General features: G+C 44.9%; 92 protein-coding genes, 1 other RNA gene and 1 other annotated feature (2 of these 94 cut by a window edge). Of the genes, 26 read left to right on the top strand and 67 right to left on the bottom strand.

Translation table 11 applies throughout. The annotated features are described in order from the left end of the window. The 7 genes from AB4513_RS10360 to rppH all read right to left on the bottom strand — a co-directional run. Nucleotides 1-34, bottom strand: the start of a protein-coding gene (locus AB4513_RS10360) for a hypothetical protein (protein WP_009848440.1). It extends 443 nt beyond the left edge of the window; 34 of the gene's 477 nt are visible here — the first part of the coding sequence; it begins with the start codon at nt 32-34; its stop codon lies off the left edge, out of view. Nucleotides 35-251: 217 nt separating this feature from the next. Further along, the gene (locus tag AB4513_RS10355) at nt 252-1,643 is read right to left on the bottom strand and encodes a winged helix-turn-helix domain-containing protein (RefSeq protein ID WP_009848439.1); all 1,392 of its coding nucleotides are present in this window, start codon (nt 1,641-1,643) and stop codon (nt 252-254) included. Nucleotides 1,644-1,787: 144 nt separating this feature from the next. Further along, on the bottom strand, nt 1,788-2,639 hold the full coding sequence (locus AB4513_RS10350) for a thymidylate synthase (RefSeq protein WP_009848438.1): 852 nt from the start codon (nt 2,637-2,639) through the stop codon (nt 1,788-1,790). 9 nt (nt 2,640-2,648) lie between these two features. Beyond that, nucleotides 2,649-3,470 (bottom strand): prolipoprotein diacylglyceryl transferase, encoded by an 822-nt coding sequence (lgt, locus tag AB4513_RS10345; RefSeq protein WP_004735021.1) that lies wholly within the window; start codon nt 3,468-3,470, stop codon nt 2,649-2,651. 57 nt (nt 3,471-3,527) lie between these two features. Continuing rightward, entirely contained in the window at nt 3,528-4,319 is a 792-nt protein-coding gene (locus AB4513_RS10340) for a sulfite exporter TauE/SafE family protein (RefSeq protein WP_017098342.1), read from the bottom strand. Between the two features lie 8 nt (nt 4,320-4,327). Then, on the bottom strand, nt 4,328-6,577 hold the full coding sequence (gene ptsP / locus AB4513_RS10335; protein ID WP_009848436.1) for a phosphoenolpyruvate--protein phosphotransferase: 2,250 nt from the start codon (nt 6,575-6,577) through the stop codon (nt 4,328-4,330). 2 nt (nt 6,578-6,579) lie between these two features. Then, entirely contained in the window at nt 6,580-7,098 is a 519-nt protein-coding gene (gene rppH, locus AB4513_RS10330) for an RNA pyrophosphohydrolase (protein WP_009848435.1), read from the bottom strand. Nucleotides 7,099-7,713: 615 nt separating this feature from the next. On the opposite strand from rppH, the gene mutH reads away from it, so the two are divergent. After that, nucleotides 7,714-8,379, top strand: a complete 666-nt coding sequence (mutH, locus tag AB4513_RS10325; protein ID WP_086017877.1) for a DNA mismatch repair endonuclease MutH — start codon at nt 7,714-7,716, stop codon at nt 8,377-8,379. 115 nt (nt 8,380-8,494) lie between these two features. On the opposite strand, the gene AB4513_RS10320 is transcribed toward mutH, so the two are convergent. The 8 genes from AB4513_RS10320 to xerD form a co-directional block, all read right to left on the bottom strand. Beyond that, complete coding sequence (locus AB4513_RS10320) at nt 8,495-8,806, bottom strand: DUF6482 family protein (protein ID WP_009848433.1); 312 nt, start codon at nt 8,804-8,806, stop codon at nt 8,495-8,497. A gap of 194 nt (nt 8,807-9,000) precedes the next feature. Then, nucleotides 9,001-9,252, bottom strand: coding sequence for a hypothetical protein (locus AB4513_RS10315; protein ID WP_004735015.1), 252 nt, complete (start codon nt 9,250-9,252; stop codon nt 9,001-9,003). Between the two features lie 572 nt (nt 9,253-9,824). Continuing rightward, nucleotides 9,825-11,159, bottom strand: coding sequence for a cyclic-di-GMP-binding transcriptional regulator VpsR (gene vpsR / locus AB4513_RS10310; RefSeq protein WP_009848431.1), 1,335 nt, complete (start codon nt 11,157-11,159; stop codon nt 9,825-9,827). Between the two features lie 277 nt (nt 11,160-11,436). Next, a complete protein-coding gene (gene lysS, locus AB4513_RS10305) occupies nt 11,437-12,969 on the bottom strand; it encodes a lysine--tRNA ligase (protein ID WP_012603264.1) in 1,533 nt (510 codons plus the stop codon). Nucleotides 12,970-13,067: 98 nt separating this feature from the next. Next, nucleotides 13,068-14,166 (bottom strand): peptide chain release factor 2 gene (gene prfB, locus AB4513_RS10300; RefSeq protein ID WP_100208942.1). Its coding sequence is split into 2 segments (ribosomal slippage): nt 13,068-14,090 and nt 14,092-14,166, totalling 1,098 coding nucleotides; the frame shifts between segments, so codons are not numbered across the junction. Between the two features lie 251 nt (nt 14,167-14,417). Further along, a complete protein-coding gene (recJ, locus tag AB4513_RS10295) occupies nt 14,418-16,154 on the bottom strand; it encodes a single-stranded-DNA-specific exonuclease RecJ (protein ID WP_102257731.1) in 1,737 nt (578 codons plus the stop codon). Nucleotides 16,155-16,233: 79 nt separating this feature from the next. Continuing rightward, the gene (locus AB4513_RS10290) at nt 16,234-17,013 is read right to left on the bottom strand and encodes a thioredoxin fold domain-containing protein (RefSeq protein ID WP_009848427.1); all 780 of its coding nucleotides are present in this window, start codon (nt 17,011-17,013) and stop codon (nt 16,234-16,236) included. A 26-nt stretch (nt 17,014-17,039) separates the two neighbouring features. Continuing rightward, nucleotides 17,040-17,954, bottom strand: a complete 915-nt coding sequence (gene xerD / locus AB4513_RS10285; RefSeq protein WP_041472738.1) for a site-specific tyrosine recombinase XerD — start codon at nt 17,952-17,954, stop codon at nt 17,040-17,042. A 150-nt stretch (nt 17,955-18,104) separates the two neighbouring features. Between xerD and fldB the strand changes: the two genes are divergently transcribed. Next, nucleotides 18,105-18,626 (top strand): flavodoxin FldB, encoded by a 522-nt coding sequence (fldB, locus tag AB4513_RS10280; protein WP_102257732.1) that lies wholly within the window; start codon nt 18,105-18,107, stop codon nt 18,624-18,626. Nucleotides 18,627-18,796: 170 nt separating this feature from the next. Here the strand turns inward: fldB and brnQ are convergent, their stop codons facing one another. Further along, the gene (brnQ, locus tag AB4513_RS10275; RefSeq protein ID WP_032555323.1) at nt 18,797-20,110 is read right to left on the bottom strand and encodes a branched-chain amino acid transport system II carrier protein; all 1,314 of its coding nucleotides are present in this window, start codon (nt 20,108-20,110) and stop codon (nt 18,797-18,799) included. A gap of 314 nt (nt 20,111-20,424) precedes the next feature. Here brnQ and AB4513_RS10270 point away from each other — a divergent pair, with 314 nt between their 5' ends. Together AB4513_RS10270 and srmB are read left to right on the top strand one after the other, a co-directional pair. Beyond that, on the top strand, nt 20,425-21,153 hold the full coding sequence (locus AB4513_RS10270; RefSeq protein ID WP_009848423.1) for a tRNA1(Val) (adenine(37)-N6)-methyltransferase: 729 nt from the start codon (nt 20,425-20,427) through the stop codon (nt 21,151-21,153). 107 nt (nt 21,154-21,260) lie between these two features. After that, nucleotides 21,261-22,526 (top strand): ATP-dependent RNA helicase SrmB, encoded by a 1,266-nt coding sequence (gene srmB / locus AB4513_RS10265; protein WP_009848422.1) that lies wholly within the window; start codon nt 21,261-21,263, stop codon nt 22,524-22,526. 180 nt (nt 22,527-22,706) lie between these two features. Here the strand turns inward: srmB and yaaA are convergent, their stop codons facing one another. Together yaaA and AB4513_RS10255 are read right to left on the bottom strand one after the other, a co-directional pair. Next, nucleotides 22,707-23,483 (bottom strand): peroxide stress protein YaaA, encoded by a 777-nt coding sequence (gene yaaA / locus AB4513_RS10260; RefSeq protein ID WP_009848421.1) that lies wholly within the window; start codon nt 23,481-23,483, stop codon nt 22,707-22,709. A 226-nt stretch (nt 23,484-23,709) separates the two neighbouring features. Next, a complete protein-coding gene (locus tag AB4513_RS10255) occupies nt 23,710-25,140 on the bottom strand; it encodes a sodium:alanine symporter family protein (protein WP_009848420.1) in 1,431 nt (476 codons plus the stop codon). 711 nt (nt 25,141-25,851) lie between these two features. Between AB4513_RS10255 and AB4513_RS10250 the strand changes: the two genes are divergently transcribed. Beyond that, nucleotides 25,852-26,040 (top strand): DUF3545 family protein, encoded by a 189-nt coding sequence (locus AB4513_RS10250; RefSeq protein ID WP_009848419.1) that lies wholly within the window; start codon nt 25,852-25,854, stop codon nt 26,038-26,040. A gap of 151 nt (nt 26,041-26,191) precedes the next feature. On the opposite strand, the gene AB4513_RS10245 is transcribed toward AB4513_RS10250, so the two are convergent. From AB4513_RS10245 to nfo, 3 genes are all read right to left on the bottom strand, one after another. Then, nucleotides 26,192-26,743, bottom strand: a complete 552-nt coding sequence (locus AB4513_RS10245) for a hemerythrin domain-containing protein (RefSeq protein WP_032555322.1) — start codon at nt 26,741-26,743, stop codon at nt 26,192-26,194. 86 nt (nt 26,744-26,829) lie between these two features. Then, entirely contained in the window at nt 26,830-27,510 is a 681-nt protein-coding gene (gene ung, locus AB4513_RS10240) for a uracil-DNA glycosylase (RefSeq protein ID WP_009848417.1), read from the bottom strand. A 397-nt stretch (nt 27,511-27,907) separates the two neighbouring features. Next, nucleotides 27,908-28,816, bottom strand: coding sequence for a deoxyribonuclease IV (gene nfo / locus AB4513_RS10235; RefSeq protein ID WP_009848416.1), 909 nt, complete (start codon nt 28,814-28,816; stop codon nt 27,908-27,910). A 326-nt stretch (nt 28,817-29,142) separates the two neighbouring features. Between nfo and grcA the strand changes: the two genes are divergently transcribed. After that, nucleotides 29,143-29,520 (top strand): autonomous glycyl radical cofactor GrcA, encoded by a 378-nt coding sequence (grcA, locus tag AB4513_RS10230; protein ID WP_009848415.1) that lies wholly within the window; start codon nt 29,143-29,145, stop codon nt 29,518-29,520. 78 nt (nt 29,521-29,598) lie between these two features. On the opposite strand, the gene thrC is transcribed toward grcA, so the two are convergent. From thrC to thrA, 3 genes are read right to left on the bottom strand one after another with little or no spacing between them, the layout of a single operon-like run. After that, on the bottom strand, nt 29,599-30,882 hold the full coding sequence (gene thrC / locus AB4513_RS10225) for a threonine synthase (protein WP_009848414.1): 1,284 nt from the start codon (nt 30,880-30,882) through the stop codon (nt 29,599-29,601). Then, entirely contained in the window at nt 30,879-31,835 is a 957-nt protein-coding gene (gene thrB / locus AB4513_RS10220) for a homoserine kinase (RefSeq protein ID WP_102257743.1), read from the bottom strand. The genes thrC and thrB overlap by 4 nt, the downstream gene beginning before the upstream one ends. A 17-nt stretch (nt 31,836-31,852) precedes the next feature. Further along, nucleotides 31,853-34,312 (bottom strand): bifunctional aspartate kinase/homoserine dehydrogenase I, encoded by a 2,460-nt coding sequence (gene thrA, locus AB4513_RS10215; RefSeq protein WP_009848412.1) that lies wholly within the window; start codon nt 34,310-34,312, stop codon nt 31,853-31,855. Between the two features lie 29 nt (nt 34,313-34,341). Further along, nucleotides 34,342-34,460: a sequence feature (Thr leader region), on the bottom strand. Nucleotides 34,461-34,777: 317 nt separating this feature from the next. Between thrA and AB4513_RS10210 the strand changes: the two genes are divergently transcribed. Further along, nucleotides 34,778-35,254: a hypothetical protein gene (locus tag AB4513_RS10210; protein WP_009848411.1), complete on the top strand. Its 477-nt coding sequence runs from the start codon at nt 34,778-34,780 to the stop codon at nt 35,252-35,254. Between the two features lie 29 nt (nt 35,255-35,283). On the opposite strand, the gene AB4513_RS10205 is transcribed toward AB4513_RS10210, so the two are convergent. After that, nucleotides 35,284-35,769: a putative 4-hydroxy-4-methyl-2-oxoglutarate aldolase gene (locus tag AB4513_RS10205; RefSeq protein WP_017098326.1), complete on the bottom strand. Its 486-nt coding sequence runs from the start codon at nt 35,767-35,769 to the stop codon at nt 35,284-35,286. A 576-nt stretch (nt 35,770-36,345) separates the two neighbouring features. On the opposite strand from AB4513_RS10205, the gene arcA reads away from it, so the two are divergent. Then, nucleotides 36,346-37,062, top strand: coding sequence for a two-component system response regulator ArcA (gene arcA / locus AB4513_RS10200; protein ID WP_004741534.1), 717 nt, complete (start codon nt 36,346-36,348; stop codon nt 37,060-37,062). A gap of 193 nt (nt 37,063-37,255) precedes the next feature. On the opposite strand, the gene AB4513_RS10195 is transcribed toward arcA, so the two are convergent. The 4 genes from AB4513_RS10195 to AB4513_RS10180 all read right to left on the bottom strand — a co-directional run bounded on the left by AB4513_RS10195 (nt 37,256) and on the right by AB4513_RS10180 (nt 43,122). Further along, entirely contained in the window at nt 37,256-37,699 is a 444-nt protein-coding gene (locus AB4513_RS10195; RefSeq protein WP_012603236.1) for a hypothetical protein, read from the bottom strand. A 7-nt stretch (nt 37,700-37,706) separates the two neighbouring features. Further along, a complete protein-coding gene (gene arcB, locus AB4513_RS10190; protein ID WP_009848408.1) occupies nt 37,707-40,094 on the bottom strand; it encodes an aerobic respiration two-component sensor histidine kinase ArcB in 2,388 nt (795 codons plus the stop codon). A 230-nt stretch (nt 40,095-40,324) separates the two neighbouring features. Then, nucleotides 40,325-42,076 (bottom strand): diguanylate cyclase, encoded by a 1,752-nt coding sequence (locus AB4513_RS10185; protein ID WP_012603234.1) that lies wholly within the window; start codon nt 42,074-42,076, stop codon nt 40,325-40,327. A gap of 92 nt (nt 42,077-42,168) precedes the next feature. Continuing rightward, nucleotides 42,169-43,122 (bottom strand): TIGR01212 family radical SAM protein, encoded by a 954-nt coding sequence (locus AB4513_RS10180; protein ID WP_009848406.1) that lies wholly within the window; start codon nt 43,120-43,122, stop codon nt 42,169-42,171. Between the two features lie 529 nt (nt 43,123-43,651). Here AB4513_RS10180 and gltB (AB4513_RS10175) point away from each other — a divergent pair. From gltB (AB4513_RS10175) to AB4513_RS10130, 10 genes are all read left to right on the top strand, one after another. Then, complete coding sequence (gltB, locus tag AB4513_RS10175) at nt 43,652-48,199, top strand: glutamate synthase large subunit (RefSeq protein ID WP_009848405.1); 4,548 nt, start codon at nt 43,652-43,654, stop codon at nt 48,197-48,199. Then, on the top strand, nt 48,199-49,668 hold the full coding sequence (locus AB4513_RS10170; RefSeq protein ID WP_009848404.1) for a glutamate synthase subunit beta: 1,470 nt from the start codon (nt 48,199-48,201) through the stop codon (nt 49,666-49,668). Before gltB (AB4513_RS10175) ends, AB4513_RS10170 begins: the two co-directional genes overlap by 1 nt. A gap of 446 nt (nt 49,669-50,114) precedes the next feature. Continuing rightward, the gene (gene gltB / locus AB4513_RS10165; RefSeq protein ID WP_102257733.1) at nt 50,115-54,578 is read left to right on the top strand and encodes a glutamate synthase large subunit; all 4,464 of its coding nucleotides are present in this window, start codon (nt 50,115-50,117) and stop codon (nt 54,576-54,578) included. A gap of 16 nt (nt 54,579-54,594) precedes the next feature. Continuing rightward, entirely contained in the window at nt 54,595-56,007 is a 1,413-nt protein-coding gene (locus AB4513_RS10160) for an FAD-dependent oxidoreductase (protein WP_009848402.1), read from the top strand. Nucleotides 56,008-56,176: 169 nt separating this feature from the next. Continuing rightward, complete coding sequence (locus AB4513_RS10155) at nt 56,177-56,605, top strand: DUF1499 domain-containing protein (RefSeq protein ID WP_102257734.1); 429 nt, start codon at nt 56,177-56,179, stop codon at nt 56,603-56,605. Between the two features lie 127 nt (nt 56,606-56,732). Continuing rightward, nucleotides 56,733-57,428, top strand: a complete 696-nt coding sequence (mtnN, locus tag AB4513_RS10150; RefSeq protein WP_017100512.1) for a 5'-methylthioadenosine/S-adenosylhomocysteine nucleosidase — start codon at nt 56,733-56,735, stop codon at nt 57,426-57,428. A gap of 10 nt (nt 57,429-57,438) precedes the next feature. After that, complete coding sequence (locus AB4513_RS10145; protein WP_009848398.1) at nt 57,439-58,392, top strand: cobalamin biosynthesis family protein; 954 nt, start codon at nt 57,439-57,441, stop codon at nt 58,390-58,392. A 1-nt stretch (nt 58,393) separates the two neighbouring features. Further along, complete coding sequence (gene btuF / locus AB4513_RS10140; protein ID WP_009848397.1) at nt 58,394-59,263, top strand: vitamin B12 ABC transporter substrate-binding protein BtuF; 870 nt, start codon at nt 58,394-58,396, stop codon at nt 59,261-59,263. Nucleotides 59,264-59,337: 74 nt separating this feature from the next. After that, nucleotides 59,338-59,955 (top strand): TRIC cation channel family protein, encoded by a 618-nt coding sequence (locus AB4513_RS10135; RefSeq protein WP_009848396.1) that lies wholly within the window; start codon nt 59,338-59,340, stop codon nt 59,953-59,955. Between the two features lie 205 nt (nt 59,956-60,160). Next, the gene (locus tag AB4513_RS10130; protein ID WP_102257735.1) at nt 60,161-61,006 is read left to right on the top strand and encodes a LysR family transcriptional regulator; all 846 of its coding nucleotides are present in this window, start codon (nt 60,161-60,163) and stop codon (nt 61,004-61,006) included. Here the strand turns inward: AB4513_RS10130 and AB4513_RS10125 are convergent. The 22 genes from AB4513_RS10125 to rsmI all read right to left on the bottom strand — a co-directional run bounded on the left by AB4513_RS10125 (nt 60,957) and on the right by rsmI (nt 89,963). Further along, nucleotides 60,957-61,736, bottom strand: a complete 780-nt coding sequence (locus tag AB4513_RS10125; protein WP_009848394.1) for a TSUP family transporter — start codon at nt 61,734-61,736, stop codon at nt 60,957-60,959. The genes AB4513_RS10130 and AB4513_RS10125 overlap by 50 nt on opposite strands. 206 nt (nt 61,737-61,942) lie before the next feature. Further along, nucleotides 61,943-65,173 (bottom strand): carbamoyl-phosphate synthase large subunit, encoded by a 3,231-nt coding sequence (carB, locus tag AB4513_RS10120; protein WP_009848393.1) that lies wholly within the window; start codon nt 65,171-65,173, stop codon nt 61,943-61,945. A 16-nt stretch (nt 65,174-65,189) separates the two neighbouring features. Further along, the gene (carA, locus tag AB4513_RS10115; RefSeq protein ID WP_009848392.1) at nt 65,190-66,362 is read right to left on the bottom strand and encodes a glutamine-hydrolyzing carbamoyl-phosphate synthase small subunit; all 1,173 of its coding nucleotides are present in this window, start codon (nt 66,360-66,362) and stop codon (nt 65,190-65,192) included. A gap of 503 nt (nt 66,363-66,865) precedes the next feature. Next, a complete protein-coding gene (gene dapB, locus AB4513_RS10110) occupies nt 66,866-67,690 on the bottom strand; it encodes a 4-hydroxy-tetrahydrodipicolinate reductase (RefSeq protein WP_020477212.1) in 825 nt (274 codons plus the stop codon). A 92-nt stretch (nt 67,691-67,782) separates the two neighbouring features. Continuing rightward, nucleotides 67,783-68,181, bottom strand: coding sequence for an 8-oxo-dGTP diphosphatase MutT (gene mutT, locus AB4513_RS10105; RefSeq protein ID WP_009848390.1), 399 nt, complete (start codon nt 68,179-68,181; stop codon nt 67,783-67,785). A gap of 307 nt (nt 68,182-68,488) precedes the next feature. After that, on the bottom strand, nt 68,489-71,215 hold the full coding sequence (secA, locus tag AB4513_RS10100) for a preprotein translocase subunit SecA (protein ID WP_009848389.1): 2,727 nt from the start codon (nt 71,213-71,215) through the stop codon (nt 68,489-68,491). A gap of 388 nt (nt 71,216-71,603) precedes the next feature. Beyond that, a complete protein-coding gene (gene lpxC, locus AB4513_RS10095) occupies nt 71,604-72,521 on the bottom strand; it encodes a UDP-3-O-acyl-N-acetylglucosamine deacetylase (RefSeq protein WP_009848388.1) in 918 nt (305 codons plus the stop codon). Nucleotides 72,522-72,617: 96 nt separating this feature from the next. After that, nucleotides 72,618-73,847, bottom strand: coding sequence for a cell division protein FtsZ (gene ftsZ / locus AB4513_RS10090; protein ID WP_012603216.1), 1,230 nt, complete (start codon nt 73,845-73,847; stop codon nt 72,618-72,620). 31 nt (nt 73,848-73,878) lie between these two features. After that, nucleotides 73,879-75,147 (bottom strand): cell division protein FtsA, encoded by a 1,269-nt coding sequence (gene ftsA / locus AB4513_RS10085; RefSeq protein ID WP_004729844.1) that lies wholly within the window; start codon nt 75,145-75,147, stop codon nt 73,879-73,881. Then, the gene (locus AB4513_RS10080) at nt 75,140-75,919 is read right to left on the bottom strand and encodes a cell division protein FtsQ/DivIB (protein ID WP_009848959.1); all 780 of its coding nucleotides are present in this window, start codon (nt 75,917-75,919) and stop codon (nt 75,140-75,142) included. The genes ftsA and AB4513_RS10080 overlap by 8 nt, the downstream gene beginning before the upstream one ends. 191 nt (nt 75,920-76,110) lie before the next feature. Further along, on the bottom strand, nt 76,111-77,571 hold the full coding sequence (gene murC / locus AB4513_RS10075) for a UDP-N-acetylmuramate--L-alanine ligase (protein ID WP_009848958.1): 1,461 nt from the start codon (nt 77,569-77,571) through the stop codon (nt 76,111-76,113). Between the two features lie 13 nt (nt 77,572-77,584). Beyond that, nucleotides 77,585-78,646, bottom strand: a complete 1,062-nt coding sequence (murG, locus tag AB4513_RS10070) for an undecaprenyldiphospho-muramoylpentapeptide beta-N-acetylglucosaminyltransferase (RefSeq protein WP_009848957.1) — start codon at nt 78,644-78,646, stop codon at nt 77,585-77,587. Between the two features lie 12 nt (nt 78,647-78,658). Continuing rightward, entirely contained in the window at nt 78,659-79,855 is a 1,197-nt protein-coding gene (gene ftsW, locus AB4513_RS10065; protein ID WP_009848956.1) for a cell division protein FtsW, read from the bottom strand. A 22-nt stretch (nt 79,856-79,877) separates the two neighbouring features. After that, complete coding sequence (gene murD / locus AB4513_RS10060) at nt 79,878-81,194, bottom strand: UDP-N-acetylmuramoyl-L-alanine--D-glutamate ligase (protein ID WP_009848955.1); 1,317 nt, start codon at nt 81,192-81,194, stop codon at nt 79,878-79,880. A gap of 58 nt (nt 81,195-81,252) precedes the next feature. Continuing rightward, complete coding sequence (gene mraY, locus AB4513_RS10055; RefSeq protein ID WP_009848954.1) at nt 81,253-82,335, bottom strand: phospho-N-acetylmuramoyl-pentapeptide-transferase; 1,083 nt, start codon at nt 82,333-82,335, stop codon at nt 81,253-81,255. Next, nucleotides 82,332-83,705: a UDP-N-acetylmuramoyl-tripeptide--D-alanyl-D-alanine ligase gene (gene murF, locus AB4513_RS10050; protein ID WP_009848953.1), complete on the bottom strand. Its 1,374-nt coding sequence runs from the start codon at nt 83,703-83,705 to the stop codon at nt 82,332-82,334. Before murF ends, mraY begins: the two co-directional genes overlap by 4 nt. Then, the gene (murE, locus tag AB4513_RS10045; protein ID WP_009848952.1) at nt 83,705-85,189 is read right to left on the bottom strand and encodes a UDP-N-acetylmuramoyl-L-alanyl-D-glutamate--2,6-diaminopimelate ligase; all 1,485 of its coding nucleotides are present in this window, start codon (nt 85,187-85,189) and stop codon (nt 83,705-83,707) included. The genes murF and murE overlap by 1 nt, the downstream gene beginning before the upstream one ends. Nucleotides 85,190-85,207: 18 nt before the next feature. Beyond that, nucleotides 85,208-86,965, bottom strand: coding sequence for a penicillin-binding transpeptidase domain-containing protein (locus AB4513_RS10040; protein ID WP_009848951.1), 1,758 nt, complete (start codon nt 86,963-86,965; stop codon nt 85,208-85,210). Further along, nucleotides 86,962-87,279 carry a cell division protein FtsL gene (ftsL, locus tag AB4513_RS10035; protein WP_009848950.1) on the bottom strand — a complete coding sequence of 106 codons (318 nt, stop codon included), beginning with the start codon at nt 87,277-87,279 and terminating at the stop codon, nt 86,962-86,964. Before ftsL ends, AB4513_RS10040 begins: the two co-directional genes overlap by 4 nt. A 3-nt stretch (nt 87,280-87,282) precedes the next feature. Then, entirely contained in the window at nt 87,283-88,233 is a 951-nt protein-coding gene (gene rsmH / locus AB4513_RS10030; protein ID WP_009848949.1) for a 16S rRNA (cytosine(1402)-N(4))-methyltransferase RsmH, read from the bottom strand. A 228-nt stretch (nt 88,234-88,461) separates the two neighbouring features. After that, nucleotides 88,462-88,901, bottom strand: an RNA gene (gene rnpB / locus AB4513_RS10025) — RNase P RNA component class A. Between the two features lie 195 nt (nt 88,902-89,096). Then, nucleotides 89,097-89,963, bottom strand: a complete 867-nt coding sequence (gene rsmI / locus AB4513_RS10020; protein ID WP_009848948.1) for a 16S rRNA (cytidine(1402)-2'-O)-methyltransferase — start codon at nt 89,961-89,963, stop codon at nt 89,097-89,099. Between the two features lie 61 nt (nt 89,964-90,024). On the opposite strand from rsmI, the gene AB4513_RS10015 reads away from it, so the two are divergent. Genes AB4513_RS10015 through AB4513_RS10000 form a run of 4 tightly spaced genes read left to right on the top strand, consistent with a single transcriptional unit; the run spans nt 90,025 to nt 93,442 of the window. After that, nucleotides 90,025-91,842 carry a penicillin-binding protein activator gene (locus AB4513_RS10015; protein ID WP_009848947.1) on the top strand — a complete coding sequence of 606 codons (1,818 nt, stop codon included), beginning with the start codon at nt 90,025-90,027 and terminating at the stop codon, nt 91,840-91,842. Next, entirely contained in the window at nt 91,829-92,227 is a 399-nt protein-coding gene (locus AB4513_RS10010; RefSeq protein ID WP_009848946.1) for a YraN family protein, read from the top strand. Before AB4513_RS10015 ends, AB4513_RS10010 begins: the two co-directional genes overlap by 14 nt. Before the next feature lie 2 nt (nt 92,228-92,229). Beyond that, a complete protein-coding gene (locus tag AB4513_RS10005) occupies nt 92,230-92,820 on the top strand; it encodes a phosphoheptose isomerase (RefSeq protein ID WP_004729817.1) in 591 nt (196 codons plus the stop codon). A gap of 16 nt (nt 92,821-92,836) precedes the next feature. Further along, complete coding sequence (locus AB4513_RS10000) at nt 92,837-93,442, top strand: BON domain-containing protein (protein ID WP_009848945.1); 606 nt, start codon at nt 92,837-92,839, stop codon at nt 93,440-93,442. A gap of 196 nt (nt 93,443-93,638) precedes the next feature. On the opposite strand, the gene sspB is transcribed toward AB4513_RS10000, so the two are convergent. From sspB to zapE, 8 genes are all read right to left on the bottom strand, one after another. Further along, a complete protein-coding gene (gene sspB / locus AB4513_RS09990) occupies nt 93,639-94,133 on the bottom strand; it encodes a ClpXP protease specificity-enhancing factor (protein WP_012603204.1) in 495 nt (164 codons plus the stop codon). A 6-nt stretch (nt 94,134-94,139) separates the two neighbouring features. Next, on the bottom strand, nt 94,140-94,775 hold the full coding sequence (sspA, locus tag AB4513_RS09985; protein ID WP_009848943.1) for a stringent starvation protein SspA: 636 nt from the start codon (nt 94,773-94,775) through the stop codon (nt 94,140-94,142). Between the two features lie 97 nt (nt 94,776-94,872). Then, complete coding sequence (locus AB4513_RS09980) at nt 94,873-95,610, bottom strand: cytochrome c1 (protein WP_009848942.1); 738 nt, start codon at nt 95,608-95,610, stop codon at nt 94,873-94,875. Continuing rightward, complete coding sequence (locus AB4513_RS09975; protein WP_009848941.1) at nt 95,607-96,872, bottom strand: cytochrome bc complex cytochrome b subunit; 1,266 nt, start codon at nt 96,870-96,872, stop codon at nt 95,607-95,609. The genes AB4513_RS09980 and AB4513_RS09975 overlap by 4 nt, the downstream gene beginning before the upstream one ends. After that, entirely contained in the window at nt 96,872-97,462 is a 591-nt protein-coding gene (petA, locus tag AB4513_RS09970) for a ubiquinol-cytochrome c reductase iron-sulfur subunit (protein WP_010434692.1), read from the bottom strand. Before petA ends, AB4513_RS09975 begins: the two co-directional genes overlap by 1 nt. Before the next feature lie 330 nt (nt 97,463-97,792). Continuing rightward, nucleotides 97,793-98,185: a 30S ribosomal protein S9 gene (rpsI, locus tag AB4513_RS09965; RefSeq protein WP_004740758.1), complete on the bottom strand. Its 393-nt coding sequence runs from the start codon at nt 98,183-98,185 to the stop codon at nt 97,793-97,795. Between the two features lie 13 nt (nt 98,186-98,198). Then, a complete protein-coding gene (gene rplM / locus AB4513_RS09960) occupies nt 98,199-98,627 on the bottom strand; it encodes a 50S ribosomal protein L13 (RefSeq protein ID WP_010434689.1) in 429 nt (142 codons plus the stop codon). Between the two features lie 247 nt (nt 98,628-98,874). Further along, nucleotides 98,875-99,978 (bottom strand): cell division protein ZapE, encoded by a 1,104-nt coding sequence (zapE, locus tag AB4513_RS09955; RefSeq protein ID WP_009848970.1) that lies wholly within the window; start codon nt 99,976-99,978, stop codon nt 98,875-98,877. 219 nt (nt 99,979-100,197) lie between these two features. Here zapE and zapG point away from each other — a divergent pair, with 219 nt between their 5' ends. The 3 genes from zapG (at nt 100,198) to degS (ending at nt 103,358) form a co-directional block, all read left to right on the top strand. Further along, the gene (gene zapG, locus AB4513_RS09950; RefSeq protein WP_009848969.1) at nt 100,198-100,653 is read left to right on the top strand and encodes a Z-ring associated protein ZapG; all 456 of its coding nucleotides are present in this window, start codon (nt 100,198-100,200) and stop codon (nt 100,651-100,653) included. Nucleotides 100,654-100,779: 126 nt separating this feature from the next. Further along, nucleotides 100,780-102,135: a DegQ family serine endoprotease gene (locus AB4513_RS09945; RefSeq protein WP_009848968.1), complete on the top strand. Its 1,356-nt coding sequence runs from the start codon at nt 100,780-100,782 to the stop codon at nt 102,133-102,135. 158 nt (nt 102,136-102,293) lie between these two features. Then, complete coding sequence (gene degS / locus AB4513_RS09940; RefSeq protein ID WP_009848967.1) at nt 102,294-103,358, top strand: outer membrane-stress sensor serine endopeptidase DegS; 1,065 nt, start codon at nt 102,294-102,296, stop codon at nt 103,356-103,358. Between the two features lie 137 nt (nt 103,359-103,495). On the opposite strand, the gene parC is transcribed toward degS, so the two are convergent. The 6 genes from parC to nudF all read right to left on the bottom strand — a co-directional run bounded on the left by parC (nt 103,496) and on the right by nudF (nt 110,441). Continuing rightward, nucleotides 103,496-105,754: a DNA topoisomerase IV subunit A gene (gene parC / locus AB4513_RS09935; RefSeq protein WP_009848966.1), complete on the bottom strand. Its 2,259-nt coding sequence runs from the start codon at nt 105,752-105,754 to the stop codon at nt 103,496-103,498. 3 nt (nt 105,755-105,757) lie between these two features. Next, nucleotides 105,758-107,638, bottom strand: coding sequence for a DNA topoisomerase IV subunit B (gene parE / locus AB4513_RS09930; protein ID WP_009848965.1), 1,881 nt, complete (start codon nt 107,636-107,638; stop codon nt 105,758-105,760). Nucleotides 107,639-107,877: 239 nt separating this feature from the next. Continuing rightward, complete coding sequence (yqiA, locus tag AB4513_RS09925; RefSeq protein ID WP_009848964.1) at nt 107,878-108,483, bottom strand: esterase YqiA; 606 nt, start codon at nt 108,481-108,483, stop codon at nt 107,878-107,880. Further along, nucleotides 108,483-109,307, bottom strand: a complete 825-nt coding sequence (gene cpdA, locus AB4513_RS09920) for a 3',5'-cyclic-AMP phosphodiesterase (protein ID WP_009848963.1) — start codon at nt 109,305-109,307, stop codon at nt 108,483-108,485. Before cpdA ends, yqiA begins: the two co-directional genes overlap by 1 nt. A gap of 59 nt (nt 109,308-109,366) precedes the next feature. Then, on the bottom strand, nt 109,367-109,807 hold the full coding sequence (locus AB4513_RS09915) for a DUF1249 family protein (protein ID WP_009848962.1): 441 nt from the start codon (nt 109,805-109,807) through the stop codon (nt 109,367-109,369). 4 nt (nt 109,808-109,811) lie between these two features. Then, nucleotides 109,812-110,441 (bottom strand): ADP-ribose diphosphatase, encoded by a 630-nt coding sequence (gene nudF / locus AB4513_RS09910; RefSeq protein WP_009848961.1) that lies wholly within the window; start codon nt 110,439-110,441, stop codon nt 109,812-109,814. Between the two features lie 226 nt (nt 110,442-110,667). Between nudF and tolC the strand changes: the two genes are divergently transcribed. Then, nucleotides 110,668-111,978: an outer membrane channel protein TolC gene (tolC, locus tag AB4513_RS09905; RefSeq protein WP_102257736.1), complete on the top strand. Its 1,311-nt coding sequence runs from the start codon at nt 110,668-110,670 to the stop codon at nt 111,976-111,978. Between the two features lie 167 nt (nt 111,979-112,145). Here the strand turns inward: tolC and hldE are convergent, their stop codons facing one another. After that, on the bottom strand, nt 112,146-113,576 hold the full coding sequence (hldE, locus tag AB4513_RS09900; protein WP_009848977.1) for a bifunctional D-glycero-beta-D-manno-heptose-7-phosphate kinase/D-glycero-beta-D-manno-heptose 1-phosphate adenylyltransferase HldE: 1,431 nt from the start codon (nt 113,574-113,576) through the stop codon (nt 112,146-112,148). 165 nt (nt 113,577-113,741) lie between these two features. Further along, nucleotides 113,742-115,343 carry the 3' portion of a bifunctional [glutamate--ammonia ligase]-adenylyl-L-tyrosine phosphorylase/[glutamate--ammonia-ligase] adenylyltransferase gene (gene glnE / locus AB4513_RS09895; RefSeq protein ID WP_009848976.1) on the bottom strand. 1,248 nt of this gene lie beyond the right edge of the window, so only the last 1,602 of its 2,850 coding nucleotides appear in the window; the start codon falls outside the window, past its right edge; it ends in the stop codon at nt 113,742-113,744.

Raw genomic sequence — 115,343 nt, 5'->3', positions numbered from 1 at the left:
TTGGAATGATCTGAAAAGCAAACTTCTTCAACATGTGTGTACCCCAAATAATTAATGATTTGGTGACCAGTATGTGGAAGTCGATGTTTTTACGCTTGATGCAAGGCAATCGAGCCTGACTCCAAACAATAATCAAACATGTTGAGAAGCCTGTCGGCACAAGAAAACCTTGCAGAAGAGCCGTTACTATTAGCGGTAACTCAACGTCTTCACTTCAAAGAGAATTATGTGGTTTAGGAAAGGTTTGTTTTTTATAAAGATTCAATAAGATCAAACAGTTGGCCATTATACTCTTTTTTCACTTCGGTATAGCGCTGATAGTTGTATTGCGAACCTTCTGGGTTATCCGACAGCTTGTCAGCCACACTAAGTAGATAAAAACTGATAGGGCTCGGTGTACTTTCGGCCGCATAAAAAAGGTAAGGGAAAGCTTGATTGGCATGTTGGTTGATTAACAGTGCAAGACCCAAGGTAAGGTTGGCAATATCACAACGTGGGTTCATCTCAAAGGCTTGCTTTGCCAGTTGCAGTGCATGTTCGCGATCTTCTTGCTCATGACTTTGCAAATAAGCCAAAGATTCCGAATACGACAATAAGGCATTGACCAAATAATTGTCTCTTCCTTGCTGTTGAATCGTATCCAACTGAAGTGCGATCTCTGCAAATGGCTGTCCACCTTTGCCTTGGTAGAAAAGCGATATTCCCTCTGAAATAACCTTCCAATCATCGTAGTTATCAATAGAAGTCACTCGATGACTGACGACACCGTATTCTGAACTCATTGGGGCAATAATGGCTTTGATCTCAAGAATCACATCCCCAATGGCATCAAAGAAGTTATCTTGGCTAAAGCTCTTTTCCACTTTCTGGCTTTGATTGGGCTGGCGGTTGTTTTGTATCAGCACGCTCAGTATATAATTACTGCCCTTTTGCTTGAGCCAACCTTTGAGTTCGACACCATTATTGGCAAGTGATTGCTTGCCCTGTTTCGAGAGCTGAGAGAAGTGGTAACCCGATAAATTTCTCGCTGAGTTCAGCCCGTAGAATAGGTAGTTGTACACGCTTTCCGACATCTCATAATCGTCCGCAGAATCGAGTGTTATGTCATGGATATAAACGGGAATCACATCACTTTGAGGCGCAGAAATAACAGCTGTGTCATTGGTTGGGATATCGCTTTGCCATGCCCAAGTTGCTATTAAGCCAATAGAGAATACTGCGGTTGTAATCAGGGCGATGGTTTTATTTTTAGGCTTAGAAACAACTTTGATTTCAGGTGGGGGAATTTCTACTACGGGAGTAGTCTCAACGCTAGGCTGAATTATCTCAATATCGAACAGATAACCTTGCTTAGGAATGGTCTGAATGATGCGATACGGACGTACTTTATCCTGAAGCTGACTGCGCAGTAAACTGATGACCTGTCTGACCAAGTTGTCAGACACTTGAGTTCGTTGCCAGACATCAGCAGCTATCTGCTGCGTACTAACCACTTGCCCGCGCTTGTCGATGAAATAGCTGAGCAGCCTTGCTTGTAGTGGCTCTAAATGAATCTCTTCACTATCAATCACCAACTGGTTTTTATCAGGGTAGAAAGAAATAGGAAAGTCGTGTTGCAATACAAAGCAATGCGAGCGAGTCATAGTAGTTCTGTGGTTAGAAAAGACCACTCAAGATTATTGGTTTTACGAATAGTAAGCAAGCCAAGCATCAGAAATAAAAAAGGCTGCGCAGAGGCAGCCTTTCGATCAATCAGTCAGTCAGTCAGTCAAACAAAGCAGATTAGATTAAACCGAGAATGGGTACTTAATCGCTTCGTGGCATTCGTAGCCTTCAACCCAGAAGTCATCCATCGTCACCCACGTTTCCAAATCTTCTAAAGACTTAATCTCAGGATTGATATGGAATGTTGGCCCCGCTAAAGGCTCACGCTTCAACTGGATATCACGCATAGGTGCGAGTTGATCTTCGTAGATATGAGCATTAACCAGCTTGTGGTAAGCCACACCCGCTTTCTTACCAGTAATTTGCGCCATGATTGCTAGGAACACATACACTTGAACCATGTTGAAGTTCAGGCCTAATGGAACATCACAAGAGCGCTGAGTACTGTTTAGGTACAAAGTGTCACCAAGTAGAGAGAAGTGGTGGCTGTACATACACGGACGTAAACAACCCATGTGGAACTCACCTGGGTTATAGAAGTTTAAGATCTCGCCGCGGTCATCAATGCCGTTCGTTAGATCATCAACAATCTTCTTCAGTTGGTCGATATGACCGCCATCAGGTTTTGCCCATGCACGTCCTTGAACGCCATAAACACGGCCCATGTCGTCTTCACCCTTGCGGTAAGGGTTATTTAGCCATGCTTCATTCAGGTTAGAATTCGCATCCCAAGTTTTAGTCCCTAGCTTACGAAAATCTTCAGCATTGTCGTAACCACGGATATAGCCAAGCAGCTCAGCAACTGCGGCTTTCCAAAAACTTTTACGTGTTGTTACCAGTGGGAATTGGTTATTACCTACATCATATTCAAGGTCAGCATTGATTACGGTTAGGCAGCGCTTGCCTGTGCGTTCATTTTCAATCCAAGTACCGTCATTAACGATACGCTGACAGAGATCTAAATACTGTTTCACACCAATTCCTTACTTCGTTTGTTGTGGTAATTCATCTTTGTAGTGACCACGCTTGTATGCCCAAACCATCATCAGCACACCGATGATAACCATTGGCAGTGACAAAATTTGTCCCATAGAGATAAATCCACCGAACAAACCTAGCTGAGCATCAGGTTCACGTACGTATTCAACTAGGAAGCGGAATGTACCATATCCTGCTAGGAATAACCCTGATACAGAACCAAGAGGGCGAGGCTTTTTGATGAACCAGTTCAAGATGAAGAACAGTACAATACCTTCAAGCGCCATTTCATAAAGCTGAGATGGGTGACGAGGAAGTGGACCACCGTTAGGGAATACAATCGCCCATGGCACATCAGTCACACGACCCCATAGCTCACTGTTCATGAAGTTGCCCATGCGGCCCATACCTAAACCAAATGGAACCAATGGTGCAATCATGTCAGCGACACCAAAAAAGGTTCGACCGTTCTTTTTGGCATACCAAAGCATCGCGGTGATCACACCAAGTAAACCACCGTGGAAAGACATACCGCCAGTCCATACCTTAAATAGGTAGAGTGGATCATCAATGAAAAGGCCAAAGTTGTAGAAAAGTACGTAGCCAATACGACCACCAAGCACCACACCTAGAAAGCCAGCAAACAGTAGGTCTGATACTTGCTCTCGAGTCCAACCACTACCGGGTTGATCAGCTCGGCGATTTGCTAACCAAAGAGCAAACATAAAACCGACAAGGTACATTAGGCCGTACCAACGAACTGAGATTGGTCCTAGTTCAATAAGAACAGGATCGATATTTGGGAATTCGATAAAACCCTGAGACATACTTGGCTCTCTATCTAAATTGATTAACGGTTAGCTCAATAGCTAACAGAAAAGACACTACAGCAGCATTGTCGCTGCTATAAACATTAAAAATACCGCAAAGAATTTCTTCAGAACAGAGGTTGGTAATTGAGTGGCCAGTTTCGCACCCACTCGAGTGGTCAACACTGAGGTACAAGATATCGCAATCAAAGCCGGCAGATAAACATAACCTAAGCTATACGCAGGAAGATCATCGACAGAAGATCCATGCCAAATGAAACCTAGCATTCCCGAAATCGCGATAACACAACCGCATACCGAAGATGAGCCGACGGCTTTACGCATTTCCACACCGTGATGGTTGAGGAAAGGTACCGACAAAGACCCACCGCCAATGCCCGCTAAACTTGATACCAAACCAATACCGCCACCACACAGCACGGTTTTAGCTGAACCCGGCATCGACTTTTGGCTCTTAGAGCGAATCGACAACAGCATTTGCAACGCCAATACCAAGACAATCACACCAAAGACTTTTGGTAAGTATTGAGCTGGAATCACATCGGCCACGAAAGAACCTAGGAAGCCACCTATCACGACACCTGGTATCAACCATTTAACGACAAAAATCTCTACATTACCCAATTTTAAATGGTTAATCGCAGACGATCCCGACGTAACGATGATGGTTGATAACGAGGTAGCCAATGCCATTTGCATCGCAAACTCTTGAGGGATACCCGCTTTAGGAAGCAAAAAGAGTAAGGCAGGAACCACCAGCAAACCACCACCAATGCCCAGCAAGCCAGCTAAAACACCAACAATAGCACCAAGGCCTGCTAGCAAGCCTATCAGTTCATATGACACGTTAAATCCTATTTTTTACCCGCTCGAATGAAGCCTGTAAATTCACGCTCTTCGAAATAGTTGAGCATCATACTATAGATGTCACTTCCATACGGTTTTGATAGCGCCTCATTTGCCAAATCTTGCAGTTCACTAAGCTTAGATTGACGAATCAAATACTTAGTCCTTGCGACATTTGAGGTGTTCATACTTAACGTCTCATACCCTAACCCAATCAAGAGCAATGCACCCATTGGATCACCCGCGAGCTCTCCACATATACACACCGGCAATTGATATTGCTTACAAGTATCATGGATGTGTTTCAATGCCATGATCACTGCAGGGTGCATGGATTCATAGACATCAGAGACACGGGAATTGTTCCGGTCAACCGCCAATAAATATTGAGTTAAGTCATTGGTGCCCACCGAAACGAAATCAACTTTATCCGCAATAAGCGGAAGAAGGTAAAGCATGGATGGCACTTCAATCATGATACCGATACGCGGCATGCGAACTCGACTGTCGAGTTCATGCACTTCATCGTAGGCTTGCTCGATGAGTTGAACAGTATCATCCAGTTCTTGAGTGCTAGAGATCATCGGCAACAAGATACTCAAGTTCTGGCTATCACAACTCGCACGTAACATGGCACGTAACTGAATAATAAAGATGTCAGGATGATCGAGCGTAAAACGAATACCACGCCAACCAAGGAATGGATTGTCTTCTTCTATTGGGAAGTAAGGTAACGCCTTATCTCCACCAATATCCAAGGTTCGCATCACCACTTGCTTCTCGGGGTAACTCGCAAGCACAGAACGATACTGCTTGAATTGTTCGTCCTCTGACGGAAACCTTTGCTGCAACAAGAAAGAAATTTCGGTTCGATACAGACCAACCCCATCAACCCCTTGGTTAATGGCGATATTAGTGTCTGCACTCAAACCCGCATTAAGCAGAATCTCGACTTGCTTGTCGTCTTTCGTTTTTGCCGGTAAGTACAGTTCTCGATTGACCATAGAGGAGAGCTCACTCTCTTCTAGAATCAGCCCCCGATACTCTTTGAGCAGGTTTTTAGTCGGCTCAATAAAAATCTCACCGCTATACCCGTCAACAATCGCTTGCTTACCATTAGCTTGCGAAAGATTAAGGTTAACTCCCATAACAGAAGGAATACCCAAAGCTCGAGATAAAATCGCTGCGTGCGAGTTCGCCGCCCCTTCCAAGGAAATAACCGCTAATAGTTTTTCTTTAGGAATAGACGCTAATACAGAGGCCGTTAACTCACGAACCACCAAAATAATCGGTTTATCTAACGTGCGAAGTTCATGTTCAGAATTGTGGAGGAAATAGAGCAGTCTTTGACCAAGCTCTCGGACGTCTTGCGCTCTCTCCCGAAGGTACACATCTGACATACGAGCAAAACGGTTAGAGTAACTCTCAACAACCTGTCTCAATGCCCAATCGGCTTTGTCGCCTTTCTGAATTTGACTCTTGAGATCCTTACGTAACATGGGATCGTTGAGTAAGTGAGTAAACAGATCAAAGATCGCCAACGCGTCTTTATTGATTTCACTATCTAAACGCTTTCGCATTCGCTTAAAATCATTGAGAGCATTTTCGACAGCGACTGCCAACAGCTCATGCTCCCTTTCAACATTGAGCGTCGAAGCAGGGTAAACATCGGTGAGTTCAGGCTGAGTGTTGTCCCACCATAAGTCACCAATCGCCACACCCGATGAAGCTGCAATACCTTTGGTCGCAGGTAGCTTCTGTTGCTCTAACAGCCAATGGCCTTGAGTTTGGGCATGCGCCACAATAACCGCAAGTTGTGCTGAGAGTGTAACAAGGAAGGATTCTTCCATCTCACTGAATAAACGGGGGGACTTCTGTTGAATGACCAATACGCCAAGCACTTGCTTGCGATAGATAATCGGAGTGCCGAGAAAAGAGTGATAAACCTTTTCTCCAAGCTCGGGAAAAAACTTATAAGCAGGGTGAGCAGACGCCTGTGCAAGGTTAATAGGTTCAGCACTTCTTTTAACAAGGCCAACCAAACCTTCGTCAAAACCAATGTGAATACTATTGCCTTTGAAGATCAGGCCTTGAGTTGCCATCAACTCAAGACGCTGCATATCATTATTTGCCAAATACACGGTGCAACATTCCGTCTGCATCGCGCTGCATGTCTCTTTAACCAAAATATCAAGAGCCGTCGACACATCTTCAACTCTTGATACGTGTTCAACTATTTCCCTTAGTTGGCTGAGCATGCTTAACCTCTACGCAATTTGCGCTTTCCTTTTGTTTTTCGCTCTTTAAACGGCATTGCTAAAGATGCGAATTCTTTCATCGCTCGACGGTAAACATCTCGCTTGAAAGATACAACTTGTCGAACTGGGTACCAGTAACTCACCCAACGCCAACCATCAAACTCAGGTGTGCTTCCACGCTGCATATTGATATGCGATTCATCGCAATCTAAGCGTAAAAGAAACCACTTCTGTTTTTGTCCAATACAGACAGGTTTAGAATCCCACCGAACCAGTCGTTTGGGCAGCTTATAGCGTAACCAATGACGACTTGTCGCGACGATCTTTACATCCTTTTTAGTAAGGCCAACCTCTTCATATAACTCGCGGTACATTGCCTGTTCCGGAGTTTCACCTTCATCTATTCCCCCTTGAGGGAATTGCCATGAATGTTGCCCGTATCGTTTAGCCCAGAAGACCTGACCATGGTTGTTACAGATTACAATACCAACATTTAATCGGTAACCATCGCCATCTATCACTGGCCAACCTCTATCTAAATTTTTAATTACACTGATTTTTCCACATATCCCCAATCGGAGCAAACTTAGTGACGTGACAAGCGCTATATTTATGAATAATAACTACGAATATGGATAAGTTTTGCTCAAATCTTAGTTACCCACACAAGAGTGAGACATAGACCACATTTATTCACCTTTTCTGTGAATAACTATGTGAAGAATTACCCGCAATCGTTTTTTTTAATCCATAGATTTATCAGGACCAAAAACAAAAAACCACCCACCGACAAAAAAACAATTAATAATCAATAAATTGAAACAAACCCATCAATTTTAAAAACATGAGAAAATAAAAAGATCTTTTAAAAACCACCCATGGTTAAAGATCAACCACTCCGATGTTTATCCACACTAGTAAGTGAAAGATTCATTTCAAACCCTATTTAGCAAGCATTTTATCCCCTGCAAACCCCTGTTTATTTATCCACTAAATTAATATTTCAATTAATTACCTTCATGTCCTGTGGATAACCATGAGTTTGATCCCTTTTCTAGCAAGGCGATCATTTCTTAACCAGTCGTCATATGGTGATAACTTCTGGTAAAATCATTTTTTTGATCATGCCTTTTATTATGAAACCAGAACCACAAACACAACAAGAGCTGTTAGACAGAGCATATGCTATTGCAGGAATGACCTTCAAAGAGCTCGCCGATGAAGCCAATATGGTTGTACCAAACGACCTAAAGCGAGATAAAGGCTGGGTTGGACAACTATTGGAATGGCACTTGGGTGCGCCAGCTGGCAGTAAACCAGAACAAGATTTTGCCAAGCTCGGGATCGAGCTAAAAAGTATCCCGATTGGTTATTCAGGGAAGCCACTCGAAACCACCTTTGTTTGTGTCGCGCCATTGATGGGCGTGCAAGGCATAACGTGGGAAACCAGTCACGTTCGAAACAAGCTGTCTAAAGTGTTGTGGATCCCGGTAGAGGGAGAAAGAGAGATCCCACTGGCAGAAAGGCATGTAGGATCCCCTTTATTGTGGACACCAACCCAAGCGGAAGACGAGATCTTAAAAAGGGATTGGGAAGAGCTCATGGAGCTGATCGTGTTAGGTAATGTTGAACAGATAACAGCAAGACACGGCGAAGCACTGCATTTGCGACCAAAAGCCGCCAACAGTCGAGTGTTAACAGAAGCTTACGGTGCAAGTGGAAAACCAATAAAGACCAAACCTCGTGGTTTCTATCTACGAACTCAATTCACCCACAGATTGCTGACAACCCATTACGCATAGAAAGCCATTACGCATAGAGGTTTTATCTAGCATAGATAGGCTAAAAGATCAGTACGTTATAAACCGTCTCAATTTAGAAGTAATTTCTCACTACAACGCTCGTTAAGAATACTCTCTAATGAGGTTTGAGCGCCAGTTCAATATCGCAGTAGCTTTGGTTGGGTTCATTACCAAACTCATCATACGCGTTGTGCAAGCGAAGGTAGGCCTTTTCAAAGCCGAGCCGGAGTAATTCCTCTTTCACTTGATCCAAGGATCCAAAGTGAAGCGGCTCGCCGTCTTGCTTTACCGGTTCTAGCTTGTGTTTGTACTCCACCGCCAGCAAATATTCAGAGATATCAGAGCAACCAATAACGTACACTTTCGGTGTCTGATAAGAGTCTTTGTGCTCTCCATGTAACCACATGTCTAATTGATGCTTCTGCATAGTCAGCCTCCCTTGCTCTGTAAAGCTTAGCCGAACTATTTACCTTTACTAGATAACGACTTAAAAAAGCAAAAAAAGAGAAGCAAGAGCTTCTCTTTTTTTGGCCAGTTCTAGTTCAAAAATTTGCATTTTCGACGCCATAACTATCGCTGATGTTTATCTTGTGGGGTGAAAGGCGCTATCACCCCACAAGATTACGTCGGTATTCGCGCGCTTAAGACTCGACGAAGATGACGAACTCGGCGCTCAATCGTGACAACTTCAGGCTCAGAAAAACCAATTGGTCGACCATCGGCTTCAAGGCCAATATCTCTCAATAAATGGGTGTTGTTCCATGGTAGATCATATGAACTACGACGAACTTTTCGTTGCCATTCACGCTCTTCACGACGAAGGTCTGCACGGATAAGAACTGTTGCTAGTTTTAAATATACTGAGTGACGCATAATAACTCTCCAGTTGTGGAATAAACTGAGGAAAAATAGCGTTCTAGATAGTATGAGGGCTTCTCACTTAGCTGCTATTTTTCCGCAGCCAAATAAGGGTACGGATCTATTAGTTAGGTTTATCTTGGGTGTTTCGATCGGCCATGGCTGATGTGTGTGACATATCAGTCACCATGTCAGTACACGGATCAAACGACGCGCAAATATGCTGTATAAAATCGAAATGTTTCATTTGCGCCTCCAAGCTAACTAAAAAATCCAAAAAGAAATGGGGTCGTAAAAGCAGACAAGTCTTTGTTAAATCGTTGCTTTCACGGTTAAAGTCTAACCAAGTGAGTATATTATTCAACCGATAATTGGTTAACATTTTTAAAACAATGCATTCGCCTGAAATATCAGTTGCATATTCATTTACATATAACATATTCACTATGATTATATAAAATCACAGCATATCTATCTTAGGGCTCTCTCTATAGAACAGCGGACTATCCTTCAGAAACAAAAAAGCCACGTATGATACGTGGCCCTTGAATTTTCACTCACCGGATAGAGTCAATGAATAGAACGTTCTAAACAACGCCCTCAGATATAAGACCATGTTTATTGAGTAAGCGGTACATAGTTGCGCGTGAAACTCCAAGCTCCTTAGCGGCCAAAGACACTTGACCACCATAAGATTCCAACACAATGAGTAAAGCATCTCGCTCTGAACGTTCACGTATACTTTTCAGACTGCGGCGTTCATCATTCTGTTTTGGTAAATCCAGTTGATGATCCTCAATGATGACAGCATCAGACATCAACACAACACGCTTAATCTGATTCATCAATTCACGAACGTTGCCAGGCCAATGGTAGCGACTCATCGAGCGGATAGCATCGTCTGAGAAGCTCTTCGCTTGCGCATTAAACTCTTTTGAGTACTCACGCAGAAAATGATTCGCTAGCACTGAAATATCACTCACACGTTCTTTTAAGCTAGGAACATGAATACGCAGAACATTGATGTAATGATAAAGCTCTTCATTGAAGTCGCCCTCGATCAATGCCTTTTCAATATCAGAAGAGTTAGCAGCCAAAATGCGAACATCAACCGACTTAGCTCCCTTCGTGGTTTCAATTTTCCCTTCTTGTAAAAAGCGTAAAAGGTTCAATTGTTGATTACGAGGCATCGCTAGGACATCGTTGAGTAAGAGGGTTCCGCCATCGGCTTCTTCCAACATACAAGGCGCTGCCGTTGCTGGGGCTGAAATACCAAACATCTCAGTCTCTATCCTCATTTCAGATAGAGCACGGCAATTCACAGTTAAAAATGGTTTCTGAGCTCGCGATGAATTTTGATGAATGGAACGTGCAATTGTCTCTTTTCCTGTCCCACTCTCACCGTAAATCAAAATACTGACATCTGTGGGGCCAATTCGCTTGACTTGGTCTCTCAAGCGTTTCACCGCCACAGAATCACCGAGTAGGCCCATATTGTTGTTAATACCGTAGTTTGGCCATACTTTCTGCTCAAGTTTGAGCATACCCAGTTGATGACCAATGGTACTCAATAGCTGAGCATCAGGGATTGGTGCCGTGAAAAAGTCGATACAGAAGTTAACGATAAATTGGCAGATTGTATCTGAGCTCAATTGCGATTCACGGATAAAAGCAAGCCATCGAACTTGCTTGTTGTTGCTCACGAGGTTAGCGATACCATTAAGGCTAAACTCATCATGACTAAGATCCACAATGCCAATGCAGGGGCCAATATCAGTAATTAAGGCATCGGCTTTTCGTAAATCTGCACACTGGGTACATTGCCAACCCACTTGTTCTAACACTGATAACCAGGGTTCGTACGCACCACCAACGACGATAAGAGAACCTGGTAAGGAATCCATCTTAAATTGAGTTCCCATCCTTCTTCCTTATTCTGTTTTTATTTTTTTCAATCAGGCTAACACGAGTTAAACGAATCATACGGGTACAACGTTGCCGCAAGATCGTATTCAGATCCGATACGTATAGTAATGAGACTATCTTAGATTTTTTGTCTCAATGGTAAGACTATGTCATAAATAATCATTTTTCGAATCAAGAGTGCGGTACGAGCTAGGTTTTGACGCTAAAAACCGAAAAAGCCACCCGAAGGTGGCTTTTAAATTACACGGGCAGTAAACACCCCATAAGCGAAAATTACGCTTGTGGGCGCATTGCCGGGAACAAGATCACGTCACGGATTGTGTGGGTGTTAGTAAATAGCATCGCTAGACGATCGATACCAATACCTTGACCCGCTGTTGGCGGTAGGCCGTGCTCTAGTGCAGTAATGTAGTCCGCATCGTAGTACATAGCTTCGTCATCACCCGCGTCTTTTGCGTTAACTTGTGCTTTGAAACGCTCGTCTTGGTCTTGTGCATCGTTAAGCTCAGAGAAACCGTTCGCTACTTCACGGCCACCGATGAAGAACTCAAAGCGGTCTGTGAAGAATGGGTTGCTGTCGCTACGACGAGCCAGTGGAGAGATGTCCGCTGGGTAACCCGTGATGAACGTTGGTTGAATTAGCTGAGGCTCAGCCGTTTCACCAAAGATCTCTTCAAGAAGCTGACCACATGTCCAAAACTTCTCAACGTAAAGACCCACTTCTTCTGCAATTTTAACCATCAATTCTCTGTTCTGAAGATCGTCTTCAGTCAGAGCTTGAATGTTTGCATTTTCAGGTGTGTAGTGTTTGATTGCATCGAACATGCTCATGCGAGCGTAAGTGCCACCGAACTCAACTGTTTCGTCACCGTAAGGCATAGAAGTAGAACCAAGAACGTCCATCGCCGCTGTGCTTAGCATCTCTTCCGTTAGATCCATTAGATCTTTGTAGTCAGAGTACGCTTGGTAGAATTCCATCATTGTGAATTCTGGGTTGTGACGTGGAGAAAGACCTTCGTTACGGAAGTTACGGTTGATCTCGAATACACGGTCAAAACCACCAACTACTAGACGCTTAAGGTAAAGCTCAGGTGCAACACGTAGGTACATGTCGATGTCTAGTGCGTTGTGATGAGTGATGAATGGACGTGCTGTTGCACCGCCTGGGATCACGTGCATCATTGGCGTTTCAACTTCTAGGTAGCCTTTTGAGCTCATGAAGTTACGGATTGAAGACACAAGCTTAGAACGCACGATGAATGTGTTACGAGAGTCTTCGTTCACGATTAGATCAACGTAACGCTGACGGTAGCGCATCTCTTGGTCAGTTAGGCCGTGGAACTTCTCTGGTAGAGGACGAAGTGCTTTGGTTAGCAACTCAAACTCTTCCATGTTCACGTAAAGGTCACCTTTACCAGACTTGTGAAGCGCACCTTTAACACCGATGATGTCACCGATATCTAGGCCTTGGTACTTCTCTTTCAGCACTTTTTGAACGTCTTTCGCTGCGTACGCTTGGATACGACCAGAAGTTTCTTGAATCGCTAGAAATGGACCACGCTTCGCCATAATACGACCTGCGATCGCAACGATGTGGTTAAGCTCTTCTAGCTCTTCCTTAGTCTTCTCACCGAATTCCGCTTGAAGGTCGCCAGCTAGGTGCTCACGACGGAAGTCATTTGGGTGACCGTTCGCTTTGCAGTTTTGGCGGATATGATCCAGCTTGCTACGGCGCTCAGCGATTAGTTTGTTCTCTTCAGGTGAAGAAGCTTCTTGTGTATTTTCGTTTTGAACAGCATCAGTCATTTGAGATGTACCCTGCTTTTATAATTTGGACAGCTATATTTTTGAAAATATAGGCATTTTTACCAATATTATTGGTAAAGCTTAATAGTTGATAAAGCTTACAGACCTGATTTCAGGCTAGCTTCAATAAACTTGTCTAAGTCACCGTCAAGAACCGCTTGAGTATTACGGTTTTCGATGCCGGTGCGTAAATCTTTGATACGTGAATCATCCAGCACGTAAGAGCGGATCTGACTGCCCCAACCGATGTCTGATTTCGTTTCTTCGCTCGCTTGTTTTTCAGCATTTTGCTTTTGAATCTCAAGTTCAAAAAGCTTAGCACGTAGCTGCTTCATCGCTTGATCTTTGTTCTTATGCTGCGAACGGTCATTCTGACACTGAACCACGGTGTTAGTTGGAACGTGAGTAATACGTACCGCCGATTCCGTGGTGTTTACGTGCTGACCACCAGCGCCAGAGGCACGGTATACGTCAATACGTAGGTCAGAAGGATTAATGTCGATCGTAATGTTGTCATCAATCTCAGGATAGATAAACGCAGAAGCAAATGAAGTATGACGACGACCACTTGAATCAAATGGTGACTTACGAACTAGACGGTGAACACCAGTCTCTGTGCGTAACCAACCGTAAGCGTACTCACCAGAGATACGTACCGTTGCGCCTTTAAGGCCAGCAACATCGCCATCAGACACTTCGATAACTTCAGTCTTGAAGCCTTTCGAATCTGCCCAACGCAAGTACATACGCAACATCATTGAAGTCCAGTCTTGAGCTTCTGTACCGCCCGAACCTGACTGTAAATCGATGTAGCAATCTGATGCGTCGTGATCACCAGAGAACATACGACGGAATTCCAGCTTCTCTAACTTAGCTTCAAGCTCGGCCAGTTCTGGCTCAATTTCATCGAACGTTTCTTGATCTTCTTCTTCAACCGCAAGCTCTAATAGGCCATCAACATCCTCAACACCTTGGTCAAGTTGGTCGATCGTTTCTACTACTGCTTCCAATGCTGAACGCTCTTTTCCTAGCGCTTGAGCACGCTCAGGTTCGTTCCATACATCCGGTTGTTCTAATTCTGCGTTTACTTCTTCTAGACGCTCTTTCTTTGCGTCATAGTCAAAGATACCCCCTCAGGATATTTGTGCGCTCAGACACATCCTGCAGACGGTTTTTTATAGGATTGATTTCAAACATTTTAGCTCATCATTTATGAGTAGAATTTAACCGGAGAATTGTACTCAAAAGTGTGACGGAGATACAGAATTTTTTAGAGTGGTGCACCAAGATTCAATAACTTAATCGGATATAAAATTGACGGGCAGAAAAAACACGCAAAATCTGTAAGGAAAGGAAGGGAAACAAGCCCTGTTTTTGAACAGAGCTTGTTGGATTTGGCACTAAATGATGAACCTCATTCAGTGAACGATAACGCTATTTGGCTTCAACTATTTCGCTTCGATATGATCAATCATCAACTGCAACGATTGATTGCCACGAAACTCGTTAATATCAAGCTTAAACGCAAGATGTACCGTTTTCACTGAGGCATCAGGCCAGCGACGTAGGTCAACATTAAAGGCAATACCATCAATCATCACATTGGTCGGGTGGCCTTTATACAATGGCTCAAGCATTAACTTTAAGTGCTTTTCACCCACTAATTTTTGATGCAGAACTTTAAACTCACCATCAAAGATGGGCTCAGGGAAAGCTTGTCCCCACGGACCACCTGAACGCAACGTCTCAGCGGTGTGCATTGAGAACTCTTCAGGTAACAGCTCACCATCAGACAAGATAATACCCTTCAGCGCCGTCTCACCGAGTTCTTTACGCACAACGTCATCAAACATCTTGCTGAATCGCTCGAAGTCTTTTTCCATAATGGTTAAGCCGGCTGCCATTGCGTGACCACCAAACTTCAAGATCAGGCCAGGGTTTTGAGTGTCGATTCTGTCTAGCGCATCGCGCATGTGCAAACCTGGAATCGAACGACATGAACCCTTAATGCTACCTTCACCACCATCAGCAAATGCGATCACTGGGCGGTGATATTTGTCTTTGATACGCGAAGCTAGAATACCAATTACGCCTTGATGCCAATCACGTTGAAACAGAGCCAAACCAGAAGGCAAATCGTCTTTACCAAATTCAAGGCGCTCACAAAAAGCCATCGCTTCTTGTTTCATGCCCTCTTCGATCTCTTTACGTGTTTGGTTCAAGCCATCTAACTCGCTGGCCATTCGACGCGCGGCATGGATGTTATTACTCATTAGCAGCTCAACACCAAAAGACATATCATCCAATCGGCCAGCCGCATTGATACGTGGACCAAGCGCAAAACCAAAATCGGAGGCAACTAAACGCTTAGCATCTCGCTTAGCAATTTCAATCAAGGCTTGAATACCCGGACGCGCTTTGCCTGCACGAATGCGTTGTAGCCCTTGGTGTACCAAGATTCGGTTGTTTTCATCAAGTGGTACCACATCCGCAACAGTACCCAGTGCCACTAGATCAATCAGTTCCATCAACTTGGGTTCTGTCATGCCGTGTTGAGAAAACCAGCCCAACTTACGCATATGAACACACAATGCCATCATCAGGTAAAAGGCGACACCCACACCGGCTAGCGCTTTTGAAGGAAATGCGCAGCTTTCTAGGTTGGGATTGACCATTGCATCTGCAATCGGTAATTCAGAACCAGGCAAGTGATGATCAGTAACCAGTACATCAAGGCCTTTCTCTTTAGCAAAGCGAACACCGTCAATTGAAGATACACCGTTGTCGACTGTCATGATCACTTCAGCACCAAGTTCGATCGCCTGTTCGACAACCTCGGGGCTCAAGCCATAACCATCTTCAAAACGATTGGGGACCAGATAATCAACATTAGAGCTGCCCAACATTCGCAGAGCAAGCACAGACAACGCGGAGCTTGTCGCGCCATCGGCATCAAAGTCACCAACAATGATGATGCGCTTTTGCTGCTGAATGACTTTGAACAACAATTCAACCGCAGCATCAATACCGCCCAGTTTTTGATAAGAGTGCAAACCTTTCGCAGCTGTCTCTAGCTGGTCAGCACTGTCGATTCCGCGACTCACATAAATGCGCTTTAACAAGTCAGGTAAGTGAGCAGGTAAGACTGAAGTGTCGACCTCAGGACGGCGTTGGATCTCTATCATATAAAAATGGGCCTGATATCAATCAGGCCACTCCTTAAATCAAAAACAGGGGGGAATAATAGGTAATAAAAAATGAAGATTACTGCTCTAAACGCTGAATAAGTTGCGCTGGAGGTAAGTAACCACTCACCAACTCACCACTTGCTAGCACGATAGCCGGAGTGCCATTGATGCCAAGCTCACGACCGAGTTGGTATTGTTTAGCAATGATCTGCTTTTGCTCTGCTAGGTCTTTACCAGACGCTGGCATTTGACGATTGACTTTAGCATCATGCATAGCTGTTTTTGGATCATCAGACGCCCAGATTGCCGCCATTTGATCGGCAACTTGCCCTGTCGCACCTTGACGTGGGTAAGCCATGTAACGAACGGTGATACCCAGATCGTTGTAGCCTTGCATTTGACTGTGCAGACGAACACAGTAGCCACAAGTAATGTCAGTAAATACCGTCACAACGTACTTTTCGTTATCTGCTTTGTATTCGATAACCGTATCCGACATCGCTGCTACTTTTTCAGCATTCAGTGGAGCCTGACGCTCAGCCAAAACATCACTGAACTTACCGTTTTCATCCAAAGAGTAAAGTGTACCAGCTAGAAAATGATCGCCCTCTGGAGAAGAAAAGATAATACCGCTGTTGGTTTGAACTTCTAAAAGACCATCGATATCCGAAGGAACAATCTTATCGACCTTAATACCGATTTTTTCAAAACGCTTAGTTAACGCAGCTGTATCAATAGCTTGAGCTGGAGCAGCTTCTACGGCTGTTGATGTTGTTTCTACTTTCGCCTCTGATGCATTACATGCAGTAATCATGAGAGGAAGCGCTAGTAGAGGAAGACGGCGTAATACGCTCATTAGGTTCACCTTAAAAATAAATGGATTTAAGCACGTGGGTGATGCTGAGCGTGAATTTGCTTCAGCCTTTCAGTCGCCACATGAGTATAAATTTGGGTGGTCGATAAGTCACTATGTCCAAGCAACATCTGTACGACCCTGAGATCGGCGCCATAGTTCAGTAAATGAGTGGCAAAAGCATGTCTCAATACGTGTGGAGACAATAATTCCGTGTCGATACCAGCAATGACCGAATAATGCTTGATACGATACCAGAACGTTTGACGAGTCATTTGCTTAGCGCGTTTACTCGGAAAAACCACATCCGAGCTGTTATCACCGAGCAGTTGTGGCCGACCTTGTTCAATAAAAGTCTCTATCCAATCGACGGCGTTTTCGCCCATTGGCACCAAGCGCTCTTTACCGCCCTTACCAATAACACGCACCACGCCTTGTCTTAGGCTGATGTTTTCCATCGTCAAACTGACGAGTTCCGTAACACGAAGTCCAGTTGCATAGAGTAACTCAAGCATCGCTTTATCGCGAAGCTCGATTGGATCGTTTGGATCTGGCGCTTCAAGCAGCGAATCCACTTGTTCTTCACTCAAATCTTTTGGCAAGCGCTTCGGCAGTTTGGGACTGATCAACAATGCACTAGGGTCGTCGGCTCTTACTTTCTCGCGGTGTAGATATTGAAACAAGCGACGAATAGCCGACAACATACGAGCGCGAGAAGTCTGCTTAAAGTCAGCATCGGCTAACCAACCTTGATAATCCTGTAGTCCTGAAAGACTAATAAAATCGAGGCGGTAATTGTTCTTTTCCATCCACGTTAGAAGCTTAGACAGGTCGGTACGGTACGAGACAAGCGTATTCTCCGATAATCCTCGCTCCATCCACATAGCATCTAAAAACTGTTCTACTAGACCGTGGTCTGCGCTCTGCCCTTGAGGCGACTGCATAGTGTTACTCACAATATTGGAAACTGTTTTGAGAGTATGCCAGAGCAAATATGAATGCCATAAAAATTACGACTTGAGCGGATAATCGCTGCAATCGAAGTCGATTTATGGTTAGAATTCGCCATCTGAAATTAAAATTGAACGTTTGCTATGAAAATTGGATTATTTTACGGCTCAACCACCTGCTACACAGAAATGGCAGCAGAGAAAATTCGCGGCATTATTGGTGAAGACCTAGTTGATATCCATAACGTGAAAGAAACCCCTCTTTCATTGATGGCGGACTACGATCTTTTACTGCTCGGTATCTCAACTTGGGACTTCGGTGAAATCCAAGAAGATTGGAATGAACTGTGGGAAGACATTGCAACCACGCCAATGAAAGGCAAGGTTGTAGCGCTGTTTGGTTTAGGTGACCAAGAAGGCTACGGCGAGTGGTTCTTAGATGCGATGGGTCTATTACATGATGAGCTGAAAATCGCTGGCACTGAGTTTGTCGGTTTCTGGCCAAACGATGACAGCTACGAGTTCGAAGCGTCTAAAGCTCTCACTGAAGACCAATCTCAATTCGTTGGTTTGGCGCTTGATGAAGATTCACAATACGAACTGAGCGACGACCGTATCGCTAGCTGGGTTGAACAAGTACTGGTTGAGTACAGCGAAAAGCTATAACCAAACAGAAGTACACTCAGCTAAGTAACTCAGTAGCGAAGTAGCGAAGTAGCGAAGTAGCGAAGTAGCAGAATATTAAAAGATCACAGAATACAAAAAGGCCTCATTACTGCGAAGTAATGAGGCCTTTTCTATTTCATGTCGAAGGACAATGTCATCTCAACGGAAGATTAAACAGTCTCTTCAGCCATCTCTTGCTCTGTTGATTTACCAACGAAGAACATACAGATGATTGCGGCAGTTGTTGGAAGCAACCAACCCATACCGATTTCGAACAACGGCAGCATGTTCATTGCAGATACATCTATACCTGCAACTTTAGCACCATCGATAAGAGCAAACAGTAGAGACACTAATACCACTACGCGGTAAGCCGCTTTTGGATTAGGAAAGCGGCTGCGCAAGAATGTCAGTGCGACCAATGCGATTGCTACTGGATAAAGTGCAAACAGAACTGGAACAGACAGAGAAATTAACTGAGAAAGGCCAACGTTCGCTACGGTTGCACAAGCTACACCGTTGATGATTACCCAGGTCTTGTAAGACAGAGGTGTTAGCGAGCTGAAGTAATCAGAACATGCTGATACAAGGCCAATCGCCGTCGTTAGACAAGCCAATAGTACGATCACAGAAAGCACGAGTTGACCTGAAGGGCCAAACAAAGATTGGACGTATAGGCTTAAGATAGCGCCGCCATTATCTGCACCTGCTGCAACTGTTGCGCTTGTTGCGCCCAGGAAGAACAGAGAGATGTAAACAAATGCTAGACCCGCAGCGGCAATACAGCCCGCACTGATTAGGTACTTAGTTGTTGCTGCGCGGTCAGTCACGCCTTTACTGCGAATTGCGTCAACAATCAGCATGCCAAACATCAAAGCAGCAAAAGTATCCATGGTGTTGTAGCCTTCAAGGAAACCTTTGGTCAGTGGCTGAGTGATGTACTCACCGTGAGCCGCAAGGACATCACCTTGTGGGTTAATGAACACAGCAACTGCCAGTACAACCAAACCAACGAATAGTGCAGGCGTAAGTACCTTGCCAATAACGTCAATAAGCTTACCTTGTGACCATGAGAAGAACATCGCTACCACAAAAAATGCAATCGAAAAGAGAGTTAGATGAACTTGAGTCGCATCAATGAAGAACGGCTTCACCGCCATCTCATATGCAACAAGGCCAGTACGCGGTGCAGCAAATGCAGGACCGATAATGATAAAGATCAGCACAGCCATGATGGTTGCAGCTTTCTTAGGAAGATCTTTAGTTAAGTGACCCCAAGAGCCACCAGCCACTGCAACCGCGACGATAGTGATTAACGGCAGACCAACGGCAGTCAGCAGAAAACCAGACATCGCTGGAAGAAAGTGATCACCAGCTAATTGGCCAGCTAGAGGTGGGAAGATGATGTTACCCGCACCTAAGAAAAACGCAAAAAGCATAAAGCCCAATGCCATTATATCTGTTAGTTTTAGACTCTGTTTCACAGATAATCCTTAATTATATTTATGAGTTTATGTTGTGCTTACATGAATGTTACAGCGAGAAGCTGCCAATCAATCTTTAAAATAGTCGCGCATAATGACGAAACACTCGGCTAGCTGCAAGTCACCATAAAAAAACACCATATAAATTTGCATATATAAACAAAAAGTAGTGAATTAAACTAAATATATGCAGATTAACATAATTATCAACCGATCATTGTTAGCAACAATAGATAAGCAATTAGAATATTAATTTACACAAATAGTTAACATTAGAGCTAATCACTTAAAATATCTCGATAATCAGAATATTCATGAAAGACAAAACGACAAATACTAAAAGCTTCAATTTTAAGAGGTTCTCTATTTACGGAGGACAGAGCGGCATGCCTGTTAGCACCGATGGAGTACTGCTCGGATCATGGATTAACCTTGCCCCTGAATCATTAGTACTCGATATAGGGACAGGAACAGGTCTGTTGGCCTTGATGGCTGCGCAGCGTTTTGAGGATGCTTCAATCTCTGCGATCGATATTGATCAGCACGCCATTGATGCTGCCACAGTCAATATTGAGCAGTCGCCTTGGCAAGATCGTATCTCCCTTCATCACGACAGCGTGTTAACCACGGATTTCTCGCAACAATTTGATGCCATAATTTGTAATCCGCCCTACTTCAACTCTGGTGAACAGGCACAGCAAAGTCAAAGAGCCACCGCTAGACACACCGACAGCTTGGATCACCTTCAACTTGCCCAGTGTTGTTTCGAGATAACAACTGATGCCGCCACCGCCAGTTTTATACTGCCGACGCCCGAAGGAGAAGGCTTCATCAAACTTGCCGAGCAATGTGGTTGGTACCTAGCAAAGCGCCTTGATGTGAAAACAACCGACAAAAAACCGCCAAGCAGAATCCTGTTTGAACTATCTAAAGATCCTGTTAGCGAGCAAGATTTGCAGCGTGAATCGCTTACGATCCATCACGATGGCGGTTATAGCGAGGCATTTATTGCCCTTACTAAAGATTTTTATCTCAAGATGTAGCAAATACCATGTGATCCTAATCACTAATGCTTCTATAATGTCCGACTACTCTTTTTTATCGTCTGCTTTTTGAGGCAGAAACATTTATTGCTTGTGGAGAAACAACAGTGATCAGAACCTTTGCAGAACTCGATCTAAACCAAGAGCTGCTTAAAGCAATTGACGAAATGGGCTACGAACGCCCAACACAGATACAAGCTGAAGCAATCCCACAAGCGTTAGATGGAAGAGACGTTTTGGCTTCTGCGCCAACAGGTACTGGTAAAACAGCATCATTTGTATTGCCAGCACTGCAATACCTACTGGATTTCCCACGTAAGAAATCTGGCCCTGCACGTATGCTTATCCTGACGCCAACGCGTGAGCTAGCAATGCAGATCACCGAACAAGCACGTGAACTTGCTAAATACACCAGCCTAAATATCTTTACGATCACGGGCGGTGTGATGTACCAAGAGCACGCAGATATCTTAAGCACGACTCAAGATATCGTAGTCGCAACACCTGGTCGTCTGATGGAATACATTGAAGGCGAGCGTTTTGACTGCCGTGCGATTGAATGGCTGGTTCTCGATGAAGCTGACCGTATGCTAGACATGGGCTTTGGTCCTGTTGTTGACCGTCTGTCTGCAGAGTGTCGCTGGCGTAAACAAACTTTACTTTTCTCAGCAACGCTAGAAGGTAAAGGTATTGAAGGTTTCACTGAAGACCTTCTGAAAAACCCAGCAGAGATCGATGCAAAATCGTCATTGCGTGAACGTAAGAAGATCACTCAATGGTATCACCGTGCCGATTCAGCTAAGCACAAGCTTGATATCCTAAAACATATCATCACAGAGCAAGCTGAACGCAGCATCATCTTCTTGAAGACTCGTGACCGCCTAGGTGACCTACGAGCTCAATTAGAAAGTGCACAGATCCCGTGTGTATGGATCCAAGGTGAAATGCCTCAAGATCGTCGTAACAACGCGATTTCTCGTTTCCGCGATGGTTCTATCAACGTACTGCTGGCAACTGACGTCGCAGCTCGTGGTATCGACCTTCCAGATGTAAGCCACGTTATTAACTACGACATGCCGCGTACAGCAGATGTATACCTACACCGCATCGGCCGTACGGCTCGTGCAGGTAAGAAAGGTAACGCGGTTTCTATCATTGAAGCGCACGATCAACTAATGATTGAACGTGTGGCTCGTTACACTGAAGATGCGATCAAAGAGCGCTTCATCGAAGGCATGCGCCCAACGCATAAGAAAGCCGCGGTAACAAAGAAGAAAAAACCGAAGAAAGAAGACAAGAAAGCGGTGGCTAAGCAAAAAATTGCTAAGAAAAAGAAAATCGCTAAGAAAAAGAAAGCCGTTAAGAACAAGTAATCGAACCGCCTTTCAATGATTCAATAAAAAGCCCCATGCAGTTATCTGCATGGGGCTTTTCTTTGTCTGGCTTATTATTGTCTGGCCTGTTATCAGGCTAAATAACTCGTCTCTAATTTTAATTACAGGCTAAAGCCGAAGTAACTCGTTAACCAAGAGTGACTAATTAACCAAGAGCTATTAGTTTTGCTCTTCACGCTTGAAGACTAACTCTTTCACGTTCGACTCTTCTTCAACGAAGTAGTAACCCGCCGTATCAAACTTGGTCAGTGCTTCCACTGAATCGATTTTGTTCTCAATGATGTAGCGAGCCATCATGCCACGCGCTTTCTTGGCGTAAAAACTGATCACCTTGTACTGGCCATTCTTGCAGTCTTTAAAAACTGGCGTGATGATTTGACCATCAAGGCTCTTCGGCTTCACCGCTTTAAAGTATTCGTTCGATGCTAGGTTAATCAACACATTGTCGCCTTGAGCATTCAGCGCTTCATTCAGCTTATCTGTGATGATGTTACCCCAGAACTGGTACAAGTTAGTACCACGAGCATTGGCCAAACGTGTACCCATCTCTAGGCGGTATGGCTGCATCAGATCTAACGGCTTAAGCAAGCCATATAACCCAGAAAGCATGCGCAGGTGATTCTGTGCGTAGTCAAAATCATCGTCCGACAATGTTTCAGCATCTAAGCCTGTGTAGACGTCACCTTTGAACGCCAAAATAGCTTGGCGAGCATTCTCTTGGGTAAAGGTCTCACTCCATTGCTCAAAGCGCGCTACGTTCAGCCCAGCAATCTTATCGCTTACCTTCATCAATGCTGATACATCAGCAGGTGTCAGCTTACGACACACTTCAATAAGCTCTGCAGAGTGCTCAACAAACTCTGGCTGGCTGAAGCGCTCAGTCGCTAATGGTGATTCGTAATCTAATGTCTTGGCTGGAGAAACGACAACTAACATAACTTTACCCTAATCGGTTATCTAACTGGATGCAGCTAGAGTATAGAAAAAACATCAACTTGTCTTTATGACTCTTCCTATTACTTTGATAGACAGATCTAGCTGTAAGTCGCTTACAAAGAAGAATCGATAATAAAGAAAATATCGCAGGCAAAGAAAAAGGCTAAGGTCGAAACCTTAGCCTTTCTAATGATTTTAGGATGAGTGATGAATCACTCCAACAAGATTACTTCTTCTTGTTGTTAACCCAAATACCATCTTCCAATTGAGCCTTAAGCTCTGGGAAATCATCCGCATCGAACGTGGGTACTTTACCCGCGTCTAATTGACGGTTGTAGTCTTTCGCTAGCTTAATCACGATACCCGACAGCAAGATGATCGCTACCAAGTTCACAATCGCCATTAGGCCCATCGATACGTCAGCTAATGCCCATACCGTTGGCAGTGTCGCGAGAGAACCGAACATAACCATACCCAGTACAACGATACGGAACAGCACTAGGCCCTTCTTGTTGTTGTGCTCTAAGAAGATAAGGTTTGTTTCTGCGTACGAGTAGTTTGCAATGATTGAAGTGAAAGCGAAGAAGAAAATCGCTACCGCTACAAAGATACCACCCCATTCGCCGACTTGTGCTGTTAGTGCACGTTGCGTGAGTTCGATACCCGTTACTTCACCGTGTGGTACATATTCACCAGACATCAAGATGATTGCTACTGTTGCAGAACAGATAACAATTGTGTCCATGAACACACCTAGCATTTGCACATAACCTTGTGATGCTGGGTGTGGTGGGTAAGGCGTAGCAGAAGCTGCTGCGTTTGGCGCAGAACCCATACCCGCTTCGTTCGAGAACAAACCACGTTTGATGCCGTTAATCATCGCTTGTGCGATTGCGTAACCTAGGCCACCCGCTGCTGCTTCTTGCAGACCGAATGCACTCTTGAAGATAAGAGCCAGAACTTCAGGCACTTTCTCAATGTTCATTAGCATTACGTAGATAGCGATAGCTAAGTAAGCCAGTGCCATAATTGGAACAATGATTTCTGCAGTGCGAGCAATCTTACGGATACCACCGAAGATAACGAATGCAGAGATAATTACGATACCAACACCAACGTAGCTGCGCTCAAAGTCGAATGCCGTGTTCATTGCGCTTGCAATCGCGTTCGCTTGAACCGCGTTGAATACAAGACCGAATGCAATGATTAGGAAGATAGAGAATAGAACCCCCATCCAACGCATACCTAGGCCTTTCTCCATGTAGTATGCAGGGCCACCGCGGTAGTTACCGTCGTTATCACGCGTTTTGTATAGCTGTGCCAGTGTGCTTTCTGCAAACGATGTTGCCATACCTAGCATGGCAATTAGCCACATCCAGAAGATAGCGCCAGGGCCACCAGCGGTTAGTGCTACAGCAACACCAGCCATGTTACCCGTACCGACACGTGCTGCTAGACTAGTACAAAGTGCTTGGAAAGAGGAGATACCTGCACTGTCTGCTTTACGGCTGTTTCTAAGAACAGAAAACATGTGGCCGAAATGGCGGAATTGAATGAAACCTAGTCGTACAGTGAAGTAGATACCCACACCAACGAGTAAGTAAACTAAGATAGATCCCCAAAGGAGATCGTTCATCAAATTGATTAAGTCTGTCACGTGAACCTCGTAATTGAGTTTAAGCACCGATCTTGCTTCCTAGCCTTCCTCTAGATCACCTATGCCAGTGTCAATAGTTGTGTCGGCATTAGATTTATATTTATTTGTTGCGATCTAGATTGTAAATGTCGCTTCATGCATCCATTTTACGTATCGGTGTATTTTTTGACGGGCGGATAATGCAGCGAGACGGCCTAAAAATCAATATGAAAATAAACACATATTAAAATGACATTTCACTAATAATACACCTTTTGTTAACACAACTTTCAACAATAGCGCCTAATAAAAGTCACATTGTCAGGACATAATATCAACAAAAACTAAGGCACTATAAAAACAAAAACACCATCCCGTAAAAATGACGTCAGCCTAGGTTTTACAAGGTATAGTGAAGATCTGTGTTTTTTTCTAGGGTAATGAGATCCCTATACTACACGGCACAATGCGCACTTAAATGCACTGTAGTCAAAATGCTATTCCATTTGCACAATGAATTAACATTCAATCCCCCCTAATTTAATCGTTTACTTAAGTTTGTTTGCTTATTTTTTGTACACAAAAATCCCCGAAATGTGTGAGCATGCATAATAAAACAGAACAAAAACTTCATATATTTGAAACGAATGAGAAACAAATCAAGGTTATTGTGAACTTAAATATGATATTTAATGGTTCGTAAGAACGAATCCCACGGAAGGAGATATGCTTATGGATAGCTTTCAATTCGATGAATTATCAGAACTAGAAATGCCTCGTACCACTCAAAAAACACGCTCTAAACCACTCAAACGTAAATGGCGTGAAATTGAGGCAATCAATGATCGTAGACAGCTTGAGAAAGAGCTTAGAGAGATGAACCTAGGTCTCGATTTTAGCCTTGACGATATAAAGCTTTAATCAGCACGATAAGAAATCAGATAGCAAAAAGCACCTGTATAGGTGCCTTTTTTATTTTACGAGGTATTTAATCCGCTCAAAGCGTCATTTGGGAACTAGCCCTCTAAAATAGAGAGCATCTAAAATAGTCACGCTTCAACATGACAACTGGCTAAACGCACTCTTGTTCATTTTGTCGAACACGAGCCGCGAGTTGGCGGTACTCATCAGCAATTGTCTCTCCAAAGACAGGGTCGTCTTCAGGTTGAAGCCATTGAGACTCCACCTCTTGCCAATCTTTAACTGTGAACGACTCAACAATCATTGGTAACACATGCTTCTCTTCATATTCCATGTGTTTTCGTTGAGCTTTAACAAAAGCTTCAAGCTGCTCAATAAATACTTGTTGAGGAACGACCGCATCTTGAAGGATCATATCGACCACACCTAAAAAGTCCGCCGTTTTCTCGGAAAGCAATTGATGCTCCAGTTCCAAGTCTTCAATGACTTGATCACTGCCATATTGCTTTAGGTAGTAACGATAAATAACATCTTCTTTCGGGTGATGCACCTTGTCTGAATGGTTCATCAGATAATGAACCACCTCTGCGATCAGGCTATAGTTTATTTCTCGCTCTTGTTTTAGAAGCTCTAACTTATTGTTGAGTATCGCGAGCAAACGAGCCATATAGCCATGCTCTCGTCTTATCCTTTCAATCATCATAGTATTGCACTCCATTACACCTACTATTTACAAGTGTATATGAAGATAGCAATTTGTGGTTTGACCCTGCTCAGAAAACCATCAATCTACAGTGCCAGTGGTAATGTCCAATCGATAGGCTGTTGATTAATAGAAGAGAGTAGCTCGTTGGTCATCGAAAAATGCTGACAACCGAAGAAACCACGGCGTGCTGATAATGGTGATGGATGAGGTGCAACCAACACATGGTGCTTGTCTGCATCAATCGCTTGGCCTTTCTTCTGGGCGTGTGCGCCCCACAACAAGAAGATGATCGGTTCAGAGCGCTGATTGAGCTCTGCAATAATGGCATCGGTAAAGGTTTCCCAACCACACTTAGCATGTGAGTGTGCTTTTGCCTCTTCTACTGTCAGTACCGTATTCAACATTAACACCCCTTGAGATGCCCAAGTGTCGAGGTAGCCATGACTCGGGATCTCAAAGCCCTCTATATCTTGCGCAAGCTCTTTGTACATATTACGTAGAGAAGGAGGGATTTTTACACCTGGCAGTACAGAAAAAGCTAAGCCATGAGCTTGGTTAGCGCCGTGATAAGGATCTTGCCCTAGGATAACCACGCGTACGGACTCGAAAGGCGTCATATCGAAGGCACTGAACACCAGCTCTTGAGGAGGGTAGACGGTTTTCCCACTATTTCGTTGCTGTTCAACAAACGCGAGGACACTCTGAAAGTACTCTTTGTCACGTTCATCATTAATAATGGATTCCCAAGTCTTTGGTGCGCTCATCGTTTTACTTCCCAATCATCAAGGTTTCTAGCGGCTTTCGCCAGACAAAAAAATAGCTGTATCGGCTAACTGTCCTAAATAAGGCTCTAGTTATACCTCATACAGCTATCAATAAACATGATGTGTAGGGTTCACTTGTTGATGAATCATAATAATCAGTTCAAGTTGTGTTTATCTCGATTAGCCACTTTTCTGCTGTGTACGGTGGTGCCCGTGGTTATGCACGTGACGGTTTGGTGTTGGTAAACGGCGTGCGACAGCAACAGTTGAAGTTTGGGTGATTGAATACATAAAGGCACCTCCTCTAAGACATCGTGAACTACATATTCACTTTAATACTATGAAAGAAAGGTGCCAATTTTTAGGAGTAGAAGGAAATTAATTATTCCCTCTATTATTACGCGTCTTCGCTCGCTAGCGTTGCTGAGCGATGGAACATCCTAAGTTGTTGAATTTCCTCTTTCCAGATAGTCGAATCAATGGTTTCTAAAATGAGAGGGATACCATTAAAGCGAGAATCAGAGGCTATATACTCAAAACAATCCCAGCCTATTTCGCCTTTTCCTAAAGAATGGTGTCGATCTACACGGCTTGCAAACTCAGCTTTTGAATCATTGATGTGCATTGCTCTTAGATAGTGCATACCCACGATGCGGTCGAACTCAGCAAAAGTATGATCACATGCTTCTTTTGTTCGTAGGTCATAACCGGCTGTAAAAGTATGGCAAGTGTCTAAACACACACCAACGCGTGATTTATCTTCTACTTGGTCGATGATCTCTGCTAGTTGCTCAAACTTCCAGCCAAGGTTCGTCCCCTGCCCTGAGGTATTCTCAATCACCGCAATCACATCAGGCACCGCTTGATGAGCCAAATTGATAGACTCGGCGATCTTGGCCAAACATTCGCTTTCTGAGATTTTCTTCAAATGACTCCCAGGATGAAAATTCAAAAGCGTGAGTCCTAGTTGGTTACAACGCTCCATTTCATCAATAAAAGCCGCACGTGATTTCTCTAGCTTCTCTTCTTCTGGTGCTCCTAGGTTAATAAGGTAGGAGTCATGAGGAAGGATGTGCTCAGCGCTAAAACCTAACATTTTACAGTTGGCTTTAAAGGCGCTGATGGTTTTGGCTTCTAGCGGCTTTGCTGCCCACTGTCTTTGGTTTTTGGTGAACAGTGCAAAAGCATTGGCGCCAATCTCTCTTGCGCGCATTGGCGCCTGATCAACACCGCCCGCAGCAGACACATGCGCACCAATAAACTTAATATTAGTTTCAGGTTTTGAAGATGAATTATTGTTTGTCATTAAATCACTTTACACTTTCAGGATGCTTAATAATTAAAGGGTCGTATCACTTACAGGTCAATAAAAACACAACAAATGTAGTAAATTTACAACAAATGCCACTGTTAAATATTTTTTATACTTTAAAATATTTTGTAATTACTTTGTTTTCAAAGGTTTTATTGATTTAACTCAAAGTAATCACCTTGAAAAAAATGAGGTTTTTGGTTGTTTTTTGACTTAAATCAATATTAAACTACCACAAACTAGGTATACATTACTCAGCTCAATAAAATTCGAAAGTTAACACCATAATCAAACCACATAAAGTGGACTAGGAGATAGTTATGATCCAAGGTATTCAAATTACTAAAGCAGCAAACGATGACCTACTAAACTCAATCTGGCTACTAGATAGCGAGAAGAATGAAGCTCGTTGTGTTGTTGCTACTTCAGGTTTCGAAGCTGACCAAGTTATCTCAGCTGCAGACCTAGGCGAGTACGAAAGCCGTGAAGTTGCTATCGAAGCAGCACCACGCATCGAAGGTGGTCAACACCTAAACGTTAACGTTCTTAAGCGTGAAACGCTAGAAGATGCTGTTGCTCACCCAGAGAACTACCCACAGCTAACTATCCGTGTATCGGGTTACGCTGTACGTTTCAACTCTCTAACTACTGAACAGCAACGTGACGTTATCGCACGTACGTTCACTGAGTCTCTATAATTTTTAGAGCTTGAATTAGAATACAAAAACGGCGCTCATTGAGCGCCGTTTTTATTTGTTCAACAATACCGATATAGGTTACGGTTGAACTCGACGAAGCACTGCTTTTAGCACTTCAAAATCGTTATCTAGATCTTCAGACAACAACTCCATCACCGCGTGTTTTGCTAGCGGACCAGGAAGTTCAATGTCAGTACCTAAGATGTCATCAACCACTTCTTTGAATTTCGCAGGGTGTGCCGTACATAAGAAAAGGCCTGTCTCGCTCTCTTGCAGTTGCTCTTCCAATAGACGGTAAGCAATCGCACCATGAGGTTCACACAGGTAACCTTGAGCTTTTAGATCACGTACTGATTCAGCACTCTGCTCATCAGATACTTTACCTTTACCCAAAGTATCCAGTCCCCAACCTTTCAGTTGGCAAAGCTCTTCGATACGTGGCCAGTTGTTTGGTTGGCTCACGTCCATCGCGTTCGATGTTGTCGCAACCGTTGGTTTTGGATCCCATTGACCTGTTTCTAGGTAACGGGGAACCGTGTCGTTTTCGTTGGTTGCTGCAATGAAGCGTTTAACCGGTAAGCCTAGCGCTTTCGCTAATAGACCCGCAGTTAGGTTACCAAAGTTACCACTTGGTACAGAGATAACCAGATTTTCACGTTGCTCTTTGGTTAGCTGAGAAGCCGCCTCAAAGTAGTAACAGATCTGAGCCATCAAACGGCTGATGTTGATTGAGTTTGCTGAGTTTAAGCCAATTTCTTTACGCAATTCAGCGTCGTCAAACGCGTCTTTTACTAATGCCTGACACGCATCAAAATCGCCATCAATCGCGACAGTATGGATGTTCTTACCTAACGTACAGAATAGCTTTTCTTGCAGTGGGCTGATCTTGCCTTTCGGGTACAGGATAACAACATTGATGTTTTCCATGCCGTAGAATGCGTGTGCAACCGCAGCGCCAGTATCACCCGATGTTGCCGTTAAGATTGTGATTTGACCGCCATCAGAAACCGCAGCCAAAGATTGAGCCATAAAACGGCCACCGAAATCTTTAAATGCTAACGTTGGACCGTGAAACAGTTCAAGTGCGTAAACACCGTCTTTCACTTGGTTGATCGGTGCTGGGAATTGGAATGCCGCATCCACTAGTTGATCAATCTGTTCTTTTGGTAACTCATCACCAATTAGAGCAGAAAGAATCTTTGAACTACGAGGGACAAAGTCCTCTGCAAGTAGTGCATCGATGTCATCGAACTTAGGCAGCTCTGATGGGAAAAATAGACCTTGATTACGACCTAGACCTTGACGAACGGCTTGGCCAAAAGAGACTTGCTCATCGTTTTCTTTGATGTTGTACAGCTTCATAACTCACTTCCTGTAACGATCGAACCTTGTTTATCTAAGCGACAAACGTGGACGAATCCTTCTTCATTTTGTACGTAGTTTTGTTCTAACCAGCGTGCAACACGCTCGGCGACATCTTGTTCTTTGCAAATGCTAAATAGCGTAGGGCCACTACCAGAAATTCCAGTAGCTAATGCTCCTGCTGACGTTGCATATTTGCGTGCATCAACAAACCCTGGAAGCAGTTTCTCACGATATGGTTCAGCAATCACGTCTTTGATCATCTTAGCGGCTAGCTCCGGCTGACCAGAGTGACAAGCATGAATAAAGCCCGCTAAATGACGACCATGGGCAATCACATCTTGACGGCGATACTGAGAAGGCAAGATCTCTCGCGCTTCAGCCGTTGAAACCTTGATGCCCGGGTACGCCATTACCCAATACCAATCGTCAAAACATGGAACCTCTTGGCTAATAATGCCAAGCTCTTCCAACATTAATTGCACACCACCAAGGTAACATGGCGCTACGTTATCGTAATGTATGCCACCTGAAATCTTACCTTCCATTTCACCCATAAGAGCAAGCAGTTCAGTTTCATTCAACGGTTGACCATGAAAACGGTTCAAAGCATCTAGTGCTGCGACAATTGAACATGCACTCGACCCTAAACCAGAACCGATAGGCATGTTCTTCTCTAGTGTCATCTCTAAAGACTTAACTGAGATACCTTTCTTATCTAACTCGCGAGAGAACACAACCCAGCAGTCATAGACAATATTTTCTTTGGTTTCAGTTGGCAGCTTAGAAACAAAGCTGCCTGCTGTTTTTAGCGAGAATGGTTCATCACCGGCTTTAACCATTACTCGGTCACCAAGCAATGTGCCATCCACTGGAGACACAGCGGCCCCCAGCACATCAAACCCTACACTGACATTGCCGATTGATGCAGGAGCATAAACAACAACATCCATATCACTTGAACTCATTCCTAAACTCCTAATTTCCAACCAAGAGTACGCATCACATCAGAGAATACGCCTGCTGCTGTAACTTCAGTACCTGCACCGTAGCCACGCAGAACGAGTGGGATTGGCTGGTAGTAACGGCTGTAGAATGCCAGAGCGTTCTCGCCATCTTTAATCTTAAACATTGGGTCATCGCCATCAACAGCTGCGATACGAACCTTACATTTACCTTCAGCGATCTCACCCACATAACGAAGTACTTTGCCTTCTTCTGCTGCGATAGCTGACTGCTCTTTGAAGTATGCATCCGCTTCTGGCAAGCGAGCCATGAACTCGTCAACTGTACCTGAGTCATCAAAACCCGGTGGCAATGCTTGGTCAACTTCAACATCTTCAAGCTCAAGTGCCATACCCGCTTCACGAGCAAGAATAAGCAGCTTACGCGCAACGTCCATACCAGACAGATCATCACGAGGATCCGGCTCAGTGAAGCCGTTATCTTTAGCAATGTTGGTTGCTTGGCTGAGTGTCATACCCTCATCAAGCTTACCGAAGATGTAAGACAGTGAACCAGAAAGAATGCCGTTGAACTTCTCAAGCTCATCACCCGCAGAAATTAGGTTCTGTAGGTTTTCGATTACCGGTAGACCTGCGCCTACTGTTGTCTCGTACATCAACTTACGACGAGAGTTACGTGCCACTTCACGAAGCTGATGGTAGTAAGCCATGCTTGCCGTGTTGGCTTTTTTGTTTGGTGTTACAACATGGAAACCAGCCGCTAGAAAATCAGCGTATTGCCCCGCAATACCTTCGCTAGACGTACAATCAACCAACACAGGGTTGATGATGTGGTTACGTTGAACAAGTGCAGCTAAACGCGCTAGGCTAAACTCTTCTGTCGCACTCGACATACGATCACGCCACTGTTCTAGCGGTAGACCATCGCTGTCTAGCAGCAAGCCTTTGCTGTTTGCTAAACCACATACGCGAATCACGATGCCTTTTTCAGCCAGTTTGCCTTGTTGACGTTGGATCTGGTCAACAAGCTCACCACCAACACCGCCAACACCGACAACGAAGACGTCAAGGAAGTGCTTAGAGTTAAATAGGTTTTCGTGACACGCTTTGATTGCTTCTGAGATTTTATCTTCCGGGATAACCGCAGAGATAGCGCGCTCTGAAGAGCCTTGAGCAATAGCGACGATGTTAACGTTCACTTCCGCTAAAGAAGAGAAGAACTGAGAAGCGACACCACGTGAAGTACGCATACCGTCACCCACCAGCGTCACAATCGCAACATCATCCATGAACTCAACTGGCTCTAATAGGCCATCTTTAAGTTCGAGTTCAAACGCATCTGATAACACTTGCTTCGCTTTCACTTTGTCAGCCGATTCAATACAGAAGCTGATGCTGTACTCAGAAGAAGATTGAGTAATAAGGACAATAGAAACGCCTGCAGAAGACATCGCGCCGAATACACGACTCGCCATGCCTACCATGCCCTTCATACCTGGGCCTGATACGTTAACCATCGTTAGGTCACTTAGCGTAGTGATACCTTTGATCGCCAGGTTATCTTCGCCAGTGTCTTGGCCAATCAAAGTGCCTGCTCCCTGTGGGTTGAAGCTGTTTTTGATCAGACATGGAATATGGAATTGTGCGATAGGTGCGATAGTTTTCGGGTGTAGAACTGAAGCACCGAAGTAAGAAAGCTCCATCGCTTCTTGGTAGCTAAGTGATTTAAGAAGACGGGCATCATCTACTAAGCGTGGGTCACAGTTGTAAACACCATCGACGTCAGTCCAAATCTCACAGCAATCAGCACGTAGACATGCCGCTAGAACTGCAGCTGAGTAGTCAGAGCCGTTACGGCCAAGCGTTACTAGCTCGCCTTTTTCATTACCAGCAGTAAAGCCCGGCATGATATTTACGTGACCTTTAGGAAGCGGTGATTGGCGGAAGTTCTGAGTTGAAACATCCACATCCACCATAGCTTCAAGATGATCACCTTGAGCATAGAGGTATTCCACAGGGTCAATCAGGCTTGCTGGTTGGCCTTTCGCTTCCAGCACCGCTTTCATTAGCTGGATTGAAACTCGCTCACCTTTACTAATGATACGAGCATTTACGTGATTCGGGCACATGCCCAGTAGGTTAATACCATTCACGAACTGCTTAAGTTGAGCAAGAGAGGTATCGACTTGCTCTTGAAACGCAGAGCCATCTACTGACGGCAATACCGCTTGAATCTCTGCAAACAATGCAGCGAATGATGATTCGATCTCGGTGATCTGTACGTCTGCTTCACCATTTTTTAGTGCTGCTTCAATAACAGCAACCAGCTTATTGGTTGTTTTTCCTGGAGCCGATAGTACAACGGCTAGCTCTTCTTGCTGGGCATTATTAGCGATGATATCAGCCGCTCGTAAAAAACGATCTGCATCAGCTAATGATGAACCTCCAAACTTTAAAACGCGCATCCCTTTCTCCATAAGTCATAAAAATGGTACAAAAAAAGGCCTGTATCTTGTTGGATACAGGCCTTTTTTTTAAAATCCGTTACTTAGCAGCCTGCCCCAACAATGTGAATGTCGGTAATAATAATGGTGGTGGTCATTACTAGGTGGCTTACATGCTGCATATCAAATTCTCTGCTTGTGCTTTACTCTACGTGTATCAATTTTTACTACTATGCGTCAATGAAAAGTTGCGTTTTTTTTACATTCACACCGTTTTTCAGAGCAAACCTTCATTTAAGAGATAAAACACCCTGCATCAACCTGCCATTCAGAGACTGGATTAACTCATCAAACAAACAGAAGTAATCAGTTGCATATATAGTCATAACAAAATGCTCTATCGATAGTACAGCGAACATACAAGTCCTGTGCTTTAATTAAACAATAACGTTCGAAAAACAATAATAATGACATCAGGAGTGGGAAATGAAGAGATTACTTATTCTTTTAGTCTTTGCTATGCCTGTCGTTTGTTCAGCGAACAGTTTACCGCTACTGAGCAGTTTGCCTTTGCTCCCCAGTCAAATCGATAGCTCTGCCCATAAGTTTTTTATCTCCACGCAAAGTGCATCGAGTGAAAGCTTTGATACTTGGACAGTAGACAGTGGTTATTCTTATAGCTTGTTTTCTGATGTGGATCTTTATGTCGGTACACGAATCAACACTGCTGCACTGAAATATGAGAGTGGATTCTTGAGTGGTGTTAGTTATCAGTTTTCCGAAAGAGTCTCTTTCAACAGCTCTCTACACACCTATAACAATGAAACAGAAGACAGTGATAAATCGGTAGCCGCAGAGCTTTCCAGCCGCGTGCAGCTAACCGACAATCTAGATATGCATGCCACCCTTGATTATGAAGAGTGGCAACAAGGTGTTGAGGTAGGATTAGGGTTTCGCTTCTAATCTATCCCACTTCTTTATTGATGAGCCCGTTAAGATTCAATCAACAATTCCGTTGAAATTAACACACCATTCCAATCGGCATAAATGTAATCACCGGGCTGAATCAGTTGATTGTGTATAGAGAGCGTCACATTCACTTGCCCAACACCGTGCTTCTCGGTTTTAAATGGAGAGGCTCCGAGAGCTTGAATACCAAGATCCATCTGCGCCATCATCGCAACATCACGCACCGCACCATTCACAATGACGCCTTCCCAACCATTTTCGATGGCTAGAATAGCCAATTGGTCGCCAAGTAACGCTTTTTGACACGAGCCATTACCGTCTACAACGAGTACTTTGCCGCAGCCATCGGTCTCTAAAACCTCACGAACCTTGGAATTATCGTGATAACAACGAACTGTTACAATTTTTCCCCAGAACGCACCACGCTGGCCGAAGTTCTGTAATGGCATATTCAGTAGCGTGACTTTGCTTTCAAACTCATCACATAAGTCAGGTGTTATATCGTGCATATATCCTCCGTGAGTAAGGCAAACCTATTAAGTCAGGTGAGCCTCTATGCTTTTATATATTATTAAAATTAATCCTTTGTTTTCATTGCTCTATGCCCAATTTAATACGAAATAAAAGTTGATTGAGCATATTTATCTACTAGACTCTAAGGATAGCTTTCAGCTTCCTTGGTTCATAGTCCGGTCTTTAGCAAGCAAGATGTGCGAAATATCTCGAATAATCATTCTTATTTTGGTGCTAAATAGTCACCATAACATTGGTTAAGTTGTAGCCATACTATTAAAGTTTGTTGCGATACGGCAATTGATGTAAATCAACAAAGTGAATGGAATTAACATTCTCGCGTTGTTAGCATGCTGTTAACATTATAGAATCCTCTTAAATCACTAAAAGAATGATTGAAAGGCGTACTGGATCTACGTTATTGGGCAATACTTCAAGGAAGGCAGATAGCTGGAAGTAAGTGTTTTTTTGAAAACTTTAAGTTATCATCAAAAATACATTACCTGTATGTTATGTTTTGCCTAGAATTTATTCTATTAGCACAGTTTCGTCACAAATTTAGGTACCGCCAAATGCAAACCCCGCAGATTCTTATCGTTGAAGATGAGCAAGTAACTCGTAACACTCTAAAGAGTATTTTTGAAGCAGAGGGATATGCTGTTTTTGAGGCTAGCGACGGTGAAGAGATGCACCAAGTGCTATCTGATAACCAAGTTAACCTTGTAATTATGGACATCAACCTTCCAGGTAAGAATGGCCTACTACTTGCGCGTGAACTACGTGAGCAAGCAAATGTAGCGCTTATGTTCTTAACTGGTCGTGATAATGAAGTTGATAAGATCCTTGGCCTAGAAATCGGCGCTGATGACTACATCACTAAGCCTTTCAACCCTCGTGAGCTGACTATCCGTGCACGTAACCTTCTTAACCGTTCAATGAGCACAAGCTCTGTTCAAGAAGAAAAGCGTAGCGTTGAGAAGTACGAGTTCAATGGTTGGGTACTAGATATCAACAGTCGTTCTCTGGTTAGCCCAGATGGCGAAGGCTACAAGCTACCTCGTTCAGAGTTCCGTGCTCTACTTCACTTCTGTGAGAACCCAGGTAAGATCCAAACACGTGCAGACCTTCTTAAGAAGATGACTGGCCGTGAGCTTAAGCCACACGATCGTACTGTAGACGTAACAATCCGTCGTATTCGTAAGCACTTTGAATCTGTTTCTGGTACACCAGAAATCATCGCGACGATTCACGGTGAAGGCTACCGCTTTTGTGGTGACCTAGAAGACTAATTCGATTCGCGCTTCTGGCCGTTTAGTTCTTGCCGTCGATTAGCACTTCTAAACCGATAGCACTCTAACCAGTTAGTACTTATAAACAGTTAGTACTTCTAGCAATCGAAGCGTGAACAATCGTTATTAAAAAGGGAGAATGCCAACGCATTCTCCCTTTTTTATTGTTCATTGTTCATTGTTCGCTAAGGTTTTAGTAAACCGTATCTACCTTCACGTCTTTCTCGACTAACCACTTCACGGTTTCGCCATCTTTGAGTTCAATCGCAACATCAACAGGCTTATCACTGTCGATCTCTAACTGCCATACAAAAGCGACTTCCCACTGCGTTTCACTATGTGTTCTTAAATCTAGATCGTCAGCAGTTACCAACAAGGTATCTGCACCCTGTTTAACCGTCACACTCTCAACCGCAAGTGTTGCTGGTAATTGTGAGTCAGACTCTAGGTAGATAGCACCATGCAAAGTCTTATCTTGAGCCTCCCCAATCGTAGGCATTTTGTTGTGCCACAGGTTGCTTTTCATTGTGACTGTCGCTGCAGATACTTCGACTTGATTATCTTGCTGCCATTCTACTTGTGGCGCAGAACAACCCGCTAATGCTACTACACATGCGGCAAATGCTAATTTTTTCATCATTCTTCTACCTTTGATTTAACCAACTCTTTAAGACTTCAATATCATTTTGGTATTCGTTATTTATTTCATCAACCCAATCTGAAATGTTCTCCCACCACGCAGGCATATCTGGAGATTGAGCTTTCTGAGCAACTTGCTGTATGCGTTTCAGGCCAATGGAACCTGCTGCACCTTTAATCTTGTGTGCCTCAGAAACGATACTGTCTTGATCTTTCGCAACCATATTGGAATTCAATATTTCCATATATTCCGGCATCATATCTTCAAACATCACGATACTATCCAAAACAGGTTTCGACCCGACAATGTCAACATAAGACTCTAGCATATCAATATCAAGCAAAGTGGTATCAATCGTTGAAAGAGCCGGCTTACTCGCTGTTACTTTCTCAACACCTGCTACTTTTTCAACATCCTTTACTGTATCAATGCCCTCGGCTTTCTCAATAACCTCTGGGGCATCCTCAATCAACTCGCTGATGACATCCTGGATTGCACGAACCGACAGTGGTTTACTGATCGCTTCATCCATGCCTTTCTGGAAATACTCTTGCTTATTGTTTAATACATTCGCGGTTAATGCCACCAAAGGCGGCAATTGGCTATATTTCTCGCGGTAGTATTGGGCAATGTCGAAACCAGTCATATCTGGTAACTGGATATCCAGTAATACCAAGTCATAATCTTTCGGGTTGAAAACGATTTGTGCCTCTTTACCCGTCATTACGACTGTCACTTCATGCCCTAGGCTTTCAAGTAAAGAACGAGCTACTGTGATATTGAGCTCAATGTCTTCGACCATGAAAATCTTAAGGTTGGACTGCTTTCTTGGCGTTTTGATCAAAGCCTGAGTATCGTGATTAACTGGAACTCGAATCGAAATCGTAAAGGTACTACCAAACCCCTCTTCACTGGTGACTTCAATGTGACCATCCATCATATTGATCAGCTGTTGAGATACAGCAAGACCAATTCCGGTACCGACAGCGTGTAAATTGTCTGTTCCCGACTTTACCTGATAGTACATCGCGAAGATCTTCTCGATTTCGCTTTCAGGGATACCAATCCCGGTATCTTCTACTTCCATCGTGATGTTGGCAAAGTCGCCATCAATTTCAGCGCTGACCGTCATCACGACACCACCATCTTTGGTGAACTTCATCGCGTTGCTTACAAGGTTCCACAATACCTGTCTAAGACGAGTACCATCCACCTCAACTGCAGATGGGAGATCGGACAATCTTTCTAGATCAAACCTCAACCCTTTCTGCTCTGCCATTAACGCAGAAATGCTTTCGATCTCAACAACGAAATCTTCAAAATTGATAGGGGTTGGGAATAGCTCAAGCTTACGGCGGTCGAACTTATCCATGTCGATAATATCGTTAAAGATATTACCCAGTGTCACCGCACTCACCTTGATGGTTTGCATCTGCTTACGCTGCTCGGTCGTCAGCTGGCTATCCAATAACATGCGGCTCAAGCCGATGATGCCATTGAGCGGTGTTCTTAACTCGTGGCTAATGGTTGAGATAAAGGTGGTCTTATCGCGACTGGCTTTCTCTAGTGATTCTTGGTGCTCTTTACGCTCGGTAATATCACGACCAAAACCAACCAAGCCAAGGTGGCGACCATCTTTACTGTAGAAAGGCACCTTACGCAGCTCGAAGTAACTCTTACGTCCATCGGGGTATTCAAGCCATTGGTCATAGGTCAAAGCTTGGTTGTCAGCAAAGACTTTCTTATCGGTTTCAACAACTTGCTGGGCTACCTCTTTGCTGTAGACATCCCAAGGCGTCAAACCAACTAGCTCTTTTTCTGTTTTGCCCGTGAGTTCTTCAACCGCTCGGTTGCAACCTGAAAACACACCATCTTCATTGCGATAATAAATGAGGTCAGGCGAGGCATCGATAAACGAACGCAACAGCGCCGTACGTTCTGCTAATTCAAGCTGAGTTCGCTCACGCTGAAACACTTCGTTCTCAAGATCATGCATTGCTTCTGCACGCGCTTCTTCGGCTTTTTCACGATCTTCAATTTCTTGGTTGAGCTTTTCGATATTGAGTTGCAGTTTATTGTTGAGTTCTTGATCTCGCTCTCGCATGTCACCCAGCTTAGAGACCAATTTAGCCAACCTTTGGCGAGACTCTTCCAGTTGATCGACCACGACTGAGAGAAAATAGACCGCCCAAGGTGTGATCACTAAACCGAAGAAAACCGAACGGACAATGTCGATATCATCAACATTACCTTTGAGTGCGAGGGTGATACCGACTTGTACAACAACAGCAAGGGCAACAAGCGCTAGGGCGAGTAAGATAGAAAAGCGGACAATCCCCAATTTTACGAGCAGATCCACGTAATACTGGGCAAGATTTTTCATGGGTTTCATTTAGCGCTCCACGCGATAAGACTAGCAACATTCTACCTTGTTTGAAGAAAGTAGGTAAGCTAGCTACATCACACGCAGCAAGAGATTAGCGGTAATATCGAAGGTTAATCAACCAATATTAATACTAACCAAGCAATATCAATACTAGCCAAGCCACATAAATATTAGCCAAGTAATATAAATGCTAAACAAGAAAAAGACGGAGTCACTAAGTTACCCATTCTATAAAGTTAGTGAATAGAGTATGGATGCACTATCGAACGATTTCGACCATCAGATTTCGCTTGATACAACGCACTGTCAGCCAAGGCAACAGCAGACTCCATTTCGTCATCAGGTGTTGGTATATAAGAGACAATACCAATACTCACCGTGATGGAGTCAGACACTGTAGACTTCTCATGAGCGAGTCCTAGTTTTTGCACTTCATCATGAATTCGACGAGCGACCATAAGCGCACCTTCTGTGGTTGTGTTTGGGAGAATAAAGCCAAACTCTTCACCACCGTACCGAGCCACGCAATCCGAAGAGCGATTCAACACCTGCTTAAAGGCTTGTGAAACCTGAATCAAAGCATCGTCTCCTTGTTGGTGTCCATAGAAATCGTTATAGCCTTTAAAGAAGTCGATATCACACAGCATGATCGTCAACGGCAACTTCTCACGCACATGATGATGCCACAATGTAGACAGCTGCTCATCGAAGCGACGTCGATTGGATACCTGAGTTAAACTATCCATAAAACTGAGGCGCTCAAGCTCTAAATTGGCTTCTTCAAGTTTCTGCTCGGCGAGGTAACGTTCTGTGATATCACGTGCCATGATCAGTACACCATTGGTACTCGATGCAGGGTCTCTAAAAGGCGACTTCACTACATCATACCAAGTAAACTCTCCATCACTTGAAACCAGTTTGTCGATGTAACGCAACGAGTTACCTTGATGAAGTACTTGGTGATCACTCTCTGATACGCGCATATAAATGCTATTTGGTACTACGTCTTGTAGACGTTTACCCACTAAGTCACTGACTTCAGAAATACCCAACGCTGCCACAAATGGCTTATTACACGCCTGGTAAACCATATTTTCGTTGAAGATACCAATCGAGTCAGGGCTCGCTTCCAAGATGTTTTGTAAAATGGTGTCACGTTGTGCAAGTGCAACTTCAGTATCTTTACGCTTTTCCATTTCCCCACGCAGTTGTTGCTGCATGTCATGCCAATCCGTCACATCGTGACTTATCGAGAGCGTACCTATGGTTTCCCCACTTTGCGAGAGCAAGACACTTTGATAGGTTTCAAGGAGACACCCCTTACCATCTTGGTCTGTGGTCCATGAGCGCTCACTGACACGACCTTTTAAGGCACCACTAGACACACTTAAAGTGCCCTCTTCAGGGCGACCATGCCAAAACTTTTTAAACGCACGATTACTCGCGACCAATTCACCCTTTTGATCGATGACATAGACCAACTCAGATAAAGAATCCAAAGCGGTACGAGCAACATTGAGATCACGAACCTCTTGGGAAATCTCTTCGTTGGTACTTTTATAAGGGGAAGCATGTATCATCCAAGCCTTTCTACTTCTAAAGTGGATCTTACGACCCACCAAGTTGATCTTAAAAGATTCAAATTCAGAAAGAACCCAGGACGAGAGATACTCAAACGTTCGAGAGTTGATGTGATCAGTGAGGTAATGACGAAAACTATTCTCAGCTTCCACTGTTGGAAAACGAAAGTGAGTACCGATTTGGCGGATACCAAGCAGCTGCATGGCTTGGCGATTGGCGTACAAGATCTCGCCACTTCGGATGTCAACAAAATAAAGAGGTGAAGGCGTAGCGAGAAGAAGCTGTTCAATATATGACTGGTAACGTAAATAAATATGCCAGCAGATGAGACCTATCAGCAATAGAACAACGATATATATACCGTAGCCATACGCCCTATCCCATAACCAAGTCATTACCAGTTCCATCTGCTCTCAATCTATGCTTATAAATTCTGTGAGGGAAATGTTACCACTATTTGTTGGTTTTATCTGCTGTTACCTACAGTCACCCATTCCTATCAATTGGTCGCGTTTAAAACAGGTTGCGTGTACTCGAATGCAAAGCCTGTTTTAATGCCTTGTGCGCCGGTTTTATCAAGCGAACGACCAATCTCAGTCATCGCCAACCAGCGGTTCTCACACCATAAAGGGGAGAGTAGTGTCGGGCGTCTCGCCGCAGAAGATACACGATGATAAACCACGTCCGCTGGTGTGCGTTGAATGATCTCACTCGCGATATCAATGTACTCCTCAAGGCTTGGTGCTTCTAGCTTTCCTGCCTTCCAGGCTTTAGCCATGGTACTGCCTTCAACAATATGAAGCCCGTGAAGCTTGATACCATCAGTGCCAGCCGCTAATACCTTATCTAGAGTTTCAAGGTTATCCGCTTTGGTTTCTTTGGGCAGGCCGACAATAAGGTGAGTACATACCTTGATTCCTAAAGCACGTGCGCGCTGGGTGATCGTTTCATACACAGTGAAATCGTGTCCGCGGTTAATTCGCTTGAGGGTTTTGTCATTGGCTGTTTGCAGGCCGAGCTCTAGCCAAATTTCGTAACCTTGCTTAACGTACTCCGCGAGCAGATCGAGTACCGCATCCGGCACACAGTCTGGTCTCGTGCCAACACAAAGGCCAACAATCTCTGCTCCAGGTGCTTTTAGAGCCTCTTCATACATATTCTTGAGTACCTGCACCTCAGCGTAAGTACTGGTGTACGCCTGAAAATAAGCAAGATACTTCTTGGCACGAGCGATTTCACCCGCACGATCTGTTAATTGATCAGCAATACTTTGAACTTGAGTTTGTTCATCGGCAAAAGAAGCTACGTTGCAGAAGGTACAACCGCCACGGCCAATTGTCCCGTCTCGGTTTGGGCAACTAAACCCACCGTGAAGTGTCAGCTTGTGAACCTTCTCGCCATAACGACGTTGGAGATCTTGGCCGATAGTATTAACTAACTCGTGTAATTGCATATTTTCAAAGCACTCAAGTAAATAAGAATGAATATCAGTCTTTTTTGAAAAAAAATTACATCCCTGCAAAATTCGACCAATTAGTTTACGCAAGGATTTTTGCGAGCAACCTATCAAATATCAATAAACATGCAAAAAATAAGCTCTATTTGCCTAATGTTGCACATTTGTTAGGCATTAAATTCAAAACAAAACGAAAAAAATGGTCTACATCGGTTAACTTTCATTGCAATTCGCCTAGACAAAATTGTAGGATACTTACACATATTGGCTATTTCTGAGTGTTTACTTACATCGAAAACTTGCCAATAAGTCGGTGATGTCCATACCCCACCTATATAAACCACTAGTTTGTGGTCAAAAACAAACGGATATCACTAAGGATTGTTTTTCTCGCAATACTTTTCCTGCGAGATACGGAAAGGATTCAAACCGCCAGCATAGGCAGGTTTAGACCCATAAATATAAAAGGACAAGGCTAACTTTATACAAAGAAGTTGCGCCTAGATTTAACTGGAAGGATGTATCTATGGTAGATCAAGAGCAGAACTCACAGGGTCTGTATACTCCTGAATTGGAGCATGACGCTTGTGGTATCGGTTTTGTTGCTCATCTTAAGAATCGCAAATCTCATGATGTAGTAACTCAAGCACTCGATATGCTTGCACGTATGGAACACCGTGGCGGCCAAGGCTGTGATCCGTGTTCTGGTGATGGTGCAGGTATCCTGCTACAGAAGCCACACGAATTCTTACTAGAAGAAGCCGTAAAGCTTGGAATTAAACTGCCATCTTTTGAAAAATATGGTGTTGGTGTTGTACTTTTCCCTAAGGATGAATACAAACGTGCACAGTGTCGTGACATTCTAGAACGCAATGCACAGCGCCTTGAGTTAGAAGTTATCGGTTACCGTGAACTTCCAACTGACAATTCAATGATTGGTGCTGACCCACTAAGCACTGAACCTCAATTTGAACACGTATTTATTTCTGGCGGCCCTGGTATCACACCAGAAGAGCTTGAGCGTAAACTGTATGTTCTACGTAACTACACTGTTCGTGTATGCCTAGAAAGCGTGTCAAACATCGGTGACGACTTCTACATCAACTCTATGTCTTACAAGACATTGGTGTACAAAGGTCAGCTAACAACAGAACAAGTTCCTCAGTACTTCCTAGACCTGCAAAACCCAACCATGGTGACAGCTCTAGCACTGGTACACTCTCGCTTCTCTACCAATACATTCCCTCGTTGGCGTCTGGCTCAGCCTTTCCGTTACATCGCGCATAATGGCGAAATCAATACGGTTCGCGGCAATCTAAACTGGATGAAAGCACGTGAAGCAATCCTAGAGTCGGATCTGTTTACACAAGCTGAAATCGACATGCTGCTTCCTATCTGTCAGGAAGGCAGCTCGGATTCATCAAACTTCGATATGGCACTTGAGCTACTTGTTCTTTCAGGTCGTACTCTGCCACACGCATTAATGATGATGATCCCTGAAGCATGGCAAGAAAACAAAAACATGGATCCAACTCGTCGTGCGTTCTACCAGTACCACGCGAACGTAATGGAACCATGGGATGGCCCGGCATCAGTATGTTTCACCGATGGTGTTCAAGTCGGTGCAACGCTTGACCGTAATGGTCTGCGCCCTTCTCGCTACACAGTGACAAAAGACGACTTCCTAGTAATGGCGTCTGAATCTGGCGTAGTTGAAATCGCACCAGAAAACGTTGAATACCGTGGTCGTCTACAGCCTGGTCGTATCTTCGTTGCTGACCTTGAGCAAGGCCGCATCATTTCTGACGAAGAAGTGAAAGACGGTATTGCTAAAGCACAACCCTACGAAAAATGGGTTGAAGAGAACCTTCTGAGCTTGAAAAAGCTACCGGATGCGAACAACGAATTTAACCAACCTTCTCCAGAAAAATTGCTTCATAAACAACAATCGTTTGGTGTGAGCTCTGAAGAAGTAAACGAAATCATACTACCTCTTGCGAAAACAGGCTACGAGCCACTTTCTGCAATGGGCGCTGACTGGCCGCTAGCGATTCTTTCTCATCAATCGCAGCACCTTTCAAACTACTTCAAGCAATTATTTGCACAAGTAACAAACCCGCCAATCGATCCGATTCGTGAGCGTATGGTTATGTCTCTGAACACTTACCTAGGTAAGGATCAGAACCTACTTGCTGAAACGCCTGAACACTGTCAAAAAGTAGAACTTGAATCTCCAGTTCTGTCTAACTCTGAGTTAGAGAAGCTACGTGCAATCGATAACGAGCACCTTCAAGCGAAGACGCTGGATATCGTATTCCAAGCAAACGGAGACAACGGTAAGTTAGAGCGCGCACTTAAGCGTATCTGCCAATACGCAGAAGACGCTGTGATTGATGGCTACTCTATCATCCTACTGACAGACCGTGCGGTTAACTCTACCCACGCCGCTATTCCAGCAATGCTGGCAGTTGGCGCGGTTCACCACCATCTTATCCGTAAAGGTCTAAGAGCTAAGTGTGACATTGTTGTTGAAACGGGCGATGCTCGTGAGACACACCACTTTGCAACGCTTATCGGCTACGGTGCGAACGCAGTTAACCCATACCTAGTTATTGAAACGATTGTTGAACTGCAACGTACGAAGAAGCTAGATCCAAACGCACACCCGCGTGAGTTATTCGATAACTACCGTAAAGGTGTCAACGGCGGTCTACTGAAGATCTTCTCTAAGATGGGGATCTCTACGCTACAGTCTTACCACGGTGCACAAATCTTTGAAGCACTTGGTGTAAGCAAGTCAGTGGTTGAAAAATACTTCACTGGTACTGTTTCTCGTATCCAAGGTCTAACGATCGATGATATCGCACGAGAAGTGCTAGTTCGTCACCGTGTTGGTTACCCAGCTCGTGAAATCCCAGCTCAGATCCTTGATGTTGGCGGTGTTTACCAGTGGAAACAACGTGGTGAGAAGCACCTATTCAACCCTGAAACCATTTCTCTACTTCAAGAGTCGACGCGTAACAAAGATTACGGTCAATTCAAGAAGTACGCAAAAGCAGTCGATGACCAAGGCGACAACGCAGCAACGCTACGTAGTCAACTGGATTTCATCAAGAACCCTGCAGGCTCTATTCCTCTAGCGGAAGTAGAACCCATCGAGAACATCCTTAAGCGTTTCGCAACCGGCGCAATGAGCTTTGGTTCAATCTCACATGAGGCTCACTCAACACTGGCTGTTGCAATGAACCGCATTGGCGCGAAGTCAAACTCAGGTGAAGGTGGTGAAGATCCAGCTCGTTTCGAACGTAAAGAAAACGGTGACTGGGAGCGTTCAGCAATCAAACAGGTGGCTTCTGGTCGCTTTGGTGTAACGTCTTACTACCTATCTAACGCTGATGAGCTGCAAATCAAGATGGCTCAAGGTGCGAAACCTGGCGAAGGTGGTCAACTACCTGGTGATAAGGTTGATGATTGGATCGGTGCAACACGTCACTCGACTCCGGGCGTAGGTCTTATTTCTCCACCGCCACACCACGATATCTACTCAATCGAAGATTTGGCTCAGCTGATCTACGATCTGAAAAACGCGAACCGTAACGGCCGTGTAAACGTGAAGCTAGTTTCGGAAGCAGGTGTAGGTACGATTGCATCAGGTGTAGCAAAAGCGAAAGCTGACGTAGTACTTATCGCAGGTTTTGATGGTGGTACGGGTGCATCTCCTATGTCTTCTATCCGTCACACAGGTCTGCCTTGGGAACTGGGTCTAGCGGAAACGCACCAAACACTACTGAAAAACGGCCTACGTAACCGTATCGTTGTTCAGTCTGATGGTCAGATGAAAACACCTCGTGACCTTGCAGTTGCAACACTGCTTGGCGCTGAAGAATGGGGCGTAGCAACAGCAGCACTTGTTGTTGAAGGCTGTATCATGATGCGTAAGTGTCACAAGAATACATGTCCTGTTGGTATCGCAACACAAAACAAGACCCTGCGTGAGCGTTTCGACGGCCGCGTAGAAGACGTAGTAACGTTCTTCCAATACATGGCAGAAGGTCTGCGTGAAGTAATGGCTGAACTGGGCTTCCGCTCTATTGATGAGATGGTTGGTCAATCGCACAAACTTAAAGTTCGTGATGACATCGGTCACTGGAAGTACAAGAACCTAGATCTAACACCAGTACTGCATATTGAGCAGGCTCGTGCAGAAGATGGTATCTACAACCAGACAACACAGAATCATAATCTTGAAGACGTTCTAGACCGTAAGTTGATTCAGGCTGCAATCCCAGCGCTTGAGAAAGGTGAAGCGGTTACCGCTCAGTTCCCTATCATCAACACGGACCGTTCAGCAGGCACGATGCTGTCGAACGAAATCTCGAAAGTTTACAAAGACCAAGGTTTACCACAACCAATGAACGTTAAGTTCTACGGTAGTGCTGGCCAATCTTTCGGAGCGTTCCTTGCGAAAGGCGTAAAATTCGAAGTAGAAGGCGACGCGAACGATTACTGGGGTAAAGGTCTGTCTGGCGGTACGTTGGTACTGTACCCAGATGCGAAATCTTCTATCGTTGCGGAAGATAATATCGTGGTGGGTAACGTATGTTTCTACGGTGCAACCTCAGGTGAATCTTTCATTCGCGGTATGGCTGGCGAACGTTTCTGTGTTCGTAACTCAGGTGCGAAGGTTGTAGTTGAAGGTGTTGGTGACCACGGTTGTGAATACATGACAGGTGGCGCGGCAATTATCCTTGGCTCAACGGGTCGTAACTTTGCTGCAGGTATGAGTGGCGGTGTCGCTTATGTTTGGGATAAAGCAGGCGACTTCGAAACCAAGCTCAACGCAGAACTGGTAGACCTAGATCCAATTGAACAAGAAGATAAAGATCTTCTACTAGATATGCTAACGAAGCATGTTGAATTCACAGGAAGTGAAGTTGCTCAGTCTTTCCTAGACAACTTTGAAGTAAGTGTCGCATCACTAGTTAAAGTAATGCCACGCGACTACAAAGCAGTTCTTGAGAAGCGTAAAGCTGAAGCACAACAGGCACAAACGGAAGAAGTGGAGGCAGTATAATGGGTAAGCCTACTGGATTTTTAGAACACGGTCGTGAGCTTCCAAAAAAGCTCGATCCGTCAGTTCGAATTGAAGACAACAAAGAGTTCGTACTTAACGAAGAGTTTGGTGAAAAGATCAATACTCAAGCCTCTCGTTGTATGGACTGTGGCGTACCTTTCTGTCACAGCGGTTGTCCGATTGGTAACATCATCCCAGAATTCAATGATGCGGTTTACCGTGACAGCTGGGAAGAAGCTTGGAACATTCTAAGCTCTACCAATAACTTCCCTGAATTTACAGGTCGTGTGTGCCCTGCTCCTTGTGAAAGCGCTTGTGTTCTTGGTATCAACCAAGACCCAATCACTATCTGTAATATCGAGAAAACAATTGTAGAAACTGCGTACCGTGAAGGGTACGCAAAACCTAAGACACCACGCTCACGTACGGGTAAAACAGTTGCGGTTATCGGTTCAGGTCCTGCAGGCTTAGCCGCAGCTGAGCAACTAAACAGTGCCGGTCACTCTGTGACGGTATTTGAACGTGACGAGAAAGTCGGTGGCCTACTGCGTTTCGGTATCCCAGATTTCAAACTGGGTATGGATGTGATTGATCGTAAGATCAACCTAATGGCTGAAGCTGGCGTTGAGTTTAAAGTGAACCAACACATCGGTGTTGATGTTAATGCTCAACAGCTACGCCAAGAGTTTGATGTGGTATTGCTAACGGGTGGTTCTACGGTTCCACGTGACTTGCCAATCCCAGGTCGTGAGCTGAAAGGCGTTCACTTTGCCATGGAATTCCTTGGTCAAAACAACCGCCGTGCCAACGACTTAGACCTAAAAACAGAAGAGCTTCACGCTAAAGATAAGCACATTGTGGTTATCGGTGGTGGTGATACGGGTTCTGACTGTGTGGGTACATCAAACCGTCATAAAGCAGCAAGCATTACTCAGGTTGAGATCATGCCGATCCCACCAGAGAAGCGCCCTGCTAATATGCCTTGGCCTCAATACCCAATGATCATGAAGACCACCACTTCTCACGAAGAGGGTTGTGAACGTCATTGGAACATCCTGACTAAAGAGTTCATCTCTGACGATAACGGTAATGTAACCGGACTTCGCATTGCTGACATCGTTTGGCAAGATGCGAAACCAGGTGAACGTCCAAGTTTTGATGAAGTAGCAAACTCTGAACGTGTTATCCGTTGTGATATGGCATTTCTAGCGATGGGCTTCTTACACCCAGAACCAACAGGTGTACTGGCTCAGCTAGACATTAAACTGGATGAACGCGGCAACGTGGCCTCTGAAGGTTATGCGACCAACCAAAAAGGCGTTTTCGCTGCTGGTGATATGCGTACTGGCCAGTCTCTGGTTGTACGTTGTATTAATGAAGGTCGTGAATGTGCAATTGCCATTGATGACTTCTTAATGGGTAACTCAAACTTAGAAGCGAAAGCTGATTCACTCATGCTTTCCGCATAATATTTCTCGGGCTAATGTCGTTGACGTTAGCCTAGGGAAAAAGCAACACCCTTCCTAACTTTTATATTTGGCTAGCACTCGATGCTAGCCTTTTTTCTATCTGGCCTTCCACTCTTTCTCAATCACTCCAGCAGTGCATGTTAAATCCCGTTAACATCTAGCTTTTATATCTCATTGATCTTCATCGACTATTTTAGATTATTACGTGGCTAATCGCGTTTACACATGATAATTAACCATGAACTTGACCTTAAACACAATTAGCTATACGTTGTAAAGCTGATGAAAATAAAACCAATCGGTTTTGTTAACACAACCAATAACGTTTTAGCTAGCTAAAAACAAACTATCAGTTTATATAAGAACAAGTTCATAAAAAATAACAAGTACATGAATAGTTAGTCATTTACTGTCTGGATGACAGCGAAGCAAAAGGGAGAATTGCAATGGCTCTATATGATCCTAGTCTTGAAAAAGACAACTGTGGATTTGGTTTAATAGCGCAAATGGAAGGCCAACCGAGTCATAAGTTGGTACGAACTGCTATTTCAGCCCTCGATCGCATGACACACCGTGGTGGTATCGCTGCGGATGGTAAAACCGGAGATGGCTGTGGCTTATTGCTACAGAAGCCCGACTCTTATCTCAGAATTATTGCTGAAGAGAATAACTTCAAGCTCGGCAAGCAATACGCTGTCGGCATGATTTTTTTCAGCCAAGACCCAATCAAAGCGCAATCGGCGCAAGACATCGTCAATAAAGAGCTCGCTCAAGAGACTTTAACCGTAGCGGGCTGGCGTATCGTGCCAACCAACACCGACGTATTAGGCCCAATCGCCAAAGATTCTGTTCCCAATATTCAGCAAGTGTTTATCTCGGCCCCTGCGGGTTGGCGTGAACGCGATATCGAACGACGCCTATACATCGCTCGTCGTCGAATTGAAAAGCAGATTACCGAAGACAAAGATTTCTATATTTGTAGCCTGTCGACTCAAGTCATGGTCTACAAAGGCTTGTGTATGCCCGCCGATCTTCCGCGATTTTACCTCGATCTTGCTGACTTACGTATGGAATCAGCAATATGTCTGTTCCACCAGCGTTTCTCAACTAACACACAACCGCGTTGGCCATTGGCTCAACCATTCCGTTATTTGGCGCACAATGGTGAGATCAATACCATTGAGGGTAACCGCCAATGGGCCAAGGCTCGTGCCTATAAATTCTCTTCACCGCTGCTGCCCGATTTACAAACGGCCGCACCTTTTGTGAATGAGACAGGATCAGACTCCTCAAGCTTAGACAACATGCTCGATCTATTCCTTGCCGGTGGTATGGATGTGTTCCGAGCGATGCGTATGCTTGTGCCGCCCGCTTGGCAAAACCACCCAGACATGGATCCTGAGCTTCGTGCCTTTTACGATTTCAACTCCAAGCACATGGAACCGTGGGATGGTCCTGCGGGTATCGTACTGTCTGACGGCCGTTATGCTGCATGCAACCTCGACAGAAACGGATTACGCCCTGCTCGCTATGTGATCACAAAAGACAACCTAATCACCTTGGCTTCTGAAGTCGGTATCTGGAATTATGCGCCAGACGAAGTGGCAGAGAAAGGACGTGTTGGCCCTGGTGAACTGCTCGTTATTGATACGCGTCGCGGTAAGCTATGGCAGTCGAACGAGATCGACAATGATCTTAAAGGCCGTCACCCATATAAAGAGTGGATGGATAAAAACGTTCACAAATTAACACCGTTTTCCGCACTAGCAGATGACCAAGTCGGTAAGCGTAATTTTGATGATGACACCCTAAAGACCTATCAAAAACAGTTTGCAATGAGCAACGAAGAGTCAGACCAAGTACTGCGCGTACTCGGTGACATGGGACAAGAAGCGGTCGGCTCGATGGGCGACGATACACCAATGGCAGTACTGTCTTCGAAAGAGCGCCTCATTACCGACTATTTCCGTCAGAAGTTTGCTCAAGTAACCAATCCACCGATTGACCCTTTGCGTGAAAAACACGTTATGTCTCTGGCAACCAGCATCGGCCAAGAGATGAATGTGTTCTGTGAAACCGATGGGCATGCTTACCGTGTGACGTTTGATTCACCCGTTCTGCTTTATTCTGATATGCAGCAACTTCTGCAGTTAAATCAAAAGCATTATGGCCATACGATTCTTAGCATGCACTATGACCCAGCAGAAAAAGATCTCGAACAAGCCATCAACGACTTGTGTGATCGTGCGGTTCAAGATGTACGTGACGGCGCCGTTTTGGTTGTGCTTTCAGACAAAGCTTTAGAGAAAGGTAAGCTACCCGTTCCGGCAGCCATGGCGGTCGGTGCGGTGCAAACTAGACTTGCAGACACCAACCTGCGTTGTGATGCTAACATCGTGGTTGAAACAGCAACCGCACGTGACCCACACCAATTTGCCGTACTGCTTGGCTTCGGCGCAACCGCGGTTTACCCGTATCTCGCTTATGAAGCTCTGGGCAAAATGTTGGACGAGGGTTCATTAGATAAAGACTATCGCACTGCATTGCAAAATTACCAAAACGGCATCAACAAAGGTCTGTATAAGATCATGTCGAAGATGGGTATATCGACAATTGCTTCGTATCGCTGCTCGCAGTTATTTGAGGCGGTCGGCTTACATACCGATGTCGTTGATTTGTGTTTCCGTGGCGTAACGACTCGTATCCAAGGCGCTAGCTTTAGCGACTTCCAACAAGATATCTATAATCTATCTCGTAAAGCATGGACTAAGCGTAAACCACTGGAACATGGTGGCTTACTCAAATATGTACATGGCGGCGAATACCACGCGTACAACCCAGATGTAGTCAGTACCTTGCAAACCGCCGTAAAGACAGGTGAAACCTCAGATTATCAATCTTTTGCGAAGCAAGTTAATGCTCGTCCTGCTGCTATGCTACGCGACTTAATGAGCCTCAAAAAAGCCGATCAACCTCTGCCACTAGAACAAGTCGAGCCAAGTAGCGATCTCTTTAAACGCTTCGACTCGGCAGCCATGTCGATTGGTGCCTTGAGCCCAGAAGCGCACGAAGCACTGGCCATGGCGATGAACCGCTTGGGTGGTTACTCCAACTCTGGTGAAGGTGGTGAAGATCCACGACGCTTTGGTACTGATCGTAACTCCCGTATCAAGCAGATAGCTTCCGGTCGTTTTGGTGTGACGCCACATTACTTAACCAATGCGGATGTTTTACAAATCAAAGTCGCACAAGGTGCGAAGCCAGGAGAAGGCGGTCAACTACCGGGCCATAAAGTCACGGCAGAAATCGCTAAGCTGAGATACTCAGTTCAAGGCGTGACTCTGATCTCTCCTCCTCCACATCACGATATTTATTCTATCGAGGATCTGGCGCAGCTGATTTTCGACCTTAAGCAAGTTAACCCTAAAGCCTTGGTTTCAGTAAAGTTAGTATCTGAACCGGGTGTAGGCACCATTGCTACGGGTGTAGCGAAAGCTTATGCCGACTTGATTACGATCTCCGGTTACGACGGTGGTACCGCGGCAAGCCCGCTGACTTCAGTGAAATACGCAGGTTGTCCTTGGGAGCTTGGCTTAGCCGAGACTCAACAAGCACTAGTTGCCAACGGACTTCGTCATAAGATCCGTCTGCAAGTCGATGGTGGTTTAAAAACCGGCCTCGACGTCATTAAAGGCGCGATTTTAGGTGCAGAGAGCTTTGGTTTTGGTACCGCACCAATGGTCGCCATGGGTTGTAAGTTCTTAAGAATTTGTCACCTAAACAACTGTGCAACGGGTGTTGCGACTCAAGATGAAACACTACGCCGTGAATACTTCAAAGGCCTGCCAGACATGGTGGTGAACTACTTTACCGGCCTAGCCGATGAAGTTCGCCAGTACCTTGCAGAACTTGGCGTAGAGAAACTTACTGATCTGATTGGTCGTACTGACTTGCTTGAAGCCGTTCAAGGCCTCACTGCGAAACAGAGCAAACTGGATCTCTCTTCAATACTCGAAGCTCCAGTATCTCCAGAAGGTCACCCACTGTTTTGGACCGAGCCAAACGCACCATTTGATAAGGCTCAGCTCAACCAACAGATCCTTGATGATGCAATTGATGCGATTGAGAAACGTCAATCCACCAGCCTTTACTACAACGTGATCAACACCGATCGCTCGATTGGTGCTCGTATCTCTGGTGAAATTGCCAAACGTTACGGTAACCAAGGTATGGCTGGCTCACCAATTAAGTTGTATCTCGATGGTACAGCAGGCCAATCCTTTGCAGTTTGGAACGCCGGAGGCGTCGAGCTATATCTGACAGGTGATGCCAATGACTATGTCGGCAAAGGCATGGCGGGCGGTAAGGTGGTTATCAAACCTCACCAAGGCACTGCATTTGTTTGTAACGAAGCGACCATCATAGGTAACACTTGTTTGTATGGTGCGACCGGAGGCAAGCTATTTGCAGCAGGTACTGCAGGCGAACGATTTGGCGTGCGTAACTCAGGCACCGTTGCCGTGATTGAAGGTGCAGGTGACAATGCCTGTGAATACATGACCGGTGGTATTGTTGCCATTCTTGGCGCAACCGGAGTGAACTTCGGCGCCGGTATGACAGGTGGGTTTGCTTATGTGATGGACAAGAATGAAGACTTCCAAGGCCGTGTAAACAACGAGTCGGTCGAAGCACTTTCTCTGTCTGACCTATTTATCCACCAAGAACACCTGCGCGGCTTGATTGCAGAGCACTTAGAAGAGACTGGCTCAGTACACGCTGAAGCTATTCTGGCGAACTTTGATGAATGGATTCCAAAGTTCTACCTAGTGAAGCCGAAGACGGCGGATCTCAACACCTTGCTCGGTCACCAAAGCCGCAGCTCTGCTGAACTTCGTGTTCAAGCGCAATAATTGGAAGGAGCCAATCATGAGCCAGAATGTATACCAATTTATTGATGTGAATCGCGTAGACCCAGCGAAGAAACCAATCAAGATACGTAAGATTGAGTTTGTAGAGATCTACGAACCTTTCACGAAACAACAAGCTAAGGCACAGGCCGACCGCTGTTTAGACTGTGGTAACCCCTACTGTGAATGGAAATGTCCTGTTCATAACTACATCCCTCAGTGGCTTAAGCTTGCCAATGAAGGACGCATTATCGAAGCGGCTGAACTGTCCCACCAAACCAACAGCTTACCTGAGGTGTGTGGACGAGTTTGCCCTCAGGATCGACTGTGCGAAGGATCTTGTACCCTCAATGATGATTTCGGCGCAGTAACCATCGGCAACATTGAAAAATACATCAATGACAAAGCGTTTGAGATGGGCTGGAAGCCAGACATGTCTCACGTTGAATGGACCGACAAAAAGGTCGCGATCATCGGGGCTGGCCCAGCAGGTCTTGCTGCCGCTGATATCTTAGTTCGAAACGGTGTGAAGGCCGTGGTATTTGACCGCTACCCCGAGATCGGTGGCCTGCTGACGTTTGGTATCCCATCGTTCAAGCTTGAGAAAGGCATCATGGAAAACCGTCGCCGTATCTTTAGTGGAATGGGCGTGGAATTTAAGATGAATACCGAAGTCGGTAAAGATGTTCAACTGCAACAACTGGTCGATGACTATGATGCTGTTTTCTTGGGTGTCGGCACCTATAAAAATATGCGTGCTGGGTTAGACAACGAAGAAGCACCGGGCGTTTATGATGCCCTACCATTTCTTGTTTCCAACACCTACAAGGTCATGGAGCTGGATAACCCAACGCCATTCATCGACATGAAAGGCAAAAAAGTGGTTGTGCTTGGTGGTGGTGATACAGCCATGGACTGTGTCCGAACCTCGATTCGCCAACATGCAGCTAATGTTGTCTGTGCTTACCGCCGAGATGAAGCCAATATGCCGGGCTCTCGCCGTGAGGTGAAGAATGCGAAAGAAGAAGGCGTGAAGTTCATGTTCAACCTTCAACCATTAGCACTGGAAACCGATTCATCCGGTCATGTGACTGGCGTAAAAGTGGTGAAAACAGCCTTGGGTGAACCAGATGAGGCAGGCCGCCGTCGTCCTGAACCGGTTGAAGGCAGTGAGCATGTTCTTGAGGCTGATGCCGTGATCATGGCATTTGGTTTCCAACCTCATGCAATGGAGTGGCTAGAACCATTTGGTGTAGAGCTCGACCAATGGGGGCGTATCAAAGCTCCCGGCAAACAAGAGTTTCAATACCAAACCACCAACAGCAAGATATTTGCCGGTGGCGATGCTGTTCGAGGATCTGACTTAGTGGTAACCGCTATCGATGAAGGCCGTAAAGCCGCAGAAGGGATCTTGGACTACCTAGAAGTGTGATTGATATAGGGTTTTCTTTATTACTCAATTCGTTACTATAAAAAAGGATCCAATGATGGATCCTTTTTTCAATTCGATACGTTTGATAACAAGCACAACGATAAATAAGTAGAACAATCGCAAAAGAACCAATAGCGAGAACTACAAAAACAACATCATAGGAATCACGATGAAAAAAGCCGCTCTCCTTTCTCTATCTCTTTTGACTTTAACCGCTTGCAGCCAAGGAATCACGGACATGAAAGACAGAACTTCATCACCTTGTGGAGACAAACCAAACTGCGTATCAACTCAAGATGACCGTGAGCAGCATGCATTGGCCGCGTTTGAGTTATCAGATTCAGCAAACTTAGATGCGATTGAGCAGGTTGCGCTGACCTTACCAGGTTCGAAAACCGCGAGCAAAACAGAAGATTACCTGCGTGTTGAATGTACCTCTCGCATCATGCGCTTTGTCGATGACTTAGAGCTTAAGATCACTGATGGCAAACTGATCGTGCGTTCAGAGTCTCGCACTGGCCATTCTGACTTTGGCGTCAACCGAAAACGAGCGGATCAACTTCGTGCTAGCTTGAAAAGCGAAGGCTTAATCAAATAGATAAAAGAATACACAGATAAATCGTCTGTATTCGGATGAGAAGTGCTTCTGGGCAGTCGCTCGACACTTCTCTTCCATGTTACAATTTCGCTCTACTGTTTAAATAATTTTTATTAAGAGACTACACATGAAAATCGGCATCATTGGCGCAATGGAGCAAGAAGTTGCGATCCTAAAAGCAGCAATTTCAGACATTACTGAAGTTAATAAAGGCGGTTGTACCTTTTTCTCTGGTCAGCTAAATGGTGTTGACGTTGTTTTGCTTCAATCAGGCATTGGTAAAGTAGCAGCGGCTGTTGGTACTTCAATCCTGCTAAGCGAATACCAACCAGATGTAGTATTAAATACTGGCTCTGCTGGCGGTTTTGATTCAACGCTAAACCTTGGCGATGTGGTTATCTCTACTGAAGTTCGTCACCACGATGCAGACGTAACAGCTTTCGGTTACGAAATTGGTCAAATGGCAGGTCAACCAGCAGCGTTCAAAGCTGACGACAAACTGATGGCTGTTGCTGAACAAGCTCTAGCACAAATGGAAGATAAGCACGCCGTTCGCGGCCTTATCTGTACTGGCGACGCATTTGTTTGCACAGCAGAACGCCAAGCGTTCATCCGCAAGCACTTCCCATCAGTAGTTGCTGTAGAGATGGAAGCATCGGCTATCGCTCAAGCTTGTCACCAATTCCAAGTACCATTCGTGGTTGTTCGTGCAATCTCTGACGTTGCAGACAAAGAATCACCAATGAGCTTCGAAGAGTTCCTGCCACTTGCAGCGCAAAGCTCTTCTGAGATGGTTATCAAGATGGTTGCCCTACTAAAGTAAGCGACTAGACATGCAAACACTGTTTGATCAGGTATTTGCAAATGGCGTGCTCCTTGTAATGTGGGGAGCACTGCTTTTTCATTTAATTTTACCTATCCCCCATGCCGCACATCCCACGACCTTATGGCATAAGTTTGCTGAACTTTTAGCAACCAAGGTTAATAACAATCAAAATTATTCCCAAAGCTTAATCTCAGGCACTTTAGCTTGGGGGTTAATGGTTTTACCGGCTCTGGTTATTCTATTGGCACTGCAGCCACTGGTTTGGCAATCACAACTGTTTGAATTAGCGCTGTTGTTACTCGCTATTGATTGGCGTAACAATGAAAAGTTGGCAAATCAGTTGATCAAAGCACTTGGCCGAGAAGATAAAGCCACGGCTCGTCAGTTATTGGCGCCGATTGTTAATCGTCAAACTGAATCATTGTCATCACTTGGGCTTGGCAAAGCCGCTGCTGAAACTATCATCATGGGTTACGCTCGTAATGTGGTTTGTGTTTTATTCTGGTACGCCATTGGTGGTGGAATTGCAGCTTTAATGTATCGCCTGATTGTCGAATTAGCGCGAGCGTGGTCACCAAGCCGTAAGCAGTTCTCTCCATTTGGATCAACGGCAATCAAGATCGTCGCTATCTTAGAATTTATACCGATGCGATTGTTTGCCTTAATGATTGTATGTGGTGATAAAGCGTCTCACACATTCAAGATGATGCTCGTTCAGAGTCGATCTTGGCCATTGCCCGGCCCAGCATGGTTGATTACTGCTGTCGGCAACAAGCTTGAGCTGTCACTGGGCGGCCCTGCGATTTACGACAACACCAAAGCTATTCGAGCAAAATTAGGCGGCAGAATCGCTCCTTCAGCCCTGCACTTGTCTCAAGTTCAAAAACTGCTGTTTGGTCGCATCGCTATCTGGATATTTTTACAAAGCCTAATCTTACTATTTGTTCACCAAGGGATTTAGAGTGAAACCATCAGCACTTGTTACAAGCCTTACTATTTTGTCTTCCAGCTTATGGCTGCCTTTATCATTTGCAGAAGAAGCACTACTGATTTCAGAAAAAGTTCAACCTGCTCAACGTGTGGTTAGCCTTGCTCCTCATGCCACTGAACTCGCATACAGCGCTGGTTTAGGTGATAAGCTTGTTGCGGTGAGTGAGCGAAGTGATTATCCACTACAAGCTGACAAGCTAGAGAAAGTGGCGAATTACCAAGGCATCAAGGTTGAGAAGATCATCGCCCTGCAACCGGATCTCATTCTCGCATGGCCAGCTGGAAACCCGCCCAGAGAACTCGCGAAACTGGAGCAATTTGGTTTTAATATTTATTACTCAAAAACCAAGAGCCTAGATAACATCGCGACCAATATTGAGCAACTTAGCCAATTCGCAAGCGATCCAAGTATTGGCGAAAATAACGCTCAACAATACAGAGAGCAGCTCAACGCGTTGAGACTAAAATACAAAGATGCCGAGCCAGTAAACTACTTCTACCAACTCAGTGAGAAGCCGATCATCACTGTTGCTCAAGGACACTGGCCAAGTGAGGTGTTTGAGTTTTGTGGTGGCCACAATATTTTCGAAGACAGTGCTTCCCCTTACCCGCAAGTTGGCATTGAACAAGTTGTGTTAAGGAAGCCGCAAGTGATCTTCACTTCTCAGCACGCAATTGAGAATGGAACCATGTGGCAAACTTGGGAAGATGAGATCCCGGCAGTTGCTCAAAATCAGATTTGGTCACTTAATTCTGACTGGATTAATCGCCCGACAACAAGAACTTTGAAAGCAATCCAACAAGTGTGCGATTTCTTCGATAGAGCTAGGCAAAATCACTAACTATTTGCAGCGTTTTTTCGTACAATTCGCCACCGACCTGTCCCTACAATTTTAACTATAAGAGCACCAGTATCATGGACTCCATGCTGCTTTATATTATCGATTTATTTGGCACCGCCATCTTTGCCGTCTCAGGCGTATTTGTCGCTGGCCGTCTTAAGATGGATCCCTTTGGCGTAGCCGTTCTAGGCAGTGTAACCGCGATTGGCGGCGGTACTATTCGTGACATGGCACTAGGAGCAACTCCCGTGTTTTGGATCACCGATACCACCTACCTTTGGGTTATCATCACCACCTGTTTGCTGACCATGATTATAGTAAGACGTCCAAAGCGTCTGGCTTGGTGGATATTGCCGGTATGTGATGCGATCGGCTTAGCGGTGTTTGTTGGTATTGGTGTAGAAAAAGCACTGATTTATCAAGACTCGGCATTAGTGGCCATTATCATGGGTGTTATCACAGGCTGTGGTGGCGGTATTATCCGTGACGTGCTTGCACGCGAAGTGCCAATGATTCTAAGAAGTGAAGTCTATGCGACCGCTTGTATCATTGGTGGTACTTTCCATACCATGGCGCTCAACATGGGACACGACTCAGAAACCGCCTTTTTGGCCGGCGTCTTCACGACACTATTGATTAGGCTTGGCGCTATTCGTTGGCACTTATCACTGCCAACCTTTGCTATCAAATAAGCTATCGTTACAAAGTGAAAGGCTCCGCAAAGGAGTCTTTTTTAATCCAGCTCGTTCTGCAATCCATTCTAATGCTCTCGTGACACTTTGCGTTCACAATTTAAAATACCTAACTGAGTTCAAACCTTTAGTTTCAAATCTAGAGAATGAATGTTGTTTGAGGTAAGTTGAAACAATCATTCCCAACTTTCATGAATATCACTCAATGTTACTCGAAGGAATCGAAACTCTATTGGTGCTGAGTAAAGCAAAAACCATGAGCCGCACAGGCAGTTTGCTTTATATCAGCCAATCAGCGGTCAGCAAACGGATTGCGAATTTAGAAAAGAAGCTAGGTAAAAAGCTCATCGAGCCGAGTGGCCGACAGATAAAACTGACGCCGGATGCGATTGCATTAATCGAGAGCATAGGCCCTACATTCAATGAACTTAGAGGGCTTATTTATGAACAGCAAGAGTTGGAAGATACCACTCTCATTACTTTAGATAGCTCTAAGTCTCTGATAGCGGGTTATTTAGGTGAGATGATGGGCCAATTTATCCAGCAAGATAAATACATCACCATCACCACTAACCATACACCAAGAATTATCGAGCGAGTGCAGTCTGGTAAGGCGACCTTGGGGTTGTGTGCTGGCTTACTGCCGCCGCATCATGGATTGATGACCTTCCATCTATTTGATGAGCCGTTTTACATAGTGAGTAAGTCGCCGCTAACGGAGCTTCCTCCATTGGTGATTACCAACGATATGACCAACCCTGCCAACTCTTATCAGCTCTCAGTGTTAGAAAAGTTTGGTATTAAACCCTTGATGGAGATGGATGCCTATACCGCAGCAGCCCAGCTAGCGCTAGGAGGAACGGGGCCGGCTTTGATCCCGCTTTCTATCGTAAAAACACTCAACATTAAGCCTCAATACCTGTTTAGCTTTCCCGAATTGCAAGGATTGATTAGACCGATTCATATCTGTGTGAGACCAAACAGCTATCAATCTCCGCGAGTTAAAATACTGATAGAATCCATTGTTGATGCTGTTCCCAAAGCAGTTTAGACGCCATTAACATCGACATCACGATCACAAGAGGGCGAATCCATTTCTGCCCTTTTGTTACCACTACTTTAGCGCCAAGTTGAGCGCCCATAAAACCACCAACTGCCATCACTAATCCTAATTCCCAAATTGGCAAGCCAGCTAAAATAAAGAAGATCAATGCGGCTATATTCGATGTGAAGTTAAGTATCTTGGTGCGTGCCGTTGCATCCACTAAAGAGAAGTGACCGATAGCGACAAAACATACCGTGAAAATTGAACCTGTTCCTGGGCCAAAAAAGCCATCGTAGAAGCCAACTCCGCCACCAATACACAAAGCAAACATCGCCTCAGAGATCTTCTGCTTTCCTTCAGACGCTCTAGTTTGGGGTGCTAACAGGAAATAGAGAGAGATAGCGATAAGCAGCAGCGGTATCACGCTAGTCAGTAAACTCGCATCAATGTGCTGGACTAACTCGGCACCAATTGCAGAGCCAATAAAAGTACAAAAGATCGCGAGGCGCATCTCTTTAATACTAACGATGCCGTTGCGCACGAAATACCAACTGGCAGAAAAACTACCAAATGAGCTTTGAAGTTTATTGGTTGCCAGTGCTTGCGTTGGTGGCACTCCGGCCGCTAGCAATGCAGGTAGAGTCAACAATCCACCGCCGCCAGCCATTGCATCAATAAAGCCTGCCGCCGTTGCAACAACAAACAAGATAGCCAATATTTCTAGAGTGATTTCCATATACCCAACGCCTTAAATTCTCGTATAGCGACAAGTTACCACTCACTGCAGATGAGCAATAACGAAACACAAGATTGTAACCTATTCCAAATATTCATCATTTAGCCATCACCAGATTTTCACCAGATAACAGACATAAAAAAGCCCACTCCGAAGAGTGGGCTTTGAGCATTTATATCCGCTTAACAGCGATACGCGTTAGTCTATTAAGCTAGAGAAGCTTTAACTTGTGCGTGTAGCTCTTGAACTGAAGTTACTGACGTTTTTGCGTCTGCAGTGTGCGCCATACAAGTCGCGAATGCTGCGTTTAGCGTAGTCGTGTAGTTCACTTTCTCAGCCAATGCGCCACGACGAAGAACTTTAGAATCTTCAATCGCTTGACGGCCAGCCGCAGTGTTCACGATGTACGTGTACTCGTTGTTCTTGATACGGTCAAGAATGTGAGGACGACCTTCGTGTACCTTGTTTACTAGACGTGGGTTAATGCCCGCTTCGCCAAGGATAACAGCTGTACCGTGAGTTGCGTCTAGCTGGTAACCAAGCTTAGATAGCTTAGATGCTAGGTCAACAACACGCTCTTTGTCGCCTTCGCGAACAGAAAGCAATGCACGACCACCTTCAGGGTAGATGTGACCACAACCCAATTCAGCTTTAGAGTATGCTTCAGCAAACGTTGCGCCAACACCCATAACTTCACCAGTAGAGCGCATTTCTGGGCCTAACAGTGGATCAACACCAGGGAATTTGTTGAACGGAAGAACAACCTCTTTCACTGAGTAGTAAGGTGGGATGATTTCTTTCGTAAAGCCTTGAGACTCTAACGATTGACCTGCCATCACACGAGCTGCAATCTTAGCGACTGCTGCGCCTGTTGCTTTCGATACGAACGGCACTGTACGTGCTGCACGAGGGTTAACCTCGATTAGGTACACTTGGTTGTTCTTAACAGCAAACTGCGTATTCATTAGACCACGAACACCCAACTCGAACGCTAGCTTTTCAACTTGCTCACGCATTACGTCTTGGATTTCTTGGCTTAACGTGTAAGCCGGAAGAGAACATGCTGAGTCACCTGAGTGAACACCCGCTTGCTCGATATGCTCCATGATACCCGCAATAACAACACGCTCACCGTCACAAATCGCATCAACGTCCACTTCAACAGCATCGTCTAGGAAGCTATCAAGTAGTACTGGAGATTCGTTTGAAACGCTAACTGCTTCGTTGAAGTAGCGGCGTAAGTCTTGCTCGTCGTATACGATTTCCATCGCTCGACCACCAAGAACATAAGAAGGACGAACAACCAGTGGGAAGCCGATTTCGCGAGATTTCTCTACCGCTTGCTCCATTGTTGTTACTGTCGCGTTTTCTGGTTGTAGAAGACCAAGACGGTCAACAGCAACTTGGAAACGCTCACGGTCTTCTGCACGGTCGATTGCGTCTGGGCTAGTACCAATGATTGGTACGCCAGCAGCTTCAAGCTCACGAGCCAGTTTCAGTGGTGTTTGACCACCGTACTGAACGATAACGCCTTTTGGCTTCTCAACACGAACGATTGCTAGTACGTCTTCCAGAGTTACTGGTTCAAAGTACAGACGGTCAGACGTATCATAGTCTGTCGAAACTGTCTCAGGGTTACAGTTAACCATGATTGTTTCGTAGCCATCTTCACGTAGTGCTAGAGATGCATGTACACAACAGTAATCGAATTCAATACCTTGGCCGATACGGTTTGGACCGCCGCCTAAGATCATGATTTTCTCTTTGTCTGTTGGGTTCGACTCACATTCATCATCGTAAGATGAGTACATGTAAGCCGTATCAGAAGAGAACTCAGCCGCACAAGTATCTACACGCTTGTAGACTGGGTGAATATCGTATTGGTCACGTAGACGACGGATTTCGCTTTCTGCTACACCTAGAATCTTAGATAGGCGAGCATCAGCAAAACCTTTACGCTTAAGCTTCATTAGCTCGTCTTTATTCAGACCAGCAAAGCCTTTCGCTTTGAGTTCTTGCTCTAGTTTTACGATGTCTTCGATTTGAACTAGGAACCAACGGTCAATTTGCGTTAGGTTGAATACACCATCAACTGACATACCAGCACGGAAAGCATCTGCGATGTACCAAATACGGTCAGAACCAGCTTCTTTAAGCTCATGGCGAATCGTCGTTAGTGCGTCAGGTGCATCTAGGTCGACCATTTCGTCAAAACCAGTTGCGCCAACTTCTAGACCGCGAAGTGCTTTCTGTAGAGATTCTTGTTGGTTACGGCCGATAGCCATAACTTCACCAACCGACTTCATTTGAGTCGTTAGACGGTCGTTAGCACCTGCAAACTTCTCGAAGTTAAAACGAGGAATCTTAGTTACTACGTAATCGATTGTTGGTTCGAATGATGCTGGCGTTGCGCCACCAGTGATGTCATTCATTAGCTCGTCTAGCGTAAAGCCAACAGCCAGTTTCGCTGCAATCTTAGCGATTGGGAAACCTGTTGCTTTAGAAGCAAGTGCAGAAGAACGAGATACACGTGGGTTCATCTCGATAATAACCATACGGCCATCTTTCGGGTTAATACCAAACTGTACGTTTGAGCCACCCGTTTCAACACCAATCTCACGCAGTACCGCTAGAGAAGCGTTACGCATTAGTTGGTATTCTTTGTCTGTTAGCGTTTGAGCAGGAGCCACGGTGATCGAGTCACCAGTGTGAATACCCATTGGGTCAAAGTTTTCAATCGCACATACGATGATGCAGTTGTCGTTCTTGTCGCGAACCACTTCCATCTCATACTCTTTCCAACCGATAAGTGACTCATCGATTAGAAGTTCGTTGGTTGGAGAAAGATCCAGACCACGACGACAAATTTCTTCAAATTCTTCTTTGTTATAAGCGATACCACCGCCTGTACCACCCATCGTAAACGATGGACGAATGATACAAGGGAAACCAACCATTTCTTGAACTTTGTAAGCTTCTTCCATCGTTTTCGCTGTATCAGCCGTTGGACACTCAAGACCAATAGCTTTCATTGCTTTATCAAAACGAGAGCGGTCTTCAGCTTTATCGATAGCGTCAGCAGTTGCGCCAATCATCTCTACGCCGAACTCTTCAAGTACGCCGTATTTTTCTAAATCTAACGCACAGTTAAGTGCAGTTTGGCCGCCCATTGTCGGTAGAACTGCATCAGGCTTCTCTTTAGCGATGATGTTACGAACAACTTCCCATTGGATAGGTTCGATGTAAGTCGCATCAGCCATGTCTGGGTCAGTCATGATTGTCGCTGGGTTCGAGTTTACAAGAATAACTCGGTAACCTTCTTCGCGAAGTGCTTTACAAGCTTGAGCACCAGAGTAATCAAACTCACATGCTTGACCGATAACAATCGGACCAGCACCTAGAATTAGAACACTTTTAATGTCAGTACGTTTTGGCATTATCTACTACTCCGGATTACGCTTTGTCTTGTTTGTTTGCAACAGACTGGTTAATTAATTCAATGAAGTGGTCGAATAGCGGCGCCGCATCTTCTGGACCTGGACTTGCTTCTGGGTGACCTTGGAAGCTAAATGCTGGTTTGTCTGTACGGTGGATACCTTGTAGAGAACCATCAAATAGAGACTTATGAGTCGCTCGTAATGTCTCTGGAAGCGTATCTTCGTCAGCAGCAAAGCCGTGGTTTTGTGAAGTAATCATCACAACATCACGTTCTAAATCTTTAACCGGGTGGTTTGCACCGTGGTGACCAAACTTCATTTTCACTGTCTTAGCGCCTGACGCAAGAGCAAGAATCTGGTGACCTAGACAGATACCAAAGATTGGTAAACCTTTTTCTAGGAACACTTTTGTTGCTTCAATTGCGTAAGTACATGGTTCTGGGTCACCAGGGCCATTTGAAAGGAAAACACCGTCTGGGTTCAGAGCAAGTACTTCTTCAGCAGAAGTTTCAGCAGGAACAACCGTTAGGCGGCAGCCGCGGTCAACAAGCATTCGTAAGATGTTTCGTTTTGCACCGAAGTCATAAGCAACAACGTGGTATGGCAATTCAGAGTCTGCTTTCGCTTCAGGAAGTCCACCCGTAAGCGTCCACGAACCTTGTTTCCATTGATACGCTTCTTTTGTTGTAACTTCTTTCGCAAGGTCCATACCTTTCAGGCCAGGGAATTCTTTTGCTTTAGCTAGAGCCAAAGCTTCGTCTAAATTTCCATCATTTACTGAAGAGCCAGCTACGATACAACCGTTCTGTGCGCCTTTTTCACGAAGAATACGCGTCAGCTTACGAGTATCGATATCAGCGATACCAATAACGTTTTGCGACTTAAGGTAATCAGAAAGGGATTGTTCATTACGGAAGTTAGAAGCGATTAGAGGGAGATCGCGAATCACAAGGCCTTGAGCATGGATTGAAGAAGATTCTTCATCTTCGGAATTGGTTCCGGTATTGCCAATGTGAGGGTAAGTAAGGGTAACGATTTGCTGAGAATAGGAAGGATCAGTGAGGATTTCTTGGTACCCCGTCATCGAGGTATTAAAAACGACTTCACCAACTGCAGAACCTACAGCGCCAATGGCTTCACCGTGAAATACTGTCCCATCTTCTAGGACGAGTAGTGCTGACTTCTTCAAGACAACCTCCAGAAATAAAAATGCATTAAAATTGATTTAATTTGCAAATCTACCTTCCTGCAACACCAAAAACTGCGTGTTTATGGAAATTAGACAAATTGGCGGTATTTTAGTGATCTGCGTGATACGTGTCAACATTTAACGCAAAAGAAATTAAACATTTGTAAGAACTAATTCAATTTCCTTTACCAAAGCTTCAAAAGTTCAACTTTCATACTCAATTAATAGGAATATTACGATTTTCTAATTTTCACCCGTCATTTTAGCTAACCATAGAGTGCCAAAAATATCAGCGACAAAACGCAATCGATAAATACCAAGAGAAAACATGATAATTTAAAGATCTAAAACAAAAAGCACACTAAAGCCTGCATAAATAGCATAAAAATAGAGGGAAAGTGGCGATAAGAAGAAAGTAGAAGGAAGATCGTAGAAGAGGAATTCTTAAGGAAAAGCCACCAAATAAAGAAAGCGCCGGCAATTGCCAGCGCATAAATATCTATTTACAGATCGTTTAAACCAAGGACGTCTGTCATGGTATAAAAGCCTGCTGGCTTATCATTTAGCCAAACAGCTGCCTTGATTGCGCCATTAGCAAAGGTCATTCTATCCGTGGCTTTATGGGTAATTTCAACGCGCTCACCAATATCAGCAAACATTGCGGTATGCTCGCCAATGATGTCACCGGCACGGATTGTCGCAAAACCAATCTCATCTTTTGTACGCTCGCCCGTAATGCCTTCGCGTGACCATACAGCGACATCGTTTAGCTCATTGCCCATCGCACCAGCGATCGCTTCACCCATGCCGATCGCAGTACCTGACGGCGCATCGACTTTATGACGGTGGTGAGCCTCTACGATTTCAACATCACAGTAATCGCCCATCACTTTAGCGGCCTTCTCTAACAGCTTAAAAACCAAGTTCACGCCAACGCTATAGTTCGGTGCCATTACGATAGCCATTTCTTTTGAAGCCGCATCGATAACCTGCTTTTCTTCTTCAGAGAAACCCGTAGTGCCGATGATCAGTTTTTTACCGTGACGTTTACAAAGTTCAATATTCGCTAATGTGCTTACAGGTGCGGTAAAGTCGACGATCACGTCAAACTGTTCAATCGCTTTCGAAAGGTCATCAACTAGAGCCACATCAAAACGACCTTCACCGCATAACTCGCCGACGTCAACACCGACCAAAGATGATTCTGGACGTTCTGAACCAGCACCAACGCTTGCTTCTGAATTATGGTGAGCGGCTTTCACCAAGTTACGACCCATACGGCCAGCTGCTCCTGCAATTGCAATTCTTACCACTGCGAATATCTCCATTGTTTTGGTTACCGTTGCCACTTATCTCTTGCAGCAACGTTCAATCGATTAATCTCTTTAAACTAACAACAATCTCAAACTCAGGCTAGCAATTACGAAAACTCTTTTATTACTCGCTCTAAAATTGGCACGTTTGCTTCGGGGAAGGCGTATTGACTCAATGATTCAAGATCGACCCATTCACCTTGTTGACCTTCTTTACCATAAGGCTGTTGCTCGAATTCGGTCACAAGGATGAAATCAAACTTAAGTGACTTATCCGTATAGTCAAACTCAAGGTGTTCAAACAAAGTCTGTTCTGTCACCTTAATACCAATCTCTTCATCAAGCTCACGAGTCATTGCTTGTTCGATGGTTTCGCCCGCTTCAACCTTGCCACCTGGAAATTCCCAAAAACCGCCTTTGTGTTTATCGTCTGGGCGCTTAGTGATAAATACCTGTGACTTATCTTGATTGAAGATGATGCCCGCTACAATGTGGATTCTTTTCATATGATGGTGTTCCTTCTATGTCCCTAGCGTCATTCCCTACAATGAGGAACGAATTAGATAGGGAATCTGCTCTCTTGTTAGTTCGAAAGATCCCCGATTCGCTCGTCCCTCACTCTCGATGATGACGCTATCGAAACCTTATTATTTTCACATACAAAAAGAGCCGCCTAAGCGACTCTTTTTATCAATAAGTTTGTGTGAAGCTAAGCTGTGACGTGGTGAGTGCAAGGAGGAGGCACGGAGCTTACGTTAGTAAGTGAGTACCTCCGACACTACAATCATCCGTTACAGCAACGATTCACCAGACTTAGTCTATTTTACCGTGACACTGTTTGTACTTCTTACCACTTCCACATGGACATGGTTCGTTACGACCCACTTTACGCTCATCGCGTACTACCGTTTGTGGAGATGCCGCATCCGCTTCATCGTCAGCTAGCTGGTTTTCAGCCGTTGCATGTTGTGCTTGTGCACGACGCGCCGCTTGTTCAGCTTGAGCTTGACGTTGAGCTTCCATCTTTTCAACTTCTTCTTGTTGCTGAACACGAACTTTAGAAAGGATGGTCACAACGTCTGTTTTCAGTACATCTAGTAGGCCTTCAAACAGTTCAAACGACTCGCGCTTATACTCTTGTTTCGGGTTCTTCTGAGCATAACCACGTAAGTGGATACCTTGACGAAGGTGATCCATCGCAGCCAAGTGCTCTTTCCAAAGGCCGTCTAGCGTTTGTAGCATCACAGACTTCTCGAAGTTACGCAGTACTTGAGCACCAACCACTTCTTCTTTCTGTTTGTAAGAATCAACCGCCATACCAAGAATGCGCTCACGCAATGCTTCTTCATAAAGCTTGTCGTCTTCGTCTAACCAACCTTGAATGTCAAAGTCTAGATCGAAGTCATTCTTCAGACGATCTTGCAGACCCGCAATATCCCACATATCTTCAAGAGACTGAGGAGCGATGTATTCATCAATAACTGACGCCAGTACATCTTCACGGTTGTGTTCGATCATTTCACTGATGTCATCTGAACTCATCAGTTCATCACGTAGCTCATAAACAACCTTACGTTGGTCATTGGCTACATCATCGTACTCAAGAAGCTGCTTACGGATGTCGAAGTTACGACCTTCCACTTTACGTTGTGCTTTTTCAATTGAGCGAGACAGCATCTTAGATTCAATCGCTTCGCCTTCGTCCATACCACTTTGGATAAGACCAGCCATACGATCAGACGTAAATATACGTAGTAGAGAATCTTCCATTGATAGGTAGAAACGAGAAGAACCCGCATCACCTTGACGACCAGAACGACCACGTAGCTGGTTATCGATACGGCGAGATTCATGACGCTCAGTACCAATGATGTGCAGACCACCTGACTCAAGTACTTTATCGTGAATGATTCTCCAATCAGCTTTGATCTTCTCGATCTGCTCTTTGGTTGGGTTCTCTATCTTCTCAAGTTGTGCCTGCCAGCTACCACCTAGCACGATATCGGTACCACGACCGGCCATGTTAGTTGCGATAGTTACCGCACCAGGCATACCAGCTTGTGCAACGATCTCAGCTTCCATTTCATGAAACTTAGCATTTAGAACGTTGTGCTTAATTTTTGATTTTTTCAATGCGTTAGACAGCAGTTCAGATTTCTCGATAGAAACTGTACCAACCAGTGATGGCTGACCAGCCGCTACACGGTCTTTGATGTCTTCAATGATCGCATTGAACTTGTCTTCTTCAGTACGATAAACCACATCTGGCATATCGTTACGAACCATAGGCTTGTTGGTTGGGATAACCACCGTTTCTAGGCCGTAGATAGACTGGAATTCGAACGCTTCTGTATCAGCAGTACCTGTCATACCTGACAGTTTTTCATACAGACGGAAGAAATTCTGGAATGTGATCGATGCTAATGTTTGGTTTTCATTTTGAATCTTCACACCTTCTTTAGCTTCAACAGCTTGGTGTAAACCTTCAGACCAACGACGACCTGGCATAGTACGACCAGTATGTTCATCAACGATAACCACTTCGCCTTCTTCAGTAACGATGTAGTCGACGTTTTTCTCAAACAATACGTGTGCACGAAGCGCAGCATTCACATGGTGCAATAGGCTGATATTGGTTGGAGAGTAAAGTGTGTCACCCTCTTCCATCAAGCCGTTTTTGACCATTAGTTCTTCTACAAACTCTTGACCGTTTTCAGTCAGGTGAACCTGTTTTGATTTTTCGTCCATGGTGTAGTGACCTTCACCACGGTACTCTTCTGAATCTTCTTTATCTTGACGCTCTAGAGAAGGAATTAGAGTGTTAATGCGCGTATAAAGGTCAGAACTATCTTCAGCGGGGCCAGAGATAATTAACGGAGTACGAGCTTCATCAATTAAGATTGAGTCAACCTCATCGACTACAGCAAAGAAGCGCTCACGTTGAACTCGGTCTTCAGCACGGAAAGCCATGTTGTCACGAAGGTAATCAAAACCAAACTCGTTGTTTGTTCCGTATAGGATGTCAGCTTGGTACGCTTCTTTTTTCTCTGGCGGAGCCATGTTTGCCACATTCACGCCAACAGTCATGCCAAGGAATTCAAATAATGGGCGGTTTGTTTCCGCATCACGCTTCGCTAGGTAATCGTTCACCGTTATTACGTGAACACCTTTGCTTGGTAGCGCGTTTAGATAAGCTGGTAGGGTTGCGGTAAGTGTCTTACCTTCACCAGTACGCATCTCTGCAATTTGGCCAGCATTTAGAACCATGCCACCAATCATTTGCACGTCAAAGTGACGCATGCCGTAAACACGCTTCGACGCTTCACGTACCGTAGCGAATGCTTCAGGTAGAAGTTGATCTAACGATTCACCTTTATCTAAGCGCTCACGAAACTCAACCGTTTTTGCTTTTAGTTCATCGTCTGAAAGAGCTTCAAACGTTGGTTCGAAGTTATTAATTTCTTTTACAATTTTTCTAAGGCGGCGCAGTGTTCTGTCATTGCGACTGCCAATTACCTTTGTCAGCAGCTTAGTAATCATGTGCTTGGAATCTCTTCGTTCTCAGATCGTCCGCGATCTATTTTAAATGCCGTCAGTCTCTACTAGCTATAAACTAGTCTTTAGTTACTAACCAAGGATACTGAGATAAATCTAGTATCTTTGATATTGTACTTGAGAGTAGAGTTTTCAAGGCTTCAGTTAAAATTAATGCCCTCTAGTGTAAGTAATTTTCACACCAACGACCATTTATAACCCCATTTGTTTGATGTGCTTGGTACTTTTCTTTCTAATTGTTGATGGATTAGCCAGACTGTAGCCAAATACTAGGCAACTTTTAAATACTGACGACACTGTATCTGGAAAATAGATACAAAAAAACCAGGTCAATGACCTGGTTTTCAAAATCTTATATTGTCGTAAACAACAATTACGCTAGAACCATTCCTGGTTCAGCAAACGCAACAGGAGAGCCAACCTCTTCTTCGAATGTTGCCCATTCCCAAGCTTCTGCATCAGCAAGTACTGCGCGTAGTAGTTGATTATTTAGGCCGTGACCTGATTTGTATGCTCGGAACTCACCGATAATAGCGTGTCCACACATGTAAAGGTCACCAATCGCATCTAGCACTTTATGCGTTACGAACTCGTTTTCGAAACGTAGACCTTCTTCATTAAGAATTCGGTATTCGTCTAGTACGATTGCGCAATCAAAGCTACCACCCAAACACAAGTTTTGTGATTGTAGGTATTCAATATCACGCATGAAGCCGAAGGTACGAGCACGAGAAATTTCTTTCACAAAGCCTTGTGAAGAAAAATCAAACAACAGGTGCTGTTCATCAGATTCAATTGCTGGATGGTTGAATTCGATTTCGAAGTCCATACGGAAGCCGTTAAATGGCACAAACTCTGCCCACTTATCGCCATCTTCAAAACGGATTGGCTTTTTGATTCGAATAAAACGTTTCGCTGCATTCAGTGTTTCTACACCCGCTTGCTGTAGCAAGTATACGAATGGGCTTGCGCTACCATCCATAATTGGGATCTCTGGTGCATCGACTTCAACAATAATGTTGTCGATACCCATACCCGCTAGAGCTGCATTAAGGTGTTCCACTGTAGAGATACGTACGCCTTCGTCATTAACAAGAGCAGTACATAACATAGTGTCACGAACTGACGCTGGATCAGCTGGGAAATCTACAGGTGGATTTACATCTGTACGACGATAAACAATACCTGTATTTGCAGCTGCCGGGCGAAGAGTAAGTGTGACTTTACGACCAGAGTGGAGACCCACACCAGTTGTTTTCACAATTTCTTTCAGAGTACGTTGTCTGATCATCTGCTTGCCTCGTTATCAGTGCTACAAATCACGGTCAGTATTTACCGACCGCGAATTTTACCATTAATTCGACGATAGTCAAACTTTGGGTATTTGTTAATCAGCCTGACGTCGTAAGAATGCCGGAATATCTAAGTATCCACTCTCTTTCTCAGCTTTAGGTGCTGCACTTTGGCTAGCGCCTGTACCTGAAGAAACAGGTGACGTTGTTGGCTGCGGCTTAACTTGAGGTTTTACCTCAGTTTTTTCTTGCAATGGTTGTGCCACTTTATCTTCCACTTTTGGTGCAGTTTGAGCCGCGACCTGTGGTTGAGGAGTTGGTGCAACCTTAGCTTTACCACCAGCAACTAATGTAATGTCTGGTTTTTTCTCTGTGCCGATACCTGTTGCTACAACAGTTACACGGATTTCATCCGTCATATCAGGGTCTAGAGAAGTACCAATCACAACTGTTGCGTTATCAGATGCGAATGCCTTAACTGTATTACCTACTGTTTCGAATTCATCTAAGCGCATATCTAGGCCTGCTGTGATATTCACAAGAACGCCACGAGCGCCAGCTAGGTCGATGTCTTCTAGTAGTGGGCTAGAAATTGCCGTTTCAGCAGCTTCTTCAGCACGGTCTTCGCCTTTTGCGATACCGCTACCCATCATTGCATGACCCATCTCTGACATTACGGTGCGAACATCCGCGAAATCGACGTTAATCATACCTGGGCGAGTAATTAGCTCAGCGATACCTTGTACAGCATTTTTAAGTACATCATTTGCACTTGCGAAAGCTTCTAGCAGAGTGACGCCGCGGCCAAGTACCTTAAGTAGCTTTTCATTTGGAATCGTAATTAAAGAATCCACATGCTTAGAAAGCTCTTCGATACCTTGCTCAGCAAACGCTAAACGTTTTTTGCCTTCGAAGCTAAATGGCTTAGTTACAACAGCAACCGTTAGCACACCCAGCTCTTTCGCAACTTCAGCAATAACTGGAGCAGCACCTGTACCCGTACCACCGCCCATACCAGCTGCGATAAATACCATATCGGCGCCAGTTAGAACTTCTTTAATTCTTTCTCGATCTTCGAGAGCTGCATCACGGCCTACTTGTGGGTTTGCACCAGCGCCCAAACCTTTAGTGATATCACCACCAATTTGGATCACGCTGCTAACGCTTGTTTTACGAAGTGCTTGTGCATCAGTGTTAACACTGATGAATTCTACACCTTCGATTGATTCACGCACCATGTGCTCAACAGCGTTACCGCCACCGCCACCAACTCCAACGACTTTAATTACTGCATCGTCAGACATTTCCATCATCGGTTCAAACATGTGTTATCTCCGTTTTTTCCTGCAACTCAGGTTAAAACTCTTTTTGTATCCAATTACGCAATTTACCAAATAAACCAGACATAGAAGGTGCTGAACGCTTAGGTTCGCTGTAATCACCTTCATCGCTGATCTGACAATCTCTTGCGTAATGAAGTAAACCAACCGCCGTAGAATGATACGGCTCTTTAACATAGTCGGTTAAACCACTAACTTCTAACGGCTTACCAACTCGAACTTGATTGCGGAAAACACGTTCCGCACACTCTACCAATCCGTCAATTTGTGCCGCTCCACCAGTGAGAACGACGCCAGCTGCAAGGTGGTGTTTAATACCTTCATCTCGTAGCTGTAATTGAACCGTATCAATAGTTTGGTTAACGAGCCCCATAAGTTCAGTGTAACGTGGTTCAATCACTTCCGACAAAGTTTGTCTTTGCAAACTTCTCGATGGACGGCCACCTACACTAGGGACGTTAACAGAATCATCCTTGCTTACGAGTTCACTCAGAGCGCAACCATGGTTTACTTTTATCTCTTCAGCATCGCTCACTGGCGTGCCAAAAGCGAAGGCAATATCACTGGTTACTGCATTTCCTGCGTAGGAAAAGACTTCTGTGTGTCGCAGTGCGCCGCCAGTCCAAATGGAAATATCCATCGTACCAGCACCAATATCAACAACACAGACTCCAAGCTCTCTCTCGTCGTCAGTAATTACCGCATTACTTGAGGCAAGTCCTGAAAACACGATTTGTTCTACAGTGAGACCACATCGTTCAACAGCTTTAATAATGTTTCTCGCCATGTCGCTATGGCAAGAAATTAGGTGAACACTGACTTCCATTCGAACACCAGATAAACCAAGTGGGTTCTTAATCCCTTCTTGATAATCAATGGTAAATTCTTGTGGGATCACGTGCAGAATTCTCTGCTCATCACCTATTTTAATTGATTTCGCGGTATGGATCGCTCGATCCATATCGTCTTGAGACACTTCTTCATCAGAGATAGTGCCCATGCCTTTTTCAATTCGGCTTGCGATATGTTTACCCGATAGCGAGATAAATACATTGCTGATTTGGCATTCCGCCATCAACTCTGCTTGATCAATAGCTCGCTGAACCGACTTAACTACCGACTCTAGGTCGTTTACACCACCTTTATCCATACCTCTGGATGGGCTTTGCCCAGAACCAATGATATTGATTTGACCATCAGGCAATATTTCACCAACTAGAGCTGATATGGTCGCAGTGCCTATATCAAGACCAACGATTATGTTGTCATCTGCGGTCTTAGTCATCTGTACTCTCTTCTAACTCTTGCTCTGGAAACCAGCCTACAGCGGCTCCCGTATCGTACCTGAGGTCGATGTAGCTCACTTGATTCGCCTTACTACCTAATTCGTTGTAAAGCGAAATAAAGCGCTCAACACGCTCATCTAAAAAATCTTTACCTAATTCTAAACGAATACCGTTGTCTAGAATGATTTGCCAGGCGCGACGCTCATTGAGAACGAGCGAGGTAACGGTTAACCCTAGGCTGTTAATTAAAGGCGTTATCTGTCGCCACTTTTCAATCACTTGTTGGCTAGTGCCATCTGGACCGTAAAGTTTAACTCTATCACCCTTCAAAAGGCCAATATCACCATTAAACACCTGACCATCTTCATTCAACAGCATATTGCCATTCCAGATAGCTGTCGCATGATACTCAGTCAAAAATACTTTTATTGTGTCTGGCCACTGCTTACGAATCGAGACAACAGAAACCCAAGGCAACGCTTCTAAACTGTGTTGCAACACGCCAATATCTTGAGACATGAATGTTCCAATATGCTCTAGCTCGCTAAAGGCATGTTGAACATCACCAGCGGTTACATAAGTTAAGTCGCCTTGCAGTACTATTTTAGAGAGAGGCAATCGCTGATCGTCCCACATCCAAGTCAGTGTGGTATAGAAAAGAAATCCAATGAATAGCAATACCATGACAAAAAAAGACCCGCCTAAGGCGTGTTTCTTGAGCGACGGTAAACTGAATAGGTGGCGGTTTTCGCTAAAAGTACTTTCTACCAAAGCCCGCATTCCCTGTCGTTGGTTCGCAATTCTATTCCCTATCTTCGTAATAGAGGTAAAAGCACTTACTTTAACCTATGAATTATACTGAGCAAAATTAAACTATCAAACGTTGATAATAAGATTTTTGGTCAATTTTAGGTCAATCGCAAGAAGTGAGCGATTGACCACAGTCTGTAGACAGTATTCTGTTACGCGTTCTGCATCTTATTAATGTCTAACTGCAATGATTCCAACAGCTTCGCTACTCGGCCAACATCGCCCGCACCCTGCGTTAAAACAAGGTCACCACCTTGAATTACGTTGGCTAAAGCCGATGGCAGTGCGTTGATATCGGCAACAAAAATTGGATCTATCTTACCACGCCCGCGAATAGTTCGACTTAATGAACGCCCATCAGCCCCTGCAATTGGTTTCTCACCTGCAGAATAAACATCTAATAGAATAAGTACATCAACTTGCTCAAGAACATTCGCAAAATCGTCATATAGATCACGAGTACGGCTGTAACGGTGCGGTTGGAAGATCATAACAAGACGCTTATCAGTCCAACCACTTCGTGCTGCTTGAATGGTTACGTCCACTTCGGTTGGGTGATGACCGTAATCATCAACCAGCATTGCAACGCCTTTACCTGTTTCGTACTCACCTAGATGATCGAAACGACGACCCGTGCCTTCGGTTCCCGCCATCGCTTTTAGAATCGCTTCATCGCTGATGTCATCTTCTGTTGCAACAGCAATCGCAGCGGATGCATTCAATGCATTGTGACGACCCGGAATGTTTAGCGTAATATCAAGGTTAGCTTTACCTTCACGTACCACCGTGAATTTGCCTTGCTGACCTTCTTGTACGTAGTTTTCAATACGGATATCAGCATCTTCTGAGAAGCCGTAAGTAATCACTTGGCGGCTAACCTGAGGTATAAGCTCACGCACTACAGGATCATCAACACACATCACAGCCTGGCCGTAGAATGGCAGGTTATGTAAGAAATCAATAAACGTCTGCTTCAGCGTTTCAAAATCGCCGCCGTAAGTATCCATATGATCCGCTTCGATGTTAGTGACGATACTAACCATTGGTTGCAGATGTAAGAATGAAGCATCACTCTCATCGGCTTCAGCGATAAGAATACGGCTTGAACCTAAACGTGCGTTAGTGCCGGCACTTTTCACCAAACCACCGTTTACAAAGGTTGGATCTAGGTCTGCTTCCGAGTAAATCTGTGTCACTAGCGCAGTCGTGGTTGTTTTACCGTGCGTACCTGCCACAGCAATACCGTGACGAAAACGCATCAGCTCAGCCAGCATTTCTGCACGACGAACGATCGGTGTGCGCGCTTCACGAGCTGCAATAATTTCTGGGTTTTCTTCGTTGATAGCGGTTGAAACCACCACCACACTTGCGTCGGCAACGTTACTCGCTTGGTGACCAACGTAAACAGTAGCCCCCTTGCTAACTAAGCGTTCTGTCACTGGGTTTTGAGCAATATCAGAACCTGTGATCTGGTAGCCTTCATTAAGCAAGACTTCAGCAATCCCGCTCATTCCGGCACCACCAATACCAATGAAGTGGATAGATTTAACACGGCGCATCTCTGGCACCATTGCACGGATTTGCGCTAAGTCTTGGGTATGTTCAATCGTCATCAATTCAATCTCATTATTTTGCTAAAGCTTTGATCGCTTCAGCGACAGTCACATCAGCATCAAGCTTGGCGGCTTGACGAGCTTTTGTTGCCATCATTTTTAATTCATTTCTATCAAGCTGCGCGATAGTGTTCGCGAGCTTATCAGCCGTTAGTTGAGGCTGTTCAATCATTAACGCCGCGCCACATTCGACTAAATGATCGGCATTCAACGCTTGTTGTCTGTCTTTGTGCATAAACGGAACGAAAATAGAACCTACACCAGCAGCAGACACTTCAGATACGGTTAATGCACCAGAGCGACACACTAATAGATCTGCCCACTCATAAGCTTGCGCCACATCATCAATAAATTCAGTCACTTGAACATTATCTACAGAATGTGATTTGTATTGTTCAATCACTTGCTGTTGATTGTTCTTACCTGCTTGATGCACCACAGTGAAGCCTTCACCAAGCTGCGCCATCGTTACTGGCAAGGTATCGTTCAGGATTTTTGCGCCCTGGCTACCGCCCATAACCAAGATGCGGATGTCACCATCACGCTCAGCCATGCGTTGCTCGGGGTCAGCTAAGGCAACAACATCTTCGCGTACCGGGTTACCCACCACTTCTACGGTAGGAAACGCACCAGTAAAAGCTTGGAAAACCTTTTTAGCAATCTTAGACAGCCATTGGTTGGTTAAACCTGCCACTGCATTTTGTTCATGTAGAACCACTGGAATACCAGATAACCAAGCCGCGATACCACCCGGGCCACTGACGTAACCACCCATGCCAAGCACCACATCAGGTTGCCATGCTTTAATATGTCGTCTGGCTTGAAGTATGGCATTAATAATCTGGAACGGCGCTTTAATTAGCTTGCTAATGCCTTGACCACGCAGGCCTTTCACCTTAATGAAGTCGATCTCAATACCATGCTTTGGCACCAGTTCCGCTTCCATTCGGTCCGCAGTTCCTAACCAGCGAATTTCCCAACCTTGTTGCTGAAGCTTTTTCGCCACCGCTAATCCAGGGAAAACGTGACCGCCAGTACCACCAGCCATCACTAAAAGTTTTTTGTTCTGTTTCATAACGTTAGATTCTTATTCTACTAATTCGTTTTGATTGTCGGCTTGTTCTTTTTGTTGCACTCGGCATTCATGATCGATACGCAGCAGCATAGAAACCGCAACTGACATCACGATAAGGCTTGAACCACCGTAACTGATCAGCGGTAAGGTTAGACCTTTGGTCGGAACAATACCTGAAGCGGCACCGACATTAACAAGCGTCTGAAAAGCAAACCAAATACCAATGCCAAACGCCAGATAACCGCTGAACACTTGGTCGTTTTCGAAAGCTTTTTTGCCAATAAAAATAGCTTTAAAAACCAAGCTAAAGATCAGCATCAACACTAAGGTTACGCCAACAAAACCCAACTCTTCTGCCAGTACAGCAAAAACAAAATCGGTGTGTGCTTCAGGTAGGTACTCGAGTTTTTGAATTGAATTACCAAGCCCTTGTCCCATCCAATCACCACGACCGAACGCCATCAATGATTGAGTTAGCTGATAACCACTACCAAACGGGTCACTCCAAGGTTCCCAGAATGACGTAACACGTCGAACACGATAAGGCTCAATAACAATCAATCCCACAACGGCAGCAATACCTGCCACCATTAAGGCTATAAATTGTGACAGCTTAGCACCTGCGATAAATAACATGCCAAACAATGTAACCAACATTACGACAACGGTACCCAAATCGGGCTGGCCAAGTAGCAACACCGCAAAGGCACCGAACACCATGATCGGTTTACCAAAACCACCGAAGAAGGTTTTTCTCACTTCATCCTGTTTACGAACCAAATAGCCCGCCATAAAGATAAACAGAGATAACTTAGCGACTTCAGCAGGTTGTAAGTTAAACAGCCCGAGAGGAATCCAACGTGAGGCACCGTTAACCGACTTACCGACGGCTAACACCACCACTAGCAAAAAGAAGGATAAGCCCAATAGGTACATACTGTATTGAAACCAGCGTTTCATCGGGATTTGTAATATTACGCTGGATACACCTAACGCTAACACCAGGAAAATGGCGTGGCGGAACATGAAGTGAAACGGCTGATCGGTTAAACGAGCACTGATTGGGAACGAAGCCGACGTTACCATTACCAAGCCCGTCAGCATCAGTCCAAGAGCAATCCATACCAACTGACGATCGTAGAGCGCCTCTGGTGTGGCACGGTTAAGCCATTGCCAAATAGATTGATTAATCTCTTTCACTCTTTGCACTGAATGTTAGTCCTTCAACACGTTAGGCATACTCATGAGCAAGTTCAGTGAACGCATCACCTCTCGCCATGAAGTTATTAAATTGATCGAAGCTTGCACATGCAGGAGACAACATCACCATGTCACCCGACACCAATTGTGCAGAGATACTCTCGATAATGTCACGCATGGAATCAAACGTCTTAGCCGATGGATGTAATGGCATAAATTGCGCAGCATCTTCACCGAAGCAACACAGTTGTACGCGGTCTAGTTGCGCCAACACGGGGTTAAGCTCGCTAAAGTCAGCACCTTTGCCCACACCTCCGACTAAGAGATACAAAGTACCTTGGTATTCTAATCCCGACAGAGCCGCTAATGTACTGGCTACGTTGGTCGCTTTCGAGTCGTTAACCCATTTAATTTCGCGTTTGTCAGCCACTACTTGGCAACGATGCGTCAAACCATTGTAGGCTTTCAAAGCTTCAAGACTTTTGCTGTAATCGATACCGACTTGCTTAAGCAGTGCTAAAGAGACTAAAGCATTCGCCACATTATGACGTCCAACCAATGTTAAATCTTGGCTAGGAAGTACAGGCTTGCCGTTGTCTATTAGCCATTCGATACCATCAATCGTCGCTACACCAAACTCTTGGTCATCAAGTCCAAATGTCACCAATGACATCGTTTGATCAGGATAAGTCTCTTTGTCTTCGCGGTTTACGATCGCACACTGAGCGTTATTAAAAATTCTCAATTTAGCGTCACGGTAATCGGCCATGCCTTGATAGCGATCCATATGATCTTCTGACAGGTTCAAAAAGGCCGCTGCTGCAAGGTTTAGACTGAACGTTGTCTCTAGCTGAAAGCTTGAAAGCTCAAGGACATATAAATCGGCATCAAGCTCAAGAAGATCCAAGGCAGGAATACCGATGTTGCCACCAACGCCAACGTTAAGACCAGCAGCTTTAGCAAGCACACCCGTTAGATCGGTCACCGTACTCTTGCCATTGGAGCCTGTTATTGCCACGACGGGTTTGTCTACCGCCCAACCAAAAAGTTCAATATCGCCAACAACCGGAATACCCGCTTGAATAACATCTTGTATTTCTGGGGTCGCTAAGGCGATACCTGGGTTAGCAACCACTAAATCAGCTTCCGCTAACCATTGGCTATTCCAACTTCCAGAATGCAGCTCTACCGATTCAGGCAAAGATTCTTTTCCTGGTGGTAGCTCTCGCGTATCAATTACCTTCACATGCGTATGAGGTTGATATTTTACGAGATGTTTAACGACAGAGAGCCCGGTAATACCGAGCCCCACAACCACTACATTTTGAATATTTTGCCAATGTTCCATTTAAACAAGATGCTCTTAATAGTTTTAAAGAGCCTCTCATTAAGAGGCTCAGATAGGATTAACGAACTTTCAGCGTTGCTAAGCCAACCAGTACTAATACCATTGAAATGATCCAAAAACGCACGATGACACGTGGCTCCGGCCAACCTTTCAGTTCATAGTGGTGGTGAATTGGTGCCATGCGGAAAATACGCTGACCGCGCAATTTGTAAGAGCCAACTTGCAGTATCACTGACAAGGTCTCCATTACAAACACACCGCCCATGATAACCAATACCAACTCTTGGCGAACTAACACAGCGATCACACCCAGAGCACCACCAAGCGCTAGCGAGCCAACATCGCCCATGAATACTTGTGCAGGATAAGTGTTGAACCATAGAAAACCAAGTCCAGCACCTACGATAGCAGTACATACCACAACCAGCTCGGAGGTGTATGGGATGTATGGAATGTGTAAGTATGACGCAAAGTTAACGTTACCGGTCGCCCAAGCAATTACAGCAAAACCAGCCGCAACCATAACCGTTGGCATAATGGCCAAGCCGTCTAGGCCGTCTGTTAGGTTTACCGCGTTACTGGTTCCCACAATAACAAAGTAAGTTAGTACGATATACAGTAAACCAAGTTGTGGCATCACATCTTTAAAGAAAGGAACAACCAATTGAGTTGCTGCAGTATCGTGCCCGTGAGCATACAGAGCAAACGCCACGACTAACGCAATTGCTGATTGCCAGAAGTACTTCCAGCGAGCGATCAAACCATCGGTGTTCTTACGAACGACTTTACGGTAGTCATCAACAAAGCCAACCGCGCCATAACCAGCAAGTACAACTAATACAGCCCAAACATAAGGATTCGAGAGATCAGCCCACATCAATACCGTAATAATGATCGCAGCAAGGATCATCACACCGCCCATGGTTGGCGTGCCACGTTTGCTGAAATGAGATTCAGGGCCGTCATTACGAACAACTTGGCCAATTTGTAGCATTTGCAGACGCTCAATTAAACGAGGTCCCATCCACAGTGACAGACATAACGCCGTCAAAATACTCGCGATTGCACGAAACGATAAGTATTCGAACAAACGGAAAAAAGAAAAGTGTGGCTGTAGTAGCTCTGCAAGCCAAATTATCATGAAAAGTTCTCCTTTAAAGCAGCGGCTATTTTACTCATTCCTGCACTATTCGCGCCTTTTACCAATAAGGTATGTGACACGCTTTCTGGCAAGCTTAGGTGCTGCTCTATGTGCGCGATCATCGCTTGATGCGTTGTAAAGTGGGTACCATTACAGACCTCACTAATCACCTTGGTATCATCACCGTAAGTAAGTACATGCTCAAAAGCGAATGGGGCAGCATATTCACCGACTTGACGGTGAAGTGCAAGGCTTTCATCGCCTAATTCAGCCATATTACCTAAAATTAACCAACGTTGACCTTTGAAGCTCGAGAGTAGCTTCGCTGCCGCCTTCATTGCTGGCACGCTGGCGTTGTAACTGTCATCTATGAGTTTGATATTCTGACTTAATTGTTGAACCTCAACTCGCCCTTTGACAGAGATCAGATTCGCTAAACCATTTTTCACCTCATCAAGCGAGGCTCCAAATTGGATACTCAACGCTGCAGCTGCTAATGCATTCGCTACGTTATGTTGACCGATGATACCAAGCTCAACAAATATGGACCCTTGAGGTGTCTGCATATCAAAGCACGCTTCACCTTGCTCATTGATGCGAATATTCTTGGCAAAATAATCCGCCTTGCTGTCGCTTTCTGAAAATGTTAGCACGCTTTTATCTGCAAGCACGTCATTCCAAAAGTCACCACCGTTGCTCTCTAGATTAACAATAGCAGTATCACCGGCAGCAAGCCCCTGAAAGATTTCACCTTTCGCTTGTTTCACACCATTGATAGACCCAAAGCCTTCTAAGTGCGCTGCAGCTACGTTATTAACTAACGCCACCTGTGGTTTCACAAGCTGCGTAGTATAGGCAATTTCACCAATGTGGTTCGCGCCCAGTTCTATCACGGCATAGTCGTCATTTGCTTCACTGCGCAGCAAGGTTAATGGCACTCCAATATCATTATTGAAGTTACCTGCGGTAAACAACACCTTGCCACGTTGCTGCAGAATGCTTGCCACCATCTCTTTAACCGTCGTTTTACCACAACTTCCTGTAATCGCCATGGTTGGCACGTCACACTGTTTGTGGATCCAAGCACTTAGCTGACCTAAAGCAAGTTTAGTGTCTTCAACAACCACCTGAGTAATATTTAGGTCAAGTTTTCGTTCGACTAACAACGCGCTCGCATTAGCTTCTACCGCTTGATGACAAAAGTCATGCGCATCAAAACGCTCGCCAACAAGAGCAACAAACAGTGCACCCTCTTCAACGGTTCGAGTGTCAGTAGAAACCGCATTAATAACACTATTGCTCGACTTGCCAGCCTCAATCAGCTGACCGCTCATCGCTGAACAAATCTGCTCGAGTGATACATCAATCATTATGAAATACCTAAAAGTTGTAGCGCGGACTCTCGATCTGAGTAATGGATCGTTTCGTCTTTCAATACTTGGTAATCCTCATGGCCTTTACCAGCCAAAAGAATAATGTCATTACTGCCTGCCTGTTCTAGGGCAAACTTAACCGCTTGATAGCGATCGTGCTCGACGAATGCAGATTCTGGTTCGCTTAAGCCAGCTAGCATGTCTTTAACAATCAGTGCAGGATCTTCGCTGCGAGGGTTGTCATCTGAAATAATAATTTTGTCGGCGAACTGCTCTGCCGTTACCGCCATCATTGGGCGCTTACCTGTGTCGCGATCGCCACCACAACCGAAGATAGCCCACAACTTTCCAGAGCAGTGTACACGCAATGCTGCCAATGCTTTTTCTAGAGCATCTGGCGTGTGCGCGTAATCGACAACGACTTTTGCTTTGCTCGGAACTTGAAACAGTTCCATACGACCAATAACAGGTTGAAGCTGAGACGCGGTGTCGACCAAGGTTTGCTTGTCGATGCCCAATGAAAGCAAAGTCGCGAAAGCAACCAGTACGTTTGATGCGTTGAACTGACCAATCAATGGAACCGAAAGATCACCTTGCCCCCAGCTACCATCGAAAGAGAGCTTAATCCCAGTTTCTGCATAGGCGACATCAGATGCCCACACCGACTGTTGGTAATCAGACAACGGAAGCAATGAAACAGCTATTGCATTGGACAAATCTGCCATCCACGCTTTGCCGACTTCATCATCCACATTGATCACTGCATGTTTGCATTTGTGTTGAGTAAACAGTCTTTTTTTAGCCAGTGCGTACTCTTCCATCGTGCCGTGGTAATCAAGGTGATCACGACTCAGGTTAGTGAACACACCAACCTCAAAATTCAACGCTTTTACTCGGCCTTGAACCAAACCATGAGAAGAGATTTCCATCGCGGTATAAACTGCACTTTCCTCAGCCAACTCGCTCAGTGTGCGTTGTATTTCAATCGCGCTGCCTGTGGTATTAGCCGCTGTTTTTAGGTTATCTAAGAAGCCATTACCCGTGGTGCCCATTACCGCCGAACGCTGGCCGACCAAATCAAGCCACTGAGCAATCAATTGGGTGATGGTGGTTTTGCCATTGGTGCCGGTCACACCAATCAACTTAGTCGCTTGAGAAGAATAAACTCGGCCAGCCAGTTCAGAGAGAATTGAATTTAGCTCAGATACATAAACAACAGGAACAGCATTTAACCACTCAACCAAACCATGAGCTTTGTCATCACTCGCTTGTGCAACGACAGCTTTCGCACCTTGAGCGACGGCTTTGTCGATAAAGCGACGACCATCAATGGCATGTCCAACAATGGCAACAAAAATATCGCCTTCCTTGATTGCACGGCTATCCAACTCCAATTGCTCAACAGCAATCGCATCTAGCTCAAGTGAACTAAAGTCCCCCCAAGGAGAAAGTAAAGATGACAGCGTGAGGCTATTACTCATATTGAATCCTGATTGGCTCTATTCTTGAAACTTGTTTTCATCAGCAGGGACATTGAGTATTTGCAGTGCACCCTTCATGATTTCAGAAAAAACGGGGGCAGCAACTGAACCACCATAGTAAAGGTCACCTTGCGGCTCATTGACTACGACAACCAGAGCTACTCTTGGATCGCTGACTGGAGCAAAACCCGACGTTATAGCAATATACTCATCACTATAGCCACCCGCAGCGGCTTTACGAGATGTACCCGTTTTTGCCGCAACTCGATAACCCGGAACAGCGGCTCTGGTTGCAGTTCCGCCCTTTTGAGTCACGCCTTCTAACATTTGCAATACCATCTCTGCATTTTCACGTTTGATGATCTGCTTTGAGAAGTCTTGGTCGTTGCTTTTAATGATATGAATCGGTTCATACATGCCTTTGTTGGCTAACGTTGCGTAAGCATGAGCCAACTGAAGCGGGGTCACAGATAAGCCATAACCAAAGGATAGCGTCGCGATTTCGAACTTGGACCAACGGCGACGGTTAGGAAAAATACCACTCGTTTCACCCACGAGATTTAGCCCAGACATTTCGCCTAAACCAACCGAACTGTACATACCAAGTAACGCTTCAAGCGGCATATCAAGCGCTAATTTCGCAACGCCGATGTTACTTGATTTTTTAAGGATCAAGGCTAAATCAGCCTTGCCCACTTTAGAGGTATCACGTACTCGGCTACCTCCAATTTGCATGATGCCATTACCCGTATCAATAATAGATTTCGCATCAGCTGTACCATTTTCTAATGCGGCGAGCACCACAAAAGGTTTCACTGTTGAGCCGGGCTCCATAGCATCGGTCAGCACGCGGTTTCGCATTTTAAAGCTTTGTAAATCAGAGCGGTTGTTCGGGTTGTAAGACGGTGCATTGACCATGGCTAACACAGCGCCCGTTTTCACATCGAGTAATACTGCAGAGCCTGAGGTCGCTTTATGATCGGCCACCGCTTGCTTAATCGCTCGATAGGCTATCGCCTGCAATCGTTGATCGATGGTGAGTTCTAGTGGTTTGCCTTCTTCGCGTTCTTCTAACGCAATGTTTTCGACAACGCGTCCGTAGCGGTCTTTACGAATCGTTCGCTTGCCTGCTTCGCCCGTAAGCCATTTATCGTAACTGCGTTCAACCCCTTCCAGGCCGTGTCCATCAATTCCGGTCACACCGATAAGGTGTGCACTGACTTCACCAGCAGGGTAGTAACGTCGAGATTCCGCTTTTAGGCCCACACCCACCAGCTTAAGTTCACGGATATACTTAGCCATCGCAGGGCTAACTTGTCTTTGTAGATAAATAAATCGACGGGATTTATTGCTAGAGATCTTATCGATCATCGATTGTCGCTGTAGGCCAAGTACATCGGCTAACGCATACCAACGATCAATCTGGGCCATACCATTTTTATCGAAAATCGTTTTTGGGTCGGCCCATACAGCCTCAACGGGAACACTCACAGCAAGCGGCTCGCCATTGCGGTCAGAGATAATACCGCGAGCAGAAGGAATAGCCTTAACACGCACTGAGCGAAGATCGCCCTGACGAATTAAGTTATCGGGTTCAATGATTTGGATGTAAGCCACACGGCCAACGAGTGCAGCAAAGGCTAGAAACACGAAAGCAATAACAACGTTGAAACGCCATTTAATAAGAATTGGATCCGAATCCTTTTCGCTCTTCACTCGCTCTTTCGTTGATTCATTAACGGTTTTTGCGGGTGTTTTTTCCTTTTTACCGGTCATTTCAGTGTGATCACAACTTCTTTGTCGGAGTCTGGACGTTTCATGTCTAGCTCTCTTTTTGCCGATGCTTGAACGCGGCTGTGTTCTGCTAGCGCCGTCTCTTCAAGCATTAAATTTCGCCACTCATCATCAAGTTGTTCCCGCTCCACCAATGCCATGTCTTTTTGCGTAATCGCCTGACGTGATACATGTGTCGTAAGAACGACCCCCATCGCACTCGCAAAGATGCAGATAAGAAGCCCCAATGGGACTTTGCCCACGGAGATCAAATCAAAAAAGATTATCTTGGCTAAGTTGGGTTTGGAGGTCTTCATTGACTATAGCTTTTCTGCGATTCGTAGTACTGAACTACGCGAACGAGTATTCTCATCCACTTCATCTTTAGAAGGCTTAATTGCTTTACCAATTGGTTTCAGATCGGCACTGCCTAGCGCTTTGATCTGCTCTTCAGTTAGTGGCAAGCCATGTGGTACTTGCGGTCCTTGGCTCTCTTTACGGATAAAGCGCTTAACCATACGGTCTTCAAGCGAGTGGAAACTGATAACAGAGATACGACCTTGAGGAGCTAGAATGCTTGCCGCGCCTTTCAGTGCTGTATCGATCTCTTCTAGTTCACTGTTAATGTAGATACGGAATGCTTGGAAAGCACGTGTTGCTGGGTGTTTTTTCTCTTTGAAGCTTTTTGGAGCGACATCAGAGATAAGCTTAGCCAACTGGCCAGTGCGCGTTAGCGGTTCGTTCTCTTCATTCTCTTGATAAGCAATGATGCCTTTCGCGATACGACGAGCGTGTTTGTCTTCACCGAACTCACGAATAACCCATGTGATGTCATCAAGATCCGCTTCAACTAACCACTGAGAAACAGGAATCCCCGTTGTTGGGTCCATACGCATATCAAGCGGGCCATCTTTCATAAAGCTAAAGCCACGTTCAGCATCATCCAGCTGTGGTGAAGAGACACCTAAATCCAGCAATACGCCATCCACTTGACCGACTAAGTCATAACGCTCTGCATATTCAGCCATACCTGAGAACGGGCCGTGAATAATCGTAAAACGAGGGTCATCAATCTTTTGTGCTTCGGCAATCGCTTGTGGATCGCGGTCGATACTAAAGAGTCTTCCATTCTCGCCCAGTTTAGACAGGATTGTACGGCTGTGACCACCACGGCCAAAAGTACCATCGATATAGGTACCGTCAGGTTTGATCGCAAGTCCGTCAATAGATTCGTTAAGCAATACTGAAATATGTTTGAATGCTTCTGTCATAGTCTTCTCAGTGAATGGATTGAGCCATTAGTTCGGCAATAATATGTTCTATTAACGTTTTAGTTTACTGATTTCGCGCCGTATCTCCACCATATTGTGTATAGGCTTTGGGAATTTTTGACCCAAGCTCATATCAAGATGATGGATTCTAAGGAAATCTAAATAATTAACGTCAATATAAAGCAAAAAACCCATCACTACCGTTAAGTAATGATGGGTTCTTTATATAGGTGGAGTTGACACATACGCCGGGTTCTGTTCCGCTTGCGCGGCGGTAACCATTCGTCTAGGCCTGCAATCGCTCACAGGCTCAAGCAATCTACCCGCCCCCATACGCGAGCAGCGCAATGCGAGGGCCTATTTGATCTTGCTCCGGGTGGAGTTTACCTTGCTACGAACTGTTGCCAGTCGCACGGTGCGCTCTTACCGCACCCTTTCAGCCTTACCTGTGCCTCTTCCGAAGAAATGAGGCCATCGGCGGTCTTCTCTCTGCTGCACTTGTCGTGGGCTCGCGCCCCCCAGACGTTATCTGGCACCCTGCTCTATGGAGCCCGGACGTTCCTCCCCTCTACCAGTCTCCCGAAGGACTTCAACGTCAGTTTCCCGAAGGACCTCAACGTCAGTCTCCCGAAGGACATCAGCAAAGCAGCGATTACCCGTTCAACTCCGAGGGCGGATTGTATAGAGATTAGTGTGCAGTGTCTAGCGAGATCACAAATATGCTGCAAACCATTAAGCAAGTGAACGAATTTCACACAATCCAAGCACAAAAAAAGGAGCGACGGTATTACCATCACTCCTCATAAGCTTGTCAATACAGGTTAGCTACTCTATAAATAGGTACCTAGTCTATAAAGAGGTATCTAGTTGTCTAGATGCTCTAGGCCCCATTTGTATAAAGCGTTCTTTTTCAGGTTGTAGATTTCTGCCGTCATCGCCGCTGCTTTTTTAAGGGGCAGTTCTTTGGTTAGAATACCCAGCGTGCGAGTCGCTTCGTCTGGCAACTCTGTGCTCGCTTCTTCACGGTGACCGTGAATTAACAATACCATCTCACCGCGTTTACGGTTTGCGTCTTCTTCAATCCACTCAATAAGTTCACCAAGTGGCAGACCTTGGATGGTTTCGAAGGTTTTGGTTAGCTCACGCGCCAACACAACCTCACGATCTGGGCCTAAGATCTCTAGCATGTCTTGTAGAGAATCAGTAATACGGTGCGGAGATTCGTAGAAGATACACGTGCGTTCTGCTTTTGCGATCTCTAAGAACTTGTCTTTACGACCTTTGCTCTTTGGCGGTAAGAAACCTTCAAAGCTGAAACGATCAGACGGCAAACCAGACGCACTTAGTGCGGTAATCACAGCACAAGCACCAGGAAGTGGCACAACTCTCACACCCGCTTGACGACATTGTGAGACAAGATGGTAACCTGGATCACTGATTAAAGGAGTACCCGCATCAGAGACTAATGCGATAGACTGACCTTCTAATAACCTTTCGACTAGAACTTGTGCTTTAGTTTGTTCATTATGATCATGTAAAGCGAACGTTCTGGTTGATATATTGAAGTGAGCAAGCAGCTTACCCGTGTGGCGTGTGTCTTCGGCTGCAATAACATCGACACTTGATAAAATTTCAATTGCTCTTTGAGTGATATCTCCCAAATTTCCGATTGGGGTTGGCACAATATAGAGAGTTGGGCTCTCTGTGAGCAAGGTTTTGTTATCTGTCATTTGTTTACCATCACTTCAACGATTAATATAGATACAAATTTATACGGAATTTAAAGAACTCATGGCAACGATGAACCATAAGAGACTCAGTGTACCACGCTTACTCACTCCAATTGCATTAGCAATTACATTGGCGGCTTGTTCTTCAGGTCCTCAAGCACCAACGCGTGTTGATATTACACTAGATCCAGCGCAATCAACTGAAAGTTACATGATGCAGGCGGATAGTAGCAAAGGAAGTCTACAAAACGACTGGTTAATCATGGCGCTTAAGGCTTCTGTGCAAGCTGGAAAAACCGATCAAGCGACTCTGCTGATCAAACGCTTAGCCAAACAAGAGCTGAGTGAAGTTCAACAAGCAGAATGGCAACTAGCTCGCGCTCAACTGCTGGTGAATAACTCGCAACCACAGCAAGCGTACAGCCAACTGAACTTTCAGCCTTGGTGGACGCTTCCGAACGAGCAATGGAAAGATTATCACGAGTTACGCGCCAACATTTCTGAAATACAGAATGAGTATTTCGAAGCGAGCCGTGAGTTAGTCCTTTATTCTGAATATCTGGACGCTAGCGACGAAAGCCAACAGCGAACGGCCGACCGTATTTGGCAGAACCTGAATAGCTACTCTCAATACGAGATTCTAGAACTGAAAACATCGCCGACAGAAGATGTGCTTTCAGGTTGGTTGCAACTGGCTATCTACATGAAGACGCTGAATTCGAACCTTCCAAACCTACAGGAAACCCTGGCTGATTGGTTAGCCGAGAATCCTCAGCACCCTGCGGCTACTTACACACCTCAAGCGATCACCGACATCTTGGCACTAGAGATCAGCAAACCAACCAGCACTGCGCTGCTGCTGCCGCTAACAGGTAAGTACGGTAAGCAAGCACAACTTGTGCGTGATGGTTTCATCTTTGCGATGATGAATGACAAAGAGCGTGAAGAAGATGCAACTCTGACGGTAATGGATACCAACGTACAAAGTGCCGCTGAAATTAAAGCGAAACTGGAAGAGAATAACGTTGATTTCATCGTTGGCCCTCTGATTAAGAGCAATATCACCAAGCTTCAACAAGCGCAGAAAAACCACGAAAACTCGATTCCAGCATTAGCTCTTAATATTCCAACTCAGCTAGAACCAGATACTAATATTTGTTATCTCGCTTTATCGCCAGAACAAGAAGTCGCTCAGGCTGCGAAACACCTTTTTGCACAAGGCTATAAGTACCCACTAATTCTTGCACCCAAAGGACGCTTAGGTGACCGCGTTAAGCAAGCATTTAACGAAGAGTGGCAGAAATACAGCAACAACGACGTTGCAATCAGCTTCTTCTCTGACAAACGCCAACTGCAGCGTAATGTGAATCAGATTTTCGGTTTACAAGAGAGCCAACAACGTATCGCTCAAATGGATGGACTACTTAACCTAGACCTAGAAACAGAGCCACGCAGTCGTCGTGATATCGATTCTGTCTACATTGTCGCTAAGAACTCAGAGCTAACACTCATCAAACCCTTCATTGAAGTTGCAATTAACCCTGATGCTAGCCAACCTGCACTGTTTTCAAACTCACGCAGCAACAGCGGTGACAAGCAATATGAAGACCTAACGGGTGTCTTCTACAGCGATATCCCGCTATTAGTCGAGAACAAAAACGAGCTTAACAAAGCGCTTAATGACCTATGGCCTTCACACTCGAACAGCCAAAAGCGTCTACAAGCTCTAGGAATGGATGCATACTATCTAATGGATGCACTACCACAGATGAAAGCCGTACAAGATTACAGTATTACAGGTGAAACCGGCGTATTAACCATCGACAACAACTGTGTGGTTCAACGTGAAATCAGCTGGGCAGAGCATGGGGCTTTTTAGCCGTAAGTTCCTATCCAAGCCAACAATCACCCACAAACAAGTGGGTGATAAATACGAGACCGTGGCAAAGAATTATTTAGTTCGCCACGGTTTATCGTTAATTGAAGAAAACTTCATAGCAAAGTGTGGCGAAATTGATCTTATAATGCGCCATAACAATACGGTTGTGTTTACTGAGGTAAAATACCGCAAGCAAACACGCTACGGACATGCCGCTGAAATGGTGACAGCCAAAAAGTCACAAAAGCTACTCAAAACAGCCAATGTTTGGCTTATGCAGCAAGGCTTGTCGGTACACTCTACAGATTACAGGTTTGATATCATTGCCATCGAAGGGCCGAATGACACTATCGACTGGATTCAAAACGCGATTACCCAAGGATAAACATGCTAGACAGCATCAAAGAAAGTTTTACAGAAAGTATTCAAATCCAAATTGCGGCGGCAGAAGCTCTGCCAGACGCAATCACGCATGCCGCTCAAGCAATGGTTGCAACCCTGCTTAACGGAAACAAGATTCTTTGTTGTGGTAACGGTGGTTCGGCATCGAATGCTCAGCAATTTGTCTCTTGCCTACTTAATCGCTTTGAAACCGAGCGTCCTAGCCTTCCAGCAATGGCTCTCACTGCTGATAACACCACACTAACGGCGGTGGCAAACGACTACCACTACGAAGAGATCTTCTCTAAGCAAGTGCGCGCGTTTGGTCAAACTGGCGATATTTTACTGGCTATATCTACTAGTGGTAACAGTAAAAATATCATCAAAGCAATGGAAGCTGCGGTAACACGTGATATGACAATCATCGCCTTTACTGGTAAAGATGGTGGTGAAATGGCTGGCCTGCTTGGTGAGCACGATGTAGAAATTCGTATTCCCTCACACCGTACAGCACGTATCCACGAAGTACACATGGTGACACTACACTGCTTATGTGACCTAATCGATCAAGTACTCTTCCCAGCTCACGAAGAGTGATATACGGAGCATCACGATGAAATCATTAACTTCTATGAAGCTGCTTAAGCTGATTAGTGTTTCGCTACTTACACTGTCGTTATCTGGTTGTGCTGGTCTTTTCATTGCTGGTGCAGCAACTACTGCAAATCTAGTCACAGATACACGAACCACCAAAGAGATTTGGAGCGACAACAATATCGAATTTGAAGTTGCAGCTATGACCAATAAACCGCCATTTCGCGGCAATGTCAGTATCACAGCAAGCTCTTACCGTGGTTCAGTAGTTCTGATGGGGCAAGCAACGACAGATGCTGAACGTCGTGCTTTTGAAAGCCAAGCTAAAGCAGTAACGGGAGTTGAAAGTATACACAACCAGATCCGAGTGAAAGAGCCACTGTCTGTTAGTGCTATCAGCAAAGACAGTTGGATTACCACTAAAGTGAAGTCTGCCCTACTTGCCAAGTCTGAGCTTAACGGTATCAAAGTCAAAGTCATTACTGAAGATTCAGAAGTATTTCTGCTTGGATTAGTTTCTCGGGAACACGCTGATATCGCGACAGAAGTTGCGCGTAATATCTCTGGTGTGAAGCAGGTGATTCGAGCGTTTGAATATGGTGAAGATGACAATTTGGTAAACTAACGCCCTCTGAATTTACTTAGCTAACTTAGTTGCTTAGCTGCTTGTTGGTTGGTTGGTTGGTTGGTTGGTTGGTTGGTTGGTTGGTTGGTAAAGCCTAACGAAATGAATCAGATTAATAAAAGTCAGTAAGCACAAAAAGAAAAAGCAGCGATAAATCGCTGCTTTTTTTGTATTTGGAGTTATTTAAAAAATAACGCTATTTGATAACACGAAGACTTGGGCGACCTTTCGCTGGACGAGATGGCTCAGGTTCTGAGTCAGACTCTTCAGCATCTACGTCTGCTGTTGCAACACTCAAAGATGGGCCTTTTTCTGGTTCTTCAAAAGGACTTTCTTCAATTCCTTCTTCAAACGCTTCCATGTAAGCCTCTTCAGGTTCAAACATGGTACCAGCACCATTCTCACGAGCATAAATAGCCTGTACTGCGTATAGCGGAACGATCACAGAGTGTGGACGACCACTAAAGCGAGCACTAAACGTCACAGCTTCGTTACCCAGTTCAAGTTGTCCAACCGCACGAGGCGCGATGTTCAGAATGATCTGACCATCTTGAACAAACTCGTCTGGAACTCTCACACCCGGCAATGTTGCTTCAACAACCAAGTGTGGAGTCAGTTCGTTATCAACCAGCCATTCATAAAATGCACGAAGCATGTATGGTCGGCGTGGAGTCATATTTGAAATATCCATAAACGCTTAGCGAACGAGTCGCATCTCACGCTCAGCTTCTGTTAGAGAAGCTAGGAATGAATCACGTTCGAATACGCGGTTCATGTAAATCTTAAGTTCTTTAGAACCAGGACCAATCAGTTCGATACCAAGCTCAGGTAAACGCCATAGTAGCGGAGCTAGGTAACAATCAATTAGGCTAAACTCTTCACTCATGAAGTATTCATACTCAGCGAAGATAGGAGCAAGAGTTAGTAGGTCGTTGCGTAATTTCACGCGAGCTGCTTCAGATTCTTCAGCGTTGCCTTTAACGATCTTCTCTGCAACTGAATACCAGTTACGCTCAATTCGGTACATCATTAGACGACTGTTACCACGAGCAACCGGGTATACAGGCATCAATGGTGGATGAGGGAAACGCTCATCTAGGTATTCCATGATGATCTTAGAGTCATATAGAGCAAGCTCACGATCAACAAGAGTAGGTACTGATTTGTACGGGTTCAGTTCAACAAGCTCTGCTGGTAGATTTTTTTCATCAACCAACTCAACTTCAACACTTACGCCTTTTTCAGCAAGAACAATGCGCACCTGATGGCTATACATATCAGAAGCACTTGAGAAAAGAGTCATTACAGAACGTTTATTGGCAGCTACAGCCATGGAGCCCTCCAGTACACTTTAAATAAAAACAATGGAGGCCTAAAGCCTCCATTGAACATTAACATAATTTGGGAATTAGCACGGTATTATAGCACAATTAGTGCACATCACGCCAATACTCTTTCTTCAGCAAAATCACGATGATAGTGAAGATTACTAAGAAGGCCATTACCCACCAACCCATAGCATGACGCTCAAGTTGAACAGGGTCGCCCGAGTAAACCAAAAAGTTAACAAGGTCACGAACTGCTTCGTCATACTCACCAGCACTTAATTCGCCAGAACCATCCGTTTCAGTGCCAACAACAACCTTAACTTCCTCACCATCGACCATGTGAGTATCGTAGATTGGCGTTGGGATACCTTGTAGCTCTTCAAGAACATGCGGCATACCAACACTTGGGAAAACCAGGTTGTTCACACCAAATGGACGAGACGGATCTTCATAGAAAGTACGAAGGTACGTGTATAGCCAATCTGCGCCACGAACACGAGCAACCAATGTTAGATCTGGTGGTGGAGCACCAAACCAACTAGCAGCTTGCTCAGAAGGCATAGCGTTAACCATCAAGCTACCAATTTTCACTTCAGGATCGAAGATCAGGTTTTCCTTCATTAGGTCTAAAGGAATCTCCAAATCATTCGCAACACGTTCATAACGTTGGTACTGCGTTGAGTGACAAGCGAAACAGTAGTTCATGAACATCTTAGCGCCATTTTGCAATGAAGCTTTGTCTGTTAAATCATTGTTTGCTTTGTCTAATGGTACGCCTGCACCCGCTGCCATCGCTAGTGACGGCAACATAGCAAATAAAATTACAATCCACTTTTTCATTTGAATGTCACCCTTTCTGGTAATGGTTTCGTCGCTTCATTTTTACTGTAGAACCACAGCAGAACGAAGAACATGAAGTAACCTAAGCTAAAGATTTGAGCTAATAGCGTGTATGTAGGCGTTGCTGGAAGCGCACCAAGTACACCAAGCGCAATAAAGCTTATTGTGAATTGGATGATGTTAATCAAATGCAGTTTGCTACGGTAACGGTAAGAACGCACTTTACAACGGTCGAACCATGGCAGTAGGAATAGCACAACAATTGAAGCGCCCATTGCAACTACACCTAACAGCTTATCTGGAACAGCACGAAGTACAGCGTAGAACGGCGTGAAGTACCAAACTGGAGCAATATGCTCAGGTGTTTTCAGCGGATTTGCAGCTTCAAAGTTAGGCGGCTCAAGGAAGTACCCACCCATTTCTGGGTTAAAGAACAGCACGTAACAGAACAAGAATAGGAAACCAGCAACACCAACCATATCTTTTACCGTCCCGTATGGGTGGAAAGGAATAGAGTCAATGATGTCGTATTTCTTAGTGTAATCCTTGTGGAATGGGAACTGAGTTTTGTAGTCGTCGCCCATTGTGCCTTTAGGAAGCTTAGTTTCGATACCGTCTGGGTTGTTCGAACCCACTTCGTGCAGCGCCAGTACGTGAAGTACGATAAGCAGCAGAAGTACAATTGGCAGAGCAATAACGTGCAGTGCGAAGAAACGGTTCAGCGTTGCACCAGAGATGATGTAGTCACCACGGATCCAAAGCGTTAGGTCATCACCTATAACAGGGATCGCACCAAACAGAGAAATGATTACCTGAGCACCCCAGTAAGACATTTGACCCCATGGTAGTAGGTAGCCCATGAAAGCCTCAGCCATAAGCACTAAGAAGATCAACATACCGAAGATCCAAAGTAACTCACGAGGCTTTTGGTAAGAACCGTAGATTAGACCACGGAACATATGCAGGTAGATCACAACGAAGAATGCCGATGCACCTGTTGAGTGCATGTAACGCAGTAGCCAACCGTATTCCACATCACGCATGATGTATTCAACAGAAGCAAATGCACCCTCACCAGACGGTACATAGTTCATTGTCAGCCAAATACCCGTAAGGATTTGGTTAACCAGTACTAACATTGCTAAAGAACCAAAAAGGTACCAAAAGTTAAAGTTCTTAGGCATTGGGTATTCAGATAAATGCTTCTTGTAAGCATTCATCGCGGGTAGACGTTTCTCTACCCAATCAAGCAATCCTTGCATTACGCGTCTCCCTCGTCCACACCGATCATGATCTTAGTGTCACTCAAATACATATGCTTTGGTACAACAAGATTCAATGGAGCAGGTACGCCTTGGAATACTCGACCTGCCATATCAAACTTTGAACCATGGCAAGGACAGAAGAAACCAGACTTAACACCCTGAACTTGTTCTGCAAAAGAATCTGGCAGGTAAGTTGGAGAACAACCTAAGTGCGTACAGAAACCAACAGCAACGAAGAATTCCGGCTTAATTGAACGAAACTCGTTCTGCGCGTATTCTGGTTGTTGTTCAGCTTCAGATTGAGGGTCACGAAGTTGACCACCGATCGCTTTTAGATTCTCTAGCACCGATTCAGCACGGCGTACAACCCATACAGGCTTACCTTGCCACTCGACACGAACCATTTGTCCCGGCTCTAACTTACTGACTTCCACTTCCACCGGTGCGCCTGCAGCTTTCGCCTTGGCACTCGGGTTCCATGATTTAATAAAAGGCACGGCTACAGCAGCTGCTCCTAAACCACCAACAACGGCTGTTGTTGCGGTTAAGAAACGCCTGCGACCGTTATTTAAAGGCGCGTTGCTCATCCAAACATTCTCCCATTTGCTCCTTATGGATTGAAATAATTCCGAATAAAGAGCATGGCTAACAAAATATGTATTTAGTTCTATTTATTGACGGCAAATGATAAATAAAACCCTACTTTTTGACAAGATAAAGCTACCTTTTTGTAACAATCATGAGGCAAAGCGCACATTGGGTTACAAAAGCTTTCAAAATATAAGAATTTGGAAATAAAACGAGGGAGGGAAAGCGTTTAGAGGGGGCATAAAAACAAAAAGCCCGGCATATAGCCGAGCTTTGAACCACAATTCCAGTCGAAAAACTGGGAGCGTGTACTTTTTCGTAAAGAAAAATTAACGCTTAGAGAATTGAGGTTTACGACGTGCTTTACGTAGACCAACTTTCTTACGTTCAACGCAACGAGCGTCACGCGTAACATAGCCAGCTGCACGTAGAGCAGGACGTAGAGTTTCATCGTATTCCATAAGAGCACGAGTGATACCGTGGCGGATTGCGCCAGCTTGACCTGAAATACCACCACCAGAAACAGTGATGTAAAGGTCAAGTTTCTCAGTTAGTTCAACTAGCTCAAGAGGTTGTTTAACAACCATACGAGAAGTTGGACGACCGAAGTAAACATCAAGGCTGCGCTTGTTGATTACGATCTCACCAGAGCCTGGTTTGATGAAAACACGAGCTGCTGAGCTTTTGCGACGACCAGTGCCGTAGTATTGATTCTCTGCCATTGTCTTAATCCCCTTAGATGTCTAGTACTTGTGGCTGTTGAGCAACATGGTTGTGCTCAGTACCAGCGTACACTTTAAGCTTACGGTACATCGCGCGGCCTAGTGGACCACGTGGAAGCATACCTTTAACTGCTAGTTCAAGAACCATTTCTGGTTTCTTAGCAATTAGCTTTTCAAAAGTGATAGTTTTAAGACCACCTGGGAACTCAGAGTGACGGTAGTAAACCTTACCCTTAGCTTTGTTACCAGTTACAGCAACTTTCTCAGCGTTAACAACGATGATGTAATCACCAGTGTCTACGTGAGGAGTGTATTCTGCTTTGTGCTTGCCGCGTAGGCGAGAAGCGATTTCACTTGCTAGACGGCCAAGAGTTTTGCCTTCAGCGTCTACAACATACCAGTCGCGTTTTACAGTTTCTGGTTTAGCAACGAAAGTTTTCATGCTAATAATTACCTATTTAAAAAATTTACACTTAAGGAATACTCGCGTATTCCCACTGTCTAAGAGTTACCATTCATCACCCCTTCGAGTGTTGGAAAACTCTTGGCATAACGTGATTTTACTCATCGCTAGAGGCCCGCAGTAACGGTAGGTCGCAGGATTATAGAGAAGAGCGAAGAAAAAATCACCTCTTTTTGAACAAAATCACGATTTTTTTAATTCTCTTTCTTATTCGAGATAATCAAAGCTAACTTAAGTGTTCTTTTGCCAAATACTCATGGCTCTGCATTTCAATTAAACGCGACTGACAACGTTTAAACTCAAACTCTAGTTGACCATGGGTGTATAGTTTTTCTAGCTCCACTTCCGCTGAAATAATCAGTTTCACATTGCGCTCATAGAACTCATCAACTAACGCAATAAAGCGTCTAGCAGCGTCATCGGAAGTCACGCCCATTTGCAACACATCAGCCAATAGAACCGTGTGATAAACCCGAGACAACTCAATATAATCGTTCTGGCTACGAGCCGACTGACAAAGCTGAGCAAAAGTACCATGCAGCACACCATCACTCGCTTCGACCACATCTAATTGACGGTGATTAACCTCTATCTGCTTAAGCTTCTCTTTATCTTCACCAACAAGCTGCGCGTAATATGTTTCGAGGTTAATGTTCGCTTGGCTATCCAGTGGGTAATGGTAGATCTCAGCCTGCTCTAAGGTTCTCAGACGATAGTCAATTCCGCTATCAACATTAAGAATATGACAGTTGTCTTGAATGAGCTTAATAGCGGGTAAGAAACGCGCTCGCTGTAACCCGTTGCGATACAGATCCGCAGGTGGAATATTAGAGGTCGCAACCAAGATAACGTTTCGAGCGAATAACTCTTGGAACAAGGTTCCTAAGATCATGGCATCCGTGATGTCTGAAACAAAGAATTCATCAAAACAGATAATATCCGCTTCTTCTTTCAACTTATCTGCGACTAGAGGCAACGGGTCGCTAACATTACCTAGTGCCCTTAGCTCATCATGAACTCGATACATAAAGCGGTGAAAGTGAACGCGCATTTTTTTTGTGGTCGGTAAGGCATCGTAGAACGTATCCATTAAATAGGTTTTACCGCGCCCGACGCCGCCCCAAAAATAGAGGCCTTTTGGTGGCAGTGGCAGTTCTGGCTTTTTGCCCATTAACTTCTGGAATCGAGTCAGTTGAGGAATAGGGGCATTCATGTAATTTTGGAATTGATGAAAGAGTTCATCTAAAGATTTAACGGCTTGCTCTTGTGCTGGATCTCTTTGAAATCCATGTTCTTTTATATCTTGTTCGTATTTTTTAATGGGATTCATGACGACATTTCCACAATGAAAGCGATATCAGACAGCAAATAAAAATGAGCCCAAACAGTATGAGACATGTCGCTATGCGGTGAATAATGCAGCATCAAACTGCTAACTAGCGCACACGCATTTCTCTTTATACTGCGGCTTTCTCATAGTACCATGGAGCTGTATCACGTGTAACTAAGCAGTAACAAACATGTTAAAAAACAATAATAAGGAGCTGTTATGCCTTGGATGTATGCCGTTGCCGGTTTACTAGTCGGAGTTATTTTAGGGGTCGCTATTTCTCGTCTCATGACACCTGAATACAAAAAACAAAAGAACGTACAGAAAGAATTAGATAGCGCAAAGTTTGCCCTGGAACAGCAGCGACAAGAGCTAGCTGACCACTTTGCGAAATCAGCAGAAATGTTGGACACCTTAGGTAAGGACTATACAAAGCTTTACCAACACATGGAAAAAACAAGCTCAGAGCTACTCCCTAACCTGCCAGAGCAAGACAACCCATTTGTGAAAACAGCCGCTGCTCATTCGGATAAGCCACAAGATAAGTCTTCAGTTAAAGAGTCGACGCTTGAAGAACAACCGAAAGATTACGCTAATGGCGCAACCGGTTTATTTACCGAGCAGAAGAAAGAAATCATGGATGCTCCCGATGTCGTTACAGCAAAAGCATCGTAAACATTTAACACTTCTGTGAACTTTACAAAGGTTTTTGAGTCATAACTTTCACTCAGGTCATTTGAAACTTCTCATACTTATTAAACGTATAAGAGGGTTAAGACCTTAACTAGAGAGGAGTTTATGATGAAAAAACCTTTGCTTGCTTTATCAGTACTGACTTTAAGCTTAAGTTCAATCATCACCCCCATTCAAGCTACAGCCGCACTTCCATTAAGTGTGGGTAATGAACAATTACCAAGCCTTGCTCCTATGCTTGAACAAGTAACCCCCGCTGTGGTTAGTATTGCCGTAGAAGGCAAACAGGTACAACGTCAGCAAATCCCTGAACAATTTCAATTCTTTTTTGGTCCAGAACAAACACGAGAACGCCCATTCCGCGGGCTAGGTTCTGGTGTGATCATTGATGCCAAGAAAGGCCATATTGTCACCAATTACCATGTCATCAATGGTGCCGACGATATCAAAGTAAAACTGCATGATGGTCGAGAGTACGATGCAGAGCTCATCGGCGGCGACCAGATGTCTGATATCGCGCTATTAAAACTCGAAACAGCCAAAAACCTTACCCAGATAAAAGTCGCAGATTCCGACAAATTGAGAGTCGGCGATTTCAGTGTGGCTATCGGCAACCCATTTGGGCTTGGTCAAACCGTAACATCCGGTATCGTTTCAGCGTTAGGACGTAGCGGTCTCAATCTAGAGAACTTCGAAAACTTCATTCAAACCGATGCCGCGATTAACAGTGGTAACTCTGGAGGTGCGTTAGTGAATCTTAACGGTGAACTGATTGGTATCAACACGGCCATCCTAGGACCTAACGGCGGCAATGTCGGTATCGGCTTTGCCATTCCATCCAATATGATGACAAACCTGACTGAACAGATTCTCGATTTCGGTGAAGTAAAACGTGGCATGCTTGGTGTCCAAGGTGGAGAGGTCACCTCGGAATTGGCTGAAGCGCTTGGTTATGAGTCCAGCAAAGGTGCTTTTGTTAGCCAAATTGTACCCGACAGTGCTGCAGACAAAGCCGGATTGAAAGCGGGCGATGTCATTATCTCCATTAACGGTAAGCGTATTGATACTTTTAGTGAGTTAAGAGCCAAAGTAGCCACCCTAGGTGCAGGTAAACAGATCGAGTTAGGCGTGGTTCGTGACGGTAAGAATAAGACCTTTGACGTCACGCTGGGTGAATCCACAAATAGTAAGACACAAGCTGAAAAGCTCCATGAAGGACTTGCCGGTGCAGAGCTCACCAACACAACCGACAGCGATTCAGCGACAGGCGTCAAGGTATCAAGTGTCGCTCAAGGTTCGCCAGCAGAAGCTTATCAGCTTCTTAAAGATGACATCATCATCGGGGTAAACCGACAACCAGTTAAGAACCTTGCTGAATTTAGAAAGATTCTTGAAAAACAACCTGGCGTATTGGCACTTAATATCCAGCGAGACGATAGGACTATCTATCTAGTTATTCGATAGCCATACGTCAGCGTAATTACAGGGGGGCTCAGTAAGTTTGCTTTAAACTTACTCAGTCTCCCTTTTCTTTAGATCAATCAAAATGCTATGCTTCACTGATAATCAAGTCAGTCATCCATTGACGGATGCTTCATACCTTACTTGTTGAAGAGGGAAACATGCTGTCCTTTCTATTTCGTTCTATTTCCCTTGGACTCGTTTCAGCGGCGCTTATTCTTCTCGCATTCCCGAGTTTAAGGCCGGCGATTGTTGCAGACGTCACGAACCCTCAAGTCGATAATATTGGCCCTCTTCAGATCTCATTTAACCAAGCGGTGCGACGAGCTGCACCCGCTGTGGTCAATATTTATAGTCGTAAATACGCAGAAAGCGATCGCAACAAGCTACTAACTCAAGGATTAGGTTCAGGGGTGATTGTTAGTGAGAAAGGCTACATCATTACCAACTTCCATGTTGTTGCTCAAGCTGACCAAATAGTCGTGGCACTTCAAGACGGACGAGTAGCGGCCGCACAACTTGTCGGCTCAGACAAACGCACCGATATTGCGATACTCCGAGTCAGCGGTGACAACTTACCTGTTATTCCACTGAACCCGAATTACAAAGCAAATGTCGGCGACGTGGTGCTGGCTATCGGTAACCCATACAACCTAGGGCAAACGACAACCTTTGGCATTATCTCTGCAACAGGTCGTTCTTCGATCAGTGCAGATGGTCACCAAGCCTTTATCCAGACTGATGCTGCAATCAATGAAGGTAACTCAGGTGGTGCACTGGTTAACTCACAAGGTGAGCTCGTCGGTATCAACACGGCTTCTTTCCAACAAGCTACCGACATGGAAACCTACGGGATCTCATTTGCAATCCCCTACTCACTTGCTAATAAAATCATGGAGAAGATCATCGCCGATGGTCGTGTCATTCGTGGTTATATTGGTATCGACGGACAAGACATCAATTCGGTGACATCACGCTTGCTCGGTACTAAGAACATCGGTGGTATTGTTGTCTTAGGCATTGACCCGAATGGTCCTGCAGCCGATGCCGGCTTTGAAGCACAAGATATCATTATCAGCATCAACAACACCCAAATTAGCGGACGACAGAGCGTAATGGACATTGTTACTGACCTTCGCCCGGGTACTATCATTGATGTTGGTGTATTGCGCAAAGGTGAAAACAAGACACTCAAGGTCACCATTACCGAAGACACACGCCTGTAGTCTTTATTTAGTTTGATTGCTAATAGCGAGTAACTCAAACCGCCAATTACAGAGACAAAAAGTATAGATACAAAAAACCCAGCTCTTAAGCTGGGTTTTCTTTTATCAATCAAAGCTAATGACAAACTCAATCAAAACTAGGCGTCACTAGGTTCATCGATATCGATGCGAGTCACACGCTGCAAACCTCTTGGGAGCAGACCACCACGACGACCACGCTCACCACGGAAGTTTTCAAGATCCGCAGGTTTCAAGCCAAGTTTACGTTTACCCGCGTAAATAGTCAGCGTTGCATTCTCTGGAATAGCCATCAGATGCGATACAAACTCTTCACGCTCTTTTGCTTTCGCAGAAGGGATGTTGATGATCTTGTTACCTTTACCTTTGCTCAGCTGAGGTAGGTCTTTAATAGGGAACAACAACATACGGCCTTGGTTAGTAATCGCCAGAATCTGGTTACTGTCCAAGTCTGCAATAGGGCTTGGCAACATCACTTCAGAAGCTTGTGGCAAGTTAACTAACGCTTTACCGCTCTTGTTCTTAGACAGCAGATCGCTACCCTTACAAACAAAGCCATAACCAGCATCAGAACCGACTAACCATAGCTGTTCATTCTCTCCCATCACCACTTGGCGAATCGAAGAACCCGGACTGACGTTCAGGCGGCCTGTAATTGGCTCACCTTGGCTACGTGCCGACGGTAATGAATGAGATTCAAGGGAGTAGCTTCGGCCATCACTGCCAAGGAACACCGCTTGTTGGTTACTCTTACCCTTAGCACTCGCTAAGAACTTATCACCAGATTTGTAGTTCAAGCCTTCAGCATCAACTTCATGCCCTTTAGCATGACGAATCCAACCTTTCTCAGACAACACAACCGTGATTGGTTCGCTTGGTACTAAGTCGCGTTCTGTTAGCGCTTTCGCTTCAGCACGCTCAATCAGAGGTGAGCGACGATCATCGCCGTATTTATCTGCATCTGCTTGGATTTCTTTCTTGATCAACGTATTCAAGCGACGCTCTGAACCGAGTAGCTTTTCAAGCTTTTCGCGTTCAGCTTCAAGCTCTTCTTGTTCCGCTCGGATTTTAAACTCTTCTAACTTAGCTAAGTTACGAAGTTTAATATCAAGAATCGCATTGGCTTGAATTTCAGAAATGTTGAAACGGCTCATCAATACAGGACATGGTTCGTCTTCTGTACGAATGATTTCAATCACTTCATCGATATTAAGATAAGCAGCAAGCAAACCTTCTAAAATATGCAAACGTGCTAGTACTTTATCTAAACGGTACTGCAAACGACGGCGAACGGTCGTGCGACGGAACTCAATCCACTCTTTCAGAATTTGAACTAGGCCTTTAACTTGAGGACGATTGTCTAAACCAATCATGTTCAAGTTAACCCGGAAGTTTTTCTCTAGATCCGTCGAAGCGAATAGGTGACTCATCAATTGGTCACAGTCGATACGGTTTGAACGAGGAACGACAACGATGCGAGTTGGGTTCTCGTGATCCGATTCGTCACGCAAGTCGTCAACCATTGGCAGCTTCTTAGCGCGCATCTGGTTAGCAATTTGCTCAAGTAACTTCGCACCTGACACTTGATGAGGTAAAGCAGTGATAACAATATCAGAGCCTTCCTTGTGCCAAACCGCGCGCATCTTGATGCTGCCACGGCCTGTACGGTAGATCTTTTCGATGTCCGACTTCGGCGAAATAATCTCAGCCTCTGTCGGGTAATCAGGGCCTTGAATGAAACCCATCACATCTGGAAGTTCAGCTTTCGGCGTATCAATCAAGTGAATCGCTGCGTTCGCCACTTCACGGACATTGTGAGGCGGGATGTCCGTCGCCATACCTACCGCGATACCAGTAATACCGTTAAGTAAGATATGAGGTAGACGTGCTGGCAACATCTGAGGCTCTTTCATGGTGCCATCAAAGTTTGGTTGCCAATCAACGGTGCCTTGACCTAGTTCACCTAGAAGAACCTCAGCAAACTTAGATAATTTCGCTTCGGTATAACGCATCGCAGCGAACGATTTCGGGTCGTCCGGAGCACCCCAGTTACCTTGACCGTCTACCAATGGGTAGCGGTAAGAGAAAGGCTGCGCCATCAATACCATCGCTTCGTAACAAGCAGAGTCACCGTGTGGGTGATACTTACCTAATACGTCACCAACGGTACGTGCTGATTTTTTGTATTTCGATGCAGCTGATAAGCCCAGCTCAGACATCGCGTAGATAATACGACGCTGTACTGGCTTCAAGCCATCACCGATATACGGTAATGCACGATCCATGATCACGTACATTGAGTAATTTAAGTAGGCATCTTCGGTGAACTTGCGCATTGGCAGCTGTTCAACGCCATCATATGTAATTTCGTTAGACATCCATTATACCTCGGCCATATCACCGTTAGTCTGTAGCCATGTACGGCGATCATCTGCACGTTTTTTACCAAGCAGCATGTCCATCATCTCGTTGGTCGCTTCGTTGTCATCAATCGTTAATTGAACAAGACGACGAGTGTTCGGATCCATGGTGGTTTCACGTAACTGAAGTGGGTTCATTTCACCCAGACCTTTGAATCGTTGCACGTTGATCTTAGCTTTCTTCTGCGACAGTCGCTCAAGCACACCATCTTTCTCTGCATCATCAAGTGCGTAGAACACTTCTTTACCGCAATCGATACGATACAGAGGGGGCATTGCCACATAGATATGACCCGCTTCAACCAATGCATGGAAATGGCGAGTAAATAGTGCACATAGCAGTGTCGCGATATGAAGACCATCCGAGTCCGCATCGGCAAGGATACAGATCTTACCGTAACGCAGGCCTGACAAGTCATCGTTATCAGGATCGATACCCAAAGCAACCGAAATATCATGTACTTCTTGTGAAGCCAATACTTGGTCCGCTGACACTTCCCATGTATTTAGGATCTTACCGCGAAGTGGCATAACCGCTTGGAACTCACGATCACGTGCTTGTTTAGCAGAACCACCCGCCGAGTCCCCTTCCACGAAGAAGATTTCGGTACGACTTAAATCTTGAACCGAACAATCGGTTAGCTTACCCGGCAGTGCTGGGCCTGAAGCAATCTTCTTACGCACAACCTTTTTGCTTGCGCGCATGCGACGGTGAGCATTCGCAATACAAGCTTCAGCTAACTGTTCTGCCAGTTGTGGTTTTTCGTTCAACCACAAGCTAAAGGCATCTTTTACCACCCCAGACACAAACGCTGCGGTTTGACGAGAAGAAAGACGTTCTTTTGTTTGACCAGCAAATTGCGGATCTTGCATCTTCACCGATAATACGTACGAACAACGATCGAAAATATCGTCACCCGTTAACTTAACGCCACGCGGTAGAAGGTTACGAAATTCACAGAACTCACGCATTGCATCAAGCAGACCTTGTCGAAGGCCGTTTACGTGTGTACCACCTTGCTTAGTTGGTACTAAGTTCACGTAACTCTCGGTGATCATATCACCGCCTTCTGGCTGCCAAATAATCGCCCAGTTCGCCATTTCTGTTTCAGCAACGAATTCGCCGACATAAGGTTCCTCAGGCAGTAAGGTGTAACCTTTCACACCTTCTGCAAGGTAGTCTTTTAGACCATCTTCATAGAACCATTTATGTTCTTCACCGCCAACCTTGTCGACAAAGGTGATTTCTAAACCAGGGCAAAGTACAGCTTTAGCGCGCAAGTTATTGATAAGACGTAAAACAGAGAACTTAGAGCTATCGAAATATTTTGGATCTGGCCAAAAATGTACCGTCGTACCGGTATTGCGATGACCACAAGTACCTGTAACAGTAAGATCCGTTACGGCATGACCACCTTCAAGGGCAATTTCATGTACCTGACCGTCACGGCGAACCGTCACTTCAACACGTTTTGACAACGCGTTCACCACCGAGATACCTACCCCGTGCAAACCACCTGAAAACTTGTAGTTATTGTTCGAGAACTTACCGCCAGAGTGGAGCTTAGTTAAAATCAGCTCAACACCTGAGATGCCTTTTTCAGGGTGGATATCAACCGGCATACCACGGCCATCATCCGTCACTTCTAACGATTGGTCAGCATGCAACACGACTTTAATCTTCTTAGCGTGTCCCGCTAGTGCTTCATCAACCGAGTTATCAATGACTTCTTGGGCAAGGTGGTTTGGTCTTTCTGTCTCGGTATACATTCCCGGGCGGTGTCGCACGGGGTCGAGACCTTCAAGTACCTCGAGGTCTTTTGCATTATATTGTTCAGTCATAATACGGAGTTTACTCAAAAAGTTTGCGTCAGTTCGCTGGCTCTAGTTTGACTAAAGCGAAATCATTACTATGAACCGTCATAGTAGAGCGAACGAGCGAAGTATTGGGGAATATAGTCTGGAAGCTGAGTAATGATGTCAAGCTAGTTCAAAAACTAAGGCATCAAACTATGATATTTCACCACTGATAGATGAAATAACAGTCAAACAAGAGAAAATTACTTGATTGCTGAAACAGATTAAAGATTTAGAAAGGTGATGATTTGTTGGGGGTAGCGTTCAAAATTAACAAAGCTATGATCCCCGCCCTCTTCTACTGTCTGTACTGCACCTTGGTACTTCTCTACCGCTTGTCGGTAATCCAGAACTTCGTCTTCCGTTTGCTGAAGTAACCAGAAGTCACTCGGCTGAGCGATAGCCGGAACCTCTAACGCCTTCAGTTCATTGATATGTTTTGTTTCCAGAACATATCGCTCTTCTGTGTATGGATTTACTTGTTCACCTAAATAGTCAGCAAGAAGCTCATACGGCTTAACGGCTGGGTTCACAACCACAGCTTTAAAGCCATAGTGACTATTCAGCCATGTTGAAAGATAGCCACCCAACGAGCTACCTACCAACGCTATCTGATATTGCTCTTTATATTGCTCCACCAGTTGCTGCAAATAAATGGCCGCTTGCTGAGGAAAACTCGGCAGTTGAGGTGTCATCACCTTGATATCAGGACGATGCTCCGCGCAATAGTCAGTCATCACCGTTGCTTTGTGGGAACGTGATGAACTGTTAAAGCCGTGAATATAGAGAAGCAGTGGCGGCTTAGCGGCTTGCTGTTCAGAATCAAACATCAATAACCTGCCGCTTCAAAATCAGGTAAGAATTGTCCATGAGGTAAACGGCGTACTTGCGTACTTACTGATCCATCTTGATGCAATTCAATCTCTCTCCAACCAGGTGACAAAGTATCAACCGCAAAGTCATCTGAGTTAGGCTTGAATTGCACACAAGTCGACGGTGTTGCCATGACTTGTACACCATGATGATCTCGATTCATGTCTTGATGAACGTGACCACACAGTACCGCTTTCACATTGGTGTGCTGTTGAACCACTTCCCAAAATTGATCAGCATCTTTCAGATTATGTTGATCCAGCCATGCACTGCCAACCAATAGTGGATGGTGGTGCAGCAGAACCAAGGTATTACGTTCGGGAAATTCGGTTAGCTTTTGTTCTAGTAGATCAAGCTGTTGATCACTGAGACGTCCGTGAGGCACACCAACCACTTGCGAGTCCAGCATCACCATCTGCCAATTATTACCTAGCAAAACATGCTCAACGCACTGTATTTGTGGTGATGGTAAAACACTGCCCATATTCGGTTTGAAGTCATGATTCCCTGGCAACCAGTAACACGGTTTATCCAAAGGTTGAATTCCTGACTCAAATTTTTGGTACGACTCAGCACTGTGATCTTGAGAAATATCACCGGTTGCTAAAATCGCTTGATAGTCAAAGCCCTGACTAACAATGGCATCGACTACAGCACGAAAGCTATCTTGAGTGTTGATGCTTAATAAGCTGCCATTGCTCGGCGCAAATAAATGCGTGTCCGTTAGCTGTACAAGCTTAATACTGCTCTCATCAAATTTTGAAGTGTGTGATAATTCCAAAATAACAAATCCAGATACGTTACTGTTTAGACTTTAAAAGTGTTTTTAAATAGGCTCAATTAAAAAGAAACTGGGGTTCGGCTGATACCTGTTTTTAAACAAAACGTTAACCATTCCCCAAGAAATTTGTTCAATTGAAATTTCTCATCCTTTTGCAGAAGTTTTGTGTTGGGATAGTCATATTTTGCTTTGACTCGCGAAAAATCCCCGCTAGCGCACACTTCTGCAACTCGAGCGTCGTGATATAGCCTGACAGACATTTTTGGCAAAGGAAACACTGGCATCGCGTCACTCTGACATATATCTATTAATGTGGTGTATTTTGTGACCTCATTCACTGTCAATTGATACACCATATTAACGGCTTGGTAACAGCGAACGTCACCAACCTCATGCTCAACCGGTAACAGAGCATTAAGTTTGGCATAGTTAGTCTCGTAAACTCGCATCAATTCAGCCAAATCGACATGATACGGTTTTTTGACTGCTATATTTGGCATGACGTTAATCTATCCACTCTGACTGTAATTCTTGGTAGTTCAATTGTAGCCACTGCAGCGCAATGATCGTGGCGCCATTTTCAAACACACCGTCTTTTACTAACTGATAAGCGGCTTCGCGACTCATCACTTGCACGCGAATATCTTCACCTTCGTAATCCAATCCGTGAACCCCTTTTGCTGTCGTGGCGTCAACACAACCAACAAAGACGTCGAGCTTTTCTGAGCAACCGCCGGATGAAGGATAATACGAAGTAATAGGCAATACAGATCCGACGTCGACCCCCGCTTCTTCCATCGCCTCACGACGAGCAACATCTTGTGGTGATTCATCGGTATCAATAATCCCCGCAACAATTTCGTATTGCCACGGGTTCTCATGCTCTAGAGCACCGACACGGATCTGTTCGACGATCACCACTTCATCACGCACAGGATCATAAGGTAGCAAAGCGGCAGCATGTCCACGCTCAAACATCTCACGCTCGATTGGTTGGCTCCAGCCGCCCTCAAACAGTCTATGTTTAAATGTGTACTTAACCATTTTGAAAAAACCACGAAACAGCGTCTCTTTTGAGACTATTTCCACATCTTGCGGAGTAAACTCATGTCGTTGATTGTCATACTGTTGCATTTGATACCTCACTAAGTGATCTTATAGTTTACTCATTGTCCGAGTTAACTACCAAGGATAAGGTTCAACTTTTAGTATAAAACTTATAATTAAAGTTAAGTTTTAAAAAATAAATATTGCACAAGTGGACAGTTAACTGTAAAAAAGTGCAAAGTTTCGAGTAAATTACCACCAAACTGGGTTAAACTCTTTTAAAGAAAATTCCATTAAAGGCAGGAATAGGAAAATGAAAAAACTGCTTCCACTATTTATCAGTGCAGCAATTGGCAGCCTGAGTTCGTCAGCTTTCGCTGATACGCTAGCTGAGGTTTACGACCAAGCAAAACAGAACGATCCTCAACTTCTTCGTTCAGCAGCGAAGCGCGATGCCGCTTTTGAAGCAGTAACGTCAAACCGTAGTGACTTGCTACCACAAATTGACTTGAGAGCTAACTACGACATCAACCGTGGTGAGCGAAGTGATGTAAATAATGACAGCAATCAATGGGGAGCTGGAATTTACTTTTCTCAAGAGCTGTACAAACGCTCTTCTTGGATCACGCTAGATACAGCAGAGAAAACAGCTCGCCAAGCTGATTCTGCTTATGCAGCAGAGCAACAAGACCTGATCCTTCGTGTTGCTACCGCTTACTTCGAAGTACTTCGTGCTCAAGATAGCCTAGAGTTTGTTCGTGCTGAAAAAGCCGCAGTTGCTCGTCAACTGGAACAAACTAAGCAGCGCTTTGAAGTTGGCCTTTCAGCAATCACCGATGTGCATGATGCGCAAGCTCAGTACGATGGCGTATTGGCAGACGAAGTTTTAGCAGAGAACACTCTGATTAATAACTACGAAGGTCTACGTGAAATCACAGGTCAAGAGCACTCTAACCTAAACATCTTAGATACAGACCGCTTCTCAGCAAGCAAGTCTTCTGAATCTGCTGTTGCACTGGTTGAGCAAGCTCAAGAGAAAAACCTGAAGCTATTGGCATCACGTATTGATCAAGACATCGCTAAAGATAACATCACGCTAGCAAGCTCAGGTCATCTACCTAGCCTAACGTTGGACGGTAGCTACTCTCTTGCCGATCAATCAAGCAGCCCTAGTGATTACGACCAAGATAACCTAAACGTCGGCTTAAATTTAGTTGTGCCTCTATACACAGGTGGTAGTACAACTTCTTTGACTAAACAGGCTGAATACAACTACGTTGCAGCAAGTGAAGATCTTGAAGCGACTTACCGTAGCGTTGTGAAAGACGTTCGTGCCTTCAACAACAACATCAGTGCTTCAATTGGTGCGCTACGCGCTTACGAACAGTCTGTTGTTTCTGCTCAGTCGGCTCTAGAAGCTACAGAAGCAGGTTTTGATGTAGGTACTCGTACTATCGTTGACGTACTAGATTCAACTCGTCGTCTATACGATGCCAACAAGAACCTTTCAGATGCTCGTTACAACTACATCCTAAGTGTACTTCAGCTTCGTCAAGCTGTTGGTACGCTAAGCGAACAAGACATTGTTGATGTAAACGCAGGTCTAAAAGTCGCAAGTAAGTAATGCTTAAATCCTAGTTAAATACTCTAACCAGAGTATTTAATAAAGTGACTAGATTACCGTTACAAAAATGCCGCTCAATGAGCGGCATTTTTATTATCTATTGAAAGCTAATTCTCAGCCTAACCCAAAGGTTAAGCCTTGAGACAAGAAAGTTAGAAGACTAAGAGTTAGCCTCGACCACCTTTAATCGCTTTAATGATTTCAGTCGTAGAGCAACCATCTTCAAAGTTAAGTACTTTAACTTCACCGCCAGCCGCAATCACTTCTGCACCACCAGCAATCTCTTCAGGTTTGTAATCACCACCTTTCACAAGAATGCTTGGAAGAACTTCAGAGATCAAACGTTGCGGTGTATCTTCAGAAAACGGAACAACCCAATCAACCGCACCTAAACCAGCCAGTACCGCCATACGACGATCAGTTGGGTTCACAGGACGACCTGGACCTTTTAAGCGTTTCACTGATTCATCCGTATTCACAGCAACGATCAAACGATCACCTAACTCAGCAGCATGGTTCATGTAAGAGACATGTCCCGCATGCAGGATATCAAAGCAGCCATTAGTCATAACGACTTTCTCGCCTTTCGCACGAGCACGTTTCACCGCTTCAACTAGGGCAGCTTCAGAGATCACACCGTAGTCAGTATCTTGGCTACCATGAATCGCTTCCGCTAACTCAATCGTAGACAACGTCGATGTACCTAGCTTGCCGACTACCACGCCAGCTGCAGCATTTGCTAATGCACACGCCTCATCAAGTGGCTTACCTGCAGCAACTGAAGCTGCTAATACTGAAATAACCGTATCACCAGCACCAGTAACGTCATACACTTCTTTCGCTTGGGTCGGTAAGTGGAATGGTTCTACGCCTTTGCGGAGCAATGTCATGCCATGCTCACTGCGAGTCACTAGCAAGGCTTCAAAATCAAACTCTTCGATTAACGCGAGCCCTTTTTCGATCATTTCATCTTCAGACTTAACCTTACCGGCAACCAGCTCAAACTCCGCCATGTTTGGCGTAAGTAATGTCGCCCCACGGTAGCGTTCAAAATCTGCACCTTTAGGATCAATAAACACCGGAACGTTCGCTGCGCGCGCTTTTTGAATAAAGCTCTGCACATGCTCCAAAGCACCTTTCGCATAATCAGATAAGATTACCGAGCGTACATTAGGAAGAGCTTGCTCCATGCGAGATAAAACAAGTTCAGGATCCGTGTTCTCAAATTTGTCTTCAAAATCAAGACGGATCAACTGCTGTCCACGGCTCATGACACGCAATTTTGTGATGGTCGGGTAATCGTCCAACTCAACAAAATCACACTTAACCTTTAATGCACCCAAAGTATTTTTCAACACCTCAGCTGGCTCATCTTTTCCAGTCAAACCAACGATATGAGCATGACCACCAAGAGAGGCAATATTCATTGCTACGTTGGCAGCACCACCAGGGCGCTCTTCGTTATTTTCTACTTTAACAACGGGCACAGGTGCTTCTGGTGAAATACGGCCAGTAGGGCCATACCAGTAACGGTCAAGCATTACATCACCGACAACAAGAACGCCTGATTGGCTGTAGTCAGGTAGAATTGGTTTCATTGTGGATCTCCAAAAATCGAATCTGGCTAGAGTCTAGCACACTGATTACAGTGGCTAAACCATAGAAAAATGAGTGAAAGCCTAACTCGATAGATACTCTAGTAGCTAAGAAGTCGATAAGCGATCACTAAATGATAATGACGTAACCGTTAAGAAATAGTTCCGTTACGCTTCCATCCATTGCTTCCATGCCTGAACAACATGTTCCCTTTCCATTTTAAATTTATCAATCGCCACGTCCGCATCAAGGTTGAGTAGATTGCGGTGATGGATTTCATCTCTTAATGTTGTATAGGCATTAGTTAATGCCATGCCTTGCTGTTCGTCCATAATCCCTTGTGACAACAGACTTTCAAAGATTCGTACATTGTCACACCAACGAGTCAACTTAGGTTTTTCATTACTGTATCGAAGTACTAAATATTGCGCCAAAAACTCAATATCGGTGATACCACCCGTATCTTGTTTCAGCATGAATCGATCGGCTTTTTTTCCACCGAGGTGCCCGCGCATTTTTTCACGCATATCGACAACGGATTTTTTAAGTACAGCTTCATCTCGAGTCAAACACAAAATCTCATGGCGAGTCTTGTTAAATGCCGAAGCCAATAAGTCATCGCCATAAATCATACGAGCACGAGTCAAAGCTTGGTGTTCCCAAGTCCACGCGTCATTGTGCTGATACTCGTCAAAAGCATCGGTTGGACTCACCAATAAACCAGAGACACCTGAAGGACGTAAGCGAGTGTCGACCTCGTACAAAATACCAGAAGCAGTTCTGGTCGAGAAAATATGAATAATGCGCTGCGCCAATCTCAGATAAAATTGGCGTCCGTCGATCTCTTTTTTACCATCAGTATAGATGTGTACCGGGCAATCGTGCATGAACACAATATCAAGATCGGAGTTATAACCAAGCTCCCAACCGCCGACTTTGCCGTAACCAACCACGGCGAAGCCACGGCCTTCACGATCTTTAACGTGGGTAGGCTCCCCAAACTTGGCTGTCACTTGTAACCAAGCTTGATTAATGCCGGCCTCAACAATCGCTTCTGCTAAATAGGTTAGATGGTCGCTTACCTTCATAACAGGCAAAACGCCCGCAATATCAGCGGCTGCAATTCTCAAGATACAAGTCTGCTTAAACTGACGCAGCCCCTCCATCTGTTGTTCCATGTCATCTTCAGGAATACGGGCTAGATAATCACGTAACTCGGTCTTGTAAGACTCTAAAGGCACGGGGTTATAGAGTTGCTGCGGATCAATAAGTTCATCTAACAGAATTGGGTAACGACCCAACTGCTCCGAGATCATCGGGCTCGCTGTACATAAGCGAACGAGTTGAGTGAGGGCAGCGGGGTGCTCATCCAATAGCTCAAGATACGTGGTGCGTGTAACGATTTTTTGCAACAGATGCAGCACTCGAGACAAACCAAATTCAGCATCCTTGGCGGTATAGAGCGCTTGAAACACTTTGGGCATTAATCGATTGAGTACTTCACGTCCACGAGGGCCAAGGGTTTTCTTAGCCAAATCAGCTTTGAATTGGATAATGGTTTTCGCCGCTTGCTGCGGGTTAGCAATCGCGATGTCATGCTCTAGAACCTGCTCAATCACATCTTGCTTATGAGCCATATCCCACAACTCACTAAAGTGACTCGCGATTGGGTTAGCATCATCTTCATCAACCCCAATTAGGTCTTCGAATACGGTGTGAACATTCGCCATATGAGCACGTGTCGCATCAATCAAACCATCCCAATCTGC

Source organism: Vibrio sp. 10N.222.54.E6 (assembly GCF_041473955.1).
Taxonomy (GTDB): domain Bacteria; phylum Pseudomonadota; class Gammaproteobacteria; order Enterobacterales; family Vibrionaceae; genus Vibrio; species Vibrio tasmaniensis_A.
Note: the sequence above shows the minus strand (reverse complement) of the source record. Positions and strands in the feature narration are given on the sequence as shown.

Bases quoted from the DNA above. Each gene is read 5' to 3' on its own strand.
- AB4513_RS10130 (WP_102257735.1), top strand. From the start codon at position 60,161: ATGTTACTCGAAGGAATCGAAACTCTATTGGTGCTGAGTAAAGCAAAA.
- lysS (WP_012603264.1), bottom strand. From the start codon at position 12,969: ATGACTGATGCTGTTCAAAACGAAAATACACAAGAAGCTTCTTCACCT.
- yqiA (WP_009848964.1), bottom strand. From the start codon at position 108,483: ATGTTTGATTCTGAACAGCAAGCCGCTAAGCCGCCACTGCTTCTCTAT.
- degS (WP_009848967.1), top strand. From the start codon at position 102,294: ATGCTGTCCTTTCTATTTCGTTCTATTTCCCTTGGACTCGTTTCAGCG.
- AB4513_RS09980 (WP_009848942.1), bottom strand. From the start codon at position 95,610: ATGAAAAAGTGGATTGTAATTTTATTTGCTATGTTGCCGTCACTAGCG.
- gltB (WP_009848405.1), top strand. From the start codon at position 43,652: ATGGTAGATCAAGAGCAGAACTCACAGGGTCTGTATACTCCTGAATTG.
- rsmI (WP_009848948.1), bottom strand. From the start codon at position 89,963: ATGACAGATAACAAAACCTTGCTCACAGAGAGCCCAACTCTCTATATT.
- AB4513_RS10000 (WP_009848945.1), top strand. From the start codon at position 92,837: ATGAAATCATTAACTTCTATGAAGCTGCTTAAGCTGATTAGTGTTTCG.
- AB4513_RS10245 (WP_032555322.1), bottom strand. From the start codon at position 26,743: ATGATGATTGAAAGGATAAGACGAGAGCATGGCTATATGGCTCGTTTG.
- AB4513_RS10320 (WP_009848433.1), bottom strand. From the start codon at position 8,806: ATGCAGAAGCATCAATTAGACATGTGGTTACATGGAGAGCACAAAGAC.
- murF (WP_009848953.1), bottom strand. From the start codon at position 83,705: ATGATTGATGTATCACTCGAGCAGATTTGTTCAGCGATGAGCGGTCAG.
- zapG (WP_009848969.1), top strand. From the start codon at position 100,198: ATGCCTTGGATGTATGCCGTTGCCGGTTTACTAGTCGGAGTTATTTTA.
- AB4513_RS10170 (WP_009848404.1), top strand. From the start codon at position 48,199: ATGGGTAAGCCTACTGGATTTTTAGAACACGGTCGTGAGCTTCCAAAA.
- AB4513_RS09975 (WP_009848941.1), bottom strand. From the start codon at position 96,872: ATGCAAGGATTGCTTGATTGGGTAGAGAAACGTCTACCCGCGATGAAT.
- mtnN (WP_017100512.1), top strand. From the start codon at position 56,733: ATGAAAATCGGCATCATTGGCGCAATGGAGCAAGAAGTTGCGATCCTA.
- AB4513_RS10315 (WP_004735015.1), bottom strand. From the start codon at position 9,252: ATGCGTCACTCAGTATATTTAAAACTAGCAACAGTTCTTATCCGTGCA.
- AB4513_RS10180 (WP_009848406.1), bottom strand. From the start codon at position 43,122: ATGCAATTACACGAGTTAGTTAATACTATCGGCCAAGATCTCCAACGT.
- thrC (WP_009848414.1), bottom strand. From the start codon at position 30,882: ATGAAGCTGTACAACATCAAAGAAAACGATGAGCAAGTCTCTTTTGGC.
- nfo (WP_009848416.1), bottom strand. From the start codon at position 28,816: ATGACAAACAATAATTCATCTTCAAAACCTGAAACTAATATTAAGTTT.
- murC (WP_009848958.1), bottom strand. From the start codon at position 77,571: ATGACGATTGAACATACCCAAGACTTAGCGCAAATCCGTGCAATGGTG.
- petA (WP_010434692.1), bottom strand. From the start codon at position 97,462: ATGAGCAACGCGCCTTTAAATAACGGTCGCAGGCGTTTCTTAACCGCA.
- fldB (WP_102257732.1), top strand. From the start codon at position 18,105: ATGAAAATTGGATTATTTTACGGCTCAACCACCTGCTACACAGAAATG.
- yaaA (WP_009848421.1), bottom strand. From the start codon at position 23,483: ATGTTAGTTGTCGTTTCTCCAGCCAAGACATTAGATTACGAATCACCA.
- vpsR (WP_009848431.1), bottom strand. From the start codon at position 11,159: ATGGGAACTCAATTTAAGATGGATTCCTTACCAGGTTCTCTTATCGTC.
- murE (WP_009848952.1), bottom strand. From the start codon at position 85,189: ATGAGTAATAGCCTCACGCTGTCATCTTTACTTTCTCCTTGGGGGGAC.
- carB (WP_009848393.1), bottom strand. From the start codon at position 65,173: ATGCCAAAACGTACTGACATTAAAAGTGTTCTAATTCTAGGTGCTGGT.
- AB4513_RS10145 (WP_009848398.1), top strand. From the start codon at position 57,439: ATGCAAACACTGTTTGATCAGGTATTTGCAAATGGCGTGCTCCTTGTA.
- AB4513_RS09945 (WP_009848968.1), top strand. From the start codon at position 100,780: ATGAAAAAACCTTTGCTTGCTTTATCAGTACTGACTTTAAGCTTAAGT.
- AB4513_RS10185 (WP_012603234.1), bottom strand. From the start codon at position 42,076: ATGGAACTGGTAATGACTTGGTTATGGGATAGGGCGTATGGCTACGGT.
- AB4513_RS10355 (WP_009848439.1), bottom strand. From the start codon at position 1,643: ATGACTCGCTCGCATTGCTTTGTATTGCAACACGACTTTCCTATTTCT.
- AB4513_RS10125 (WP_009848394.1), bottom strand. From the start codon at position 61,736: ATGGAAATCACTCTAGAAATATTGGCTATCTTGTTTGTTGTTGCAACG.
- rplM (WP_010434689.1), bottom strand. From the start codon at position 98,627: ATGAAAACTTTCGTTGCTAAACCAGAAACTGTAAAACGCGACTGGTAT.
- recJ (WP_102257731.1), bottom strand. From the start codon at position 16,154: ATGATAGAGATCCAACGCCGTCCTGAGGTCGACACTTCAGTCTTACCT.
- AB4513_RS10160 (WP_009848402.1), top strand. From the start codon at position 54,595: ATGAGCCAGAATGTATACCAATTTATTGATGTGAATCGCGTAGACCCA.
- ftsZ (WP_012603216.1), bottom strand. From the start codon at position 73,847: ATGTTTGAACCGATGATGGAAATGTCTGACGATGCAGTAATTAAAGTC.
- AB4513_RS10015 (WP_009848947.1), top strand. From the start codon at position 90,025: ATGGCAACGATGAACCATAAGAGACTCAGTGTACCACGCTTACTCACT.
- xerD (WP_041472738.1), bottom strand. From the start codon at position 17,954: ATGCAGTCGCCTCAAGGGCAGAGCGCAGACCACGGTCTAGTAGAACAG.
- ftsA (WP_004729844.1), bottom strand. From the start codon at position 75,147: ATGACTAAGACCGCAGATGACAACATAATCGTTGGTCTTGATATAGGC.
- thrA (WP_009848412.1), bottom strand. From the start codon at position 34,312: ATGCGCGTTTTAAAGTTTGGAGGTTCATCATTAGCTGATGCAGATCGT.
- lgt (WP_004735021.1), bottom strand. From the start codon at position 3,470: ATGTCTCAGGGTTTTATCGAATTCCCAAATATCGATCCTGTTCTTATT.
- sspA (WP_009848943.1), bottom strand. From the start codon at position 94,775: ATGGCTGTAGCTGCCAATAAACGTTCTGTAATGACTCTTTTCTCAAGT.
- parC (WP_009848966.1), bottom strand. From the start codon at position 105,754: ATGTCTAACGAAATTACATATGATGGCGTTGAACAGCTGCCAATGCGC.
- AB4513_RS10250 (WP_009848419.1), top strand. From the start codon at position 25,852: ATGGATAGCTTTCAATTCGATGAATTATCAGAACTAGAAATGCCTCGT.
- murD (WP_009848955.1), bottom strand. From the start codon at position 81,194: ATGGAACATTGGCAAAATATTCAAAATGTAGTGGTTGTGGGGCTCGGT.
- murG (WP_009848957.1), bottom strand. From the start codon at position 78,646: ATGAAACAGAACAAAAAACTTTTAGTGATGGCTGGTGGTACTGGCGGT.
- AB4513_RS10210 (WP_009848411.1), top strand. From the start codon at position 34,778: ATGAAGAGATTACTTATTCTTTTAGTCTTTGCTATGCCTGTCGTTTGT.
- zapE (WP_009848970.1), bottom strand. From the start codon at position 99,978: ATGAATCCCATTAAAAAATACGAACAAGATATAAAAGAACATGGATTT.
- parE (WP_009848965.1), bottom strand. From the start codon at position 107,638: ATGACTGAACAATATAATGCAAAAGACCTCGAGGTACTTGAAGGTCTC.
- AB4513_RS10155 (WP_102257734.1), top strand. From the start codon at position 56,177: ATGAAAAAAGCCGCTCTCCTTTCTCTATCTCTTTTGACTTTAACCGCT.
- gltB (WP_102257733.1), top strand. From the start codon at position 50,115: ATGGCTCTATATGATCCTAGTCTTGAAAAAGACAACTGTGGATTTGGT.
- secA (WP_009848389.1), bottom strand. From the start codon at position 71,215: ATGATTACTAAGCTGCTGACAAAGGTAATTGGCAGTCGCAATGACAGA.
- AB4513_RS10040 (WP_009848951.1), bottom strand. From the start codon at position 86,965: ATGACCGGTAAAAAGGAAAAAACACCCGCAAAAACCGTTAATGAATCA.
- ftsL (WP_009848950.1), bottom strand. From the start codon at position 87,279: ATGAAGACCTCCAAACCCAACTTAGCCAAGATAATCTTTTTTGATTTG.
- dapB (WP_020477212.1), bottom strand. From the start codon at position 67,690: ATGGAGATATTCGCAGTGGTAAGAATTGCAATTGCAGGAGCAGCTGGC.
- mraY (WP_009848954.1), bottom strand. From the start codon at position 82,335: ATGATAATTTGGCTTGCAGAGCTACTACAGCCACACTTTTCTTTTTTC.
- sspB (WP_012603204.1), bottom strand. From the start codon at position 94,133: ATGGATATTTCAAATATGACTCCACGCCGACCATACATGCTTCGTGCA.
- AB4513_RS10290 (WP_009848427.1), bottom strand. From the start codon at position 17,013: ATGAGCGTATTACGCCGTCTTCCTCTACTAGCGCTTCCTCTCATGATT.
- AB4513_RS10195 (WP_012603236.1), bottom strand. From the start codon at position 37,699: ATGAAAAAATTAGCATTTGCCGCATGTGTAGTAGCATTAGCGGGTTGT.
- tolC (WP_102257736.1), top strand. From the start codon at position 110,668: ATGAAAAAACTGCTTCCACTATTTATCAGTGCAGCAATTGGCAGCCTG.
- thrB (WP_102257743.1), bottom strand. From the start codon at position 31,835: ATGGATGTTGTTGTTTATGCTCCTGCATCAATCGGCAATGTCAGTGTA.
- mutH (WP_086017877.1), top strand. From the start codon at position 7,714: ATGAAACCAGAACCACAAACACAACAAGAGCTGTTAGACAGAGCATAT.
- hldE (WP_009848977.1), bottom strand. From the start codon at position 113,576: ATGAAACCAATTCTACCTGACTACAGCCAATCAGGCGTTCTTGTTGTC.
- ptsP (WP_009848436.1), bottom strand. From the start codon at position 6,577: ATGCTCAGCCAACTAAGGGAAATAGTTGAACACGTATCAAGAGTTGAA.
- ung (WP_009848417.1), bottom strand. From the start codon at position 27,510: ATGAGCGCACCAAAGACTTGGGAATCCATTATTAATGATGAACGTGAC.
- grcA (WP_009848415.1), top strand. From the start codon at position 29,143: ATGATCCAAGGTATTCAAATTACTAAAGCAGCAAACGATGACCTACTA.
- AB4513_RS09915 (WP_009848962.1), bottom strand. From the start codon at position 109,807: ATGCCAAATATAGCAGTCAAAAAACCGTATCATGTCGATTTGGCTGAA.
- mutT (WP_009848390.1), bottom strand. From the start codon at position 68,181: ATGAAAAGAATCCACATTGTAGCGGGCATCATCTTCAATCAAGATAAG.
- AB4513_RS10270 (WP_009848423.1), top strand. From the start codon at position 20,425: ATGAAAGACAAAACGACAAATACTAAAAGCTTCAATTTTAAGAGGTTC.
- nudF (WP_009848961.1), bottom strand. From the start codon at position 110,441: ATGCAACAGTATGACAATCAACGACATGAGTTTACTCCGCAAGATGTG.
- AB4513_RS10205 (WP_017098326.1), bottom strand. From the start codon at position 35,769: ATGCACGATATAACACCTGACTTATGTGATGAGTTTGAAAGCAAAGTC.
- rsmH (WP_009848949.1), bottom strand. From the start codon at position 88,233: ATGACAGAAGCATTCAAACATATTTCAGTATTGCTTAACGAATCTATT.
- AB4513_RS10005 (WP_004729817.1), top strand. From the start codon at position 92,230: ATGCTAGACAGCATCAAAGAAAGTTTTACAGAAAGTATTCAAATCCAA.
- AB4513_RS10010 (WP_009848946.1), top strand. From the start codon at position 91,829: ATGGGGCTTTTTAGCCGTAAGTTCCTATCCAAGCCAACAATCACCCAC.
- rpsI (WP_004740758.1), bottom strand. From the start codon at position 98,185: ATGGCAGAGAATCAATACTACGGCACTGGTCGTCGCAAAAGCTCAGCA.
- AB4513_RS10135 (WP_009848396.1), top strand. From the start codon at position 59,338: ATGGACTCCATGCTGCTTTATATTATCGATTTATTTGGCACCGCCATC.
- arcB (WP_009848408.1), bottom strand. From the start codon at position 40,094: ATGAAACCCATGAAAAATCTTGCCCAGTATTACGTGGATCTGCTCGTA.
- arcA (WP_004741534.1), top strand. From the start codon at position 36,346: ATGCAAACCCCGCAGATTCTTATCGTTGAAGATGAGCAAGTAACTCGT.
- lpxC (WP_009848388.1), bottom strand. From the start codon at position 72,521: ATGATCAGACAACGTACTCTGAAAGAAATTGTGAAAACAACTGGTGTG.